General features: G+C 73.0%; 88 protein-coding genes and 2 riboswitches (2 of these 90 only partly in view). Of the genes, 61 read left to right on the top strand and 27 right to left on the bottom strand.

From position 1 onward, the window contains the following. From carA to OG519_RS04790, 10 genes are all read left to right on the top strand, one after another. Window positions 1-201: the end of a glutamine-hydrolyzing carbamoyl-phosphate synthase small subunit gene (carA, locus tag OG519_RS04835; protein ID WP_405579088.1), read on the top strand. 942 nt of this gene lie to the left of the window's left edge; the window shows 201 of its 1,143 coding nt (coding positions 943-1,143); its start codon lies off the left edge, out of view; it ends in the stop codon at window positions 199-201. Next, a complete protein-coding gene (gene carB / locus OG519_RS04830) occupies window positions 194-3,511 on the top strand; it encodes a carbamoyl-phosphate synthase large subunit (protein ID WP_405579085.1) in 3,318 nt (1,105 codons plus the stop codon). Before carA ends, carB begins: the two co-directional genes overlap by 8 nt. A 51-nt stretch (window positions 3,512-3,562) precedes the next feature. Next, window positions 3,563-4,672, top strand: coding sequence for a quinone-dependent dihydroorotate dehydrogenase (locus OG519_RS04825; protein WP_405579082.1), 1,110 nt, complete (start codon window positions 3,563-3,565; stop codon window positions 4,670-4,672). Next, window positions 4,669-5,541, top strand: a complete 873-nt coding sequence (gene pyrF, locus OG519_RS04820) for an orotidine-5'-phosphate decarboxylase (RefSeq protein ID WP_405579080.1) — start codon at window positions 4,669-4,671, stop codon at window positions 5,539-5,541. The genes OG519_RS04825 and pyrF overlap by 4 nt, the downstream gene beginning before the upstream one ends. Before the next feature lie 417 nt (window positions 5,542-5,958). Continuing rightward, window positions 5,959-6,282, top strand: coding sequence for an integration host factor (locus OG519_RS04815; RefSeq protein WP_311295829.1), 324 nt, complete (start codon window positions 5,959-5,961; stop codon window positions 6,280-6,282). Between the two features lie 49 nt (window positions 6,283-6,331). Then, a complete protein-coding gene (gene gmk / locus OG519_RS04810; protein ID WP_405579077.1) occupies window positions 6,332-6,955 on the top strand; it encodes a guanylate kinase in 624 nt (207 codons plus the stop codon). A gap of 59 nt (window positions 6,956-7,014) precedes the next feature. Further along, window positions 7,015-7,290, top strand: a complete 276-nt coding sequence (gene rpoZ, locus OG519_RS04805) for a DNA-directed RNA polymerase subunit omega (RefSeq protein ID WP_405579074.1) — start codon at window positions 7,015-7,017, stop codon at window positions 7,288-7,290. 169 nt (window positions 7,291-7,459) lie between these two features. Further along, a complete protein-coding gene (coaBC, locus tag OG519_RS04800; RefSeq protein WP_405579071.1) occupies window positions 7,460-8,680 on the top strand; it encodes a bifunctional phosphopantothenoylcysteine decarboxylase/phosphopantothenate--cysteine ligase CoaBC in 1,221 nt (406 codons plus the stop codon). A gap of 379 nt (window positions 8,681-9,059) precedes the next feature. Continuing rightward, a complete protein-coding gene (metK, locus tag OG519_RS04795; protein ID WP_405579069.1) occupies window positions 9,060-10,274 on the top strand; it encodes a methionine adenosyltransferase in 1,215 nt (404 codons plus the stop codon). Window positions 10,275-10,485: 211 nt separating this feature from the next. After that, a complete protein-coding gene (locus OG519_RS04790; RefSeq protein WP_405579067.1) occupies window positions 10,486-12,642 on the top strand; it encodes a primosomal protein N' in 2,157 nt (718 codons plus the stop codon). 144 nt (window positions 12,643-12,786) lie between these two features. On the opposite strand, the gene OG519_RS04785 is transcribed toward OG519_RS04790, so the two are convergent. After that, window positions 12,787-13,344: a hypothetical protein gene (locus tag OG519_RS04785; protein ID WP_405579065.1), complete on the bottom strand. Its 558-nt coding sequence runs from the start codon at window positions 13,342-13,344 to the stop codon at window positions 12,787-12,789. Between the two features lie 283 nt (window positions 13,345-13,627). On the opposite strand from OG519_RS04785, the gene def reads away from it, so the two are divergent. The 6 genes from def (at window position 13,628) to OG519_RS04755 (ending at window position 19,465) form a co-directional block, all read left to right on the top strand. Continuing rightward, window positions 13,628-14,191: a peptide deformylase gene (gene def / locus OG519_RS04780; RefSeq protein ID WP_405579062.1), complete on the top strand. Its 564-nt coding sequence runs from the start codon at window positions 13,628-13,630 to the stop codon at window positions 14,189-14,191. A 163-nt stretch (window positions 14,192-14,354) separates the two neighbouring features. Further along, window positions 14,355-15,284: a methionyl-tRNA formyltransferase gene (fmt, locus tag OG519_RS04775; protein ID WP_405579055.1), complete on the top strand. Its 930-nt coding sequence runs from the start codon at window positions 14,355-14,357 to the stop codon at window positions 15,282-15,284. Between the two features lie 142 nt (window positions 15,285-15,426). Beyond that, window positions 15,427-16,911, top strand: a complete 1,485-nt coding sequence (locus OG519_RS04770) for an RsmB/NOP family class I SAM-dependent RNA methyltransferase (protein WP_405579053.1) — start codon at window positions 15,427-15,429, stop codon at window positions 16,909-16,911. 286 nt (window positions 16,912-17,197) lie between these two features. Beyond that, a complete protein-coding gene (rpe, locus tag OG519_RS04765; protein WP_405579050.1) occupies window positions 17,198-17,863 on the top strand; it encodes a ribulose-phosphate 3-epimerase in 666 nt (221 codons plus the stop codon). A 125-nt stretch (window positions 17,864-17,988) separates the two neighbouring features. Then, window positions 17,989-19,002, top strand: a complete 1,014-nt coding sequence (locus tag OG519_RS04760; protein ID WP_405579047.1) for a sugar-binding transcriptional regulator — start codon at window positions 17,989-17,991, stop codon at window positions 19,000-19,002. 91 nt (window positions 19,003-19,093) lie between these two features. Beyond that, the gene (locus OG519_RS04755) at window positions 19,094-19,465 is read left to right on the top strand and encodes a barstar family protein (RefSeq protein ID WP_405579044.1); all 372 of its coding nucleotides are present in this window, start codon (window positions 19,094-19,096) and stop codon (window positions 19,463-19,465) included. On the opposite strand, the gene OG519_RS04750 is transcribed toward OG519_RS04755, so the two are convergent. Next, window positions 19,459-20,046 carry a hypothetical protein gene (locus OG519_RS04750; protein WP_405579042.1) on the bottom strand — a complete coding sequence of 196 codons (588 nt, stop codon included), beginning with the start codon at window positions 20,044-20,046 and terminating at the stop codon, window positions 19,459-19,461. The genes OG519_RS04755 and OG519_RS04750 overlap by 7 nt on opposite strands. A gap of 290 nt (window positions 20,047-20,336) precedes the next feature. Here OG519_RS04750 and OG519_RS04745 point away from each other — a divergent pair, with 290 nt between their 5' ends. The 5 genes from OG519_RS04745 to OG519_RS04725 all read left to right on the top strand — a co-directional run bounded on the left by OG519_RS04745 (window position 20,337) and on the right by OG519_RS04725 (window position 26,339). Further along, complete coding sequence (locus OG519_RS04745) at window positions 20,337-21,779, top strand: GuaB1 family IMP dehydrogenase-related protein (protein WP_405579040.1); 1,443 nt, start codon at window positions 20,337-20,339, stop codon at window positions 21,777-21,779. 2 nt (window positions 21,780-21,781) lie between these two features. Further along, window positions 21,782-22,258, top strand: a complete 477-nt coding sequence (locus OG519_RS04740; RefSeq protein ID WP_405579038.1) for an Lrp/AsnC family transcriptional regulator — start codon at window positions 21,782-21,784, stop codon at window positions 22,256-22,258. 240 nt (window positions 22,259-22,498) lie between these two features. Continuing rightward, complete coding sequence (locus tag OG519_RS04735; protein WP_405579035.1) at window positions 22,499-23,494, top strand: PRC and DUF2382 domain-containing protein; 996 nt, start codon at window positions 22,499-22,501, stop codon at window positions 23,492-23,494. A gap of 237 nt (window positions 23,495-23,731) precedes the next feature. After that, the gene (locus OG519_RS04730; RefSeq protein WP_405579033.1) at window positions 23,732-24,550 is read left to right on the top strand and encodes a carbon-nitrogen hydrolase family protein; all 819 of its coding nucleotides are present in this window, start codon (window positions 23,732-23,734) and stop codon (window positions 24,548-24,550) included. Window positions 24,551-24,635: 85 nt separating this feature from the next. Further along, entirely contained in the window at window positions 24,636-26,339 is a 1,704-nt protein-coding gene (locus OG519_RS04725) for a flavin monoamine oxidase family protein (RefSeq protein WP_405579031.1), read from the top strand. On the opposite strand, the gene OG519_RS04720 is transcribed toward OG519_RS04725, so the two are convergent. Together OG519_RS04720 and OG519_RS04715 are read right to left on the bottom strand one after the other, a co-directional pair. Then, the gene (locus tag OG519_RS04720) at window positions 26,300-27,025 is read right to left on the bottom strand and encodes a DUF5995 family protein (protein WP_405579029.1); all 726 of its coding nucleotides are present in this window, start codon (window positions 27,023-27,025) and stop codon (window positions 26,300-26,302) included. The genes OG519_RS04725 and OG519_RS04720 overlap by 40 nt on opposite strands. A gap of 544 nt (window positions 27,026-27,569) precedes the next feature. Beyond that, complete coding sequence (locus OG519_RS04715; RefSeq protein ID WP_405579027.1) at window positions 27,570-28,829, bottom strand: MFS transporter; 1,260 nt, start codon at window positions 28,827-28,829, stop codon at window positions 27,570-27,572. Window positions 28,830-28,914: 85 nt separating this feature from the next. Here OG519_RS04715 and OG519_RS04710 point away from each other — a divergent pair, with 85 nt between their 5' ends. From OG519_RS04710 to OG519_RS04660, 11 genes are all read left to right on the top strand, one after another. Next, window positions 28,915-30,126 carry an ROK family protein gene (locus OG519_RS04710; RefSeq protein WP_405579025.1) on the top strand — a complete coding sequence of 404 codons (1,212 nt, stop codon included), beginning with the start codon at window positions 28,915-28,917 and terminating at the stop codon, window positions 30,124-30,126. A 221-nt stretch (window positions 30,127-30,347) separates the two neighbouring features. Then, a riboswitch (FMN riboswitch) is annotated at window positions 30,348-30,478 on the top strand. A 212-nt stretch (window positions 30,479-30,690) separates the two neighbouring features. Next, window positions 30,691-31,761: a bifunctional diaminohydroxyphosphoribosylaminopyrimidine deaminase/5-amino-6-(5-phosphoribosylamino)uracil reductase RibD gene (gene ribD, locus OG519_RS04705; protein WP_405592466.1), complete on the top strand. Its 1,071-nt coding sequence runs from the start codon at window positions 30,691-30,693 to the stop codon at window positions 31,759-31,761. A 1-nt stretch (window position 31,762) separates the two neighbouring features. Beyond that, entirely contained in the window at window positions 31,763-32,380 is a 618-nt protein-coding gene (locus OG519_RS04700) for a riboflavin synthase (RefSeq protein WP_405579022.1), read from the top strand. Beyond that, a complete protein-coding gene (locus OG519_RS04695) occupies window positions 32,377-33,060 on the top strand; it encodes a nicotinamide riboside transporter PnuC (RefSeq protein ID WP_405579019.1) in 684 nt (227 codons plus the stop codon). Before OG519_RS04700 ends, OG519_RS04695 begins: the two co-directional genes overlap by 4 nt. Window positions 33,061-33,086: 26 nt before the next feature. Beyond that, window positions 33,087-34,370: a bifunctional 3,4-dihydroxy-2-butanone-4-phosphate synthase/GTP cyclohydrolase II gene (locus OG519_RS04690; RefSeq protein WP_405592464.1), complete on the top strand. Its 1,284-nt coding sequence runs from the start codon at window positions 33,087-33,089 to the stop codon at window positions 34,368-34,370. Between the two features lie 130 nt (window positions 34,371-34,500). Next, window positions 34,501-34,986, top strand: coding sequence for a 6,7-dimethyl-8-ribityllumazine synthase (ribH, locus tag OG519_RS04685; protein ID WP_405579017.1), 486 nt, complete (start codon window positions 34,501-34,503; stop codon window positions 34,984-34,986). A gap of 32 nt (window positions 34,987-35,018) precedes the next feature. Beyond that, window positions 35,019-35,291: a phosphoribosyl-ATP diphosphatase gene (locus OG519_RS04680; protein ID WP_405579014.1), complete on the top strand. Its 273-nt coding sequence runs from the start codon at window positions 35,019-35,021 to the stop codon at window positions 35,289-35,291. 71 nt (window positions 35,292-35,362) lie between these two features. Further along, the gene (gene hisG / locus OG519_RS04675; RefSeq protein WP_405579012.1) at window positions 35,363-36,211 is read left to right on the top strand and encodes an ATP phosphoribosyltransferase; all 849 of its coding nucleotides are present in this window, start codon (window positions 35,363-35,365) and stop codon (window positions 36,209-36,211) included. After that, a complete protein-coding gene (locus OG519_RS04670) occupies window positions 36,208-36,714 on the top strand; it encodes a PH domain-containing protein (RefSeq protein ID WP_405579009.1) in 507 nt (168 codons plus the stop codon). Before hisG ends, OG519_RS04670 begins: the two co-directional genes overlap by 4 nt. A gap of 304 nt (window positions 36,715-37,018) precedes the next feature. Next, a complete protein-coding gene (locus OG519_RS04665) occupies window positions 37,019-38,347 on the top strand; it encodes a hemolysin family protein (protein ID WP_405579007.1) in 1,329 nt (442 codons plus the stop codon). After that, complete coding sequence (locus tag OG519_RS04660; protein ID WP_405579005.1) at window positions 38,347-39,474, top strand: hemolysin family protein; 1,128 nt, start codon at window positions 38,347-38,349, stop codon at window positions 39,472-39,474. The genes OG519_RS04665 and OG519_RS04660 overlap by 1 nt, the downstream gene beginning before the upstream one ends. Window positions 39,475-39,700: 226 nt before the next feature. Here the strand turns inward: OG519_RS04660 and OG519_RS04655 are convergent, their stop codons facing one another. Further along, window positions 39,701-41,590 (bottom strand): AAA family ATPase, encoded by a 1,890-nt coding sequence (locus tag OG519_RS04655; protein ID WP_405592462.1) that lies wholly within the window; start codon window positions 41,588-41,590, stop codon window positions 39,701-39,703. A 430-nt stretch (window positions 41,591-42,020) separates the two neighbouring features. After that, a complete protein-coding gene (locus OG519_RS04650) occupies window positions 42,021-42,635 on the bottom strand; it encodes a uridine kinase (RefSeq protein WP_405579002.1) in 615 nt (204 codons plus the stop codon). A gap of 265 nt (window positions 42,636-42,900) precedes the next feature. Between OG519_RS04650 and OG519_RS04645 the strand changes: the two genes are divergently transcribed. From OG519_RS04645 to OG519_RS04620, 6 genes are all read left to right on the top strand, one after another. Beyond that, entirely contained in the window at window positions 42,901-44,034 is a 1,134-nt protein-coding gene (locus tag OG519_RS04645; RefSeq protein ID WP_405578999.1) for a M24 family metallopeptidase, read from the top strand. A gap of 238 nt (window positions 44,035-44,272) precedes the next feature. Then, the gene (locus OG519_RS04640; RefSeq protein ID WP_405578997.1) at window positions 44,273-45,688 is read left to right on the top strand and encodes a C39 family peptidase; all 1,416 of its coding nucleotides are present in this window, start codon (window positions 44,273-44,275) and stop codon (window positions 45,686-45,688) included. Window positions 45,689-45,947: 259 nt separating this feature from the next. Then, entirely contained in the window at window positions 45,948-47,231 is a 1,284-nt protein-coding gene (locus OG519_RS04635) for a carbohydrate-binding protein (protein WP_405578994.1), read from the top strand. Between the two features lie 342 nt (window positions 47,232-47,573). Further along, entirely contained in the window at window positions 47,574-48,389 is an 816-nt protein-coding gene (locus OG519_RS04630) for an SAM-dependent methyltransferase (RefSeq protein WP_405578992.1), read from the top strand. After that, window positions 48,386-50,557: a putative bifunctional diguanylate cyclase/phosphodiesterase gene (locus OG519_RS04625; RefSeq protein ID WP_405578990.1), complete on the top strand. Its 2,172-nt coding sequence runs from the start codon at window positions 48,386-48,388 to the stop codon at window positions 50,555-50,557. The genes OG519_RS04630 and OG519_RS04625 overlap by 4 nt, the downstream gene beginning before the upstream one ends. A gap of 153 nt (window positions 50,558-50,710) precedes the next feature. Further along, window positions 50,711-51,961: an SLC13 family permease gene (locus OG519_RS04620; protein ID WP_405592460.1), complete on the top strand. Its 1,251-nt coding sequence runs from the start codon at window positions 50,711-50,713 to the stop codon at window positions 51,959-51,961. A 155-nt stretch (window positions 51,962-52,116) separates the two neighbouring features. Here OG519_RS04620 and OG519_RS04615 read toward each other — a convergent pair whose 3' ends face one another. After that, window positions 52,117-53,838 carry a serine/threonine-protein kinase gene (locus OG519_RS04615; protein WP_405578987.1) on the bottom strand — a complete coding sequence of 574 codons (1,722 nt, stop codon included), beginning with the start codon at window positions 53,836-53,838 and terminating at the stop codon, window positions 52,117-52,119. Between the two features lie 267 nt (window positions 53,839-54,105). Between OG519_RS04615 and OG519_RS04610 the strand changes: the two genes are divergently transcribed. After that, window positions 54,106-55,296 (top strand): acyl-CoA dehydrogenase family protein, encoded by a 1,191-nt coding sequence (locus OG519_RS04610; RefSeq protein WP_405578985.1) that lies wholly within the window; start codon window positions 54,106-54,108, stop codon window positions 55,294-55,296. A 204-nt stretch (window positions 55,297-55,500) separates the two neighbouring features. Here OG519_RS04610 and OG519_RS04605 read toward each other — a convergent pair whose 3' ends face one another. Next, window positions 55,501-55,989: a hypothetical protein gene (locus OG519_RS04605; RefSeq protein WP_405578982.1), complete on the bottom strand. Its 489-nt coding sequence runs from the start codon at window positions 55,987-55,989 to the stop codon at window positions 55,501-55,503. Window positions 55,990-56,288: 299 nt separating this feature from the next. On the opposite strand from OG519_RS04605, the gene OG519_RS04600 reads away from it, so the two are divergent. The 5 genes from OG519_RS04600 to OG519_RS04580 all read left to right on the top strand — a co-directional run bounded on the left by OG519_RS04600 (window position 56,289) and on the right by OG519_RS04580 (window position 63,502). Continuing rightward, complete coding sequence (locus OG519_RS04600) at window positions 56,289-57,560, top strand: FAD-binding protein (protein ID WP_405578979.1); 1,272 nt, start codon at window positions 56,289-56,291, stop codon at window positions 57,558-57,560. 68 nt (window positions 57,561-57,628) lie between these two features. Continuing rightward, entirely contained in the window at window positions 57,629-58,069 is a 441-nt protein-coding gene (locus OG519_RS04595) for an Lrp/AsnC family transcriptional regulator (protein WP_329130043.1), read from the top strand. Window positions 58,070-58,150: 81 nt separating this feature from the next. Then, a complete protein-coding gene (locus tag OG519_RS04590) occupies window positions 58,151-59,827 on the top strand; it encodes an amidohydrolase (protein ID WP_405578977.1) in 1,677 nt (558 codons plus the stop codon). A 1,204-nt stretch (window positions 59,828-61,031) separates the two neighbouring features. After that, window positions 61,032-62,735 carry an apolipoprotein N-acyltransferase gene (gene lnt, locus OG519_RS04585; RefSeq protein ID WP_405592458.1) on the top strand — a complete coding sequence of 568 codons (1,704 nt, stop codon included), beginning with the start codon at window positions 61,032-61,034 and terminating at the stop codon, window positions 62,733-62,735. Further along, the gene (locus tag OG519_RS04580; protein ID WP_405592456.1) at window positions 62,732-63,502 is read left to right on the top strand and encodes a polyprenol monophosphomannose synthase; all 771 of its coding nucleotides are present in this window, start codon (window positions 62,732-62,734) and stop codon (window positions 63,500-63,502) included. The genes lnt and OG519_RS04580 overlap by 4 nt, the downstream gene beginning before the upstream one ends. A 14-nt stretch (window positions 63,503-63,516) precedes the next feature. Here the strand turns inward: OG519_RS04580 and OG519_RS04575 are convergent, their stop codons facing one another. Next, the gene (locus OG519_RS04575) at window positions 63,517-64,386 is read right to left on the bottom strand and encodes a hypothetical protein (protein ID WP_405578976.1); all 870 of its coding nucleotides are present in this window, start codon (window positions 64,384-64,386) and stop codon (window positions 63,517-63,519) included. A gap of 123 nt (window positions 64,387-64,509) precedes the next feature. On the opposite strand from OG519_RS04575, the gene fxsA reads away from it, so the two are divergent. After that, entirely contained in the window at window positions 64,510-65,196 is a 687-nt protein-coding gene (gene fxsA, locus OG519_RS04570; protein ID WP_405578973.1) for an FxsA family membrane protein, read from the top strand. Between the two features lie 190 nt (window positions 65,197-65,386). Here fxsA and OG519_RS04565 read toward each other — a convergent pair whose 3' ends face one another. After that, entirely contained in the window at window positions 65,387-65,761 is a 375-nt protein-coding gene (locus OG519_RS04565) for an RNA polymerase-binding protein RbpA (RefSeq protein WP_386428585.1), read from the bottom strand. A gap of 741 nt (window positions 65,762-66,502) precedes the next feature. Here OG519_RS04565 and OG519_RS04560 point away from each other — a divergent pair. Next, the gene (locus OG519_RS04560; RefSeq protein ID WP_405578971.1) at window positions 66,503-68,071 is read left to right on the top strand and encodes a PLP-dependent aminotransferase family protein; all 1,569 of its coding nucleotides are present in this window, start codon (window positions 66,503-66,505) and stop codon (window positions 68,069-68,071) included. Window positions 68,072-68,115: 44 nt separating this feature from the next. On the opposite strand, the gene OG519_RS04555 is transcribed toward OG519_RS04560, so the two are convergent. Together OG519_RS04555 and OG519_RS04550 are read right to left on the bottom strand one after the other, a co-directional pair. Continuing rightward, a complete protein-coding gene (locus tag OG519_RS04555; RefSeq protein ID WP_405578968.1) occupies window positions 68,116-69,765 on the bottom strand; it encodes a hypothetical protein in 1,650 nt (549 codons plus the stop codon). A 311-nt stretch (window positions 69,766-70,076) separates the two neighbouring features. Next, entirely contained in the window at window positions 70,077-70,271 is a 195-nt protein-coding gene (locus OG519_RS04550; protein ID WP_405592454.1) for a hypothetical protein, read from the bottom strand. Window positions 70,272-70,639: 368 nt separating this feature from the next. Between OG519_RS04550 and OG519_RS04545 the strand changes: the two genes are divergently transcribed. The 3 genes from OG519_RS04545 to OG519_RS04535 all read left to right on the top strand — a co-directional run bounded on the left by OG519_RS04545 (window position 70,640) and on the right by OG519_RS04535 (window position 73,797). After that, on the top strand, window positions 70,640-71,266 hold the full coding sequence (locus OG519_RS04545; protein WP_405578966.1) for a uridine kinase: 627 nt from the start codon (window positions 70,640-70,642) through the stop codon (window positions 71,264-71,266). Window positions 71,267-71,360: 94 nt separating this feature from the next. Continuing rightward, the gene (locus OG519_RS04540) at window positions 71,361-72,377 is read left to right on the top strand and encodes a GNAT family N-acetyltransferase (RefSeq protein WP_405578963.1); all 1,017 of its coding nucleotides are present in this window, start codon (window positions 71,361-71,363) and stop codon (window positions 72,375-72,377) included. 372 nt (window positions 72,378-72,749) lie between these two features. Beyond that, a riboswitch (cyclic di-AMP (ydaO/yuaA leader) is annotated at window positions 72,750-72,932 on the top strand. Window positions 72,933-72,936: 4 nt separating this feature from the next. Next, window positions 72,937-73,797 (top strand): peptidoglycan DD-metalloendopeptidase family protein, encoded by an 861-nt coding sequence (locus OG519_RS04535; protein ID WP_405578960.1) that lies wholly within the window; start codon window positions 72,937-72,939, stop codon window positions 73,795-73,797. 123 nt (window positions 73,798-73,920) lie between these two features. Here the strand turns inward: OG519_RS04535 and rho are convergent, their stop codons facing one another. The 5 genes from rho to OG519_RS04510 all read right to left on the bottom strand — a co-directional run bounded on the left by rho (window position 73,921) and on the right by OG519_RS04510 (window position 82,100). After that, window positions 73,921-75,204, bottom strand: a complete 1,284-nt coding sequence (gene rho, locus OG519_RS04530) for a transcription termination factor Rho (RefSeq protein ID WP_405578959.1) — start codon at window positions 75,202-75,204, stop codon at window positions 73,921-73,923. Between the two features lie 201 nt (window positions 75,205-75,405). Next, window positions 75,406-77,595 carry a restriction endonuclease gene (locus OG519_RS04525; protein ID WP_405578956.1) on the bottom strand — a complete coding sequence of 730 codons (2,190 nt, stop codon included), beginning with the start codon at window positions 77,593-77,595 and terminating at the stop codon, window positions 75,406-75,408. An 88-nt stretch (window positions 77,596-77,683) separates the two neighbouring features. Continuing rightward, window positions 77,684-79,201, bottom strand: a complete 1,518-nt coding sequence (locus OG519_RS04520) for an SDR family oxidoreductase (protein WP_405592452.1) — start codon at window positions 79,199-79,201, stop codon at window positions 77,684-77,686. A gap of 122 nt (window positions 79,202-79,323) precedes the next feature. After that, window positions 79,324-80,583, bottom strand: a complete 1,260-nt coding sequence (locus OG519_RS04515) for a D-alanyl-D-alanine carboxypeptidase family protein (protein WP_405592450.1) — start codon at window positions 80,581-80,583, stop codon at window positions 79,324-79,326. 515 nt (window positions 80,584-81,098) lie between these two features. Continuing rightward, a complete protein-coding gene (locus tag OG519_RS04510; protein ID WP_405578953.1) occupies window positions 81,099-82,100 on the bottom strand; it encodes an LLM class flavin-dependent oxidoreductase in 1,002 nt (333 codons plus the stop codon). A gap of 281 nt (window positions 82,101-82,381) precedes the next feature. Here OG519_RS04510 and OG519_RS04505 point away from each other — a divergent pair, with 281 nt between their 5' ends. Next, entirely contained in the window at window positions 82,382-83,668 is a 1,287-nt protein-coding gene (locus OG519_RS04505) for a transglycosylase family protein (RefSeq protein ID WP_405578951.1), read from the top strand. A 29-nt stretch (window positions 83,669-83,697) separates the two neighbouring features. Here OG519_RS04505 and OG519_RS04500 read toward each other — a convergent pair whose 3' ends face one another. The 4 genes from OG519_RS04500 to OG519_RS04485 all read right to left on the bottom strand — a co-directional run bounded on the left by OG519_RS04500 (window position 83,698) and on the right by OG519_RS04485 (window position 89,348). After that, window positions 83,698-84,399, bottom strand: coding sequence for a phosphatase PAP2 family protein (locus OG519_RS04500; protein ID WP_405578949.1), 702 nt, complete (start codon window positions 84,397-84,399; stop codon window positions 83,698-83,700). 9 nt (window positions 84,400-84,408) lie between these two features. Next, on the bottom strand, window positions 84,409-85,413 hold the full coding sequence (locus tag OG519_RS04495; RefSeq protein WP_405578947.1) for an aldo/keto reductase family protein: 1,005 nt from the start codon (window positions 85,411-85,413) through the stop codon (window positions 84,409-84,411). A gap of 45 nt (window positions 85,414-85,458) precedes the next feature. After that, a complete protein-coding gene (locus OG519_RS04490; protein WP_405578945.1) occupies window positions 85,459-88,398 on the bottom strand; it encodes a discoidin domain-containing protein in 2,940 nt (979 codons plus the stop codon). A 239-nt stretch (window positions 88,399-88,637) separates the two neighbouring features. Beyond that, window positions 88,638-89,348, bottom strand: coding sequence for a hypothetical protein (locus OG519_RS04485; protein ID WP_405578942.1), 711 nt, complete (start codon window positions 89,346-89,348; stop codon window positions 88,638-88,640). A 198-nt stretch (window positions 89,349-89,546) separates the two neighbouring features. Here OG519_RS04485 and OG519_RS04480 point away from each other — a divergent pair, with 198 nt between their 5' ends. The 7 genes from OG519_RS04480 to OG519_RS04450 all read left to right on the top strand — a co-directional run bounded on the left by OG519_RS04480 (window position 89,547) and on the right by OG519_RS04450 (window position 101,363). After that, window positions 89,547-90,245: an LAETG motif-containing sortase-dependent surface protein gene (locus OG519_RS04480; RefSeq protein ID WP_405578939.1), complete on the top strand. Its 699-nt coding sequence runs from the start codon at window positions 89,547-89,549 to the stop codon at window positions 90,243-90,245. Window positions 90,246-90,638: 393 nt separating this feature from the next. Further along, window positions 90,639-93,362 (top strand): alpha/beta fold hydrolase, encoded by a 2,724-nt coding sequence (locus tag OG519_RS04475; RefSeq protein WP_405578936.1) that lies wholly within the window; start codon window positions 90,639-90,641, stop codon window positions 93,360-93,362. Then, window positions 93,359-94,258, top strand: a complete 900-nt coding sequence (locus OG519_RS04470) for an ABC transporter permease (RefSeq protein WP_405578934.1) — start codon at window positions 93,359-93,361, stop codon at window positions 94,256-94,258. The genes OG519_RS04475 and OG519_RS04470 overlap by 4 nt, the downstream gene beginning before the upstream one ends. Before the next feature lie 254 nt (window positions 94,259-94,512). Next, window positions 94,513-95,913, top strand: coding sequence for a S8 family serine peptidase (locus OG519_RS04465; protein WP_405578932.1), 1,401 nt, complete (start codon window positions 94,513-94,515; stop codon window positions 95,911-95,913). A 170-nt stretch (window positions 95,914-96,083) separates the two neighbouring features. Beyond that, window positions 96,084-97,916, top strand: coding sequence for a carbohydrate binding domain-containing protein (locus OG519_RS04460; RefSeq protein ID WP_405578930.1), 1,833 nt, complete (start codon window positions 96,084-96,086; stop codon window positions 97,914-97,916). Window positions 97,917-98,130: 214 nt separating this feature from the next. After that, window positions 98,131-98,967: an undecaprenyl-diphosphate phosphatase gene (locus tag OG519_RS04455; RefSeq protein WP_405578927.1), complete on the top strand. Its 837-nt coding sequence runs from the start codon at window positions 98,131-98,133 to the stop codon at window positions 98,965-98,967. A 119-nt stretch (window positions 98,968-99,086) separates the two neighbouring features. Continuing rightward, a complete protein-coding gene (locus OG519_RS04450) occupies window positions 99,087-101,363 on the top strand; it encodes an RICIN domain-containing protein (protein ID WP_405578926.1) in 2,277 nt (758 codons plus the stop codon). A gap of 144 nt (window positions 101,364-101,507) precedes the next feature. Here OG519_RS04450 and OG519_RS04445 read toward each other — a convergent pair whose 3' ends face one another. The 4 genes from OG519_RS04445 to OG519_RS04430 all read right to left on the bottom strand — a co-directional run bounded on the left by OG519_RS04445 (window position 101,508) and on the right by OG519_RS04430 (window position 105,618). Continuing rightward, window positions 101,508-102,611 carry a Gfo/Idh/MocA family protein gene (locus OG519_RS04445; protein ID WP_405578924.1) on the bottom strand — a complete coding sequence of 368 codons (1,104 nt, stop codon included), beginning with the start codon at window positions 102,609-102,611 and terminating at the stop codon, window positions 101,508-101,510. After that, window positions 102,608-103,354 (bottom strand): sugar phosphate isomerase/epimerase family protein, encoded by a 747-nt coding sequence (locus tag OG519_RS04440; protein WP_405578922.1) that lies wholly within the window; start codon window positions 103,352-103,354, stop codon window positions 102,608-102,610. The genes OG519_RS04445 and OG519_RS04440 overlap by 4 nt, the downstream gene beginning before the upstream one ends. 154 nt (window positions 103,355-103,508) lie before the next feature. Continuing rightward, a complete protein-coding gene (locus OG519_RS04435) occupies window positions 103,509-104,429 on the bottom strand; it encodes a sugar phosphate isomerase/epimerase family protein (RefSeq protein WP_405578920.1) in 921 nt (306 codons plus the stop codon). A 1-nt stretch (window position 104,430) separates the two neighbouring features. Continuing rightward, window positions 104,431-105,618, bottom strand: a complete 1,188-nt coding sequence (locus OG519_RS04430) for a Gfo/Idh/MocA family protein (protein ID WP_405578918.1) — start codon at window positions 105,616-105,618, stop codon at window positions 104,431-104,433. 140 nt (window positions 105,619-105,758) lie between these two features. On the opposite strand from OG519_RS04430, the gene OG519_RS04425 reads away from it, so the two are divergent. Together OG519_RS04425 and OG519_RS04420 are read left to right on the top strand one after the other, a co-directional pair. Further along, entirely contained in the window at window positions 105,759-107,006 is a 1,248-nt protein-coding gene (locus tag OG519_RS04425; RefSeq protein WP_405578916.1) for an ROK family protein, read from the top strand. Window positions 107,007-107,434: 428 nt separating this feature from the next. Continuing rightward, window positions 107,435-108,559 carry a DUF5954 family protein gene (locus tag OG519_RS04420; protein WP_405578913.1) on the top strand — a complete coding sequence of 375 codons (1,125 nt, stop codon included), beginning with the start codon at window positions 107,435-107,437 and terminating at the stop codon, window positions 108,557-108,559. 3 nt (window positions 108,560-108,562) lie between these two features. On the opposite strand, the gene OG519_RS04415 is transcribed toward OG519_RS04420, so the two are convergent. Together OG519_RS04415 and OG519_RS04410 are read right to left on the bottom strand one after the other, a co-directional pair. Continuing rightward, window positions 108,563-108,979: an NTP pyrophosphohydrolase gene (locus OG519_RS04415; protein WP_405578911.1), complete on the bottom strand. Its 417-nt coding sequence runs from the start codon at window positions 108,977-108,979 to the stop codon at window positions 108,563-108,565. Between the two features lie 208 nt (window positions 108,980-109,187). Then, window positions 109,188-110,204 (bottom strand): LacI family DNA-binding transcriptional regulator, encoded by a 1,017-nt coding sequence (locus OG519_RS04410; protein WP_405578909.1) that lies wholly within the window; start codon window positions 110,202-110,204, stop codon window positions 109,188-109,190. A 415-nt stretch (window positions 110,205-110,619) separates the two neighbouring features. Here OG519_RS04410 and OG519_RS04405 point away from each other — a divergent pair, with 415 nt between their 5' ends. Next, entirely contained in the window at window positions 110,620-113,070 is a 2,451-nt protein-coding gene (locus OG519_RS04405; RefSeq protein ID WP_405578907.1) for a beta-L-arabinofuranosidase domain-containing protein, read from the top strand. An 82-nt stretch (window positions 113,071-113,152) separates the two neighbouring features. Then, window positions 113,153-115,343: the 5' portion of a glutaminase domain-containing protein gene (locus OG519_RS04400; protein WP_405578904.1), read on the top strand. It continues 425 nt past the right edge of the window; 2,191 of the gene's 2,616 nt are visible here — the first part of the coding sequence; its start codon is at window positions 113,153-113,155; its stop codon lies beyond the right edge, outside the window.

Raw genomic sequence — 115,343 nt, 5'->3', positions numbered from 1 at the left:
GTCAGCGACACCCCGTACGGCCGCGCCGAGGTCAGCCATGTCTGCCTCAACGACAACGTGGTGGAGGGACTGCGGCTGCTCGACCGGCCCGCTTTCAGCGTCCAGTACCACCCCGAGGCGGCCGCGGGACCGCACGACGCCGCGTACCTCTTCGACCGCTTCATCCAGCTCATGAGTGACCAGGGAGCCAAGCGTGCCTAAGCGCACCGACATCCAGTCCGTCCTGGTCATCGGCTCCGGCCCGATCGTCATCGGCCAGGCCGCCGAGTTCGACTACTCCGGCACCCAGGCCTGCCGGGTGCTCAGGGCCGAGGGCCTGCGGGTGATCCTGGTCAACTCCAACCCGGCCACGATCATGACCGACCCGGAGATCGCCGACGCCACCTATATCGAGCCGATCACCCCCGAGTTCGTCGAGAAGATCATCGCCAAGGAGCGCCCCGACGCGCTGCTGCCCACCCTCGGCGGCCAGACCGCGCTCAACACCGCGATCTCCCTGCACGACAACGGCGTGCTCGCCAAGTACGGCGTCGAACTGATCGGCGCCAACGTCCAGGCGATCAACAAGGGCGAGGACCGCGACCTGTTCAAGGGCGTCGTCGAGGCGGTCCGGCAGAAGATCGGCCACGGCGAGTCCGCCCGCTCGGTGATCTGCCACTCCATGGACGACGTGCTCGCCGGCGTGGACACCCTCGGCGGCTACCCGGTCGTTGTCCGCCCCTCCTTCACCATGGGCGGCGCGGGATCCGGCTTCGCCCACGACGAGGCGGAGCTGCGCCGGATCGCCGGGCAGGGCCTCACCCTGTCGCCCACCACCGAGGTGCTCCTGGAGGAGTCCATCCTCGGCTGGAAGGAGTACGAACTGGAGCTGATGCGCGACCGGCACGACAACGTGGTGGTCGTCTGCTCCATCGAGAACTTCGACCCGATGGGCGTGCACACCGGCGACTCCATCACGGTGGCCCCCGCGATGACCCTCACCGACCGTGAGTACCAGACGCTGCGGGACATCGGCATCGCGGTGATCCGCGAGGTCGGCGTCGACACCGGCGGCTGCAACATCCAGTTCGCCGTCAACCCCGACGACGGCCGGATCATCGTCATCGAGATGAACCCCCGGGTCTCCCGCTCCTCCGCGCTCGCCTCCAAGGCCACCGGCTTCCCGATCGCCAAGATCGCCGCCCGGCTCGCGGTGGGCTACACCCTGGACGAGATCCCCAACGACATCACCGAGAAGACCCCGGCGTCCTTCGAGCCCGCCCTCGACTACGTGGTGGTCAAGGTGCCCCGGTTCGCCTTCGAGAAGTTCCCGGCCGCCGACGCCACCCTCACCACCACCATGAAGTCCGTCGGCGAGGCCATGGCCATCGGCCGCAACTTCACCGAGGCGCTCAACAAGGCGCTGCGCTCGCTGGAGAAGAAGGACTCGCAGTTCGACTTCGCCACCCCCGTCGACCCGGCGGACAAGGACACCCTGCTGGCGAAGTCCGCGGTCCCCACCGACGGCCGGATCAACACCGTGATGCTCGCCATCCGGGCCGGCGCCACCCAGGAAGAGGTCCACCGGGCCACCAGGATCGACCCCTGGTTCGTCGACCAGCTCTTCCTGATCAACGAGTACGCCGACGAACTGGCCGCCGCCGACCGGCTCCAGCCGGAGCTGCTCGCCGACGCCAAACGGCACGGCTTCTCCGACGCCCAGATCGCCGGTGTCCGCGGCCTGCGGGAAGAGGTGGTCCGCGAGGTGAGGCACGCGCTCGGCATCCGCCCGGTCTACAAGACGGTGGACACCTGCGCCGCCGAGTTCGCCGCCCGCACGCCCTACTTCTACTCCTCCTACGACGAGGAGACCGAGGTGGCGCCGCGCGAGAAGGCCGCGGTGATCATCCTCGGCTCCGGCCCCAACCGGATCGGCCAGGGCATCGAGTTCGACTACTCCTGCGTGCACGCCTCCTTCGCGCTGCGCGACGCGGGCTACGAGACCGTGATGGTCAACTGCAACCCCGAGACGGTCTCCACCGACTACGACACCTCCGACCGGCTCTACTTCGAGCCGCTCACCCTGGAGGACGTACTGGAGATCGTGCACGCGGAGACCCAGGCCGGGCCGATCGCCGGGGTCATCGTCCAGCTCGGCGGCCAGACCCCGCTCGGCCTCGCCCAGGCGCTCAAGGACAACGGCGTGCCGGTGGTCGGCACCTCGCCCGAGGCCATCCACCTCGCCGAGGACCGCGGCGCCTTCGGCCGGGTGCTCGACGAGGCCGGCCTGCCCGCGCCCAAGCACGGCACCGCCATCTCCTTCCCCGAGGCCAAGGCGATCGCCGACGAGATCGGCTACCCGGTGCTGGTCCGGCCCTCCTACGTACTCGGCGGGCGCGGCATGGAGATCGTGTACGAGGAGACGCGGCTCGCCTCGTACATCGCCGAGTCGACCGAGATCGGCCCGCACCGGCCGGTGCTGGTCGACCGGTTCCTCGACGACGCCATCGAGATCGACGTCGACGCGCTCTACGACGGCCGGGAGCTGTACCTCGGCGGCGTCATGGAGCACATCGAGGAGGCCGGCATCCACTCCGGCGACTCGGCCTGCGCGCTGCCCCCGATCACGCTCGGCGGCCACGACATCAAGCGGCTGCGCGCCTCCACCGAGGCGATCGCCCGCGGGGTCGGGGTGCTCGGGCTGATCAACATCCAGTTCGCGCTGGCCGGCGACATCCTCTACGTACTGGAGGCCAATCCGCGTGCCTCGCGGACGGTGCCGTTCACCTCCAAGGCGACCGCGGTGCCGCTCGCCAAGGCCGCCGCCCGGATCTCACTGGGGGCGACCGTCGCCGAACTGCGGGCCGAGGGGCTGCTGCCGGCCACCGGTGACGGCGGCGAACTGCCGCTGGACGCCCCGATCTCGGTCAAGGAGGCGGTGCTGCCCTGGAGCCGTTTCCGGGACGTGCAGGGCCGCGGTGTGGACACCGTGCTCGGCCCGGAGATGCGCTCCACCGGCGAGGTGATGGGCATCGACGCGGTCTTCGGCACCGCCTACGCCAAGTCGCAGGCCGGCGCGTACGGGGCGCTGCCCACCAAGGGGCGTGCCTTCATCTCGGTCGCCAACCGCGACAAGCGGGCGCTGATCTTCCCGGCCCGGGCGCTGATCGAGCACGGCTTCGAGCTGCTGGCCACCTCGGGCACGGCCGAGGTGCTGCGGCGCAACGGGATCGAGGCGCGGGTGGTGCGCAAGCAGAGCGAGGGTGTGGGACCCGACGGGGAGCCCACGGTGGTCACTTTGATCAACGAGGGGGAGATCGATCTGATCGTCAACACCCCCTTCGGCACGGGGGGTCGGCTCGACGGCTATGACATCCGCACGGCGGCCGTCTACCGGGGCATTCCGTGTCTGACGACGGTGCAGGCGCTGGCCGCGGCTGTTCAGGGTATTGACGCGTTGACGCGGGGCGAGATCGGGGTGAGTTCTCTCCAGGAACACGCGGCACGCCTGACGGCGGCCCGCACCCCCTGACCCCGCGCCCCTCCGAGGGGCGCCGTACTTCCGTAGAAAAGAGAGAACCGCATGTACTCGCTCTTCTTCCGGGTGGTGTTCCGGCGGATGGACCCCGAGCGGGCTCACCTGCTGGCTTTCCGGTGGATCCGGCTCACCGTGCGCGTCCCCGTGCTCCGCACCTTCGTGGCCGCGGTCCTCGCGCCCCGGCACGAGAGTCTGCGGACCGAGGCGTTCGGGCTGCGGATGCACGGGCCGTTCGGCCTGGCCGCCGGGTTCGACAAGAACGCGGTCGCCGTCGACGGCCTGGCCATGCTCGGCTTCGACCATGTGGAGATCGGCACCGTCACCGGAGAGGGCCAGCCGGGCAACCCGAAGCAGCGGATGTTCCGGCTCCTTCAGGACCGCGCCCTGATCAACCGGATGGGGTTCAACAACGACGGCTCGGCGGCGGTCGCCGCCCGGCTGGCCGCCCGCACCGAGATCTTCCGCACCACCGTCGGCGTCAACATCGGCAAGACCAAGGCCGTCACCGAAACGGGTGCCGTCGCCGACTACGTGCTGTCGACCGAGCGGCTGGCCGTCCATGCCGACTACCTGGTGGTCAACGTCTCCTCGCCGAACACCCCCGGCCTGCGCGATCTCCAGGCCACCTCGGCGCTGCGCCCGCTGCTCACCGCCGTCCGCGAGGCCGCCGACCGCGCGGTGCCGCAGCGCCGGGTGCCGCTGCTGGTCAAGATCGCGCCGGACCTCGCCGACGAGGACGTGGACGCGGTCGCCGACCTCGCGGTGGAACTCGGCCTCGACGGCATCATCGCCACCAACACCACCGTCGCCCGCGACACGCTGGGGCTGCGCTCGGCCCCCGACCTGGTGCGGGAGACCGGCGGCCTGTCCGGCGCGCCCCTCAAGGAACGCTCGCTCCAGGTGCTGCGGCGGCTGTACGAGCGGGTCGGCGACCGGCTGGTGCTGATCGGTGTCGGCGGGATCGAGGACGCCGAGGACGCCTGGCGGCGGATCCTGGCCGGCGCCACCCTCGTCCAGGGCTACACCGCCTTCGTCTACCAGGGCCCCTTCTGGACGCGCGCCCTGCACCGGGGGCTGGCCGAGCGGCTGGCCGCCAGCCCGTACGCCACCCTCGCCGACGCGGTCGGCGCCGACACCCGGAAGGTGACCGGATGACCGCCGTGACCGCCCCGACCGGCTCCCAGCCCGATCCCTTCGGCGCCCGGCTGCGCCGCGCCATGGACGGCCGGGGGCAGCTCTGCGTGGGCATCGACCCGCACGCCGCGCTGCTGCACGCCTGGGATCTCGGCGACGACGTGGCGGGTCTCGAGCGCTTCACCATGACGGTGGTGGAGGCGCTCGCCGAGACCACCGCCGTCCTGAAGCCGCAGTCGGCCTTCTTCGAGCGGTTCGGGTCCCGCGGGGTGGCGGTGCTGGAGCGGGCCGTGGCGCGGGCCCGGCAGGCGGGCGCGCTGGTGCTGATGGACGCCAAGCGCGGCGACATCGGCTCCACCATGGCCGCCTATGCGGCCACCTATCTCGACAAGGACGCCCCGCTCTTCTGCGACGCGGTGACGGTCAGCCCCTTCCTCGGCTTCGAGTCGCTGCGGCCCGCGCTGGACGCGGCGCGGATCTCCGGCGCCGGCGTCTTCGTGCTGGCGCTGACCTCCAACCCGGAGGGCGCGGAGGTGCAGCGGGCCACCACGGCGGGCGGCGCCTCCGTCGCCCAGGTGATGCTCGACCACATCGCGGCCGAGAACGCCGGGGTCGAGCCGCTCGGCTCGGTCGGCGCGGTGGTCGGCGCCACCCTCGGCGCGGCCGGGGCCGACCTGGCGGTGGGCGGCCCGCTGCTGGCTCCCGGGATCGGCGCCCAGGGGGCGACGCCGGCCGGGCTTCCCGCGCTGTTCGGCCGCGCGGTGCGCGATGTTCTGCCGAGCGTCAGCCGGGACGTGCTGCGGCACGGCCCGGACCCGGTGGCGCTGCGGGACGCGGCGGCGAAATACGCGGACGAGGTGCGCACCGCGATCGCGGGCGCGGCGGACTGAAACACCGGCGCCGGGGCAGGAACGCCATCGACGGTGCGAACGGCGGTGGCGACGAGGTCCGGGTCCTCCGGAGGCCCTGAGAAGGCTCGCGCAGACTTCCGCACCACCGTCGCGGTGGCCGGTACCGATGGAAATTACCGGTGAGTAGCCAGTCATTGACGCGGCTGGAAAACTGTCAGAAATAGGGCCGGATTCAACCACTTGGCTCTTTGTCCCAAAAACCTGTTCCGCTTTGCCCCAAATATCCCGCCGGATCGAGTCTGACCAGGACTTTTCGTCTGTTCTCGCTGACTTGGGCCGTCGGGACCGCTAGTCTCCGACAGGAGCGCGCCGTTGAGGCGCGCCGCGTGTCGCCCCGCAACTGCGGGGCGGACAACGGTCCATATCCGATTGCTCTACATCCGAGGTGACGTAGGCGTGGCTCTTCCGCCCCTTACCCCTGAACAGCGCGCTGCCGCGCTCGAAAAGGCCGCCGCGGCTCGCCGGGAGCGCGCCGAGGTCAAGAACCGGCTCAAGCACTCCGGCGCATCCCTGCACGACGTCATCAAGCAGGGCCAGGAGAACGACGTCATCGGCAAGATGAAGGTCTCCGCCCTGCTCGAATCCCTTCCCGGTGTCGGGAAGGTGCGCGCCAAGCAGATCATGGAGCGGCTCGGTATCTCCGAGAGCCGCCGGGTGCGCGGTCTTGGCTCCAACCAGATCGCCTCCCTGGAGCGCGAGTTCGGCGGCACCCCCGCCTGACCTCCCCTCGGTGGTCCCGGTGCACCGGGGAACCAGGGATAATCGCTTCATGAGTCCTGCAGTCTCCCGGGGGGCGGCTCGCCCCCTCGCTTCGCAGGGGGCCCATCCGGCCCTCCCGGTCAGACACCGGCGGCTGACCGTGCTCTCCGGCCCCTCCGGGGTCGGCAAGAGCACGGTCGTCGCCCACCTGCGCACCGTGCACCCCGATGTCTGGCTCTCGGTCTCCGCCACCACCCGCAAGCCGCGACCCGGCGAGCGGGACGGGGTCCAGTACTTCTTCGTCGACGACGACGAGTTCGACAAGCTCATCGCCAACGGGGATCTACTGGAATGGGCCGCGTTCGCCGGCCACCGGTACGGCACACCGCGCAAGCCCGTACTCGACAAGCTCGCCGCCGGGGAGCCGGTGCTGCTGGAGATCGATCTCCAGGGCGCCCGGCTGGTCCGCAAGTCGATGCCCGAGGCGCATCTCGTCTTCCTGGCCCCACCGAGCTGGGACGAGCTGGTCCGCCGGCTCACCGGCCGCGGTACCGAATCGGCCGAGGTCATCGAGGAGCGGCTGGCCGCCGCCCGGGTCGAACTGGACGCCGAGTCCGAGTTCGACGCGACCCTTGTCAACACCTCCGTCGAGGATGTAGCGCGCGAGCTGCTAGCCTTGATGGAGATTGCATGATCAACCGTAGGCGCCGTAGTTGTTCGCCGGTGCCGTCCACAAGTAGGGGTAGGTAGAGCGTGTCCTCTTCCATCAGCACGCCCGAGGGCATCATCAACCCACCGATCGATGAGCTTCTCGAAGCCACCGATTCCAAGTACAGCCTGGTCATTTACGCCGCCAAGCGCGCGCGGCAGATCAACGCGTACTACTCCCAGCTCGGTGAGGGCCTGCTGGAGTACGTCGGCCCGCTGGTGGACACTCATGTCCACGAGAAGCCGCTCTCCATCGCCCTGCGGGAGATCAACGCCGGTCTGCTGACCTCCGAGGCCGTAGAGGCGCCGCCGACCCACTAGGAATGGGGCGGCGCCGCCGACTCACTAGTGGGTTCGGCGCCGCCGACGCACTGAGGCGTACGCCACACCAAGGGCCCGGCGGCAGCGACCGCCGGGCCCTTGGTGTGTCATGTGGTGAGCGCGCGGAGCGCTGACCGCCCGACACGGCGGGACGGACGGCGGGAGAGACATGAGCGAGACAGGCGCCGCGGCCAAGCCGCGGATCGTGCTGGGTGTCAGCGGCGGGATCGCCGCCTACAAGGCGTGCGAGCTGCTGCGGCGGTTCACCGAGTCCGGCCACGACGTACGGGTGGTGCCGACCGAGTCCGCGCTCCACTTCGTCGGCGAGGCCACCTGGGCCGCGCTCTCCGGCCATCCCGTCGCCACCCGCGTCTGGGACGACGTCCACCAGGTCCCGCACGTCCGGATCGGTCAGCACGCCGACCTCGTGGTGGTCGCCCCGGCCACCGCGGACACCCTGGCCAGGGCCGCCCACGGCCTCGCCGACGACCTGCTCACCAACACCCTGCTCACCGCCCGCTGCCCGGTGGTCTTCGCCCCCGCCATGCACACCGAGATGTGGGAGCACCCCGCCACCCAGGAGAACGTGGCGGCCCTGCGCCGCCGCGGCGCCGTCGTCATCGAGCCCGCCGTCGGCCGGCTCACCGGCGCCGACACCGGCAAGGGCCGGCTGCCGGACCCGGCCGAGATCTACGAGGTCTGCCGGCGGGTGCTCAGCCGCGGTCCGGCGCGGCCGGATCTGGCCGGCCGGCACGTGGTGATCAGCGCCGGCGGCACCCGCGAACCCCTGGACCCGGTGCGCTACCTCGGCAACCGCTCCTCCGGCAAGCAGGGCTACGCGCTGGCCCGTACCGCGGTGGCCCGCGGCGCCCGCGTCACCCTGCTGGCCGCCAACACCGGGCTGCCGGATCCGGCCGGCGCCGAGGTGCGGGCGGTCGGCACCGCGGAGCAGCTCCGCGAGGCCGTGCTGAAGGCCGCCGCCGACGCGGACGTGGTGGTGATGGCCGCCGCCGTGGCCGATTTCCGACCCTCCGCGTACGCCGAGGGGAAGATCAAGAAGAAGGACGGCGAGGAGCCGCCGCCGCTGGCCCTGGTCCGCAATCCCGACATCCTGGCCGAGATCTCCGCCGACCGGCCCCGGCCCGGCGCCCTGGTGGTCGGCTTCGCCGCCGAGACCGACGACGTCCTCGCCAACGGCCGAGCCAAGCTCGCCCGCAAGGGGTGTGACCTGCTGGTGGTCAACGAGGTGGGGGAGCACAAGACGTTCGGCAGCGAGGAGAACGAGGCGGTGATCCTGGCGGCCGACGGCGGCGAGACCCCGGTCCCGCACGGACCCAAGGAGGACCTCGCCGACCGGCTCTGGGACCTGGTCGTCACCCGGCTGGCCTGACCGGGCCCGGTGATTCGCCGACCGTCTGCTGTCGGGACGCTGTCGGGATGCGGTCGGGGTGCTGCCGGTGTGCTGTGGGTGTGCTGTGCCGGTGTGTTGCCGGTGTGGTGTCGGGCTGTCGGCGGCCTTCGGGAACCTGGCACATGGCCTTTTGCCGTGCGTCCGCGCGGTCTCTGGACACAGCGGCGCAGTTCATGGCATATCCAAAGGACGAGATGACGGGTCCGCCCGACGACTCGGAGGATAAACTAACCGCGGAGGCCGGGCGCAGCCCCGCGTCCTCCGTCGGTTTTCAGCTTTTCAGCACCTCAGCACCTCAGCATTTCAGCTTTTCCAGCCAGCTTTTCAGCCAGCAGCCGCTGCAACCCCAGGGAGCGATGTGTCCCGCCGCCTGTTCACCTCGGAGTCCGTCACCGAAGGACATCCCGACAAGATCGCTGACCAGATCAGCGACACCATCCTCGACGCGCTTCTCACCGCCGACCCGCATTCCCGGGTCGCCGTCGAGACGCTCATCACGACTGGCCAGGTCCACATCGCAGGCGAGGTGACGACGACCGCGTACGCGGACATCGCGACCCTGGTCCGCAACAAGATCCTCGACATCGGCTACGACTCGTCCAAGAAGGGCTTCGACGGCGCCTCCTGCGGTGTCTCGGTGTCCATCGGCGCCCAGTCGCCCGACATCGCCCAGGGCGTCGACACCGCGTACGAGAAGCGGGTGGAGGGCACCGACGCCGAGGACGAGCTGAACAAGCAGGGCGCGGGCGACCAGGGCCTGATGTTCGGTTACGCCTCCGACGAGACGCCCGAGCTGATGCCGCTGCCGATCACCCTGGCGCACCGGCTCTCCCGCCGCCTCACCGAGGTCCGCAAGAACGGCACCATCCCGTACCTGCGCCCGGACGGCAAGACGCAGGTCACCATCGAGTACGACGGCGACAAGGCGGTCCGCCTCGACACCGTGGTGGTCTCCTCGCAGCACGCCTCCGACATCGACCTGGACTCGCTGCTCGCCCCCGACATCCGCGAGTTCGTGGTGGAGGTCGAGCTGCGGGCGCTCCTCGACGAGGGCATCAAGCTCGACATCGAGGGCTACCGGCTGCTGGTCAACCCGACCGGGCGGTTCGAGATCGGCGGCCCGATGGGCGACGCCGGCCTGACCGGCCGCAAGATCATCATCGACACCTACGGCGGCATGGCCCGCCACGGCGGTGGCGCCTTCTCCGGCAAGGACCCGTCCAAGGTCGACCGCTCCGCCGCGTACGCCATGCGCTGGGTCGCCAAGAACGTGGTCGCCGCCGGGCTGGCCTCCCGCTGCGAGGTCCAGGTCGCGTACGCGATCGGCAAGGCGGAGCCGGTCGGTCTCTTCGTGGAGACCTTCGGCACCGAGAACCTGGGCGTGGAGAAGATCGAGCGGGCCATCGGCGAGGTCTTCGACCTGCGTCCGGCCGCCATCATCCGCGACCTCGACCTGCTGCGGCCGATCTACGCCCAGACCGCCGCCTACGGCCACTTCGGCCGTGAGCTGCCGGACTTCACCTGGGAGCGCACCGACCGGGTGGAGGCGCTGCGCGCCGCCACCGGGATCTGAGCGCCGCCGCTCGGCCGCCGCGGCCAGCACCGGACACACCCGATACACCCGGTACGCCCGCTAACACCCGGTCGTTCCGGCACATTCGCTTCACCGAGGCCCGGCCCCGTTTCGTACGGGGCCGGGCCTCGGCCTTCCCCGTGGCCGGTGCGGCGGCCGGGTGGCGGCCGGGTGGCGGCCGGTGTCGGTGCCGTCTGGTAGGTAATGGAGGGTGAGCGGCGAGAACGAGCAGGACCAGCGGCGCCCCGCGCGGGAGGAGGCGCCGGGGGGCGAGCAGCTCGCGCTCATCCGGGAGACCGTCCGCTCGAAGCGAGCCAAGCCCCGCACCTGGCGCGGCGCGGCCCTCGCCGAGGGACTGCCGGTCGCCCGCGTCCTGGTGGACAAGGGCCTGCTGCACCTCGACCAGTTCTTCGACTACGCCGTGCCCGCCGCCATGGACGCCGAGGCCCAGCCGGGCGTACGCGTCAGGGTCCGCTTCGGGGCGCGGGTCGTCGGCGGGCGCCGCGAGGGCGGCACGCTGCACGACGGTTTCATCGTCGAGCGCAGGACCGAGAGCGACTACCGCGGCCCGCTGGCCCCGCTCGCCCAGGTGCTCTCCGCCGAGCCGGTGCTCACCCCGCCGCTGCTCGCGCTGTGCCGCCGGGTCGCCGACCGGTACGCCGGGGCGCTCGCCGACGTCGTGCAGCTCGCCGTCCCGCCGCGGATGGCCCGCGCCGAGCGGCAGGAATCGCCCGTGCCCCGCCCCGACCCGCCGGTCCCCGACCCCGGCACCTGGTCGCGTTACGCCGCGGGACCCGCCTATCTGCACGCGCTGGCCCGCGGTGACACCCCCCGCGCGGTCTGGCTGGCGCTGCCGGGACCGCACTGGCCCCGCGAGCTGGCGCTCGCGCTGGCCACCACCCTCGCCTCGGGGCGCGGCGCCCTCGCGGTGCTGCCGGACGGCCGGTCCGCCGCCCGGGTGGACACCGCCCTCGGTGAGCTGCTCGGCGCGGGCCGGCATGTGATGCTCACCGCCGACGTGGGCCCCGAGGAGCGGTACCGGCGCTGGCTGGCGGTCAGCCGGGGCGCGGTCCGGGCGGTGATCGGCACCCGCGCCGCGATGTTCGCGCCCGTCGCCGACCTCGGTCTGATCGCGCTGTGGGACGACGGCGACTCCAGCCACGCGGAACCCCACGCGCCGCAGCCGCACGCCCGCGATGTGACCCTGCTGCGGGCCCGCGAGGAGCGCACCGCCTTTCTGCTCGGCGGGATCACCGGCACGGTGGAGGGCGCCCAACTGGTCGAGAGCGGCTGGGCGCTGCCGCTCGCCGCGAGCCGTGCCGAGGTCCGCGCCGCCGCGCCCCTGATCCGTACCGTCGGCGACACCGACCAGGCCCGCGACGAGGCCGCCCGAGTGGCCCGGCTGCCCTCGCTGGCCTGGCAGATCACCCGGGACGCGCTGGCCCGCGGCCCGGTCCTGGTCCAGGTGCCCCGGCGCGGCTATGTGCCCCGGCTCGCCTGCGACCACTGCCGCGAGCCGGCCCGCTGCGCCGCCTGCGCCGGCCCGCTGGAGCTGCGGGACCAGCACGGCACCCCGCACTGCGGCTGGTGCGGGCGCCCGGCGGCGGACTGGCACTGCCAGGCGTGCGGCGGCTTCCGGCTGCGGGCCCAGGTGGTGGGCGCCCGGCGCACCGCGGAGGAGCTGGGGCGGGCCTTCCCCCGGGTGCCGGTCCGCACCTCGGGCCGGGACGCCGTACTCACCACGGTCGGCGCCGCCCCCGCGCTGGTCATCGCCACTCCGGGGGCCGAACCGGTGGCGGACGAGGGATACGCGGCGGCCCTGCTGCTCGACGGCTGGGCGCTGCTGAACCGCCCCGATCTGCGGGCCGGGGAGGAGGCGCTGCGGCGCTGGGCGCTGGCGGCGGCGCTGGTCCGGCCGGCCGCCGACGGGGGCACCGTGGTGGTGCTGGCCGAGCCGACGCTGCGGCCGGTGCAGGCGCTGGTGCGCTGGGATCCCGCCGGGCACGCGGTGCGTGAGCTGGCGGAGCGGGCCGAGCTGCGCTTTCCGCCGGTCGCCCGGATGGCGTCGGTGACCGGTTCGGCGGCGGCGCTGGCGGACTTCGTCGAGACGGTACGGCTTCCGGAGGGCACGGATCTGCTCGGGCCGGTGCCGCTCGACGCGGGCGGCGGGCCGGGCGGCTCGCGGCGCGGGCGCGCCGGTGCTCCGACCCCGCCGCCGGGCGAGCAGTGGGAGCGGCTGCTGCTCCGGGTGCCGCCGGGCACCGGGGCGGCGCTGGCCGCCGCGCTGAAGGAGGCCCAGGTGCGGCGGGCGGCCCGGGGCGCCGCCGAGCCGACCTTCATCCGGATGGACCCGCCCGACATCGGCTGAGGCCGGCCCCGCGCGATGCCGCCGGGCCGGCGGCCTTCCGCGGCGCTTCCGTATGGCATCCGCCACGGTCGGCATGGGCTCGCGCCGTCCTCCGGTCGCCGAACTGTCGGCGCGCCGACTGTTCGGCGACCGGAGGACGAGGCGTCAGCCGTTGCGTGGGCCGGGCAGGGCCGGGCCGGCCGAGGCGGGCAGCGAGTCACCGCCGGCCGGGGCGGGGGGTGCCCCCATCCGGGGCGCGTTCAGCGAGGTCGGCATGGAGCGGGCCGCGGGCACGCTCGCCGCGGTGTGCGGGGCCGGCCCGGGGTCAGGGCCCGCGGAGTGGGGGCCCTGGTCCTCCACGGCCGGCCCACCGCCCGGACGCCGTCCCCCGTAACGGCGGTGGACGGCCTGCTTCGTCACACCCAGGGCGGAGCCCACCGCGTCCCAGGAGAAGCCGAGCGACCGGTCGAACTCCACCGCCGCCGTGACCAGGGTCTCCACGCTGTCGCGCAGCTCCTGGGCGAGCCGGACGGTGGGGGCGGGCGCCCGGCCGTAGACGATGAAGCCGGCGGTGGGGCCGCCGCGGCGCGGCCGGTAGACCGTGCCCAACTGGGCGGTCAGCGTCCGCAGCGCGTCCACCTGTCGGCGGACCCTTTCGATGTCCCGCACCAGAAGGTGCAGGCTTGCCCGTGCCTGGGCGTCAGGAGTTGCGTGGTCGGGCATCAACAAGCCTCTCCAACCGGCGGTTACTGAGGAGCGGGCCGCGCGGCGGAGCACGCGTTGACCCGTTTTCGGTCAAACTCTCCTGACCAACGCGCCACCGCCCCAAGGAGTCACGCAATTCGGGGCGCGGCCGCCCTCCAGGGGGCGCACTCCAGGCGCACACACCCTCGGCCGGGGGCGGCCTAGACTTGGGCCGTCCCCCCCGGCTGTTCCCCGAGCGTCCCCTGAGCGTCCCCTGAGCGTCCCCTGAGCGTCGCACCAGCACCCCAGAGGAGAACCCCGCGTGTCGGTCAAGCCCATCCGCCTCTTCGGCGACCCGGTGCTGCGCATGACGGCGCAGCCGGTCACCACCTTCGACCTGGAGCTGCGCAAGCTCGTCCAGGACCTGACCGACACCATGCGGGCCGCTCCCGGCGCGGGCCTGGCCGCCCCGCAACTCGGGGTCTCACTTAGGGTGTTCACCTACTTCGTGGACGGTGAGCTGGGCCACCTCATCAATCCCGAGCTCACCCTCAGCGACGAGCGGCAGGACGGCCCCGAGGGCTGCCTGTCACTGCCCGGCCTCACCTACGACTGCACCCGGGCGTTCGGCGTCGTCGCCAAGGGCTTCACGATGTACGGCGACCCGGTCACCATCGAGGGCACCCAGAAGCTGGCCCGCTGCATCCAGCACGAGACCGACCATCTGAACGGCATCATCTTCATCGACCGGCTCGACGCCGAGCAGCGCGCGGCCGCGCTGAAGGCGATCCGCGAGGAGGGCTGGGGAGAAGAGGGGCCGGGAGGGCAGCAGGGGACGCCGCAGGTGCGGATCTCGCCGCACGACACCCTCGGCCGGGCCCTGTGACCCGCGCCGTGCCCGCGCCGATCCCGTTGTCCACGCCGCCCGCCGCTGTCCCCACTGCCCACGCCGCACCCGCCGTCCCCGCTGCCGACGCCGCACCCCGGCCGTACCCGCCGGTGAACCCGTCGCCCGCCGTCACCGCCCACCGAGAGGCACACCCCGCACGATGAGGCTCGTCTTCGCCGGCACCCCCGAGGCCGCCCTACCCGCCCTGGACGCCCTGCTCGCCTCCGACCGCCACGAAGTGGTGGCCGTGGTGACCCGGCCCGACGCCGTCGCCGGACGGGGCCGCAAGCTGCTGGCCAGCCCGGTCGCCGAGCGGGCCGCAGAAGCCGGCATCGAGGTGCTCAAGCCGGCCAGGCCGCGCGACGAGGACTTCCTCACCCGGCTGCGGGAGATCGCCCCCGACTGCTGCCCGGTCGTCGCCTACGGGGCGCTGCTGCCCAAGGTCGCCCTCGACGTGCCCGCCCACGGCTGGGTCAATCTGCACTTCTCGCTGCTGCCCGCCTGGCGCGGCGCCGCCCCCGTCCAGCACGCGGTGATGGCCGGCGACGAGGTGACCGGCGCCTCCACCTTCCTGATCGAGCAGGGGCTCGACTCCGGCCCGGTCTACGGGGTGATCACCGAGGAGATCCGTCCCACCGACACCAGCGGCGATCTGCTGACCCGGCTCTCGCACAGCGGCGCCCGGCTGCTGGCCGCCACCCTCGACGGCATCGGCTCCGGCGAGCTGGTCGCCCGCCCGCAGCCCGCCGAGGGCGTCACCCTGGCCCCGAAGATCACCGTCGAGGACGCGGCCGTCGACTGGACCGCACCCGCCCTCCGGGTCGACCGGGTGATCCGCGGCTGCACCCCGGCCCCCGGCGCCTGGACCCTGACGGGCGGCGAGCGCCTCAAACTGGGCCCCGTCACCCTCGCCCCCGACCGTACCGACCTCGCCCCCGGTGAGCTGTCGGTCGCCAAGAACACCGTGCACGTCGGCACCGGCAGCCACGCCGTGCTGCTCGGCGACGTCCAGCCGCAGGGCAAGAAGGCGATGCCTGCCGCCGCCTGGGCCCGCGGCACCCGCCTGCCGGCCGGCAGCCGCCTCGGCTGACCCGGGGAGCCGGGCGGCCGCCGGCCGGCGAGGGCCGCCCGGCTCCGGACCCGCCCCGCCTTCGCCCCCGGGGCAGCCGTGCGCCACCGCCCCGTAGGGTGGACGCGGTCCCACCTCATCGAATCCGCGGAGCACCTTTCTCGTGAACGACCAGCCTCGCCGACGTCCGCAGGGCAAGCCGCAGGGTCAGTCCCAGGGCAAGCCGCAGCAGGGGAAGCCCTACCGCCGGCCCCAGCGCGACCCCGTACGGGTCCTCGCCTTCGAGGCGCTGCGGGCGGTCGCCGAGCGGGACGCGTACGCCAACCTGGTGCTGCCCGGGCTGCTCCGGGCCGCCGAGGCGGACGCGGTGAAGAAGGGCCGTACCTTCGACCGCCGGGACGCCGCCCTGGCCACCGAGCTGGTGTACGGGACGCTGCGCGGGCAGGGCACCTATGACGCGGTGATAGCCGCCTGCGTCGACCGGCCGCTGCGCGAGGTGGACCCGCCGGTGCTCGACGTGCTCGCGCTCGGCGCGCATCAGCTCCTCGGCACCCGCATCCCCTCGCACGCCGCCGTCTCGGCGACCGTGGACCTAGCCCGGGTGGTGCTCGGCGACGGCCGGTCCAAGTTCGTCAACGCGGTGCTGCGGAAGATCGCCGCCCAGGACCTGGACGCCTGGCTGGCCCAGGTCGCGCCGCCGTACGACACCGACCCCGAGGACCATCTCGCCGTCGTGCACTCCCATCCGCGTTGGGTCGTCTCCGCGCTGTGGGACGCGCTCGGCGGCGGCCGCGCCGGGATCGAGGACCTGCTGGCCGCCGACAACGAGCGGCCCGAAGTGACGCTCGTGGCCCGCCCCGGCCGCTCCACCCCGCAGGAGATCGCCGCCTCGCTGCCCGCCGGGACCACCGAGCCGGGCCGCTGGTCGCCGTACGCGCTGCGGCTCGCGGAGGGCGGCGACCCGGCGGCGGTCGAGGCGGTCCGGGAGAACCGGGCCGGGGTGCAGGACGAGGGCAGCCAACTGGTGGCCGCCGCCCTGGCCGCGGCCCCGCTCGACGGCTCGGACGCCCGCTGGCTCGACGCCTGCGCGGGCCCCGGCGGCAAGGCCGCGCTGCTGGCGGCGCTCGCCGCCGAGCGCGGCGCGCTGCTCGTCGCGGCCGAGAAGCAGCCGCACCGGGCCCGGCTGGTCGGCAGGGCGCTGGCGGGCAACCCGGGTCCGTACCAGGTCGTGGTGGCCGACGGCACCCGGTCCGTCTGGGCCCCCGGCTCCTTCGACCGGGTGCTGGTCGACGTCCCCTGCACGGGCCTGGGCGCCCTGCGCCGCCGCCCGGAGGCCCGCTGGCGGCGGCGCGCCCAGGACGTGGCCGCCTTCGCCCCGCTCCAGCGCGGCCTGCTCACCGAGGCACTGCGGGCGGTCCGGGTCGGCGGAGTGGTCGGCTACGCCACCTGCTCCCCGCATCTGGCCGAGACCCGCGCGGTGGTGGACGACATCCTGCGCGGCGACCACGCGCCGGCCGCCGAGATCCTCGACGCCCGCCCGCTGCTGCCCGGCGTCCCCGCCCTCGGGGACGGTCCGGATCTCCAGCTCTGGCCGCATCTGCACGGCACGGACGCCATGTACCTGGCGCTGCTGCGCCGCACCGGCTGACCGGGCCGTGCAGATGCGGCCCATCAGGCGGCCCGAAGCTCCCCGCCGCGTCGACATGTCGATGGGGCCGGGCACCCGGCGCGGTCAAGGGCTCCGCACACCCCGTTCGATCCGGTCAGCCGGCCGGGCCCGCCCGGCGCGCCGCTGGCCGGGCGGCCGGTCCCGGCTGCCCGGCAGGGCGGGCGGCACGGCGGTTTCCGGCAATCGCCCGCGCCCTCCCGGTCGAGTCCGTGGCCCGTTATTGACCGTAATTCACCTGCGGCCCGGAATCTGGTTTGCTGGCGGTATGAACGTGCAGATCAGCCCCAGCATTCTGTCCGCCGACTTCGCCCGGCTCGCCGAGGAAGCGCAGGCGGTCGATGGAGCCGACTGGCTCCATGTCGATGTGATGGACAACCACTTCGTCCCCAACCTCACGCTCGGCGTGCCAGTTGTCGAGGCGCTGCGCAAGTCGACCGGAATCCCGCTCGACTGTCATCTGATGATCGACGAGCCCGACCGCTGGGCGCCCGCCTATGTGGAAGCCGGGGCCTCCTCGGTCACCTTCCACGCCGAGGCCGTCTCGGCCCCGGTCCGGCTGGCCAGGGAGATCCGCGCGAAGGGTGCCAGGGCGTCGATGGCGCTCCGGCCGAGCACACCGATCGAGCCGTACGAGGACCTGCTGCCCGAACTGGACATGCTGCTGATCATGACCGTGGAGCCGGGCTTCGGCGGCCAGGACTTCCTGGACAGCATGCTGCCCAAGATCCGCCGCACCCGGGCCATGATCGATCGGCACGGTCTCCAGATGTGGCTCCAGGTGGACGGCGGCATCACCACCCAGACCATCGAGCGCTGCGCCGAGGCGGGCGCCGACATGTTCGTCGCGGGCTCCGCGGTCTACGGCTCCGGTGACCCGGGGGCGGCGGTCCGCGCGCTGCGCAGCCAGGCGGTCAAGGCGCGTACCCACTGAGCCGCCCACCGACCGGCCCGCGAGCGGGCAGACCGGTCGGCGGGATGGGGCTACGCGCCCGTAACATCGGCCTTCTGGAAGGATGAGCGCGGAGCGGAGCAGTTGGGCAACCGGGGAGAGGCGACGTGAGCACAGGCCGCGCACAGCTACGCATGGGCCCCGGCGAGATGGTCCAGGCCGCGGCGATGGCACGTCGCTTCTACCTGGAGGGAAAGTCGAAGATCCAGATCGCGGAGGAGTTCGGGGTCAGCCGCTTCAAGGTGGCCCGGGTACTGGAGACGGCGCTCGAACGCGATCTGGTCCGGATCGAGATCAGGGTGCCGGCCGAACTCGACGCCGAGCGGTCCGACGCCCTGCGGGCGCATTACGGGCTCCGGCACGCCGTCGTGGTGGAGACCCCGGCCGATCAGGCGGACGCGCCCGATCCGGAGAACCTCGGCGCGGTCGCCGCCGAGCTGCTCGGCGAACTCGTCAGCGACGGCGACGTGCTGGGCCTGGCCTGGGGCCGGTCCATCATCACCATGGCCAACGCCCTCGACCGGCTGCCACCCTGCACGGTGGTCCAGCTCACCGGGGTCTACGACGTCGGCGCCGCCGAACGCGGCTCGGTGGAGGCGGTACGCACCGCGGCCGCCGTCTCCGGCGGTCAGGCGCACCCGCTCTACGCCCCGATGGTGCTGGCCGACCCGGCCACCGCCGCCGCGCTGCGCGCCCAGAGCCAGATCGCCGCCGCCATGGGCTACTTCGACAAGGTGACCGTGGCGGTGGTGTCGGTCGGCTCCTGGGAAGCCGGCGTCTCCTCCGTGCACGACGCCCTCACCGACGCCGAGCGCGAGCACTACGCGGGGCTCGGGGTGGCCGCCGAGATGTCCTCGCACCTCTTCGACGCGCAAGGCCGCCGGGTGGGCCGGGACCTGGGGGAGCGGTGCATCACCATCGAGGCGGACCGGCTGCGCCGCATCCCCGAGGTGCTCGCCATCGCCGGCGGTATGCGCAAGGCCGCCGCCATCGACGCGGTGCTGCGCTCGGGCCTGGTCACCAGCCTGGTCACCGACATCGCCGCCGCCGACCATCTGCTGCACACCACCCGGCCGCCGGCCCGGCCGGCGCTCGACCGGGCCGACCCCGACGGAGGGTGAGCCGGCGGGCGGGCTGATCCGCCCGGCCGACACCGCGGGCCGCCGGGCGCGCTGCCGCCGCCCCGATGATCACCTGTGGCAGCATCGGCGCATGCTCGTGCTCGACCTGGCCGACGTCCACGACCGACCGTCCTTCATGGACCGCTGCACCGCCGACCTGCGTCTTCCCGACTGGTTCTGCCGCAACTGGGATTCCCTCGCCGATTGCCTCACCGACCTGTCGTGGTGGCCCGCGGAACCCGGCGGCCGGCGGCTGCGGGTGCGGAACTGGCACGGCTACGCGGCGGCCAGGCCCCGCGAATGGCGGATCTTCAAGGACGTGCTGCGCGACGCCGAGATCTTCTGGCGGAACACCGACACGGAACTGGTCGTCGGCTGGGAGGACGGCCAGGACAGCGGTGGCGACAGGGGCGACAGGGGCGACAGCGGCGGCGGCGCTCCGGGCGGGCCGCCGGCTCAGTAGCCGCTGCCGCCACCGGTGCCGGAGGTCGACGAGGGCTTGGACTTGATCTCCTTGCCGTTGGTCCCCACCACGTACCAGAGCGCGCCGAAGGCGTTGAGGCCCTGGCCGTTGGTGCTGCCCGCCTTCTTGTCGCCGGCGAACCGGTAGAGCGGGTGGCCGTTGTACGTGACCTGCTTGCTGCCGTCGCCGCGGGTGGTGGTGGAGAGCAGATCGCTCTTGATCCCGCTGCCCGCGGTGGGCTTGCCGGAGACGGTGAGCGGCGGCCACGCGGTCGAGCAGGCTCCGTTGCAGGTGGACTTGCTGGTCTTGTCGGCCTGGAAGAGGTACAGGGCCTGGGTCTTGCTGGTGAAGAGGATGGTGCCGAGCGGCCCCTTCTTGGACTTCACCGTCACATTGCTGGCCGCCGCGACCTCCCCGGCGGCCGCCGGCCCGTCGGTGTCGGTGGCCGAGGCGGATGTGGTGGCGGGCGGGGTGATGCCGCTGCCGGCCGAACTCTGGGTGCCGTCGGAGCATGCCGTGGCCGCCGTGGCGACGAGTACGGCTCCGGCAACGGCGATGGATGCTCTGGCGTGGTGCCTCACGTGGACTCCTCGGATCCGGGCGGCCCTGTCTCGGGCAGCTCACGACCCGCCTGGTGGGGGGCCGCGCACCCCCACTACACGACAGCCGCCGCCGGTCAGCCACCCGGCAGAGCCGTCCGGGCGGCGCGAAGGGACGGGAGGTGGCGACGGGTCGGCCAGAAGGCGGCGACGGGTTCGCCAGAAGTCGGTGATCTCGGGGATGATGAGGGAGGAGCCGCAGCTCGTCCGGCCCAGGCCGGCGCTGACTCCCCGCCCGCTGTCAGAGTGAATTCGCAGGTGAGAGAGTCGGTATGCGCTTCCTGAATGATGTTCGGCCCGGTTACGACCTGACGTACGACGACGTTTTCATGGTGCCGCGCCGCAGTGCGGTCGGCTCCCGTCAGGATGTCGACCTGCGCTCCCCGGACGGGACCGGCACCACCATCCCGCTGGTGGTCGCCAATATGACCGCCATCGCCGGCCGGCGGATGGCCGAGACGGTCGCCCGGCGCGGTGGTCTGGTGGTCATACCGCAGGACATCCCGATCGAGGTGATCGCCGAGGTGGTGGGCTGGGTCAAGCAGCGCCACCTGGTGCTCGACACCCCGATCACCCTGGCCCCCGGCCAGACGGTCGCCGACGCGCTGGCGCTGCTGCCGAAGCGGGCGCACGGCGCGGGTGTGGTGGTGGCCGACGACGGCCGGCCGATCGGTGTGGTCACCGAGTCCGATCTCACCGGTGTGGACCGCTTCACCCAGTTGTCCGAGGTGATGTCCCGCGACCTGCTGCTGCTCGACGCGGACATCGATCCGCGTGAGGCCTTCAACCGGCTGGAGGACGCCCATCGCAAGCTCGCCCCGGCGGTCGACGCCGGGGGCCGGCTGGCCGGCATCCTGACCCGGACCGGCGCGCTGCGCGCCACCCTCTACGACCCCGCCGTGGACGCCGCCGGCCGGCTGCGGATCGCCGCGGCCGTCGCGGTCAACGGTGACGTGGCGGGCAAGGCGAAGCAGCTTCTGGACGCCGGGGTGGACGCGCTGGTGGTGGACACCGCCCATGGCCACCAGGAGACGATGCTCGCCGCGGTCCGCGCGGTCCGCGGCCTCGATCCGCGGGTGCCGGTGGTGGCCGGCAACGTGGTGGCCGCCGAGGGGGTGCGCGATCTGGTCGAGGCGGGCGCGGACATCATCAAGGTCGGCGTGGGGCCCGGCGCGATGTGCACCACCCGGATGATGACCGGTGTCGGGCGGCCGCAGTTCTCCGCGGTGCTGGAGTGCGCGGCCGAGGCCCGCAGGCACGGCAAGCACGTCTGGGCGGACGGCGGGGTGCGGCATCCGCGCGATGTCGCGATGGCGCTGGCCGCCGGGGCCTCCAATGTGATGATCGGATCGTGGTTCGCGGGTACGCATGAGTCGCCCGGCGATCTCCAGCAGTCCGCCGACGGCCGGCTCTACAAGGAGTCGTTCGGGATGGCCTCGGCCCGCGCGGTGCGCAACCGCACCAGCGAGGAGTCGGCGTACGACCGGGCCCGTAAGGCGCTCTTCGAGGAGGGCATCTCCACCTCGCGGATGTTCCTGGACCCGGCCCGGCCGGGGGTGGAGGACCTGATCGACTCGATCATCGCGGGGGTGCGCAGCTCCTGCACGTACGCGGGCGCGGCCTCGCTGGAGGAGTTCGCCGAGCGGGCGGTCGTCGGGGTGCAGAGCGCGGCGGGCTATGCCGAGGGCAAGCCGCTGCATGTGAGCTGGCAGTAACCGTGCCGCTGGACGGTCTCGACGAGCGGATCGTGCACGCGCTGGCCGCGGACGCGCGCCGCTCGTACGCGGACATCGGCGCGGAGGTGGGTCTGTCGGCGCCGGCCGTGAAGCGCCGGGTGGACCGGCTGCTGGCGGCCGGCGCGATCACCGGCTTCACGGTCCGGGTCGACCCGGCGGCGCTCGGGTGGCAGACCGAGGCGCTGGTGGAGCTGTATTGCCGGCACAATACGTCGCCGGCCGACATCCGGCGGGGGCTGGCCCGCTATCCGGAGGTGGTGTCGGCGTCGACCGTGACGGGGGAGGCGGACGCGGTTGTCCAGGTGTTCGCGGCCGACGTGCGCCACTTCGAGGGGGTGCTTGAGCGGATCGCGAGCGAGGCTTTTGTGATCCGGACGAAGTCGGTGCTGGTTCTTTCTCCTCTGGTGCGGCGGCACGCTCCTGCTGCCGCCGCGGACCCGCCGCCCGGGCCGGCTTGACCGGCGGCCGGTACGCCCCCGGGCTGCGCCTTGCGGTCGCTCGGCGTCCGCGGGTGCGTCGTGGCTTGTCGCGCAGTTCCTCCCCCAGAGCTTCGCCTGGGGGTACCCCCAGCGCCCTCCTGACGGGGCCCGACATTGGGCGAAATGTCTGGTTTATTGCTAAAGAGACGTTTCCGGTGATCCAGGCGGGTTAGTCGCAACCATGGGGCCAAGTGGGCCCTTGCAGCCCGAGGAGGCGACATGATCACGCGTGACCAGATACCCCAGGTCGTGGGCCATCCGGTCCTTGATCCTCAGGGGAAGAAGATCGGCGACGCCAAGCACATGTACCTGGACGACCGCACCGGCGAGCCGGAGTGGGTCACCGTCAAGACCGGCTTCTTCGGCAACAACGAGACCTTCGTGCCGACGCGTTCCGCCCGGATGACGGAGAACCACCTGGAGGTCCCGTACGACAAGGACCAGGTCAGGGGAGCGCCGAACGTGGACGTCGACTCGGGCGGCCACCTTTCGGTCGACGAGGAGCGGAACCTCTACCAGTACTACGGCCTGGAGACCCGCGGCACCTCCGCGGAGACCACCGGCGCGGACGGGCAGGCCGACGCGGCCGCCGGGACCGCCGGCGCGGCCGGAGCGGCGGGCGCCGCCGCCCAAAACCGTGACGCCAAGGAGTCCGAGCCGCAGGGCGGCATGTCCGGCAGCGAGGCAGGCGCCGGAACCGGCGAGGCGGGCGCGGGCTACATGGCCGGGCGCACCGGTCCCGCCGAGCGGGTCTCGGACGTCGGGGACGCCGGGGACGCCGGGGACGCCGAGGACGACGCCATGACCCGCTCCGAGGAGGAGATCCACGTGGACGTGGAGCGGCGTGCCTCCGGCCGGGCGCGGCTGCACAAGTTCGTCGAGGTCGAGGACGTCGAGCAGGTCGTGCCGATCCGGCACGAGGAGGTCAGGCTCGAACGCGAGCCGATCACCGAGGCCAACCGCAGCGCCGCGCTGTCCGGCAGCGAGATCAGCGAGGCCGAGCACGAGGTCATCCTGCACGAGGACCAGCCGGTCATCGACACCCGGGTGGTGCCGAAGGAGCGTGTGCGGATGCGCGTCGAGGAGCACGTCGAGCAGAAGACCGTGCACGGCCGCGTCCGCAAGGAGCGGATCGAGTCGGACATGGCCGACTCCGATTCCGACGAGGGCGGTCCCGCCGCCGACCAGGGCCGCGACGACCCCCGCTTCCGCTGAGGAAGCCCGAGCCGCCCAGGCCCACCCCTTGACCGTCCCCGGCCGGCCGCCCCCGCGACCCGCCGGGGACGGTCATGCCCGAACGGCCCCCCGCGCAACGAATCGCCGCCACGCCCGCGTAGCGCGCAACGAATCACCCCCCTAGCCGCAATGATCGCGCCTTGCCGCCGCCCTGAGCCCGGACGTAGCGTCGTGGGCAGACCGACGCACCCCATCTGACCAGGCGAAAGAGGCTCCATGGCGCCGTTGCGCACCGCGCTGCTGCAAGGGCCGGCCGGCGTCCCCGCCGACATCGAGCAGAGCCTGGGCGTACTGGACGGGGCGGCGGGGCGGGCCGCCGGGCAGGGCGCGCGGCTGCTGGTGACCAGTGAGCTCTTCCTGACCGGGTACGCCCTCGGTGAGCGGCTGGCCGCGCGGGCCGAGGCGGCCGGCGGAGCGGCGGAGCGCCGCGTCGCGGAGATCGCGGCGCGGCACCGTATCGGCATCGTCTACGGGATGCCCGAGCGGGACGGCCGGGCCGTCTTCAACACCGCCCGGTTCGCCGGCCCCGACGGCGAGCCGACGGTGGCCTACCGCAAGGCCCACCTCTTCGGCCCGTACGAGCGGGGCGCCTTCACGCCCGGCGCGGAACCGGTCGTCCAGGCCGAGCTCGACGGCGTCCGGATCGGCCTGCTGATCTGCTACGACGTGGAGTTCCCCGAGGCGGTGCGGGCGCACGCGCTGGCCGGCACCGAACTGCTCGCGGTGCCCACCGCGCTGATGCGGCCCTACGAGTTCGTCGCGCGGACCCTCGTCCCGGCGCGGGCGTACGAGAACGGGCTGCACATCGCCTACGCCAACCGCTGCGGCCCCGAGGGCGATCAGCACTTCGCCGGGCTGAGCTGCCTGGTCGGGCCCGACGGTGTCGTCCGGGCCAGGGCGGGTCACGGCGCCGAACTGCTGGTGGCCGACGCCGACCCGGCGGTGCGCGCCGCGGCCCGGGCCGAGACCCCGTATCTGACCGACCGCCGCCCCGAGCTCTACCGCTCCCTGCACCGGGACCGCTCCTCGGACTGATCGGCCACCCGGCCCTCACCCCGACCCTGGACCGTCACCCCGGCCCCCGCCCCACTCACCGCCCCTTCCCGGAGAGACCCGCCCCATGACGTCCGTGCCCACCGCCGTCCACGACGAGCAGCACATCGAGGCACAGGCGCAGCCGCCCATCACCATGTTCGGCCCCGACTTCCCCTACGCCTACGACGACTTCCTGGCCCACCCCGCCGGGCTGGGCGCCGTGCCCCCCGCCGAGCACGGCACCGAGGTCGCGGTGATCGGCGGCGGCCTGTCCGGCATCGTCACCGCGTACGAGCTGATGAAGATGGGCCTGCGCCCGGTGGTCTACGAGGCCGACCGGATCGGCGGCCGGCTGCGTACCGTCGGTTTCGACGGCTGCGACCCGGGGCTGACCGCCGAGATGGGCGCGATGCGCTTCCCGCCGTCGTCCACCGCCTTCCAGCACTACGTGGACCTGGTCGGCCTGGCGACCCGGCCGTTCCCCAACCCGCTGGCGCCCGCCACCCCGTCGACCGTGGTGGACCTCAAGGGCGAAAGCCACTACGCCACCTCGCTCGACGACCTGCCCCCGGTCTTCCACCAGGTGATGGACGCCTGGAACGCCTGCCTCGAAGAGGGCGCCCACTTCTCGGCGACGCAGCGGGCCCTGCGCGCCCGGGACGTACCGGCGATCAGGGCGCTGTGGTCCGGGCTGGTCGAGAAGCTGGACAACCAGACCTTCTACGGCTTCCTCTGCGACTCGCCGGCCTTCCGCTCCTTCCGGCACCGGGAGATCTTCGGGCAGGTCGGCTTCGGCACCGGCGGCTGGGACACCGACTTCCCCAACTCCATCCTGGAGATCCTGCGGGTGGTCCTCACCGGGGCCGACGACGACCACCGCGCCATCGTCGGCGGCAGCTCGCAGCTCCCGCTGCGGCTGTGGGAGCGCGCGCCGGACAAGGTGACGCACTGGCCGCGGGGCACCTCGCTCAGCACCCTGCACGGGGGCGAGCCGCGCCCGGCGGTCACCGCGCTGCACCGCACGGCGGGCAACCGGATCACCGTCACCGACGCCTCGGGCGACATCCGCGGCTACCGCGCCGCGGTCTTCACCGCCCAGAGCTGGATGCTGCTCTCCCAGATCGACTGCGACGACGCGCTCCTGCCGATCGACCACTGGACGGCCGTGGAACGCACCCACTACATGGAGTCCAGCAAGCTCTTCGTGCCCGTCGACCGCCCCTTCTGGCTCGACCGGGACCCGCACACCGGTCGCGACACCATGTCGATGACGCTCACCGACCGGATGACCCGCGGCACCTATCTGCTCGACGACGGGCCGGACCGCCCGGCCGCGATCTGCCTCTCCTACACCTGGTGCGACGACAGCCTGAAGTGGCTGCCGCTGACCGCGCACGAGCGGATGGAGGTGATGCTCAAGTCGCTCGGCGAGATCTATCCGGGCGTCGACATCAGAAAGCACGTCATCGGCAACCCGGTCACCGTGTCGTGGGAGAACGAGCCGTATTTCATGGGCGCCTTCAAGGCCAACCTGCCGGGTCACTACCGCTACCAGCGGCGGCTGTTCACCCACTTCATGCAGGACGTGCTGCCGGCCGACCGGCGCGGCCTGTTCCTGGCCGGCGACGACATCTCCTGGAACGCGGGGTGGGCGGAGGGAGCGGTGCAGACGGCGCTGAACGCGGTCTGGGGCGTCATGCACCACCTCGGCGGCGCCACCGACCCGGTCAACCCGGGGCCGGGCGACGTCTACCACGAGATCGCGCCGGTGCTGCTGCCCGAGGACTGAGGGCCGAGCGGGGTGAGCAGGAACCGCCCGACCAGTCCGACCCCCGCGTCCAGCCGGGTCGCGCACTCCTCGTACGTGTCCTGCACCCCGCGCAGCGCCCAGAGCAGCCGGGATGCCGCCCAGGCCGCGTCCCGGGCCCTCGCCAGGCTCCACGCGCCCAGCACATGGGTCAGCGGATCCGCGGCCTCCAGCAGGTCGGGGCCCGGCATCAGCTCCTCCCTGACCCGCTCCTCGATCGAGGTCAGCACCTCGCCGATCCGGTCGAAGTCGCCCTCCAGCGCACGCGGCCCGCACCCGGTGGCCCGGCAGGTGTCCACCACCGCGAGCGCCAGGTCGTGGCCGACGTGCGCGTTGACGCCGGCCAACGCGAACTGGACCGGCAGGATGCCGGGGTGGCGGCGGAAGAGCAGCAGCGGGCGCCAGCAGGCGGGCGCCCGGCGGCCCGCCAGGTCATCCTCGAGCGCGGCCAGATAGCGGCCGGCGAACCGCACCGCCAGCTCACCGGCGGCCCGCGGATCGGCGAAAGCGCCGGCCGCGAGACGCCGGCGCACCTCCTCGGTCACCGACAGGTACACCCGGTTGAAGACGGCCACCCCGTCACCGTGCGGCAGCACCGAGTTCAGACCGCGCATCCGGGAGAGCACCTGCTCCACGTCCAGGGGGTCCGGCCGCCATGCCGTCGTCATGTGCCAAGCGTCCCAGTCGCCGCGACGGGAGCCGGTGCCCGCGCCGCTCTTTCGCCGGAACGGGTGAACGCGTGAACGGGAGAAACCTTCCTGTCCCGCGCCCGCCCGCCGGTCACCGGATCTCCCCGGGCCCTCCTGCGGATCCCCTTCCCGGGGCCGCGCGGCGGGCTGGGATCGCCGGTCTGGTCCGGACCTACGGCACTCCCAACTCCCCTGCCACACACGGCAGATGGAGGCGCGCCTGTGCCATGGCGTATTCGCGCGGCATGAATTCGGCGGCCACGGCCCCACCGGACCGCGAACGACGGCTAACGTAATGAGCACGGTCCGGCGGGCCCGATTCCCCCGTGCGTGCCCGCCGGGCCTCTCGGTTTTCCGGGGCCCGGCCCCGCCGGCCGACCGGGCTGCTCCTCTGCGCTCCCCGCACCTCGCCGCATCTTGCCCATCTCTCCGTGTCTTGCCGCAACTTTCCGTGTCTTTCCGGGCTTGTCCGCACCCCGCTTTCCGCGACCGCCGGGAGCCCGTATCGGGTCCGCCCGCCGCGTCACTCCACCGGGGTGGTGTTCGGGGCGGGGGCGGGCAGCGGGGCGGACACGTGAACGGCCGATCCGGAAGCGGCGGACGGGCCCGGCCCCGGCTTGGCCGGCGCCCGCACCACCCCCGCGCCCAGCACCAGGCCGACCGCCAGCACGGTGACCAGCGCGAACGACACAGTCAGTGAACTGGCCCCGGCGATAGCGCCGATGGCCGCCGGCGCGATCAGCCCCGAGGTGTAGGTCACGGTCGCCACACCGGCGATCGCCTGGCTGGGCACCGGGCCGCTCCGCCCGGCCGCCCCGAAGCACAGCGGTACCACCGTGGACACCCCGACACCGAGCAGCGCGAAGCCGCCGATCGCGGTGACCGGGCCGTGCGAGAGCACCACCAGCGTGCCGCCGAGGGTCGCGACCACCCCGCCGGCCCGCAGCGTCGTCACCGGGCCCAGCCGCCGTACCGCGAGGTCGCCCAGCAGCCGGGTGGTCACCATCGCGGCGGAGAAGCCGGTGTACGCCAAGGCCGCGAGCGCCGGGGAGGCATGGGTGACATCCCGCAGATAGACCGCGCACCAGTCGGAGCTGCCGCCCTCGGCGAAGGTGCCGCAGAAGCCGACGACGCCGATCACCAGGGCGGCGCGCGGCGGCAGCGCGAAGCGCGGCGGTGCCTCCTCGTCCGCCGAGGGGCGGACGTCGGGCGCGTTGGCGCAGATCAGCAGTGCCACCACCACGAGCAGCGCGGACATGGCGGCGAGGTGGATCCGGGCATCCAGATCGACATGGGTGGCCGGGACGCCGATGCCGGCCCCGACCAGGGTGCCCAGGCTCCACATGCCGTGCAGCCCCGACATGATCGACTTGCCCTTCTCCTCCTCGACCGCGACCCCCAGCGCGTTCATCACCACGTCCGTCATACCGGCGCTGGCGCCGAAGACGAGCAGCGCGAGGCAGAGCCAGGGCAGGCCAGGGGCGAGCGCGGGCAGCGGGAGCACCAGGCACCACAGGCAGAGCAGCAGCCGCAGCGCGGCGCGGGATCCGTAGCGGTGCATCAGCCGGCCGGCCAGCGGCATCAGCAGCGAGGAGCCGAGCGCCGGGCAGACCAGTGCCAGGCCCAACTGGCCCGCGCTCAGGTGCAGATGGTCCTTGATCCAGGGGATGCGGGTGGCGAAGGTGCCGTTCACCGCGCCGTGTACGGCGAAGGCGGTGGCGATGGTCAGGTGGGCCCGGCGGACCGAAGCGGGGGAACGCCCCCTGGCGTCAGCGCTCTGCATGGCCGGTAAGCTATCAGGAAGGCTTCCTGAAAAATAAGCCCGCAGACCGTCGGTTCCCGGTCGGGAGGTCTGGAAGGATCGCCGCATGACCGTGACCCGCGCGCACCCCGGGCGCAACGCGTCGCCCCGGACCGCCCGCGCCATCAACGACCGGCTCGCCCTGCGCCTGCTCCAGGAAGAAGGGCCGCTCACCGCCGGGCAGTTGAAGGAACTGACCGGTATGTCCCGGCCCAGCGTGGCCGATCTCGTCGAACGGCTCCAGGAATCCGGCCTGATCGAAGTGGTCGGCGAGACCGGCGAGGCCAGGCGCGGCCCCAACGCGCGGCTCTACGGGATCGTCGCCGACCGGGCGTACGTCGCGGGACTCGACATCCGGATCGAGTCCATCGCGGTGGAGATCGCCGATCTGCTCGGCCGCACCGTCGCCCGGGCCGAACTGCCGGTGGCCGACGGCGCGGAGCCGGCCCGGATCATCGAGGACGGCGTCGCCCTGCTCCAGCACACCGCCCGCGCGGCGGGCGCCGCCAGCGGGCTGCACACCGTGGCCTTCGGGGCGCCGGGGCTGATCGACCCGCTGACCGGACTGCTCCGATCCTCCGCGGCGCTGCCGGCCTGGCACGGCGACCTGGTGGACGAGGTGCGCAAGCGGCTCGGGGTGCCGGTGCTGCTGGAGAACGAGGTCAATCTGGCCGCGGTGGCCGAGCAGCGCGGCCACCCGGCCGGGGACGCCGACACCTTCGTGCTGCTCTGGATCGGCGGCGGCGTCGGAGCGGCGGTGGTGCTCGACGGGAAGCTTCGGCGGGGCATCTCCGGAGGCGCGGGCGAGGTCGGCTTTCTGCCGATCTCGCTCACCGGGGAGCTGCCGACCGCGACGGACTGCGACAACGGCTACCACGGGCTGGTCGGCAGCCGGGCGGTGTGCGGGCTGGCCCGCTCGCACGGACTTCCCGCCGGACCGCTCGCGGACGCGGCGGCGGCCGGGGCGGTGGTCCGGGAGGCGCTGACGGCGGGCCCGGCCGGCCAGGCGTTCCTGGCGGAACTGGCCGCGCGGGTCGCGGTGGGGGTGGCGGCGATCTGCGCGGTGCTCGACCCTGGCCGGGTGGTGCTCGCGGGGGAGGTGGGGCAGGGGGGTGGCCGGGTGCTGGCCGAGCTGGTCGGCGAGCGGCTGGCTCGGCTGTCTCCGCTGCGGACGCTTGTCGAGACGACGGGGGTTGCGGGCGCGGCGATTTTGCGCGGGGCGGTGATTACGGCGGTGGAGGCGGCGCAGGACGAGCTGTTCGCTCCCGTGCGGGGATAGGGGGCGGCGGCGGGGGCGGGGCCGCCCGGGGTGGTGGGGTGCTGTTCGTCGCCGGATCTTGCGGTGGGTGGGGGTGCTTGTCGCGCAGTTCCTCGCGCCCCTTTGGGGCTGCCGCCCGTGCGCCTTCGGGGCGGGCCTTGGGGGAGTGTGAGGGAGCGCACAGGGTGGGGGTGGGCCGGTGGGGGTGGTGCGTGGCACCATGGGGTTCGTATCAGTGACGTTTGCGCACTCCGGGGTCGGTGCAATTCCGAACCGGCGGTTACAGTCCGCGACCCGACCGCAGCCAGCGGCCGGTTGACCAGGTGAAATTCCTGGACCGACGGTTAAAGTCCGGATGGGAGGCAGTGCGCGGCGGGCGTTGTTCACGGTACGCCGCCGTACAGGCGGGCCACGCCGAGCGTGGTCCCGCGAGTGCCCCGGTGTGCGGGGAGCGGTGTTCGCCCGAATTCCCACCACGCCCCGGAGTCCGTGCCCAAGAGGCAGGAGGACCCGGTGGCCGCTTCCACGAGTTCCAGGGATTCCGCGCGTTCCAGGGATTCCGCGAGTGCCGCGGAGACCGAGGCGATGCGGCGCGCCGTGGCGCTCTCCGCCCGCGCGCTCGGCGCCACCGCCCCCAACCCGGTGGTCGGCTGTGTGATCCTGGACGCGGCCGGCGTCGTGGCGGGCGAGGGCTGGCACCGCGAGGCGGGCGGCCCGCACGCCGAGGTACACGCCCTGCTCGCCGCTGGCGAACGCGCCCGGGGCGGCACCGCGCTGGTCACCCTCGAACCCTGCAACCACACCGGCCGTACCGGCCCCTGCGCCCAGGCGCTCCTCGAAGCCGGTGTCGCCCGGGTCGTCTACGCGGTCGCCGACCCCAGCCCGGCCGCGGCCGGCGGCGGGCAGACCCTCCGCGCCGCCGGGGTGGACGTGGCGAGCGGACTGCTCGCCGCCGAGGCCGAGGCGGTCAACATCGCCTGGCTCACCTCCGTCCGCCAGGGCCGTCCGCACGTGCGCTGGAAGTACGCCGCGACCCTCGACGGCCGGATCGCCGCCGCCGACGGCAGCAGCCGCTGGATCAGCTCCCCGGAGTCCCGCCAGGACGTGCACAAGCTGCGCGCCGAGGCCGACGCGGTGCTGGTCGGCTCCGGAACGCTGCTCGCCGACGACCCGCACCTCGCCGTCCGCGGCATCGAAGGCGCCACTCAGCCGCTGCGGGTCGTCCTGGACACCGAGGCCCGGATCGCCCCCGGGGCCCGGGTGCTCGACGACGCCGCGCCGACGCTGATCGCCGTCGCCGAGGACGCCGACACCGGGCACCTGGGAGGCGTGGCGGGCCCCGAGATCGTCCGGCTGCCCCGCGCCGCCACCGGGCTCGACATCAAGGCCCTGCTCGCCGAGCTGGACGGGCGCGGGGTCCGCTCGGTGCTGCTCGAGGGCGGCCCCACCCTCGCCGGGGCGTTCGTCGCGGCCGGCGCGGTCGACGCGGTGACCGGATACCTCGCCCCCGCCCTGCTCGGCGCCGGCCCGGCGGCGCTGGCCGACGCAGGAATCAGCACCATCGCGCGGGCGTTGCGGCTCGACGTGATCGACGTCGCCCGCCTCGGACCCGATCTGCGCGTCACCGCCGTCCCCACCGCACGTCAGGAGAGCTGAAGTGTTCACCGGAATCGTCGAAGAACTGGGTGAGATCACCGCCGTGGAAGACCTCGGCGACGCCTCCCGCTTCACCGTCCGCGGCCCGGTCGTGACCGAGGACGCCAAGCACGGCGACTCCATCGCCGTCAACGGCGTCTGCCTGACCGTGGTCGAGTTCGGGGACGGCGCGTTCACCGCCGATGTGATGGCCGAGACGCTGAAGCGCTCCAGCCTCGGCGCCCTCGGACCCGGCTCCCGGGTCAACCTCGAACGCCCGATGGCGCTCGGCGGCCGGCTCGGCGGGCACCTGGTGCAGGGCCATGTGGACGGCACCGGCACCGTACTGGCCCGCACCCCGGCCGAGCACTGGGAGCTGGTGGAGATCGCGCTGCCCGCCGAACTCGCCCGCTACGTGGTGGAGAAGGGCTCCATCACCGTCGACGGCATCAGCCTCACCGTCGTCGAGGCCGCGGCGGACCGCTTCACCGTGAGCCTGATCCCGACCACCCTCGCGCTGACCACCCTCGGCATCAAGCAGCCCGGCGACCCGGTCAACCTCGAAGTGGACGTCATCGCCAAGTACGTGGAGCGGATGATGTCCGGTGGCGCGCCGACCGAGCCCGGGGGCCTCAGGTGAGCATCGTGCACTGGCTGAACAGCGAGGCGTTCACCGCCTTCGACCAGCACGTCGTGTGGTCCGACCTGATCGGCAACCTGCTCGGCCTGGCCGCCCTCGCGCTCGGCTGGCGGCGCGCCATGCTGACCTGGCCGGTCCAGGTGCTGTCCGGGGTGGTGCTGGTGGCCGCCTTCTGGGGCGCGCACCTCGGCGGCGGCGTCGGCAAGCAGTTCGTGGTGATCACCATGGCCGGCTGGGGCTGGTACCAGTGGCGGCGCGGCGGCGCGGTCCGCGGACACCTGACCATCCGCTTCGCCACCTGGCGGGAGCGGGCCGTGCTGGTCGCCGCCACCGGGCTCGGCACCGTCGCCGTCGCCTCGCTCTTCCGCACCTTCCCCGCGCTGTCCTGGAACCCGTGGCCCGACGCGTACATCTTCACCGGGACGCTCGCCGCGATGTTCGCCCAAGGCCGCGGCTGGGTCGAGTTCTGGTTCGCCTGGCTCGCCGTCGACCTGGTCGGCGTGCCGCTCAACTTCCACAGCGGCCTGCCCTTCTCGGGCCTGGTCTACATCGTCTACTTCGTGTTGGTGATCGCCGGAATGTACGCCTGGTGGCAGCAGACCAGGCGCGTTCCGCCCGCGATCCGGCCCACCAGCGACACGCCGAGCACCGGCACCGTCGCGGAAGGAGTGACGGCATGAAAGCCGTGACCGTACTGAAGGACAATGTGACCGCGGGACAGGACGACTGGTACGACGAGGCTTCTGCCGGTCCCCTCGGCGCGCTCACCCTCGACCCGGTCGAGCGCGCGCTGGCCGACATCGCGGCCGGCAAGCCGGTGGTGGTGGTCGACGACGAGAACCGGGAGAACGAGGGCGATCTGATCGTCGCCGCCGAGAAGATCACCCCGCAGATCGTCGCTTTCATGATGAGCGAGTGCCGCGGGCTCATCTGCGTCCCGATGGAAGGGTCCGATCTCGACCGGCTCGACCTGCCGCAGATGGTCGAGAGCAACACCGAGCTGATGCGGACCGCCTTCACCGTCTCGGTGGACGCCAGTGGCGAGCACGGCGTGACCACCGGCATCTCCGCCGCCGACCGGGCCGCCACCATCAGGCTGCTCGCCGAACCCTCGGCGGGCGCGGGCGACTTCGTCCGCCCCGGCCATGTCTTCCCGCTGCGCGCCCGGGCCGGCGGCGTCCTGGAGCGGGCCGGGCACACCGAGGCCGGGGTGGACCTGGCCCGGCTGGCCGGACTGCGGCCGGCCGCCGCCATCGTGGAGATCGCCCACGAGGACGGCACCATGGCCCGGCTGCCGGACCTGGTGCCCTTCGCGCGCGAGCACGGTCTGACGATCATCTCCATCGAGGACCTGATCGCCTACCGCCGTGCCGCGCAGCCGCAGGTCCGCCGCGAGGCCAGCACCACGCTGCCCACCGCCTTCGGCGACTTCCGCGCCTACGGCTACCGCGGCACCGACGACGGTGTGGAGCACATCGCGCTGGTCGCCGGCGACCTCGGCGACGGCCACGACGTGCTGGTCCGGGTGCACTCCGAGTGCCTGACCGGCGATGTGTTCGGCTCCCAGCGCTGCGACTGCGGCCCGCAGTTGCAGGGCGCGCTGCGCAAGGTCGCCGAGACCGGCCGGGGCGTGGTGCTCTATCTGCGCGGCCACGAGGGACGCGGCATCGGCCTGATGTCCAAGCTGCGCGCGTACGAACTCCAGGAGCGCGGCCGGGACACCCTCGACGCCAACCTGGAACTGGGCCTGCCCGCCGACGCCCGCGACTACGGCGCCGCCGCCGGCATCCTCCTCGACCTCGGGGTGCGTTCGCTGCGGCTGATGACCAACAACCCGGCCAAAGCGGGCGCCCTGGTCAGGCACGGTCTGGACGTACGGGGACGCGAGCCGATGCCGGTCGCGGCGGGGGAGCACAATCTGCGGTACCTGCGCACCAAGCGGGACCGGATGGGGCACGACCTGCCGTGGCTCGACGCGGCCGGCCACTGACCGCCGGCCCCCGGGCGCACCACCGGTGCCGTACACGGCACGAGCAGACGGCACCGAACACACAGCACCACGCACACAGCACCACGCACATGGCACCAGGCACCAGGCACACGAAGCACCAAGGAGAGAAGTGAGCGGTAAGGGCGCCCCCGAGCTGACCGTGAAGAACTGCGGCGACCTGCGTGTCGCCGTGATCGCGGCGCAATGGCACACCCAGGTGATGGACGGACTCGTCGACGGCGCCGAACGCGCCCTGCACGACCTCGGTATCGATGAGCCGACCATCCTGCGGGTGCCGGGCAGTTTCGAACTCCCCGTCGTCGCCAAGGCGCTGGCCGAGCGCGGCTACGACGCCATCGTGGCGCTCGGGGTGATCATCCGGGGCGGCACCCCGCACTTCGAGTACGTCTCGCAGGGCGTCACCGCCGGACTGACCCAGGTCGCCGTGGCCACCGGGGTGCCGGTCGGCTTCGGCATCCTGACCTGCGACACCGAGGAGCAGGCGCTGGACCGCGCCGGACTGCCGGGATCGAACGAGGACAAGGGCCACGAAGCGGTCACCGCCGCGGTCGCCACCGCGACCATACTGCGCTCGGTCTCCGAACCCTGGCGGTGACCGGCCGGCATTCCCCGTACCCTAGGACCACCATGGCGAACAAGACATTCGAGGAGCTCTTCACCGAGCTCCGGCACAAGGCCGCCACCGGCGACCCAGCCACGTCCCGCACCGCGGAGCTGGTGGGCAAGGGCGTGCACGCGATCGGCAAGAAGGTGGTCGAGGAGGCCGCCGAGGTGTGGATGGCCGCCGAGTACGAAGGCGCCGCCGCCACCGCCGAGGAGATCTCCCAACTCCTCTACCACGTTCAGGTGATGATGGTCGCCCGGGGGATCTCCCTGGACGACGTCTACGCCCATCTGTAGAGCGTGCGGCCTTAGCGTGTTATCGAGCACCACCCCGCCCCCGGACTCCCCGAGAGAAGGAACCCGTCCTCATGCTGCGTATCGCCGTCCCCAACAAGGGCTCACTGTCGGCTCCCGCGGCGGCCATGCTGCATGAGGCGGGGTACCGGCAGCGCAAGGAGTCCAAGGAACTCGTCATGGTCGACGCGGACAACGGCGTCGAGTTCTTCTATCTGCGCCCCCGCGACATCGCGATCTACGTCAGCTCAGGCCGGCTCGACATCGGCATCACCGGCCGTGACCTGCTGCTCGACTCCGGGGCCGGCGCCGAGGAGATCCTCAAACTCGGCTTCGCCCGCTCCACCTTCCACTACGCCGCCCGGCCCGGCACCGCCACCGCCGTCCAGGACCTGAGCGGGATGACGGTCGCCACTTCCTACGAGGGCGTCGTCGAGAAGCACCTCGCCGACCACGGCGTGGACGCCGCCGTGGTCCACCTCGACGGAGCGGTCGAGACCGCCATCCAGCTCGGCGTCGCCGAGGTCATCGCCGACGTGGTGGAGACCGGCACCTCGCTGCGCAACGCCGGTCTGGAGACCTTCGGCGAGCCGATCATGGAGTCCGAGGCGATCGTCGTCCGGCCGATCGGCGCCGACGGCGAGGACGTGAAGGTGCGGCAGTTCCTGCGCCGCCTCCAGGGCGTCCTGGTCGCCCGGCGCTACGTGATGATGGACTACGACATCCGCGCCGAGCACGTCGAGCGGGCCGTCGCCCTCACCCCGGGACTGGAGTCCCCGACCGTCTCGCCGCTGCACCACGAGGGCTGGGTCGCGGTCCGCGCGATGGTCCCCACCGCCGACGCCCAGCGGATCATGGACGAGCTCTACGACCTCGGGGCCCGCGCCATCCTGACCACCGGCATCCACGCCGCGCGTCTGTGATCGCCGTGGACGGCCGCCGGACCGGCTCGGCCGGCACCCGGGACGACCTGCCGGTCACCTTCCGGCCGGTCGTCACCCGGGTGGTGCTGCTGTCGTTGGGCGCGGCGCTCTTCGCCGCCCTCACCACCGTCGCGGTGGCGATGCCCCACGACGGGGCGGCCCCCTGGAGCACCGGCGACCGGATCGTGGTGAGCCTCACGGGCGCGGCCTTCTGGGCGGTGCTGGTGCTGCTCAGCCGGCCCAGGGCAATCGCCGACGCGGCCGGTCTGACGGTGGTCAACCTCATCGTCAAACGGCGGCTGGCCTGGGCGGAGGTGCTGGCGGTCCATCTGCGCAACGGTGACGCCTGGGTGCACCTCGACCTCGCCGACGGCACCAGCCTGCCCGTGATGGGCATCCAGCCCGGCATCGCCAAGCGGCGGGCGCTGCACGACGCGTTGCGGCTGCGCGCCCTGGTGGAGGAGCTGGGCGAGGCCCGCGAGACCGCCCCCGGCGGGCCCTGAAGGCAGATCGCGACCCAGATCCCGACCGGCCGTTTCCGCGCGGCGGAGGGGGCGCCGGACCCGGCGAACCGGGAGCAGGACCCGACCGGCGCGCCACACCCTCCTTCGCGACACCGGCCGCAATGACTACGCTTGAGCGACGGCGCCCACCGCGCCCGCCCCGCACCCCTCGCCGAACCCGGCCGCGGGGCCCCGGCCAACCGAGGAGTGACTTCCCCAGCCCGATGGACGCACCGTCCGGTAATACCCGCGCCGCCCCTCCCGCCCCGGAAACCCCCACCTCGGCACGGGGAGCGGCGGCCTCATGAACGCCTCCGTGCTGCTGCTCGCGGCGGCCCTTGTGCTGATTCTCGCCAACGGCTTCTTCGTCGCCGCCGAATTCGGCCTGGTCACCGTCGAGCGCCCGGCCGCGGAACGCGCCGCGGCCGAAGGCGACCGCCGGGCCCGCAGTGTGGTGGCGGCCCTCAGCAAACTCTCCTTCCAGCTCTCCGGCACCCAGCTCGGGATCACCATCACCTCGCTGGTCGTCGGCATGCTCGCCGAACCCGCGCTCGCCGATCTGCTGACCGGCCCGCTCGGCTCGATCGGCATACCGCACGGCGCGACCCCCGCGACCGCGGTGGTCCTCGGCATGATCGTGGCCTCCGCCGTGCAGATGGTGATCGGCGAACTCGTCCCCAAGAACTGGGCGGTCTCCCGCCCGCTGGCCGTCGCCCGGATGGTCGCCGGACCCCAGCAGGTCTTCTCCAGCGCCTTCCGCCCGGTCATCGAACTGCTCAACCGGACCGCCAACCGCCTGGTGCGGATGCTCGGCGTGGAGCCCGCCGACGAGCTGGCCTCCGCCCGCACCCCCACCGAGCTGGTCTCGCTGGCCCGCCACTCCGCACTGGCCGGCACGCTGGAACAGGACACCGCCGACCTCTTCGTGCGCACCCTGTCGCTCGGCCACCTCACCGCGGAGAACGTGATGACGCCGCGGGTCCGGGTCAGCGCCCTGGAGGACACCGCCACCGCCGCGGACGTCCTCAACCTCACCCGGGCCACCGGACTCTCCCGCTTCCCCGTCTACCGGGAGCGGCTGGACGACATCACCGGCATGGTCCACCTCAAGGACGCCCTCGCCGTCCCCGCGGAACTGCGCGACCGCACACCGGCCGGCCGGATCGCGGTCGCCCCGCTGCTCGTCCCCGAGACACTGCCCGGCCAGTTGCTGCTGGAGATGCTGCGCAGCCAGCAGCCGATAGCGGTCGTCGTCGACGAGTACGGCGGCACCGCGGGCGTGGTCACCCTTGAGGACATCGTCGAGGAGCTGGTCGGCGAGGTCCGCGACGAACACGACGCCGCCGACCTGCCGGAACTCGCCCAGGCCGCACCGGAGAACGGCAACCCGGCGTGGGACGCCGACGGCGGCTGCCGGATCGACACCCTGGTCCGGATCGGGCTGGCGGCCCCCGAGGGACCGTACGAGACGGTCGCCGGGCTCGTCGCCGATCTGCTGGCCAGGATCCCGGAGGTCGGCGACACCGCCGTGCTGCCCGGCTGGCTGCTGCGGGTCGTCGACGTCGGCCACCACCGCGCGGAACGGGTCCGGATCGTGCGTACCGGCCCCGTCGCGGGGGAGGAGAACGAGTGATGAGCGCACTCCAACTGCTGTTCGCGATCCTGCTCGTGCTCGGCAACGGCTTCTTCGTCGGCGCCGAGTTCGCCCTGGTATCGGTCCGCCGCAGCCAGATCGAACCGCTCGCCGCCCAGCAGCGCCGGGCCCGTACGGTGCTGTACGGGCTGGAGCATCTGCCGCGGATGATGGCCGCGGCGCAGTTCGGCATCACAGTCTGCTCGCTGACCCTCGGCGCGGTCGCCGAACCCACCGTCGCCCATCTGCTGGAGCCGGTCTTCACCGCGGCCCGGATGCCCGAGCAACTGGTCCACCCGGTCGGCTACGTACTGGCGCTCGCGCTGGTGGTGGCGTCGCACCTGGTGATCGGGGAGATGGTGCCGAAGAATCTGGCGATGGCCGCGCCGGAGAAGACCGCGCTGTGGCTCAGCCCCGGCCTGGTCGGCTTCGCCCGGCTGTTCCGGCCGGTCATCGCTGTGCTCGGGGCGTGCGCCCGGCTCATTCTGCGGGCGTTCAGGGTCGAGCCGAAGGACGAGGTGGACGCGGTGTTCACCAGCGCCGAGCTGACCGTCCTGGTCGAGGACGCCGGGCACGCCGGGCTGCTCGACTCCGATGAGCAGGAGCGGCTCGAGGTCGCGCTGGAGCTGGGCACCCGGCCGGTCACCGAGGTGCTGCTCACCCCGGGCGAGCTGATCACGCTGGCGCCCAGCGCGACTCCCCGGCAGGTGGAGGAGCTGACGGTACGTACCGGCTACTCCCGCTTCCCGGTCGCCGCGCCGGCCGACGACCAGCCGGGGTACCTCGGCTATCTCCACGTCAAGGACGTCCTCGACGTGGAGGACGTGGACCGGCCGGTGCCGCAGCGGCTGTGGCGGCCGATCACCACGCTCCGGGCCGACCTGCCGCTGGACGACGCGCTGACCGCGATGCGGCGGGCCGCCTCCCACCTGGCCGCGGTCGCGGACACGTCGGGGCGGGTGCTGGGGTTGGTGGCGCTGGAGGATGTGCTGGAGATGCTGGTCGGTGAGGTGCGCGACCCCGCGCACCGGGATGCTCCGGCCCCGACCCCGGCCGGCCGCCCGACCCCGCCCGGCCCCCTCCCCGAGCCCGACCCCGCCACCGGCCCCGGCGAACTCGTTAGCTAAGCGGTTGCCACGGTGGGTGGGTCCCAAGCATTCTCCGGCCCACCCGCCGGTGGTGGGTTGCTCGCGCAGTTCCTCGCGCCCCTGAAGGGGCACGATTCCCCTTCGCGGCGGGAGAACCGTGCCCCAAAGGGGCGCGGGGAACTGCGCGACCAGCCACGACGGCGCTTGAGATCGGGTACGGGGCCGGACCGGCTCGGTGGGGCCGTACCGGTGCGGCCCGGAGGGGCTACTCCTCGGCGGGGGGTACGCCAGGTCCGCGGCCGGAGAGCACCTCACCGTAGGCCTGCATCAAATCCGGCAGCCGAAGCGTCGACAGCTCCTCACGACTGGGCGTCGCCGGATACTCGGAAAGCCGCAGATCCCGATACGCACAGCTCTTCTCGTACAGCGTGCGCAGCAACCTCCCGTTCCCCAACTCGTCGATCCACCCCTGGTCGACCACATGTCCGCTGATCGCCCGCAACTCCTCCAGCGCCTCCTCGTCCCACCGGTCCCCGTTCTCCCCGGCCAGCACCTCCCCGATCCGGGTCAGCTCCGAGGGCCGGTAACTGGGGAAGTCCACCCGGGTGGTGAAGCGGGAGCTGAGCCCGGGATTGGTGGCGAGCAGCCGGTCCATGCCCTCCGGGTAACCCGCCAGGATCACCACCAGCCGGTCCCGGTTGTCCTCCGCCCGCTTCAGCAGCACCTGAAGCGCCTCGTCCCCGTACGCGTCGCCCTTGCTGTAACCGGAGTTGGACAGCGCGTACGCCTCGTCCACGAACAGCACCCCGCCGAGCGCCGAGTCGATCAGCTCATTGGCCTTGACCGCGGTCTGCCCGAGGAACTCACCGACCAGGTCCGAGCGTTGGGCCTCCACCAGATGGTCTCCGCCGAGCAGTCCGAGCGCGTAGAAGACCCGGCCGAGGATGCGGGCCACCGTGGTCTTGCCGGTGCCGGAGGGTCCGGAGAAGACGAAATGCCGCTTGGGCGGCTGCACCGGAAGGCCCTGCCCGGCCCGCAGCCGGGACATCCGCAACTGCGCGGACAGCGCCTTGACCTGCCGCTTGACCGGCTCCAGCCCCACCATCCGGTCGAGTTCGGCCAGCGCCTGGGTGAGCAGCACCGGATCGGCGCCGCCGAGCGGCAGTTGGGCGGGCAGACTGCCGGCCAGCGGGGCCGACGCCCGGTCGCGTATGCCGTCCTCCAGCGGGCCGGGACCCAGCAGCGACTCCTCGAAGTCGGTGGCCGGTCCTGGGGCGCCGGCCGGATCCCCGATCAGGGACGGTTCGAGATCCGCGCCCTCCGGTATCGCCTGCCCGGTGCCGGCGCCCGCCATCGACACGGCGGCGACGCCGGTGCCCTCATCCAGCCCGTCGTCCGTCTCGTGGATGGCGGCCAGCCGGGCGGCGGTGTCCATGAACGCCGGGTCGACCCGGTGCACGGCCCGGTAGAGCGGCACCGCGGCGGCGGTCCGGCCGGTGCCCTCGTAGGCGCGGGCCAGCCAGTAGCGCAGCTCCTTGCGCTGCGGCTGTTCGCTGCGACAGCGCATCAGGGCGGCGGCCAGCAGCGGTTCGGCCTGCCCGCACATCTCCAGCCGGACCCGGGCCATCCCGCCGAACAGCCCCGCCTCGATGCCGAGGACCGGGTCGCCGAGCAGCGGCTCGGTGTGCCGGACCAGGTGCTCCCAGTCCTTGACCAGATACGCCCGGCAGGCGTGCAGGAAACGGACCTGCGGATCGGTGTCGATCGGCGGACAGTCCGCCAACGCCCGGTCGAGTTCGGCGACATGACGGCCGTCCAACCAGTGCGAGGCGTGCGCCAGTTGGAGGTCGCGGCCGGTCTCCAGCACCGGCTGCACCCACCAGCCCAGCCAGTACCAGGAGTTGAGGGTGCGGCGGTGCGCGCCCCGCTGCTCGCCGAAACGGTCCCGGTGCCGGTACATCTGGAGCAGCGCCGTCGAGGTGTCGGCGCGCAGCGCGTGCAGGCCGAGCCAGGCGTCCGCCATGCCCGGGTCCATCCGCACCGCGGATCTGAACTCCTCCTCGGCCTGGACGTAGGCGCCCATGGTGTACGCGTCGACACCGCGCAGCCAGGCAAGATCGGCCGGGGAGCCCGGACGATCGGTGCCGAAGTCCATCAAGTCCCCACCCATCCGTCCCCCGTGCCCACTTCTGCCTCATCCCAACCCGTGGCCTTGGGGCGGGAGTTGAGGCGGCCGGCCACGTCCCCCATGGTGCCGGGCCGCCCCCCTTTCGGCATCGTACCCGCGATGTTCCGAACGCCGTAGGGTGCCGGGACAAGCGGCGCCCCGGCGCCGCTTGTCATGTGAGGGTGCGGGGGTGGTGACGCTGGGTGAGAGCGCCCGGGGCGCAAGAGCCGCATACCCGGCATCGGGACAGGACGAAGCCCCCGGTCACGGGGGAACGACCGGGGGCTTCGTGTCTGAGGGGCGGGCGTCTCCGACCGCTTGGTTGAAAACGTAATTGCTGGATACCCGGCCGGTCAAGCGGTGTCGGGGCGGGTACGGCGGAGCGCGTAGCCGGTGGGAGCGGGCTGCCGTCGTCCCACTACGTAAGGTGACCATGCAGGGCGGGTACGGTCCTGGCCGCCCCGCCGGTGACCACCCGATAACCGTCCGCGGTCTGGTGGACCAGCAGGTCGGCGAACGGCCGGGAGGGGTCGGCGGCGAAGTGGGCGTCCTCCGCGCGGGTCCAGCCGGTCCAGAAACGGGCCAGCTCGGGGCCGTCGCGCCGCAGACCGCGCCGGCGGGCGATGCCGGGCTCGACCTCGAGCCAGAGCAGCAGGGCGAGGTGCGGCCTGACGGCGAGCCGGCCGCTGCCGACGCCTTCCAGCAGCACGATCGGCGCGGCGGGGACCTCGCGCTCGCCGCTGAAGCGGTGGGCCTCCCAGTCGTAGACCTGGTGGCGGGCGGTGCGGGCGCCGGCCAGCGGCTCCCAGACCTGCTCGGCCAGCCGGCCGGTCCAGCCGAAGGGTTCCTCGTGGGTGGCGAGGTCGTCGGTGTGCACGGTGGGGGCGCCGCCCAGTTCCGCGGCCAGCCGCGCGGCGAGCGTCGTCTTCCCCGACCCCGCGTGCCCGTCCACCGCCACGACCCGAACGGGCCCGCAGGACGGGGCGAGCCCGGGAAGCAGTGCGGCAAGCCGCGCGAGCGAGAGGGTGCTCATTCTCTGACCCTAGGTGACCCCTGCCGCACGTGCCCCTCCTGGCGGGGCGCGTTCCCCTTCCGCGAAGGGTGAGGTGGGCGCCCTGTAGGGGCGCTGGGGGTACCCCCAGGCGAAGCTCTGGGGGAGGAACTGCGCGACAGGCCACGATGGTGCTTGAGGTCGGGTTCGGGCGGGACCCACCCGCGGGGTCCGTTCGGTCGGTGCCGGGACCACCGGCCGGTGGGGGTTGTCGCGGGGGGTGGGGGATGCGATTACCGTGGGGCGGGTGGAAGACTCCCCGCTCCAGCCCGGCGCAGCCGACCTCCCGGACCGACTGCACCGCGCCCGCCGCGCCGCGGCTGACGCCGGGGTCGGCGCGATGTTCATCACCCCCGGCGCCGACCTCCGCTATCTGACCGGCTATCAGGCAACCCCGCTCGAACGGCTGACCTGCCTGGTCGTACCGTCCGAGGGCGACCCCTTCCTGGTGGTACCCGCGCTGGAGAAGCCCGCCGCCGAGGCGTCACCGGCGGGCGCTCTGGACATCGAGATCGTCGGGTTCGGCGAGACGGACGACGCGTATGAGCTGATCGCCCGCCGGCTGCCGGCGGGCGCCCCGCTCTTCGCCGTGGACAACCAGATGTGGGCGGAGAAGCTGCTCGCCTTCCAGGCCGCACTGCCCGGCGCCCAGGTGAGCCTGGCCGGCGACGTGCTCTCGGGCCTGCGGATGCGCAAGACCCCCGCCGAGGTTGCCGCGCTGCGCACGGCAGGCGCCGCCATCGACCAGGTGCACCGCCGGATCGGCGCATGGCTGAAACCCGGCCGTACCGAGCGCGAGGTCGCCCGGGACATCGCCGACGCCATCATCGCCGCGGGCCACGCCACCGTGGACTTCGTGATCGTCGGCTCGGGGCCGAACGGCGCCAGCCCGCACCACGAGGTCTCCGACCGGGTGATCGCCCCCGGCGACCCGGTGGTGATCGACATCGGCGGCGGCACCGCCGACGGCTACCGCTCCGACTCCACCCGTACCTACGCCGTCGGCGAGCCCCCCGCCGCCTTCCGCGAGCTCTACGAGGTGCTGCGCACCGCGCAGACCGCCCAGACCGACGCGGTGCGCCCCGGCATCACCGCCGAGCAACTCGACGCGGTGGGCCGGGACATCATCACCGCGGCCGGTTACGGCGACCACTTCATCCACCGCACCGGCCACGGCATCGGCCTGGAAACGCACGAGGAGCCGTACATCGTGGCGGGCAGCGCCCGGCCGCTGGAGCCGGGCATGGCCTTCTCGGTCGAGCCGGGCATCTATCTGCCCGGCACCTTCGGCGCCCGCATCGAGGACATCGTCGTCTGTACCGAAGAAGGCGGTGAGCGGCTCAATCTGACCGGGCGTGACCTGGTGGTTCTCCCCAGTTGACGCCAGTGGTCTGGACCAATATTGGTTGCGGCGCGCGGGCCGGAAACCCTGGTGGAAACGACGGGTGAACGACGATAGTGGGCGGCAGTGGTCGTCGGTGGTCGTCGGCGTTCGTTTGCGGTCGTCACCCGCCCCCCGCGCCCGCCCGGCGCGGAACGGGCCCTCGCCGCGTACGTCCCGCTTGCCCGTCCCGTCCACGCCGTACATCCACGCCGAGGGAAACCGAGGGGATTCAGCCATGACCGACAACGCGCCGCGGCGTACCGTACTGACCGCCGCACTCGCGGTGGCGGCGGCCGCTGCCACCGCGTCCACCGCCGACGCCGCCCCGGCGCCGGCCGGTGCCGCCGCCCCGCATGCCGCCCCGCACGCCGCGCCGCGGCACGGCGGAAGCCAGCCAGTGCCGGACGACGCACCCGTCGACTACCACGGCTGGACGTCCTACCCCGACTGGCTCTTCGGCGTGCACAAGGGCACCCTCCCGGTGCCCGGCCGGCGCGCCGGCGTACGGATCGCCCGGGCGACCGGGACGCTCGACTACACCGACCCGCACACCGGCACCACCGCCACCTGGGAGTCGGCCACCTGGACCTCCCCGGTCCGCCGGGTGCCGCACCCGGCCAGCGAGCTCATCGCCTCGTGGAACGCCGACACCCCGGCCGGCACCTGGATCCAGATCGAACTGCTCGGCACCTACACCGACGGCACCGCCACCCCTGCCTATGTGATGGGGCGCTGGACCGCGGGCGACGGCCCCGAGGACATCCGCCGCACCTCGGTCGACGACCAGACCGACGGCAAGAGCAGCATCTGGACCGACACCTTCTCCATCGACGACGCGAGCGCCGGGCCGCTGCTCGCCTCGTACCGGCTGCGGCTGACCCTGCTGCGCAAGCCCGGCAGCCACGCCACCCCGACGGTGTGGCGGCTCGGCGCGATGGCCTCGAACATCCCGGACCGCTACACCGTGCCCACCTCGGTGCCCGGGGCCGGCGCGGGCGTGGAACTCTCGGTGCCGCGCTACTCGCAGAACATCCACAAGGGCCAGTACCCCGAGTACGACAACGGCGGCGAGGCGTGGTGCAGTCCGACGTCGTCGACCATGGTCATCGAGTACTGGGGCCGCGGCCCGTCCGCCGCCGACCTCGCCTGGGTCGACCCCTCGTACGCCGACCCGCAGGTGGACCAGGGCGCCCGCTACACGTACGACTACCAGTACGAGGGCTGCGGCAACTGGCCCTTCAACGCGGCCTACGCGGCGACCTACCCGGATCTCCAGGGCGTCGTCACCCGGCTGCACTCGCTGGACGACGCCGAGCGGCTGATCAAGGCCGGCATCCCGGTGATAACGTCACAGTCCTTCCTGGTCAGCGAGCTCGACGGGGCCGGTTACGGCACCTCCGGCCATCTCATGTGCATCGCCGGGTTCACCGCCGAGGGCGATGTGGTGGCCAACGACCCGGCCAGCAGCAGCGATGACGCGGTCCGCAACGTCTACAAGCGCGGGCAGTTCGAGACCATCTGGCTGCGCACCAAGCGGATCAACGCCTCCGGCGGGGTATCGGGCGGCTCCGGCGGTGTCTGCTACCTGTACTTCCCCGCCCAGCCCTCCCCGGCGCAGCGCCGCGCGCTGGCCTCGGTAGGCGTCATCTGACCCTGGGCGCCGCCCCGAACAACGCCCCGAACGCCCCCGAACACCCCCCCGGAACGTCGTGCGGCCCCCGTTCGGACCTGCGGTGTTGCCGCCTTCGGCCGCCATACGGGCCGCTCCTCCCGGCCGGGAGGAGCGGCCCCTACGCGTGGGCAAGTGGTAGAGACCAATTTGTGGATTGCTCTAAAGGTCTGGACCAAATCATTGACGGGTGCACGGCAAGGCAGGATTCTGCTCCCATCCCCCCACAGAGAGGTCCGACGTGAGACGACTCAAAGCTCTCGGTTCGGGTGTCGCCGCCGCCGTGCTCGCCATCGCGGGGCTGGGTACCGCCGCGGCGATCGGCGCCGGACAGGCGAGCGGCGCGACCGCCTCGACCGCCCGGATCGCGCGGGCCGGCCAGGCCGCGCAGGCCGCACAACCCAACGCCCTCGGCAACAACTGGTACGCCGCCGCCCCCTACTTGATGCCGCTGGACAACAACCCGCCCAGCGCCCCCCAGATCATGGACGCCACCGGTCTGAAGGCGTTCCAGCTCGCCTTCATCCTCGCGCCCAACGGCGGCGGGTGCAGCCCGACCTGGGGCGGCACCAGCGCGGTCTCCAGCGACACCGCGGTGGCCTCGGTGATCTCCGGGATCCGCGCCAAGGGCGGCGACGTGTCCGTCTCCATCGGCGGCTACGGCGGCACCAAACTCGGCCAGGCCTGCGCCGACTCCGCCTCGACGGCCGCCGCTTACCAGCAGGTCATCACCAAGTACCAGCTCAAGGCGATGGACTTCGACCTGGAGGAGCCGGAGTACGAGAACACCGCCGCCGTCTCGCACGAGATCGGCGCCGCCAAGATCCTCCAGCAGAACAACCCCGGCCTCTACATCTCGATCACCACCGCGGGAACCGCGGCCGGCACCGGCTGGTTCGGCCAGCAGATGCTCAACGAGGCCAAGGCGCAGGGCTTCACGCCCAACAACTTCTCCATCATGCCGTTCGACGGCGGCTTCAACGGGGCGGCCTCCCAGACCAGCGCGCTCACCGCGTTCAACGGCCTGCTCAAGACCACCTTCGGCTGGGACACCGCGACCGCCTACGCCCATGAGGGCTTCTCCGGCATGAACGGCCGCAGCGACTCCGGCGAGTACTTCTACCAGGCCGACTTCCAGACCGTGCTGGACTACGCGACCAGTCACGGCATGGGCCGCTTCACCTTCTGGTCGCTCAACCGGGACCGGCAGTGCAACCCGCCGAACAACGGCACCACTTCGGGTACGTGCAGCAGCGTCGCCCAGTCCGACTTCGACTTCGCCAAGTACTCGGTGCGCTTCGCCGGCGCCACCCCGCCCACCGGTCCGACGACTTCGCCGCCCACCTCCCCGCCGTCCGGCGGCGGTTGCTCGGGTGTCGCCCAGTGGAGCGCCTCGGCGGTCTACGTCGGCGGCAACGAGGTCGCGCACAGCGGCCACAAGTGGAAGGCCAAGTGGTGGACCACCAACGAGGAGCCCGGCACCACCGGTGAGTGGGGCGTCTGGCAGGACGAGGGCGCCTGCTGACCCACCACGCAATTGCATGATGCAATTGTGCTGGTCGATACTTCGGCTGTCCTGAAATCAACGGCGGGTCCACGGAGCTCACCCCCGTGGACCCGCCGTTGTGTGCGCGTATCCGCAGGTGCGCGTTTTCGCATCTGCCCATGCCGGTGCTAGTTGGCCAAAAACGGGCGTTCGATCTCCGATCTCGTGTTTCACTCCGAACAGGTGATCAGTAGCCTCGTGCCCAGCACCGTGCAGTACACATCCACCGCCCGGTGTCCAAGCACTCGGCGAGCTCCACCTGGCGACGTTTCCCTCGACCCCGCCCGGCCCATGACGCCCCATGACATGGAGAATCCGACCGTGACCGACCGACCGTCCTGGGCTCCGCCGGGCATCGACATCAACGTGCCCAGCGTTTCGCGGATCTACGACTACTTCCTCGGTGGCTCGCACAACTTCGAGGCCGACCGGGAAGCCGCGCGGATCGCGCTCCGCGCCCTCCCCGGCATCCCCAAGATCGGTCAGGCGAACCGCGCCGTCATGCGCCGCGCGGTGGGGTACGCGGTGGAAAGGGGAATCACCCAGTTCCTCGACATCGGTTCCGGCATTCCCACGTTCGGCAATGTGCACGAGGTCGCCCAGGCGGTCAGCCCCGGCGCCCGGGTCGTCTACGTCGACAACGACCCGGTGGCCGTCGAGCACAGCCGCGCCGTGCTCCAGGGGAACGACGACGCGACCATCGCCGCCGCCGATCTGCGCGACCCCCGCTCCATCCTGGAGAACCCGGAGACACTGCGGCTGCTCGACTTCGACCGGCCGGTCGCGCTGATGCTCGTCGCCGTGGTGCACTTCCTGCCCGACGAGGACGGCCCGGCCGAGATCATCGCCACCCTGCGGGACGCGCTGGCCCCCGGCAGCCTGCTCGTCATCACCCACGCCTCGCTGGAGAACAGCCCCACCCAGGAGGGCCAGCGCGGCGTGCAGCAGGCCTACCGGCGGACCGCCACGCCGCTGCTGATGCGGACCACCGCCGAGCTGGAACCTTTCTTCGCCGGTTTCGAACTCGTCGAACCCGGCATCGTCCCCCTGCCCTACTGGCGGCCCGACTCGCCGCCGGACGAGGAGGACGAGGCCGCCCTGCTCTACGGCCTCGCCGGAGTGGGGCTGAAACCGTGAACGCCGGGCGGGCCGGCGACGACCCGGCCGCCGGAACCGCGCCGGACCCGGACGACAGCCTGCGCCGGTTCGCCGCCATCTGGAGCCGGGCGATCTACCCGGTCACCGCGACCTCGCTGACCCGCGCCGAGTTCGAGGACCACCTCGTGCCCTCGGCCCGGGTGCTGCGCGACGCGCTGCGCGCCGAACGCTTCGAGCCGCGGGTCGCGGTGCCGGTCGGCGCCGCCCTGGTCGCCGCGCACTGCACCGACCCCGAGGCGCTGCCCAGCATCCTCGGGGTCATCGAGGCCTACCTGGTGCTCTACTGCCCGCCCGAGCCCGGCCTGCCCACCGACGAGAGCCGGGCCCGCTGCGCCCGGCTCCAGCACGCCGTCGCCGTCGGCTTCTCCCAGGCACTGCGCGAACGCACCCTGCGGGAACAGGAATCCCTCTCCCGGGCCGCGCTCGCCGCCCAGCGGGAGGCGGAGAGCGCCCTGGCCGCGAGCGAGGCCCGCTTCCGCGCGGTCTTCGAAGGCGCCTCCGTCGGGATCGGCATCGCCGACCTCGACGGCCAGATCCTGGAGGTCAACGAAGCGCTGGCCGGGATGTTCGGCGGCGCGGCCCACGTCATGCGGCGCACCGTCGGCGAGTGGGCGCAACTCGGCGTCACCACCGCGGGCAACCGCGCCGAGCACGAGGAACTCATCAGCGGCGGCCGCGAGGGCTACCACACCGAGAAGGCGTACCCCCGGGCCGACGGCTCGGTGGTGTGGGCCAACGTCCAGGTGTCGCTGCTGCGCGACCCGGCCGGCCAGCCGCAGTACCAGCTCGCGATGCTCGACGACATCACCGAACGGCGCGGCCTGCTGGGCCGGCTGCGGCACGAGGCCACCCACGACGCCCTCACCGGCCTGCCCAACCGGGCGCTCTTCTTCGAGCAGCTCGACCAGGCGCTCGCCGGCGACCGCGCGGCCGGCCGGCTCGGCGTCTGCTATCTCGACCTGGACGGCTTCAAGGCCGTCAACGACAGCCTCGGCCACGAGGTCGGCGACCGGCTGCTGGTCGCCGTCGCCGAACGGCTCAGCGCCTGCGTCACCTCGCCCGACCAACTGGTGGCCCGGATCGGCGGTGACGAGTTCGTCGCCCTCTACACCGACCCGCCGAGCCTGCGGGCCGTCTCCGACCTCGCCACCCGGATCCTCGACGCGCTGTCCACCCCGGTCCGCCTCGACGGCCGTGACCTGTCGGTGCACGGCAGTATCGGCATCGTGCACGGACCGGTCGGCGGCCGGGCCGCGGCGGACATCCTGCGCAGCGCCGACATCACCATGTACCGGGCCAAGGAGCTCGGCGGCAACCGCTACGAGATCGCCGACCCGGACGCCGACGCGCGGGCCATCACCCGGCACGGGCTCACCAACCGGCTGCCGAGCGCGCTGGAACGCGGCGAGTTCTTCGTCGAGTACCAGCCGCTGATAGGGTTCGAGGACGGTGCCGTGCACGGCGCGGAGGCCCTGGTGCGCTGGGGGCACCCGGTCCACGGAGTCCTCGGCCCCGACCAGTTCATCCCGCTCGCCGAGCACACCGGACAGATCGTGCCGCTCGGCCGCTGGGTGCTGGAACAGGCCGCCCGGCAGGCCCGTGACTGGCAGCGCGAACAGGCCGGGGGCCGTGGACCGCGGGTCAACGTCAACCTCTCGCCGATCCAGCTCCACCACCCCGACCTGGTGGTGGAGGTCGCGCGGGTGCTCGACGAGACCGGCCTCGCCCCCGAATCGCTCTGCCTCGAAGTCACCGAGTCCGCGCTGATCGGCGCCGACGAGGACCAGCTCAAGCCGCTGCGGCGGATCGCCGACCTCGGCGTCTCGATAGCGCTCGACGACTTCGGCACCGGTTACTCCAACCTCTCCTCGCTGCGCTGGCTCCCGGTCAGTGTGCTCAAACTCGACCGCGCCTTCACCCGGGGGATGCGGCGGGAGCCCGCCGACCCGGTCGACCTGAAGATCGTCGAGGGGATCGTCTCGCTGGCCCACTCGCTCGGCCTCACCGTCACCGTCGAGGGCGTCGAGACCCGCGCCCAGGCCGACCACCTGCGGGCCCTCGGCTGCGACACCGGCCAGGGCTGGTACTACGCCCGTCCCGGCCCGCCGGAGCGGCTGCACACCCTCACCCTCGCCGACGCGGGCTGACCGGCCGCGTCGGCCGCGTCGGCCGGGCGGGGCGGCCGGTACGGTCACGCGGTACGGCCCGTCGGGCGGCGGCAGGTGACGTGATGGAATCGCGGGGTAGGCGTAAGCACCGGGTGACAGGCTCGCCCGCCGAGCCGTCACCCTGGAGTCCCGCTGAGCACCGCCGCCGCCGAAACGCTGTCCGTCGCCTGTCTGCTGGGCGTACTCGCCTTCGCGGTGGTGCGCCCCCGGGGATGGCCGGAGGCGGTGGCCGCGGTGCCGGCCGCCGGCCTGCTGGTGGCGGTGGGCGCGGTCGGCGGGTCCGACGCGTGGCGGCAGATCAAGGAACTCGCCCCGGTGGTCGGCTTTCTCGCCGCCGTCCTGGTGCTGGCCGAACTCTGCGCGGACGAGGGGCTGTTCAGCGCGGCGGGCGACGTACTCGCCCGCGCCTGCCGGGGAGAGCCGCGGCGGCTGCTCACCGGGGTGTTCGCGGTGGCCGCACTGGTCACCGCGGTGCTCAGCCTGGACGCAACCGTGGTGCTGCTCACCCCGGTGATCATCGCCACCGCGGCCCGGGCCGGCGCCAGGGCCCGGCCCCATCTCTACGCCGGCGCCCACCTCGCCAACTCCGCCTCGCTGCTGCTGCCGGTCTCCAACCTGACCAACCTGCTGGCGTTCAACGCCTCGGGGGTCTCCTTCGCCCGGTTCGCCGCCCTGATGGCCGCGCCGTGGCTGGTCACCCTCGGGATCGAGTACGCCGTCTTCCGCCGCTACTTCGCCGCCGATCTCGCGGTGACCGAGCACCCGCCAGAAGAGGGCGGACCGCCCGACGTACCGGTCTTCACCCTGGTGGTCCTCGCCCTGACTCTCGCCGGTTTCGCGGTCACCTCGTTCGCCGGCGTCAATCCGGCCTGGGCGGCGCTGGCCGGCGCCCTGCTGCTGGCCGGGCGGGCGCTGCGCCGCGGCCGGACCACCGTACGGGGCCTGGTGGTCGCCGCCGGGCCGCTGTTCTGCCTCTTCGTGCTGGCCCTCGGCATCGTCGTCAAGGCCGTGGTGGACAACGGGCTCGGCGACGCGGCGGGCCGCGCGCTGCCGGGCGGCACCAGCCTGCCGGCGCTGCTCGGCATCGCCGGCTTCGCGGCCGTCCTCGCCAACCTGATCAACAACCTGCCGGCGGTCCTGGCGCTGCTCCCGCTGGTGTCCGGCGGCGGCCCCGGCCCCGTGCTCGCCGTGCTCGTCGGCGTCAACCTCGGGCCCAACCTGACCTACGTCGGCTCGCTGGCCACCCTGCTGTGGCGCCGGGTGCTGCGCGACCACGGCACCGACGCGTCGCTGCGCACCTTCACCCGGCTCGGGCTGCTGACCGTCCCGCCGACGCTGCTCGCCGCGACCGTGGCGCTCTGGGCGGGCCTTCGGGTCGGCTGATCGGACCGTCCGGGTTGCCCCCTCAGCCGCTCCCCGGTGTGCCCGGCGTTTCGCGGACGACCCGCACCACCCAGGGGCGCGGGGAACCGCGCGAGCAACCGGCCACCGGCCGGTGGTCCGGCGACGGCCGAACGGGGCAACCCGGGCGGTCCAGGTCACCCCACCCGGGTGAAGGTGGCGGGCGCGCCGGGGGCCTGCGAGCCGGGGTCCAGCCGCAGCACATCGCCGTCCATGGTGACCTGGTAGCTATGTCCCGGCGCGCAGTAGCCGCCGGTGGACGGGTCAGTGGCGTGCGGCGACCGGGCGGCGAACACCATGGTGTCCCCGCTGACCCGGTCGAGCTCCAGGGACTCCGTGCAGCCGTCGTTGGCGCCGGTGTCCACGTCGTGCACGTCGCTGACCTGCTGCCCGACGATCTCACCCCGGCGGCCGGCCCGCAGGGTGAGGGTCACGGTGAAGTCGTCGGTCCGCGGGCTGTCCACCGAGCCTCGCGGCGTGCCGGGGCCGGTGCCGCGCCAGGTGCCGACCCAGGCGGCGGGCAGTGCCTCGGGATCGGCTGAGGTGGCCGTCGGCCCGCCGCCGCCACCGGTGGAGCCCGCCCCGTCGGCGTCGGCCTGCCGGAAGTGACGTATCAGCACACCGGCCAGGACCAGCGCCACCGCGGCGACCACGGCCGCCGCGATCAGCGGGCCCCTGCGCCGGCCCGCGCCGCCCGGCCGGGGCGCTGCCGCCGGCGGGACCTGACCCCAGCCGCCGCCGGCCGGCCTGCGGGCGGCGGTCACCGGGAAGCGGGCGGCGGGCACGTGGGGTGGCCCTGCGGGCCGGCCCGCCGCGCCCTGATAGGCCGGGTGATAGGGGGCCGGGGCCGCCGCCCCGGGGGCGTAAGGGGAGGGTTGAAGTGCGGTGACCGACGGCGGGGGAGCGGTCGTGGCGCCGCTGCCCGCCCCGCCGTGCCGGTCGGCGGCCGCCTCACCCAGCACCGCCCGCGTCTCGGCCGCGCGAGCCGCCAACTCCGCCGAAAGCCCCGGCGGCAGCAACTCCGCCCACCGGCCCGCCGCGCGGTCCGCCGCCGGCAGCAGCCCGGCCGCCTCCCGGGCGGTCGGCCGCTCCTTCGGCTCCTTGGCCAGACACGCCCGGACCAGCGGCACCAGCGCCGTGGGCACTCCGGACAGATCGGGTTCCCCGTGGACCACCCGGTAGAGCAGCGCCGGCGTGGACAGTTCCTCACCCGGTCGGTGGAACGGACCGCGGCCGGTCGCCGCGTAGACCAGCACCGCCGCCAGTGCGAAGACATCGCCCGGCTCGGCCGACGCCCCGGCGGTGGCCTGCTCGGGCGCCATGTAGCCGGGCGAGCCGATCACCGCGCCGGTCCTGGTGTGCCGGGAGTCCTCGGCGGCCCTGGCGATACCGAAGTCGATCAGCAGCGGGCGGGCGCCGGCCAGCAGCACATTGGACGGCTTCACGTCCCGGTGGGCCAACCCGGCTTCGTGCACCGCGTGCAGGCCCTCGCACAGCTCCGCCGCCAGCGCGGTCACACCGGGCCCCGGCAGCGGGCCGCGCTCGCCCACCCACTCCGCCAGCGACGGCGCCGCCACGTACTCGGTGGCGAGCCACTGCGGGCTGGTGCCCGCGGGGGAGAAGTCCACCACCGCCACGGTCCACGGCGAACGCACCCGGTCCGCGTGCCGGATCTCCCGGGCGAAGCGCTCCCCGAACGACGGCTCCGTCCCGAACTCCGTCCGTACGGTCTTCAGCGCCAGCGCCCGGCCGGCCGGGGACCTGGCCAGATACACCTGGCCCATACCGCCCGCACCGAGCCGCGCCAACAGCGGATAACCGCCGACCGAGCGCGGATCGGCCACCCCCAGACTCTCCATCCCCGAAGCCTACGACGCCCCCGCGACGGACACCCGCGGGTACCCGTCGCAAGGGCCTCGACGGGCGGAAACCGGCACGAAAAGCGCCGGGAAGGGCCGTGACGAAGGTGGCCGGATCGGGCATACTCCAACCCGCCAGTCCCGTTGATCCCCTGTGCGCCGCGACCCGGTAAGGGACCATCGGGAATGGGTCATCACCCACCGGACGGTGCCGCCTCATCCCCGGCGGTTCCGCCGTCGCCCCCCGACAGGGAGGATGTCGCCGCAATGACGCAGCACGGTCACGGCCCGAGCGGCCCACAGCCGGTTTCCCGCCGACTTCCCACCGAAGAAGCCCGCGAGCTGCTCGCCCTCACCCGGGAGATCGCCCAGCGGGAGATCGCCCCGGCCGCCGCGGCCGAGGAGGAGGCCGGCCGTTTTCCCCGCGAGACCTTCAGGCTGATCGGCGAGGCCGGACTGCTCGGCCTGCCCTACGCCGAGGAGTACGGCGGCGGCGGACAGCCCTACCAGGTCTATCTGCAAGTGCTCGAAGAACTCGCCTCGGCGCGGCTCACCATCGGCCTCGGGGTCAGCGTGCACACCCTGGCCTGCCACGCCGTGGCCGCCTTCGGCAGCAAGCAGCAGCGCGCCGACCAGCTGCCCGCGATGCTCGGCGGCGGCATGCTCGGCGCCTACTGCCTCTCCGAGCCCGCCTCCGGCTCTGACGCCGCGCATCTGCGGACCCGCGCGGTCCGCGACGGCGACACCTGGACCCTGGACGGAACCAAGGCGTGGATCACCCATGGCGGCGTCGCCGACTTCTACACCGTGCTGGCCCGCAGCGGCGGCGAGGGCGCCCACGGCATCTCGGCCTATCTCGTCCCCGGCGACGTCCCCGGCCTGGTCGCGGCCGAGCCCGAGCGGAAGATGGGTATGAAGGGCTCCCCGACCGCCCAGGTGCACTTCGACGGGGTGCGGGTGCCCGACGCCCGGCGGATCGGCGACGAGGGGCACGGCTTCGCCATCGCGCTGGCCGCGCTCGACTCCGGCCGGCTCGGCATCGCGGCCTGTGCGATCGGCGTGGCGCAGGCCGCGCTGGACGCGGCGATCGGCTACATGCTGGAGCGGCGGCAGTTCGGCCGGCCGATCGCCGACTTCCAGGGGCTGCGCTTCATGCTCGCCGACATGGCGACCCGGATCGAGGCCGGCCGCGCGCTCTATCTGACCGCCGCACAACTGCGCGACGAGGAAATGGAGTTCACCGCGCAGGCCGCGATGGCCAAGCTCTTCTGCACCGACACCGCGATGCAGGTCACCACCGACGCCGTCCAACTCCTCGGCGGCTACGGCTACACCGCCGACTTCCCGGTCGAGCGCTATATGCGCGAGGCGAAGGTGCTCCAGATCGTGGAGGGCACCAACCAGATCCAGCGAATGGTGATCGCCCGTCACCTCGCGGGCCCCGAGTCCCACGGCTGACGGGCGCTCAGCAGGCGGCGGCACCGCGTCGGCCGCTCCCGCCGCGCCCTCCGCGAGGGCGCGGCCCGGGGCCGGTCCGGTCGGGCGGTCCCGCTGAACCCGCGCGGTCCGACCGGGCCGTCACGTCCGTCCGGGCCGTCACGTCCGTCCGGGTCCGTGGGGGCGGCTGGGTCCGTCGGGTCCGTCGGGTCCGTCGCGTACGGCTCAGGCCGCCAGCCGCGGCGCCTGCGTCCGGAACGGCCGCGAACCGGGACCGCCCACGTGGGAGAACGGCTGGGTGCGCCAGTCGAGTTCGGCCGGCAGCGTCAGCAGCGCCGCCAACTCCTGCTCCGGGCACTGCTCGACGCCGGCCACCGGACGCGCATCGGCCACCGGACGCCCCGAACCGCCGCACACCGTCAGACCGAACGGGTTCCAGGAGGTGGGGCACAGGGCGTGCTGCGGGACCTTCTCCTCGTCGCTGAAGACCGCGATCGGCCGCGCGCAGTCCGGGCAGGCGAGCCGGACGACATCGCCGAACTCGTCCTCGAACCCGTCCATGCCGTCGGCCTCGTCGGAGTCCTCGGGATACCCGAAGTTCTCCTGGGCCTCGCCCTCTTCGGCCAGGACGGCGAGCGCGAACTCCCGTTCACCGGCTTCCTGGGACGCGGACAGACTTCGCTCGCTACCGTTGCGGCGCACCTGGTTACGCATAACGCGTCTCCCCCTTGGGTGGGATGCCCTCGACGGGCCGGCCCGGCTTCACGCTCGCGGCCATAGCGAGCACTTCCCGCCGTGCTACGCGTGTAATCGCGCCACCGGAAGCGCCGCGGTCGCTCACGGTGTGGCCTTGGTCACACCAGGCCGAGTGGGCGGCCCATGCGCCCCCGCCGTGCGACCGCGCACCCCGCGATGCTCCGCCCGGCTCGGCTCGGTGCCTTGCCAGCAGGCCGGATAGGGTGCGATCGGGCGAGGCCGCGCGGGTCCGCCCCTGGAACGGAGGCGGTCCGGCGATGCCGACCAACTGGGCGGGCAACCTGACCTTCAACGCGGCCCGGGTGCACCGGCCGGCCGATGTGGCGGAGCTGCGGGCGGTGGTGGCCCGCGGCCGACGGGTCAAGGCCCTCGGCAGCGGCCACTCCTTCAGCGACATCGCCGACACCGACGGCGATCTCGTCGACCTCTCCGCGCTGCCCGCCGAGATCGACGTCGACAGCGCGGCCGGCACCGTACGGGTCGCCGCCGCGGTGCGCTACGCCGAACTCGCCCGTGTCCTGCACGCCCACGGACGGGCGCTGCCCAACATGGCCTCGCTGCCGCACATCTCGGTGGCCGGCTCGGTCGCCACCGGCACCCACGGCTCCGGCGACGCCAACGGCGGCCTGGCCACCTCGGTGCGCTCGCTCGACCTGATCACCGCCGACGGCGAGTCCCGCACCTTCGGCCTGGACCCCGAGGACGCGCCCGACGGCGGCGCCGGCACCGGCGGCGACGATTTCGCCGGCGCCGTGGTCTCGCTCGGCGCCCTCGGCGTCGTCACCCACCTCACCCTCGACACCGTGCCCGGCTACGAGATGCGCCAGCGCGTCCGTACCGACCTCGAACTCTCCGACGCCCTGGCGCACTTCGACGCCATCACCGGCGCGGCCCACAGCGTCAGCCTCTTCACCGACTGGCGCGCGCCCCGCTTCGGCCAGGTCTGGCTCAAGCAGCTCGCCGACGCACCCGAACCCGAGCTCCCGTGGACCCGGCCGGCCGACGGCCCGCTGCACCCGGTGCCCGGCGTGGACCCGGTGCACTGCACACCGCAGGACGGTACGCCCGGACCCTGGCACGAGCGGCTGCCGCACTTCCGGGCCGGCTTCACCCCGAGCAACGGCGAAGAGCTCCAGTCCGAGTACCTGGTGCCGCGGGCCAACGCCCGCGCGGCCCTGGAGGCGCTGGCCGGCCTGCGCGAGACCATCGCCCCCGTGCTGCAGATCTGCGAGATCCGCACGGTGGCCGCCGACCGGCTCTGGCTCAGTCCCGCCTACGGCCGCGCCACGGTCGCCCTGCACTTCACCTGGATCAAGGACCCGGCCGCCGTCCGCCCGGTCCTGGCCGCCATCGAAGCGGCCCTCGCCCCCCTCGACCCCCGCCCGCACTGGGGCAAGCTCTTCGGCACCGATCCCGGGCGGGTGCGGGCGTCCTATCCCCGGACGGCGGATTTCCTGGCACTCGTCGAACGCACCGATCCGGCCGGCACCTTCCGCAACGCCTACCTCGACCGGCTGCTCTTCTCCTGAGCCACATCCTGAGCCACCGCGATGCGCTCCTCACGCGACCGCCCGCACAGCCGGTAAAGTCATCGCCTGTGGAGGAGCTTGACCGGCACATCGTGGAACTTCTCGTCGCCGACGGGCGGATGAGCTACACCGACCTGGGCAAGGCCACCGGCCTGTCCACCTCGGCGGTGCACCAGCGGGTGCGCCGGCTCGAACAGCGCGGTGTCATCCGGGGCTACGCGGCCATCATCGACGCCGAGGCGGTCGGCCTGTCGCTCACCGCGTTCATCTCCGTGAAGCCGTTCGATCCCAGCGCCCCCGACGACATAGCGGAGCGCCTCACCGAAGTGCCGGAGATCGAGGCGTGCCACAGCGTGGCCGGCGACGAGAACTACATCCTCAAGGTCCGGGTCGCCACCCCCATCGAGCTCGAACACCTGCTGGGCCGTATCCGCAGCCTCGCCGGCGTCTCCACCCGCACCACCGTGGTCCTCTCCACCGCCTACGAGTCCCGGCCGCCGCGTATCTGACCACCGGACCGGCCGATCCGGCCCGCGTACGGGGGGCGACCCCGCGCGTCGCGGTGACGGCGCGGCGGGGAGACTGGGGGCATGCGCGACAGCTCCGCGAGGCGGAACCCCGACACGACCGAGAAGACCCAGGGCCCCGCGGCGAGCGGCACCGTACTGCTGCGCGGCGGGTTCGTGTACAGCCCGGCGGATCCGTTCGCCACCGCGATGGTGGTGGACGGCGGCGCCGTGGCCTGGGTCGGCTCGGAAGGCGCCGCGGACTCCTTCGCCGACGGCGTCGACACCGTGGTCCAGTTGGCGGGCGCGCTGGTCACCCCCGCCTTCACCGACGCCCATGTGCACACCACCGCGACCGGCCTCGCGCTCACCGGGCTCGACCTCTCCGACGCGGACTCGCTGGGCGAGGCGCTGGCCCGGACGGCCGCGCACGCCGCCGCCCGCCCCGCCGACCGGGTGCTGCTGGGGCACGGCTGGGACGAGAGCCGCTGGCCCGAGCGCCGCCCGCCGACCCGCGACGAGGCCGACCGGGTGGCCGGCGGCCGGCCGCTCTACCTGACCAGGACCGATGTGCACTCGGCGGTGGTGAGCAGCGCCCTGCTCGCTCTCGTACCCGGCACCGAGGGCCGGCCCGGTTACGACCCCGCGGGCCCACTGACCCAGGACGCCCACCACGCGGCGCGCCGGGCCGCCTATGACGCCGTCACGCCGGCCCAGCGCGCCCACGCGCAGCGCGCCGCGCTGGCCCACGCGGCCGCTCAGGGCATCAGCGCGGTCCACGAGTGCGCCGGGCCCGACATCTCCGGCGAGGACGACCTGACCGGCCTGCTGGCCCTCGCCGCCGCCGAACCGGGACCGCGCGTCTTCGGCTACTGGGCGCAGCCCTGGCAGAGCCCCGCCGACCTGGACCGGCTCCGCGACCTCGGCGCGATCGGCGCCGGCGGCGACCTCTTCGTCGACGGCTCGATCGGCTCGCACACCGCCTGCCTGCACGCCCCCTACGCCGACGCCGGCCACACCACCGGGGTCGCCTATCTGGACGAGGAGACCATCGCCCGCCACCTCACCCTGTGCACGCGGGCCGGCGTCCAAGCGGGTTTCCACGCCATCGGCGACGCCGCGATCGACGCGGTGGTGGCCGGCGTGCGGGCGGCGGCCGCGGACGCCGGTCTGGACCGGGTGCGCGGCCTTCGGCACCGGGTGGAGCACGCCGAGCTGATGAGCGAGCGGTCCATCGCCGCCTTCGCCGAGTTCGGGCTCGTGGCGTCCGTACAGCCCGCCTTCGACGCCACCTGGGGCGGTACGGACGGTATGTACGCCCGCCGGCTCGGCGAGGAGCGCGCGGCGGCGCTCAACCCCTTCGCCGCGATGACCCGGGCCGGGGTGCCGCTGGTGCTCGGCTCCGACAGCCCGGTCACCCCGCTCGACCCGTGGGGCGCGGTGCGGGCCGCCGCCTTCCACCGCACCCTGGACCACCGCGTCTCCGCGCGGGCGGCCTTCAACGCGCACACCCGCGGCGGCTGGCGGGCGATCGGCCGTGACGACGCGGGCGTCCTGGTGCCCGGCGCGCCCGCCGACTACGCGGTGTGGACCGTCGGCGATCTCGTCGTCCAGGCGCCGGACGAACGCGTCGCCAACTGGTCCACCGACCCGCGCTCCGGCACCCCCGGCCTGCCCGATCTGACCCCCGGCGGCGCGCTCCCCACGGCGGAGCGGACGGTGGTCGGCGGGGTGACCGTCTTCCCACCGCCGAACGGGTGAGCTGCGGTTTCGTGGATGCGGCCGAACGGTGTGCCCTCGCCGGGCCCCGGCGTGTCGGCGCGCGCCGGCTGAGTCCTTACTGACCTGCTGATTTGGCACGAAGTCCCAGCTCACAGGGGTGTTGACAGCGGCTGGTCGGGGGCGAGTAGGTTCGGCGAAGTCCACCACAGGACGTCGGACCGGGGGCACTCCGCGGTTGCGTCGACCACCGCTGGGCCATGGGGCGTCGCGCCGCACGTGCACGCCGCCACTGGCAGCCAGGTCCAGCGCGCCCGACGCGGAACGCGGCTCGCCAGTGGTCCCCTCCACCCGCGAGGGTACGGAGGGGGAGCGCCGCCCGATCCGCAGGTGTGACCCGGGAAGGGCCCGGACGCCCAGTAGACAACGGCCTCGCAGCAGATCCGCAGCCAGCGGCTCCCAGGCCGGTACGAAGGGTTCCGGGCCCGTTCCGTCAGTCTCCTGCCTCGCGGCAGTCCGCAGTTGGGGGTCCCCCCGGACGAAGTCTGGGGGAGGTTCCCGGGCCGGCAGGGGTTCCGGGCCTGTTCCGCCGGCCCGGTCGGGGATGGACCGGTCCGCAACGGGCGTGCCCCGTGAGGGGCGCGGGGAACTGCGCGATCAGCCACGACGTACCCGCAGTCGGGGATGGACCGGTCCGCAACGGGCGTCCCCCGTGAGGGGCGCGGGGAACTGCGCGATCAGCCACGACGTACCCGCAGTCGGGGATGGACCGGTCCGCAACGGGCGTCCCCCGTGAGGGGCGCGGGGAACTGCGCGATCAGCCACGACGTACCCGCAGTCGGGGATGGACCGGTCCGCAACGGGCGTCCCCCGTGAGGGGCGCGGGGAACTGCGCGATCAGCCACGACGTACCCGCAGTCGGGGATGGACCGGTCCGCAACGGGCGTCCCCCGTGAGGGGCGCGGGGAACTGCGCGATCAGCCACGACGCGCCCGCAGTCGGCGATGGAGCGGTCCGCAACGGACGTGCCCCGTAAGGGGCGCGGGGAACTGCGCGATCAGCCACGACGCAGCCGCAGCCGGGGATGGACCGGTCCGCTCCCCGCCCCCGCCCTCGCCCGCGCGGGCGAGCCGGAACGGGGGGCCGTTGGGGGTCCCCCCGGACGGAGTCTCACGGGTTCAGGAGGTACGGTCACCTTCACCACCTTCACCACCTGCCCACCTGTAGGAAGGCCGCGAACGTGCGCCTGCGCCCTGAGACCGAGGGAACCGCGGAAGCCGCCCCCGCCGCGGTCGGGAGCCCCCCCGGACGGAGTTCGGGGAAGGATTCCGGGCTCGCCCCGGCCACACCCGCCGCGCCGGCGGGCGCCTCGCGCCGCGGCCGGTTCGCCGCCACCTGCCGCAAGGCCGCGCCCAGCAGCGCCGCGGCGGCGCTCAGCGGCCTCGCGCTCACCCTCGCCTTCCCCCCGCACGGCGTCTGGCCGCTGTCGATCCTGGCGGTCGCCGCCCTCTGCCTGCTGACGCGCGGCCGGACCGTCCGGCAAGGCGCCTGGCTCGGCTTCGCCTTCGGCCTGCCCTTCTTCTTCTGGCTGCTCGACTGGCTGCGCACGGTCGGCTGGGACGCGGTCGCGGGCCTGTCCGTCATCGAGGCCCTGTATCTCGCCGGTCTCGGCGCCTGCCTGGTGCTCAGTCAGAAGCTGCCGTGCTGGCCGGTGTGGGCCGCCTGCCTGTGGGTCACCGAGGAACTGGTCCGCGACCGGGTCCCCTTCGGCGGCTTCCCCTGGGGCCGCCTCGCCTTCGCCAACACCTCCTCCCCGTACACCCCGCTCGCCGCACTCGGCGGCGCCCCCCTGGTCACCTTCGCGGTGGCCCTCAGCGGCACTCTGCTGGCCGCGGCCGTCCTCGCCGCCCTGAACCTCCGCCGCACCCCCCGCAGCCCGCGTACCGCCCTTCTCGGCGGCGGCGCGCTCGTGCTGTCCGCCGCCGTGCTCCTGGCCGGACTGCTCGTGCCGGTGCCCACCGGCGCCACCGACCACGTACGCGTCGCCGTGGTCCAGGGCAACGTGCAGCAGCCGGGGCTGCACTTCCTCGGCCGGCCGATGATGATCCTCGACAACCACGTCAAGGCCACCCTGAAGCTCGCCGCCGACATCAAGGCCGGCCGGGTGCCCAAGCCGGACCTGGTGCTGTGGCCGGAGAACTCCTCCGACCTCGACCCCTTCACCAACCCCGCCGCGTACGACAAGATCACCCAGGCCGTACAGGCGGTCGACGTGCCGGTGCTGGTCGGCGCCCTGGTGGACGGCCCGGACAAGGACCACGTCCAGAACGAGGGCATCGTCTGGGACCCGCTGAACGGCCCCGGCGCCCACTACACCAAGCAGCACCCCGTGCCCTTCGGTGAGTACGTGCCCTACCGCAAGGAACTCACCAAGGTCATCTCCCGCCTCAACGAGATCCCCCGCGACTTCTACCCCGGCAAGGACACCGGCGTGCTGCGGATCGGCCCGGCCAGGCTCGGCGACGTCATCTGCTTCGAGGTCGCCTACGACGGCATCGTCCGCGACACGGTGAACGCCGGCGCCCGCGCCATCGTCGTGCAGACCAACAACGCCACCTACGGCCGCACCGGCCAGCCCGAGCAGCAACTCGCCATGTCCCAGCTCCGTGCCGTCGAGCACGGCCGGGCCGTGGTCACCGCGGCGACCAGCGGGATCAGCGCGATCGTCGCGCCCAATGGGAAGATCGAGCAGCGCAGCGGCGAGTTCGTCCAGCAGGTGCTCAACGCGGACATCCCGCTGCGCGACGAGAAGACCGTCGCGGACCGCGTCGGTGAGGCACCCGAGTGGACTCTCGCTATGGTGGGGCTCCTGTCCTGCGCGGCCGCCGTCGCGATCGGCAGGCGGGACCGCACAGGCACGGTGAAGGGGCAAAGGCAGCAGTGGAAGTGAACGACGTCGAGCAGCGGACTTTCGGCCCGCTCGGCAAGGTCCTGGTGATCATCCCGACCTACAACGAGGCCGAGAACATCCAGCCGATCGTCCGGCGGGTCCGCGCGTCGGTGCCTGACGCCCACGTCCTGATCGCCGATGACAACAGCCCGGACGGCACGGGCAAGTTCGCCGACGAGCTGGCCAACACCGACGAGCAGGTGCACGTACTGCACCGGCGGGGCAAGGAGGGCCTGGGCGCCGCCTACCTGGCCGGCTTCGCCTGGGGCATCGAGGCCGGCTACGGCGTGCTGGTCGAGATGGACGCCGACGGCTCGCACCAGCCCGAGGAGCTGCCCCGGCTGCTCACCGCGCTGAAGAGTGCCGACCTGGTGCTCGGCTCCCGCTGGATCACCGGCGGTCGGGTGGTGAACTGGCCCAAGTCCCGCGAGATCCTCTCCCGGGGCGGCAGCACCTACTCCCGGCTGCTGCTCGACGTGCCGATCCGCGATGTCACCGGCGGCTACCGGGCGTTCCGCAAGGAGACACTGGAGGCCCTGGGCATGGCCGAGGTCGCCTCGGCCGGCTACTGCTTCCAGGTCGACCTGGCCTGGCGCGCGGTGAAGGCCGGCCTCCATGTGGTCGAGGTGCCGATCACCTTCGTCGAGCGGGAACGCGGCGACAGCAAGATGAGCCGCAACATCGTGGTCGAGGCGCTGTGGCGGGTCACCGCGTGGGGTGTGGGCGCCCGGGCGGGCAAGATCACCGGACGCCATCCCCATTCCTGACCCGGGCACGGCGGTCACTTCAGGATGTTCACCGCCCGCGCCACCACCAGCACCACGGTGAGCAGCGACACCGCGGACTGCGCCAGCATCATCGACTTCGCGATCCGGGTCACCGGCAGCACGTCGGTGGGGCTGAACGCCGTGGAGTTGGTGAAGGACAGGTAGAAGTAGTCGAAGAAGGCCGGCTCCCAGTGCGGGGGAGCCAGCTCCGGTGCCTGCATCTGCGTGAACAGGAAATCCGGCACCGGATGCTCCCCCTGGGCGCGGGCCGCCGGGCCGCCGCGGTCCTGTTCCCAGTAGAGCAGCGCGAAGATCACCGTGTTGGTGAACCAGATCGCGCCGCCGGCCAGCAGCAGACCGCCGGCCGATGACGCGTCGGTGCCCTGGACCAGGCCGGAGACCAGCCGGACCACCGAGTACGCGTTGGCGACGCCGATGGTCGCGGTCAGTGCCACACCCAGCGCCCGGTAGACGCGTGAGCGGCGCTCGATGCGGTGCGGGTTGATCGCGATCAGGCAGAGCAGCAGGGCGAGCTCGATGGCGGGCGTCAGCGGGCGGGGATGAAGCGTCAGCCGGGCCGGCAGCCGCATCTGGATCACCAGCACCAGCACGACGGCCCCGGTGGCGGCCCAGCGCGGCTCACCCCGGGTGGCCCGCCGCCAGGCAGGTGCCAGCAGCCGGCCGGCCTCGCCGAGCGGCGCCCGGGTCTCGGCCCGCAGCAGCGCCTCGATGCGGGCCAGCCGCTCGCCGAGCTGTTCGCCGGCGGCCGGCGGCGGGACCGGGAGATACGGGGCGGGGGACAGATCGCCGCTGCCGGTGGCGTGGGTGGCGTGGTCGTTATGGGTGGCGTCGGGAGCGTTCGGGGCGTCGGGCGTGTCGGTCACCCGGCTCATCGTGGCGCCCGGCCGGGGTGCCCGTCCACATACGCCGCGGAGATCCAAAACGACAGGCCCTAGATCGCCCGGGCGCTTTACCGGGCCCCGGGTCTCTGCGGCACACTTGAGGATATGACACGGAGCTCATTGCCCCCGGTACGTCCGGGTTCCCAGCGCGGTCCCCAACCGGGCGGGAGTGCCCGGCGGCGCCGTTCGCGGGGCCCGAGGCTGCTGCCGCTGGCGATCGCGGTGTGGGTGGCCCTGGAGGTCTGGCTGCTGGTCGTGGTGGCCGAGGCGACCAACGGGTTCGTGGTCTTCCTGTGCATCCTGGCCGGATTCGTGCTGGGCGCGGCGGCGGTCAAGCGGGCCGGGCGCAGCGCCTGGCGGAATCTGCGCGCGACGCTCCAGCGGCAGGGGGCGCCCGGCACGAGCGCGCAGGGTGAAGCGGCGCCGGTGACCCCGGGCGGCAGCCGCACCGGGCTGCACATGCTCGGCGGCGTGCTGCTGATCATCCCGGGCTTCGTCTCGGACGCGGTGGGGCTGCTGCTGCTCTTCCCGCCGACCCGCAAACTGGCCGGCAAGGCGCTCGACCGGTCGGTGGCCCGCCGGCTGTCCGCCGCTTCCGCCGACCCCGGCTCCCTCGGCGATCTCCTCCAGCAGGCCCGCGAGGCCGAACAGCACGCCCGTACGCACCGCCCCGACGGCAAGGTCATCCCGGGTGAAGTCATCGACCACGCCGACCACGACGACCACGCCGACAACGACGATCACCACGATCACCACGATCACGGAGAGCCGGGCCATCGCGACAAGCCCTGACGCGGACCCCCGCGTAAGCGTATGAACGCGTGAACGTGTGAAAACGCCCGGCGGGGGAGCGATGATCGCTCCCCCGCCGGGCGGGAAGTGTCGGGGGCCCTTTGCACGTATGCGCAGGTTACGCGCTTCCGCGGGGTCACCCCCGGTTACCAGCCGGGGGGATCCTGCCGTGCGGGCCCGTGGCCTGGGGTCAGGCGCTCTTGCGGTTGTCTCGCGGGTGGACCGCGATGTTCATCGCCCCGGAGCGCAGGACCGCCAGCCGTTCGGCCAGCACCTCCTCCAGCTCCTCCAGCGTGCGCCGCTCCATGAGCATGTCCCAGTGCGTGCGCGCCGGTTTGACGGACTTCTCCTCCGGGCCCTCTCCGTCCACCAACAGGGCGGTCTGGCCGCAGGCGCGGCACTCCCACTCCGGCGGAATCTCGGCCTCAACCGAGAACGGCATCTCAAATCGATGGCCGTTCCGGCATGCGTACTCCACGGTCTGGCGCGGGGCCAGATCGATACCACGGTCGGTCTCGTAGCTGGTGGCCCCGAGTCGCGTGCCGCGGAGAGCTCGCTCACTCATGAATCGTGCCTCCCGGGCTTTGGTCGCCCACAGGACAGGTGTCGCTGTCGTCGTCATCCGGTCAACGTCCGGTCGGCGGTGAAGATTCCCGATGAGGGATATGCGTCGCCCGTCGTGTCAGCCCTGTTTGTACCCACCGGTGCCCGTTTTGTCACATCTGGGCAAAGATGTCACCCGGTGTCGCCTTATCTTTTGCCTGCATTAATCGGTCAAGCTGCTGGGCCAACCGCGTACACTACCGGTCCGCACCGTCAAGGGCTAAATCGCCCCCGGTCCCGACCGCCCCCACCCCGGGTCCCCCTCCCCGTCGACCGGCCTTCCCGGGCCTTTCCCGGGGACCGGCTGCCGCGCTCCGAAGAGCCACGGCGGTGATCCAAGAACAACCAAGCAGTGGGGCGAGCGGCCCGAGCACGACCGCCCACGACGCCCCGCTCAGTCCTACCCCACCGCCGACCGAAAAACCGCGCCGGGCGCGGCGAGCAGGCGCCGGCGGCCGGGAATGTACGGAAGGGCGGGCCGGGACGGGCAAAAAAGAACCGCGGGACGACCGGAGACGATCGTGGGAGAAGCGCGGGGCGAGTCCAGGCCAAGGCAGGGCAAGGCAGGGCAAGGCAAGGACCGGCGGGCCGGCGCCATGGGCGGCACGGTGGCCCCCTGGCGGGCCACTGAGCCCACGTGGGATCCTGTGGCCTGTAGTGGTCGTCGGTGGGCGGCCAATCCACGGAAGGTGGACTGAACCTCATGTCTCAGTGGACTGCTTCGGTCGGCGCGGCACACCTGGCCCGACTCCTCGGCCCCCGCCCGCGCGCCGGCGGCAGCGGCACTGAGCGCGGCGGCGGCCAGGAAAACGGCGACCGCCGCGGCCACCGCAACGGTGGCGGGGCCCCCAAGGGCGCCGCCCGCAGGCTCCCCGCCTACCGCGAGCTCGCCGACGGCGTACGGCTGCTGGTGCTGGAAGGGCGGGTCCAGGTGGCGGCCCGGCTGCCCGCGGAACGCGAACTCGCGCTGGCGCTCGGGGTGAGCAGGACCACGGTCGCGGCGGCGTACGAGGCGCTGCGCGCCGAGGGGTTCGCCCGCTCCCGGCGGGGCGCCGGAAGCTGGACCGCGATCCCCGAGGGCCACGTCCTGCCGTCCCGCAGCCTGGAGCCGCTGCCGCCGGACGCGGCCGGCTCGGTGATCGACCTCGGCACCGCGTCCCTGCCGGCGCCCGAACCCTGGCTGACCAGGGCGATGCAGGGCGCGCTCGCCGAACTCCCGGCGTACGCGGCCACCCACGGTGACTTCCCGGCCGGCCTCCCGGTGCTGCGCGAGGCCATCGCCGACCGCTACACCGCCCGCGGCGTCCCGACGATGCCCGAGCAGATCATGGTGACCACCGGTGCGATGGGCGCGATCGGCGGCGTCGCCCGGCGGGTGGTCGGCCTCGGTGAGCGGGTGGCCGTGGAGTCGCCCAGCTACGCCAATGTGCTGGAGCTGTTCCGCGAGACCGGCTCCCGGCTGGTGCCGGTGGCGCTGCGCGAGGGGCTCGGCGGCTGGGACATGGACGCGTGGCGGCGGGTGCTGCGCGACGCGGCGCCCCGGATGGCGTATGTCATGCCGGACTTCCACAACCCGACGGGGACGCTGGTCGGCGACGACGAGCGGCGGGAGCTGGTGGAGGCGGCCCGGGCGGCCGGCACGGTGGTGGTGGCCGACGAGACGATGGCCGAACTCGTCCTGGACGGGCGGGAGTCGGGGGTACGGCCGATGGCCGCCTTCGACCGCGGCGGCACGGTGATGACGGTCGGCTCGGCCAGCAAGGCGATGTGGGCGGGGCTGCGGATCGGCTGGGTGCGGACCACCCCCGACGTGGTGCGCGGCCTGGTCTCGGCGCGGGCCTACCTCGACCTCGGCTCGCCGGTGGTGGACCAGCTCGCGGTGGCCTGGCTGCTGCGGGGTGGCGGCTGGGACCAGGCGCTGGCCGCCCGGCGGCAGCGGGCGGCGGAGTGCCGCGACGACCTGGCGGCGGCGCTGCGCGAGCGGGTGCCCGGCTGGGACTTCACCGTGCCCAGGGGCGGCATGACGATGTGGGTCCGCACCGGCGACGTCTCCGGTTCCCGGCTGGCCGTCGCCGGTGAACGCCTCGGTGTCCGGGTCCCCTCAGGACCGCGCTTCAGCGTCGACGGCGCCTTCGAGTCCTTCATCCGCATCCCCTTCACCGTCAGCGGCCACACCGCCGTGGAAGCGGCCGCCCGCCTGTCCCGGGCCGCCGACCTGGTCCGCTCCGGCGGCGCCAGCGACACGGAGCCGGCCGGCCTCTTCGTGGCCTGACCACCCCGGCGGCACCGGCCACCGCCCGCCAACCCCCGGAGCGCTCAACCGAGTTCGAGATCCGCCACGGTACGGATGACGGCGTCCTTGCCGAGGGAGACCGGAGCGGCGGGGATCTCGGGTGAGGGCTCCGGGGCCGGGGCCAGGGACGGCGTGGAGGCGGGCGCCGGAGCCGGGCAGGCCCCGGGCAGCATGGAGCGGACCGCCTCGCGGTGGGCGGGCGAGGCCTCCTCGTCGTAGGGGTCGGGGGTGGCCGGGACCTGGAGACGGAGCACAGGACCCGCGCCGAGCCGGGCGTAGCCGCGACCCGGCGGCACGATGGCCGCCGGAGTGGTGAGCGGTGGGGCGCCGAGGACCGCGGCGACATGCTCGGGGGCGAGCGGCCCGAGGACGACCCGGGCCCGGGTCTGGGCGATCACCACCGGCGCGAGCGCCTCCGTCGCGTCGAGCTGGTCGGCGACCGCGACCGCCACGTTCGCCGAACGCCCGTGCCGCAGCGGCACATCGAGCAGCGCCTGCGGGTCCTGGCGCCCCTCGGCCAGCGCGAGTCGGGCCAGCGCGGTCGGCCGGTCGACGAGAATCCAGAGCGGTCTGCGTACGTCGTCGGCGACCGGCTCGCCCGACTGCCGCGCCCGGTTCACCGCGATCAGCCGCCGCTCGGTCTCGTGCGAGGCCCACTCCAGGGTGGCGGTGGCGCCGAGCAGCCCGTCCTCGATCGCCAGCACACCGGGCCGTCCCGACAGACACGCGTACTCGCCGGTGCCGCCGCCGTCGATCACCACGACATCGCCGTGCGCCAGCCCTTGCAGGGCGATCGACCGCAGCAGGCTCGTCATCCCGGTGCCCGGCTGCCCCAGGGCCAGCAGATGCGGCTCGGTGGAGCGCGCCCCGGTCCGCCACACCACCGGGGGCGCGTCCCGCGGTACGCCTGCCACCAGGACCGGCACGGTGCGCTGGACGGCGTCGGCGTCGGTGAAGCCGAGCACCGTCTCGCCGGGCGCGGTGACGAACCGCTGCGCGACGACGTCCGTCGGCAGCGGCGGCAGCGCGCTGAGGGTCAGGTGGTTCTCCTCCTCGTTCCAGTCGAAGCGGTACTCCCGGCCGCGCCCGGCCTTGGCGTGCAGCAGGCCCTCCACCCGGGCGCGGGAGTCCGCCTCGCCGTCGGTGAAGTACGCCGGGTAGCGCAGGTGCAGCCGCACCAGCCGGCCGTCCCCGAACTCGTAGGAGGTGAACGCCTTGTCCCAGGTGCCGCCGTGGGCATAGAGGGGCGCGGGGTCCCCGGTGTCGGACAGATAGGGGACCAGCGCCTCGTACAGCGACTGGAGCCGTACCGCCTCCGCCTCGCTGGGGCCCGCCGCCTTGCGGGCGCCCCGGTCCCGGCCCATCCACCCGGCGGAGGTCAGCAGCGCGACGGCGGCGAGGATCGGGCCGTACGGCATCATCATCACGATGACGACGCCCGCGGCGGCCAGCAGCAGCGCGGGGCCGCGCTGGTCCTTCGCGGTGCGGCTCCACCAGCCGCCGGCCCACAGGGCCTGCCGGCGCATGCCCCGGGCGATGGTGATGACGGGGTGCAGCACGTCGGTGGCGCTGTCGGCCGCGCCGCGGGCCAGCTCGCGGCCGCGGACGAGCCCGGGCCGGCCGCTCGGGGCGCGCCGGCCGCTCAGGATGCTGGGAAGGGGACGCCTGACCACGGTTGCTCCATGGGGTGGTTCGGGGTGGCCACGGGCCCGGCGCGGGTCGACCGCCGCCGGGCCCCTGGGTGGGTGGCAGGAGAGCAGCCCTCAAGGAACGGCCGTCAGGCCGCCAGTGCGGGTCGGGGTGGTGACGCCCCTTCCGGCACTAGTGCCCCTCCCGGCAAGCTTTGCCCCGTCGGCCGAAAGCCCTGGTAGCTCCGCTACAAGGACTTCCGGCCGCCTTGCGATCTGGGGGTGCCCCCACGCGAAGGCAGGTGGGGGAGCACCGGACGACGCTCCTTCACGGGCAGACATTGCCGGTCGCGGCACTAGATCTTGAGGCCGCCGATGAGGCTGGCCAGGCTCTGGCCGCCGGCCGTGATGCTCGGGGCGATCGCGCTGCCCGCGAGGTAGAAGCCGAAGAGGGTGCAGACCAGCCCGTGGGAGACCTTGAGGCCGTCCTTGCGGAAGAACAGGAAGCAGACGACGCCGAGAAGAACGACGCCGGAGATGGACAGGATCATGAGGCTCTTCTCCTTGGTGATGGGGACGGTCACCTTGAGTTCTTCCAGGCTCACAAAAAGTAATAGATCATGCTCGGTGGCAAATGGGTGATTTGTCACCAATTTCCGCCACCCGGATGAGAGCGCGCCCCCCGCCTCGGACCCGCCTCGCCCCGGGCCGGGTCCGAGGTTCCCCGCTGACCTGGCCGCTGACGCGGTATCACGCCGTATCACTCCGTATCCGCTCCGTCCGGCCGTCCGGCCCGGCAAGAAACACGACCGCTTTCGCCGGACGAGTCCGAACGAGTGAGAGCCGACCCGGGCCGGCCCCCGCCTTCCCGGTTGGCCCATCCGTTCCGTGCCGGGCCGGATGGGCCAGGATGGGCGGTGTGCAGCTCACCCCGATCACCTGGCCCCGGCTGGCCGAGATCCTCGCCGAACGCGTCGCGACGACCCCACCGCCCGGACCCTGGTGGCGGGTCGCGGTCGACGGCGCCCCCGCCGCCGGCACCGGGAACCTCGCCGACGCCCTGGCCGCCGCGCTGCCCGCCCTCGGCCACCCCGCGCTCCGGGTCCGCGCGGAGAGCTTCTGGCGCCCCGCCTCGCTGCGCCTGGAGTACGGACACGAGGACGTCGACGCCTACTACCAACTCTGGCTCGACACCGGCGCGCTGCGCCGCGAGGTGCTGGAGCCGCTCGGCCCGGGCGGCACCGGACGCGCGCTGCCGTCGCTGCGCGACCCGCGCACCGACCGCTCCACCCGGGCCGATTACGTCCAACTGCCGCCGGGCGGCGTCCTGGTACTCGACGGACCGCTGCTGCTCGGCCAGGGGCTGCCGCTCGACCTCACCGTCCATCTGCGGCTCTCCCGGGCCGCGTTGGAGCGCCGCACCCCGGCCGACCAGCGGTGGACGCTGCCCGCCTACGACCGTTACGCGCACGAGGCGATGCCGGAGGAGGCCGCCGATGTGCTGGTCCGCGCCGACGATCCCCGCCACCCGGCCTGGACCGGCTGAACCCCCGCCCGGCGGACGGACCGCACCCCGTTCCCACGGCGGGCCGGGCCGCCTTGCCGTGAGGGCGCGCGCCCCGCTAGCGTCCACGAGCACCATGACTGTCGCCATCGCGCCGCTGACCACCGAGCACATACCCCTGGCCGCACAGCGCTACGACCGCTGGTTCACGCGCGCCCGCCGCCCGCCGTCCCAGCGCTCCTGGCTCGCCGACGGCCCGGTGCGGGGCGAGGAACTGCTCGGCAAGCTGCACACCGCGCCCGGCCTCGAAGCCTGCCGCGCGCTGGACGGCGACGGCAATCTGATCGGGCACCTCGCGGCGATCCCGGTCGACCTCACCCCCGACGACCCGGCGGGGCTCCGCAGTCACCCGCGCTCCGCGCTGGTCCCGCACGGCGGCCACTCGCTGCCCGCGGGCCGGGAGAGCGAGGTGCTGCGCGCGCTCTACCTGCGGGTCGCCGCCCGGCTGGTCGCCGACCGGCGGATGGTGCACTACGCGTGGGTGCCGGCCGGCGACACCGCCACCGCGCCCTGGTCCGACCTCGGCTTCGGCCGTGAACTGGTGCACGGCCTGATGGGCGTCAAGCCGCGCGGGCGGCAGCCCCGCGGTGTCGAAGGGCTCGGCATCCGCCGGGCGGGCCCCGGCGACCTGCCGCAGATCGGCCGGATGGCCGCCGAGTCCTCGCGCCGGCAGCGCGAGGCCGGCATCTTCCAGCCCCAGCCCGAGCGCGCGCTGGCCGCCCTGCGGCTGCGCTACGCGGACGCCCTCGCCGACCCCCGCTGCGGCGCCTGGATCGCGGCCCGCCGGGGCGAGGAGATCGGCATGGTGCTGCTCCACCCGGCGATCCCCGACCCGGTGGTGCCGGAGTCGTGCGTGGAACTGGCCGAGGCGTACGTGGAACCCGCCGCCCGCGGCGAGGGGATCAGCCGGGTGCTGCTCGCCACCGCCCTGGCCTGGGCCTACGACAACGGGCACCGCTATATGTCGGCGCGCTGGCCGTCCGCGTCCGGGTCGGCGGCCGGGCACTGGCCGGCCTTCGGCTTCCGGCCGGTCGCCTACCGGCTCAGCCGGACGCTCGACGCGCGGATCGGCGGCACACCGGGTACCTACTGAGCCGACCGTCTCGGCCAGAAAGCGAAATAAGCCGCCGATCCTGCCAATCCGGTCATTCAACCGCTCTTTATTCGAGGGCGTGAGCGGCATCACGACATGAACACCGTTCGAACAGGCGTGGACGCGTTCGGTAGGCGATCATGCCGGTTTGTCACGGTGGGTCCCCCGCTGCTCGACATCGGGTGAGCGGCGCGTACACACGCCGAAGACGGCCGGTCGCGGGGGGTGAACGGCCGGAAGATCCCGAATGCCCGAAAACTCGGCCATGGTTGCTCCCCGCGCCGAGCAGCGTCTAGCTTCCGGTCTGCGGGCCGACGCCCGCACCCAGACCGTCGGGCGGATCGCCTAATCCTGCCGCCGCCCGGAACGCCGGACACTCGAACACCGTGGCAGGAGCGGGGGACCCAGGTAAGTCGCCGTCACGCACCACGCGGACGGCTCGGGGTGAAGACACCGCCCGTATCCCGCGCGCAGCGCGCGCCGGTACGACGCGATGGCCGGGCATCTCCTGCCCGAACCCGACAGCTCACCTCGCAGGCGTAGGAGAGGACTCTTCCCCATGCCCGCAAAGGGACAGCATCGCAAGACCGGCCTCAGCCGGCTCACCCGTATCTGCGTCGTGGCCGGCACCGGGGCCGCCGCCCTCGCGGTGCCGCTGGTCGGCGCCGCCACCGCCTCGGCCGCGCCCGCCGCGCCGGCGTCCGCGACCACCCACCCGGCGGGGCACGCCAAGCCGGGCGGCTACGTGGTGGCGCCCGGCGACACGCTCTCCAAGATCGCCCGCACCCACCATGTGGTGGGCGGCTGGCACCGGCTCTACCAGGAGAACAAGGCCGTCATCGGGGCCGACCCCAACCTGATCCGCCCGGGCGAGCACCTCGTGCTGCACCCCGGCACGGCGCAGAAGCCCGCCGCCGCACCGGCGAAGCCCGCCGCGGCCCCCGCCCCGGCGCCGGCCGCCAAGGCCGCTCCGGTCGGCGTCGAACTCGCCGCCAAGCCCGTGGCCGCCGACTCCGGCTACACCAAGCCGGTCGGCGACGCCGCCATCGGCACCCCGTACCACGCCGAGGGCTCCATGTGGTCCAGCGGCTACCACACCGGGGTCGACTTCCTGGTCGGCTCCGGCACCCCGGTGCACGCGGTCGCGGCCGGCACGGTCTACTCCGCGGGCGCCGACGGCGCCTACGGCAACGACGTGATCATCAAGCACGCCGACGGCAAGTACACCCTGTACGGGCACCTGACCCAGCCGCTGGTGTCGGCCGGCCAGACGGTGACCGAGGGCCAGGAGATCGGCATCTCCGGCGCCACCGGCAACGTCACGGGACCGCACCTGCACTTCGAGGTGCGCACCACGCCGTCCTACGGTTCGGACATCGACCCGATCGCGTACCTGGCCTCGCACGGCGTCACCTTCTGACGTTCCGCACCCCGAGTCCCCCTGCCCGAGCCCGCCCGGCCCACCAGCCGGCCGGGCTCGCGGCTTCGGCTGCCCGGGCGGTGGCTGCCCGGGCGGTCCCCGGCCGGGCGCGGCCCGGACCGCTCAGCCGGGGAGCGTGCCCTGGATCTGCCGCAGAAAGGCCGCGTTGTCCGGCGTCTGGCGGATCCGCTCCAGCATGACCTCGAGACCGGACTGGGCGTCGCGGCCGCTCAGCGCCCGCCGCAGGCCGCGCACCACCGACAGCTCGGGGGCCGGGATCAGCAGTTCCTCGCGCCGCGTACCGGAGACGGTGACGTCCACCGCGGGGAAGATCCGCCGCTCGGCGAGGGCCCGGTCGAGGTGCAGCTCCATATTGCCGGTGCTCTTCAGCTCCTCGTAGTAGAAGCCGTCGGCGCGTGAACCGGTGTCCACCAGCGCGGTGGCCACAATGGTGAGCGAACCGCCCTCCTCGGCCAGCCGTGCCGCGCCGAAGAAGCGCTTGGGACCGATCAGCGCCGCCGCGTCCACCCCGCCGGACAGGGTGCGGCCGCTGCCGGCGGCGGCCGTGTTGTGCGCCCGGCACAGCCGGGTCAGCGAGTCCAGCAGGATCACCACGTCCTGCCCCAGCTCCACCAGTCGCTTCGCCCGCTCGACGGCGAGTTCGGCGACCGCGATGTGCTGCCTGGCCGGCTGGTCGAAGGTGGAGGAGATCACCTCGCCGCGCACACCGCGCCGCATGTCGGTGACCTCTTCGGGGCGTTCGTCGAGCAGTACCACCATGAGATGGCACTCGGGGTGGTTGGCCTCGATCGCCGCGGCGATGCTCTGGAGCAGCACGGTCTTGCCGGCCTTCGGCGGCGCCACGATCAGGCCGCGCTGGCCCTTGCCGACCGGCGCCATCAGGTCGATGATCCGGCCGGCCGCCGCACCCGAGCCCTTTAGCAGGCCGCTCTCCAGCCGGAGCCGCTGCCGAGGGTGCAGCGGGGTCAGATCCGCGAAGTGCGGCCGACTCGCTTTCGGCGGCAGCCCGTTGACGAGCCGTACGGTGCCGAGGGCGCCCGGCCGTCCGGTCGTCCCTTCCACCAGGTCCCCTTTGCGGAGGCCGTGGGTACGGATCCGCTCGGCGGAGACCTGGATGTCGCCGGGCGACGGCAGCAGCCCGGGAGCGCGCAGCCGGCCGCCCTGGCCGCCGCCCGCATCGAGCACGCCCACCACCTGGGTGGGCGGCATGTCCCGCTGTACGTGCGGGAGTTCAAGAATGTCGGTCATGAATCGTCGTCCTTTCACGGACGGAGCTCGATCAAGTCGAGGACGACTTGGGGAGCCGAGTAGTCGAAAAGAAGGAGGAAGAATGAGGAGAGAGCGCGGAAGATCACGAGGGGGATGCGGCGCGAGCGGAACCATCACGCTCCACGAACCGCGAGAAGCCACCGGAGACCGGCGCGGAGAGGACGTCGCACACAAGGCCGACGACACGAGGGGGGACGAGGGGGATCGCAGAAGATCCACCCGGAGTGAGAACAGCTATCGCGGCTACACAAGATGCGAGAAAGGCGCGAGCTATACGTCCCTAGGATGACTATAGCACACGCCCGGAGCCGCTTTGGCTCACTCCACGTCGATGCCGTGCTCCCGCACCAGGTTCAGCAGCCCCTCCGGGCCGGGATACCCCTTGCCACCGGGCACGAAGTGCCAGTCGCCGTCCGACCGGCGGCGGAAGGAGCCGAGGACGAGCGCGGTCTCGCCAGGCCGCCCGTCGGAGACCTCCAGCCGGTCCGCCTCGGCCCCCGACGGATCGGTGAGCCGGATCCGGGCGTCGGTGAAACCGGCGAGATCCGCGTGCGGATCGGCGGCCGGATCGATCGCGGCGACCAGCACCACCCGGTCCGCCGCGGCGGGCAGGCGGTCGAAGGCCACCCAGATCGCGGCCTTGTCACCGCCGAGCGCGGGCATCATCCGCACGGTCCCGTCCGGCGTCCGCGGGTTGTTGTAGAAGACGAAGTGGTCGTCGTCGAGGGCCTGGTCACCCGCGCACACCAGGGCGCACACATCGAGCCGCACGGCGCCCGCCCACCACATGCCGAGCACGCTCGCCTCGGGCTCGTCCGCGGGATCCGCCGCTCCCGCGGCACCGCCGGTACGGTCCGCCGGGTCCGGGTCCGGGTCCGGGTCCGGGGCCGAGGAGCCGCCGGTGTCCGCCGGCCGAGCCGACCCGGCGGGTGCCGCGGCCGGCCCGAGCCGGCCGCGCAGCCCGTACTGGTGCAGCAGCCCCACCAGCTCCGTACCCGACACCAGCGTCATCGGCTTGCCGCTGACGAAGACGTACGAGCTGCGGCCGAAGCCCGAAGTGGTCACCAGCACACCCTTGTTGGCGCCGATGCTCAGCACCGTGCCGTAGAGGTCGCGGACCGCGGTCGGCGGGACCGTCCGGCGGTAGCGCTTGACCTGGACCGCGATCTTGCCGCCGCGGATCGGGTCGGGGTCGAGCGCGTCCACGTCGATCCCGCCGTCCCCCGAGCGGACCGTGGTGACCGCCCGCATGCCCATCGCCCGGAACAACTCGGCGACCAGCTCCTCGAATTCCAGCGGGTCCATGGTCAGCAGGTCGGGTTCCGCACCGTCCTGCGCGCCGCCGTGCGAGACCACCGCCCGCCCCTGGTCGCCCGGCAGCCCGGCCGGGTCCACCGGCGTCCGCCGGTCGGGCCGCCCGGAGAGCTGTCCGCCCAACCCCGCCACCAGACAGTCCACCGCGTCGACGGCGACCAGGTTGACCGCCTCGAAGTCCGCGCGGGTCACCGCGACGGTGGCCAGGAACACCGGCGTACGGTGGCCGGTGGCCGGATCGGTGTCGTCCACGAAGCCGTTGAGCGCCACCGCGTCCAGCAGCCCGAACCGGTCGGCGCCGAACACCTCGCGGAGCACCAGCAGGACGCACTGGGCGAGCAGATCGCGGTAGACGGCGCGGCGTTCGGTGACCGGCCTGGCCACCTCCTTGTCCCGGTCGGCGCCCGGCAGATAGCGGACGAGCGAACTCTCCGGAACCACCGAGAACGGCGGCAGCTCCCAGGTGAGCAGCAGCCGGCGCTCGGGTGGTTCGAAGGATGCCGAGACCTGGCGGGGCAGACCGTCGGGCCACACCCGCGACGCGTAGAGCGCGGCGGTCAAGTACTCGACCACCGCGGTCGGTTCGCCCCGCCGCAGCGCCTCCATGGTCGCGCCGACCTCGGCGTTGTGCCGCCGTACCTCGGCGAGCCGGCGTACCGCCCACTGGCTGTACTGCTCCTGGTACCCGGCGAGTTGCCGCTGCCGGCGGGCTTCCGCCGCGTGCGCCGCCCGCAGGTCGCTCTCGTAACGCGCCCGCGCCGCCTCCTCCTGCGCCCGGGCGCCCGAGCCGAAACCCCAACCGGAGCGCTGCGCGGGGAGATAGCGCTCGGATCGCGGCATCGCGATCGGTTCGGCCAGCCGGCCGGGGGCGAAGGGCTCCAACTGCTCGGAGGCGAGCAGCGCGTCCGGCGAGAACACCGGCGCGGCGCAGCCCGTCCGCAGCAGCCCGGTCAACTCCGCCATCCTGGCGTCGAGTTCATCCGTACGGCGGCGGGCGTCGGCCGCCCGGCGGTCCCGGTACGCGGCCTGCTGCTCCCGCCTGCTGCGGGCCAACGCCCGCTCGGCGGACCGCTGTTGCTGCTCGGCGGCGCGTTGTGCCCGGGTCCGCGCCCGCTGCTCGGCCTCCGCCTGCCGCTGCTGCTGCCGCTGTATCTCGGCCCATGTGGACACCGGACCGGTCGAACGACGGCTCATGACGCAGACGGCTCCCTCTCGGCGAACACCCGGGCCCGGGGCGGCCAACGCCGCAGCACAACGAGCCTACTGCGACCTCACGAGCGGGTCAGCGCCGCGTCCCCGGCGTCTTCGGGTCCGCGCCGGCGGTGGGCGCCGTATCCGGCCGGTCCTGCATCACCCCGGTGGCGGCGATGTTGTGGGCCATGCCGCCGAAGACCGCCGCGTGGAAGGGGAAGACACTCCACCAGTAGGCGTGGCCCAGCAGCCCCCTCGGGTGGAAGATCGCCCGCTGGCGGTAGCGGGTGACACCGGGCGCGGCGGCCGGGTCGACGCACATCTCCAGCCAGGCGAGGCCCGGCAGCCGCATCTCCGCGCGCAGCCGCAGCAGGCGGCCGGGCCGGATCTCCTCGACCCGCCAGAAGTCCAGCGAGTCACCGACCCTGAGGTGTTCGGCGTCCCGGCGGCCCCGCCGCAGCCCCACCCCGCCGACCAGCCGGTCGAGCCGGCCCCGCACCGACCAGGCCAGCGGGAAGGAGTACCAGCCGTGGTCGCCGCCGATGCCCTCCACCACCCGCCACAGCGCCTGCGGGGCGCATTTCACGTACAGCTCCCGCACATCGGTGTAGAGGCTGCCGCCGGCCCAGTCCGGGTCGGTGGGCAGCGGGTCGCTCGGCACGCCGGGCACCGAGGCGGACGACCAGCGGGTGTCCACCTGCGCGTCCCTCACCCGCCGCAGCGCCAGCGTGAGGGCCTTGTCCAGACCGGCCGGACGGCCCGGCGGATCGGGGACGTAGCGGGCGATGTCGTGCTCGGCGCAGACCACCTCGTACCGCAGCGACTCCGCCAGCGGCCGGGCGATCGAGGCGGGCACCGGGGTGACCAGCCCCACCCAGTGGCTGGAAAGGCTCGGGGTGAGCACCGGCACCGGCACGATCAGCCGCGGATTGAGCCCGGCCACGACCGCGTAACGCCGCATCATGTCCCGGTAGGTGACCACGTCCGGGCCGCCGAGGTCGAAGGTGCGGTTGACCTCGGCCGGCAACAGCGCGCAGCCGGCCAGATAGCGCAGCACGTCCCGTACCCCGATCGGCTGGATCCGGGTGCGCACCCAGCTCGGGGTCACCATCACCGGCAGCCGCTCGGTGAGATAGCGCAGCATCTCGAAGGACGCCGAGCCCGAGCCGATGATGACCGCCGCCCGCAGCACCGCGGTCGGCACCCCGGAGCCCAGCAGGATCCGGCCGACCTCGGCGCGGGAGCGCAGATGCGGGGAGAGGCGTTCTTCCGGCACCCCGGCCGGGGTGAGGCCGCCGAGATAGACGATCCGCCGTACGCCCGCGATCCGCGCCTGCTCGGCGAAGATCCGGGCGGCCTCGCGGTCGGTCCGCTCGAAGCCGGCGCCGGTCGCGAGCGCGTGCACGAGGTAGTAGGCGACGTCGATACCGCGCATCGCCTCGGCCATCGACGCGGCGTCGAGCGCGTCCGCCCGCACCGTCCCGATGTCGCCCGACCAGGGGTAGTCGCGCAGCTTCTCCGGCGTCCTGGCGGCGCAGCGCACCTCATGGCCCGCGGCGAGCAGTTCGGGGACCAGCCGGCCGCCGATGTAGCCGGTGGCGCCGGTCACCAGACAGCGCAGCCGCGGGCCGTCGGGACCCGGCTCGTTCGCCGGCCGGTGCGGACCCGGGTCGGGGCCGGCGGCCGGTCCCGCGTCCGGTCCGCCGCCCGGTCCGCCGCTCGGGTCGGTGCTCACCGCGGCCTGGCCGACGTCCCGCGCTTGCGCAGCACGAGCACTGAGACAGCGGCGGCCAGGACCAGCGCCCCGCCCACGTACCAGGCGGTGGTGGAGTTGGCCGGATCCGCGCTGCCGCTGGTGCGGGAGGTGGGTGACGCGGTGGGGGACGCCGCGGCGGCGGCGCGGTGGGGTACGGCGGCCGGCGGGGGACCCGCCACCTCGGCGGCTCCTGGCGCTCCTGGCGCTCCTGCCGGACCCGCGGGGGCGTGGGCCGGCGTGCCTTGGACGGCCGCGGCCGGGAGCACGCCGAGGGAGCCGACGGGGCCGGTGCGGCCGGCCGCCGCGAAGCCCCAGTCGAGCAGTTCCGTCGCCTCGTGGTAGACCGCCTGCGGCAGGCCTGATTGCGGATTCATCACAGTGACGATCAGCGTACGCCCGTCGCGTCTGGCGGCGGCGATCAGCGTGTTGCCCGCGTTGGTCGTGTAGCCGTTCTTCACGCCGATGACGCCCGGATAGGGCGTCACCCCGTTGGCGCCCGTCAGCAGCCGGTTGGTGTTCTGGATGCCGAAGGACTCGACGTAGTCGCCGTGCGCGTCGTAACCGCCGGGGAACTGCGCGGTCGCCGTCGAGACGTACTCGGCGAAGTCCGGATCGGTGAGGCCGACCCGCCCGAAGACCGCCAGGTCGTAGGCGGAGGAGACCTGGCCCGGCTCGTCGTAGCCGTCGGGCGAGACCACATGGGTGTCGTCGGCGCCGAGCAGGCGGGCTTTCGCCTGCATCTGGGACACCGTCAGCGCCACCGAGCCGTTCATATGGGCCAGTACGTGCACCGCGTCGTTGCCGGAGCTGAGGAAGACCCCGCGCCACAGATCCGCGACGGTGTAGGTCTGCCCGGCCTGGACGCCGACGAGACTGCTGCCGGGACCGACGTCCGCCAGCTCGTCGTCGGTGACCCGGTGCGTCCGCGCGCGCGGGAAGCGCGGCAGCACGGTGAGCGCGAAGAGCGTCTTCAGCGTGGAGGCCGGCGGCAGCTCGCGGTGCGCGTCCTTGGCGGCCAGCACCTCGCCGGTGCCGGCGTCGGAGACGGTCCAGGACAGCGCGGAGAGATTGGCCGGCAGATCGGGCGTCCCGTCCTCCGGCCGAACCTGTACCCCGGGCTCGGAGAGCGCCGAGCTGTCGGCGGAGGATGCGCCCGACGAGGGCGGGGTCGCCGTCAGGGAGCCGGCCGATCGTGGTCCGCCACCTGCGGCGGCAGCGGCCGGCAGCGCGGCCATCGCCGTGAGGCAGCAGGCCGCCGCGAGCACGCCGGCCTTCCGGACGGCGGACCTGACGGCACCGGGCACGTTGGCCCTGACGGCACCGGGCAGGTCGGCGGCCCGGGTCGCCCGGGGCGGCGCGGGCGCGGCGGCCATGGAGGTCTCGGAGGTCTCGGATCTCTTGGCGGTACGGGCACGGGCCGCGCGGGGGAGCGGCGGGCGAAAGGCAGTCATGCCGCCAACGCTGGAACGGCCCGGGCCGCCCGGCACGGTGGGGCGGCCCATCCGGATGAGGGGGGCGTGCCTCTGGGTGAGGGGGTCTGCCTCCGGGTGGTGCGGGCGTCCCCGGATCCGACGGGGCGTCACTCGCCGATCCGCGGGGGGAAATCGGCGAGGTGGCGGCTGGCGCGGCGTCAGCTTTCAGGTCGGTCGGCGGCGTTTTCGGGTGCGGGTGGGTTGTGGCTGGTCGCGCGGTTCCTCGCGCCCCTGGGGGGCGGTGGGCGGTCGCGGGTGCGCCCCTGGGGGCGGTCGGGTCAGTGGCGCATCTCGGACAGGAGGCGGTAGGAATTGAGCAGCTCGGCGCGGTCGTAGCTGCTTGTCGTCACCAGGAACTCGTCGGCGGCGCTGCGGGTCAGCAGTGACTCGAGCGCCGACGAGACGACATCCGGCGTGCCGTGGATCTGCCCGGCCAGCGCCGCTTCGTAGTACTTGCGCTCCGGGGCCGTCATGGTGCGCGCGGCGATCGACTCGTACGACTGGAGCGGCGGGAAGTCGCCGTGGGTGCGGGAGTAGGCGATGGACCACGCCTCGGAGACCAGCAGCCGGCGGGCCCGCTCGGTGTCCTCGGCTACCGCGACCGTCCCGGAGAGCACCACGAAGGGCTCCGCCGCCCAGGCCGAGGGGCGGAAGGCCGCCCGGTAGCGGTCCACCGCCCGCAGCGTCTCGTCCTCGCCGCGGATGCCGCCGATCACCAGCGGCAGCCCGTGCTCGGCCGCCAACTGGGCGCCGTTGTCGACGGCGAGCACGAAAGGCGCGGGCCGCAGCCCGTCGGCGGGCAGCGCGCGCACCCGCGGATACTCCCGCGGACCGCCGGTGAACCAGCCGAGGAGTTCGGTCAGCTTCTCGTCGAACTCACCGACCGCCTCCTTGCCGCGGCCCAGCGCCTTGCGGATGCCCTCGGTGAAGCCCACCGAGCGGCCGAGCCCCATGTCGATCCGGCCCGGATACAGCGCTTCGAGCACGCCGAACTGTTCGGCGACCACCAGCGGCTGGTGGTTGGGCAGCATCACCCCGCCGGTGCCGACCCGGATCCGGCTGGTCGCCGCCGCCACCGCCGCGGCCAGCACGGTGGGCGCGGAACCGGCCACCCCGGGCACCCCGTGGTGTTCCGAGACCCAGAAGCGGTGATAGCCGAGCGCCTCCAGCCGGCCGGCGAACGCGACGGTCTCGCGCAGCGCCCGGGAGGCGTCCTCGCCCTCCCGGATCCGGGACCGGTCGAGAACGGAAAAAGGTGTGTCGCGCAGACGTGAGGTCACACGTATTCCAACGCTCCGTCTCCCCGGTGATTCCCCGAGGTTTCGCCGCTGTGACTGCCGCCCCTACCGTTCCCGCCGTCCCCGCTGATCTCCCCGGGAACCCGGCCCCGCGGCCGGGTGCGCCGGGTCCGCGCTCCCCGCCCGCCGGCCCGCACGCCGGGGTACGCTCCGGCCCGGCGGGTCGATAACCCCTGCGACCTGTGGTATTGCGAGCACTCTTGTGGCGGGGTCCGTGAGGGGCCTATCTTTGGCCCGCTCGGCCACCGGAGAGGACTGCTGCCATGCCCTTACGCGGACGCCACCGCCGTTACCGCCCCAACCGGGTCTCCCAGGCCTCGCTGACCGTGACCGCCGGCGGCGCCGGCCTCGCTCTCCCGCTGATCGGTCTGAGCAGCGCCCACGCGGCGGGCCAGCCGGTCTGGGAGAAGGTCGCGAGCTGTGAGTCCTCCGGCGACTGGAACATCAACACCGGCAACGGGTTCTACGGCGGGCTCCAGTTCGCCGCCAGCACCTGGAAGTCCTTCGGCGGCAGCGCGTACGCGCCCCGGGCCGACCTCGCCACGAAGAACCAGCAGATCGCGATCGCCGAGAAGGTGCTGCGCAGCCAGGGCCCCGGCGCCTGGCCGGTCTGCTCGATACGGGCCGGACTCACCCGGGAGGCGGCCACCGCCTCGCACACCGTACGGATACCGGCCCCGAAGGCCAAGCCGGCGGCCCCGCGGCACACCGAGCAGCTCGTCGCCGACACCCTGCGCACCGAGCACGCCGGGCACGCTGGACACTCAGGTAAGGCCGCCGCCGACCCCCAGCACACCGGCAAGGCGTCCGCCACGCCGCACCGGGCCAAGGAAACGGCCAAGACCCCGAAGCAGGGGCACGAGCAGTACACGGTCGCGGCCGGCGACACGCTCTCCGGCATCGCCGCCGACGAACACATCCACGGCGGCTGGCCGAAGCTCTACGCCGACAACCGCGCGGTGGTCGGCGGCAACCCCGACCTGATCCTCCCCGGCCAGCACCTGTCGCTGACCGCTCCGGCGACGAAGCCCAAGGCCGCGCCGAAGACCACGCCCAAGGCGACTCCGAAGCCCGCGGCCAAGCCGGCCGGCGGCACCCGCACCCTGGAGCGGCAGACCAAGCCCGCCGTCGCCCCGAAGCACGGCGGCTACACCCTTCCGGTGGAGCACGCCCCGATCGGCACCCGGTACGACGCTCAGGGTGGCAGTTGGGCCAGCGGCTACCACACCGGGGTGGACTTCCTGGTCTCCACCGGCACCTCCGTGCACTCGGTCGCGGCCGGCAAGATCGTCACCGCCGGCTGGGGCGGCTCGTACGGCTACCAGGTCGTCATCGAGCACGCCGACGGCCACTACAGCCAGTACGGCCACCTGTCGCAGATCTCGGTGAAGGTCGGTCAGCGGGTCAACGAGGGCCAGCGGATCGGCCGTTCCGGCGCCACCGGCAACGCCACCGGGCCGCACCTGCACTTCGAGATGCGCACCGGACCCGTCTACGGCGACGACATCGACCCGCTGCGCTATCTGCGGGCGCACGGCGTGTCCGTCTGATCCGGCCGATCCGGCCGATCCGTCGGGGTTCAGCCCGCGCTGCCGTCAAGTCCGCCGTCGTCCAGCCAGGCGGTCACCGGCGGCAGCGTGAGGCCGAGCCAGAAAGCGGCGAAGAGCCAGCCGCCGACCACGTCGCTCGGCCAGTGCACGCCCAGATACACCCGGGACAGGCCCACCGCGACCGCGATCAGGCCGCAGACCGCCGCCGTGATCCGGCCCGCCGCGCGCGGCAGGGCGCGCAGCAGGCCCCACGCGAGCAGGCCCGCGGCGATCGCGCTCGACGCGGTGTGGCCGGACGGGAAGGACTGTCCCGAGGTGTGCACCGCCCAGTCCGCCACCGGCGGCCGGGTGCGGTCGAACACCTCCATCAGGGCGGTGCGCAGCCCTTGCCCGGCACCGAGGACGAGCAGCGCGAGCACCGCGGCGATCGCGCGGCGCCTGACCCCCGCCGCCACCGCCAGCCAGCCGCCGGCCGCCGCCGCCAGCGGGGGCCAGGGCCCGGTCCCGACGGAGGTGACGGCGCGGGCCGCGACGGCCGCCGCGTGCGGCCGGTGGGCGACCGACCAGCGGTGCGGGCCGGTGTCGAAGGCGTACGGGACACCGTGCCGGGTGAGCACCACCGAGGCCACCACCGCGAAGGCCAGTGCGAAGCCGAGCGGGAAGAGCAGCCAGGGCCGGGCCGGCAGCGGCGGCCGGCGCCACCTGACCCCGGCCGTCACTGCGCGGATCATGCACCCAGCCTACGGGCGACTCACCGGTACGTTGTCGTGCACGCGCTTGGGATCGGTGATCGCGACCGGTTCCAGGATCTCGTCGATCGCGGTCTTCAGCCCGGCGTCGAGGCGCACCCCGGCCGCCTTGACGTTCTCCGCGACCTGCTCCGGACGGCTGGCACCGATGATCGCCGCCGACACGTTCGGGTGCTGGAGCACCCACGCCACCGCGAGCTGGGCCGGTGACAGCCCGGCTTCCTCGGCGAGCGGCCGGAGCCGCTGCACCCGCTCGAGCACGTCGTCCCGCATCCAGCGGCTGATCATGTTCGCCCCGCCCTTGTCGTCGGTGGCCCGTGAGCCCTCGGGCGGCTGCTGCCCCGGCAGGTACTTCCCGGTCAGCACGCCCTGCGCGATCGGCGAGAACACCAGCTGGCCGAGGCCGAGTTCCTCGCAGGCCGGGATGACCTCGCCTTCGATGACCCGCCAGAGGGCCGAGTACTGCGGCTGGTTGGAGACCAGCGGTATGCGCAGCTCGCGGGCGAGGGCGTGGGCCCGGCGTATCTGGTCCGCCGTCCACTCCGAGACACCGATGTAGTGGGCCTTGCCGGAGTGCACCACGTCGGCGAAGGCCTCCATGGTCTCCTCCAGCGGGGTGAACCGGTCGAAGCGGTGGGCCTGGTAGAGGTCCACGTAGTCGGTCCCGAGCCGCCGCAGCGAGTTGTCGATCGACTCCATGATGTGCTTGCGCGACAGGCCCCGGTCGTTGCGACCGGGGCCTGTCGGCCAGAAGACCTTGGTGAAGATCTCAAGTCCTTCGCGGCGCTCACCCTTCAGCGCCCTGCCGAGCACCGACTCCGCGCGGGTCCCTGCGTAGGTGTCGGCGGTGTCGAAGGTGGTGATACCCGCTTCCAGCGCCGCGCCGACACACGCGATCGCCGCGTCCTCCTCCACCTGGGAGCCGTGGGTGAGCCAGTTTCCGTAGGCGATTTCACTGATGACCAGGCCGCTGCGGCCGAGGTGACGATAGTCCATGAAAAGCGACCCTAGGTCGTCGCCCCGGCCCGCGGCGAGGGGTAATCAGCTTGCGTACGCCTCCAGTTCGGAGAGCTGGCCGGCCGGCCAGCCGGTGTTGCCGGTGATGGTGAGCCGGAGGTAGCGGGTAGCGGCCGGGGTGAGCGTGATGGTCACGCTGTCACCGCTGTTGGGGTCGAAGGTGTAGCCGGCCGAGCCCTTCAGCGTGGTGTAGCCGCTGTTGTCGGTTGAGCCGAGCACGCTGAGGGTCTCGGTCCGGCTGCCCCAGCCCGCCGGGAGCTTCAGCACCAGGCGGCCGACGGTCTTGGTGGCGCCGAGGTCGACGGTGAGGGACTGGGGGAAGGCGTTGTTGGTGGATTCCCAGTAGGTGGCGGGGTTGCCGTCGACCGCGTTGGATGCGGTGTAGACGTCGGAGTGGCCGGTGTCGGTGGCGGTGTGGCCCTGGGCGAGGTTGGGGTTGCCGGCCGGCGTGGTGGGCGGGGTGGTGGGCGGGGTGGTGGTGGTCGGGGGCGTGGTGGAGCCGTCGGCGGCGTAGACCTCGAACTCGGCGAGCTGGGCGGCGGTCCAGCCGGTGTTGGCGGTGACGTTCAGCCGGACGTAGCGGGCGCTGGCGGCGGTGAAGGTCAGGGTCGCGGTGTTGCCGGAGGCGGGGTTGAGGGTGACGCCGCCGGAACTCCTCAGCGTGGTCCAGGTGTTGTTGTCGGTGGAGCCGAGCACGGAGAGGGTCTCGGTGCGGGTGGCCCAGTCGCTGGACGGCGGGAGCTTGAGGGTGACCTTGCCGATGGACTTGGTGGCGCCGAGGTCGACGGTCAGGGTCTGCGGGAAGGCGTTGCTGGCGGACTCCCAGTACGTAGCCGCGTTGCCGTCGACCGCGTTGCCCGCGGTGTACGTCTGCACCGTGGAGGACGCGGTGGCCGAACGGCCTTGCGCCAGGTTGCCGTTCGCGGGAGTGGTGGGCGGGGTGGTCGTCGGGGTGGTGGGAGGTGTCGTGGGCGGGGTGGTCGGCGGCGTGGTGGTGCCGCCGGTCGTACCGCCGCTGCCGCCGGTGGGCACACCGCCGTTGGTCCAGATCGGGGTGGGCCAGGTGCCGGTGCAGGTCTGGCCGGTGTTCCAGCCGGAGTTGCCGCCGCCGTCGGTGATCTGGAGGCTGGAGCCGACACAGTTGTGGATCGGGGTGGCCGCCTGACCGATGTTCTTGGCCTTGACGTTGATGAAGGTCATGTTCGCCGCGGCCTGCGCCTGGATGGCGTAGGTGCCCGCGCCGTCGATGTTGACGTTCTTCATGGTGACGCCGGTGACACCGGTCTCGATCGACTGGATCGCCTCGTAGGAGCTGTCCAGGATGTCCGTGTCGCTGATCTGGATATTGGCGTTCACGAGCCCCTGGAGGCCGTCGAACCAGATCGCGCCGACGCCGAACTGCCAGTTGTAGTCGCTGTTGCCGGTTCTGATCAGGGTGTTGCGGGCCGCGGTGATGGTGCCGGAGACCCCGTTGGGACCACCGCCGTTGACGCCCGGGTAGCGGTTGGCGATGTGCAGTCCGCCGCCGTTGGTGATGGTGTCCGCCATCACGTTGTCGGACAGATTGAAGTCCTTGCCGCCGTACGTGACGATGTTGTTGGCCAGGATCGGCAGCACGACCGTGTCGTGGTCGAAGCTGTCACCGGTGTTCGGGCCCTTCTCCGGCCACGAGGCGAGGCCGTCGTCGCCGACGTTGCGGACGAAGGTGTTGGTGACCGCCGAGTTGGTCACGCCGGAGTGGAAGTTGACGCCGTCGGCGGTGGTGTCGAGGATGCGGCTGTTCTTGATGGTGAAGTGGTCCATCGGACCGTCCATCCAGGCGCCGACCTTGACGTGCTGGATCCACAGGTCGTCGATGGTCGAGTTGGACATGGCGCCGCCGAGGCCGTTGACCTGGTCGTCGTCCACCCGCTCGGCGATGTCGCCGATGATCGCGAAGTCCTTGAGCTGGACGTTCTGGCTCGGACCGCCGGCCTCCTGCGAGCGGATCGCGCCGCCGTAGCCGCCACCGGCGACGTACTTGCCGTAGAAGCCCGCCGCGCGGTTGCGGTTGACCGGGTCACGGCCGCCGAAGACGGTGTACCAGGGGCCCGCGCCCTGCACGGTGACACCGTCCACGATCACGTGGTCGTAGAGGGTGTAGGTGCCCTGGGGGACGTAGACGACCTTGCCCTGTGCCTGGCCGGCGTTGACGGCCGCCTGCATCTCGGCGGTGGAGTCGGTGGCGCCGGTGGGGTCGACGCCGTAGTCGGTGACGGCGTTGATGGAGCCGGAGGGCTGCGCGATCGGGGCCGCGACCTGCTCGAAGTCGGCGAGGTCGATGGTGAAGGTGGGTGACTGGGCGGTCGAGGTCACCTGCACGCGGATCTTGGTGCCCGCCGGGTAGGTGGTCCCGAACATCGTCCGGGCCTCGTCGTAGAAGTGGTGCGGATTGCTGTCGCCCGGGTTGTTGTTGAACGGGTAGCCGCCGTAGTACCAGCTGTACCGCGAGGTGACCGGCAGCGTCTTCACCGCGGCGCCGTTGGCCTGGACGCTCAGGGTCGCGTCGCGGCCCTTGCCGTCCGAGGTGTCCGGCAGGCTGTAGCGCAGCGACATCGCGTTGGCCGGCTTGGTGAGGGTGAACTCGACGTACTGGCCGACCGCGTTGAGGGTGACGGCCTGCCGGCCGGACGCCTCCGAGGGCAGGTGGCCGTAGAGCCGGTCCGGGCCGATCAGCGTGCCGTTGGTGGCGGCGTACTCCGCCTCCAGCTCGGTGAACGGCACCGCGGCACCGCGGCCGGAGATACCGACCGGCGAGGGCGCGGGCACACCCGCGGCACTCGCGGTGGGCGCGCCCGCCAGCGTCACAGCGGTCAGCGCCGCCGCTGCGGCGACGGCGAACGACAGGATGGCGGCGAACCCGCGTCGTCGGCTTCGGCGATGGAGGTGGGGACTTCTGTCATCACTGCGAGATGGGTGCGGCACAGTCGCGTCCTTGCGAGTCGTGGGGGAGGAGCCGAACGGTCGAGCACCCGGCCGGGCGTGGAGAGACTACGAGCGCCATCGCAGTAAGTCCATGAGTCTGCGCAAAACAACGATGATTCTTCGCAATATCCACGACACCTGACCGTCATAGTCGCTCTTGAAACCAGAGATTCCACGACACAGGTGCATGGAGCGGGAGTTGCGGCAGCGTCGGCCGAGGCCGGTCGGCGGGCGCGGCGTCAGCGGCTGGGGGAGGCCACCAGGAAAGGACGGCCGTCGCGGGTGCGGTGCTCGGTGCACTGCCAGCCGCGGGCACCGAGCAGAAGAGCACATCTGGCCAGCGCGGCGGCTGCGGATTCGGCTGCCGACCACTCGATCTCGGCCATGCCGCGCTCCGCGGCGGGGGTCACCCGATAGCCGGCCGAACCGGGCCCGGCCGGCGGGCAGCCCGCCGCCTCCAGTGCCAACGACACGGCGTGCACGGGGCGTTCACGCTCCCAGGGGGCGGGGGAACCGGTCGCGCCGTCGAGCAGCACCGCCCGGATCCGCACCAGCCCCTCCCAGGCCGCGGCGACCTCGGCGGCCCGCCGGGCACCGCCGCCGGCGGCCGGGGCCGCACCGGTGCCGTCACGCGCGGTGAATCCTCCGGCCGGCGGCGCGGTGCTCGGCGTATCGATGCTCGGCGCCTCGCTGTTCGGTGCGTGGCGGTTCGGCGCGCCGGTACCCGTGAGGTCGGAGCGCGGCTTCTCGGCCGCCGCCAACTCGGCCCGCATCCGCAGCCCTTCGGCCGTCAGGTAGTAAGAAGCATGGTGACCGCCCCGCCCGTGCGGCACGGCGAGTCCCGCCGCGGCCAGGCCCTGGCACACCGCCGCGGACGCCGACAGCCGACCGGTGGCCGGCTCGGAGCCGGCCACCGCCCTCCGCTGAGCTGCCGAAAGCGCCTTGGCCACAGCGCCGAGCCTACTGCCGGCCGCTGACAGCGGGCCGGCCGGCCATGATCCGGAATACCCGGGAAAAACTACGGGGTCCGTACATCATTGACCCCGCGGACGGCTTGTTCTGATCAAGGTGTACGGTCCCGGTCTCGCGCATATTGAGGCGGACGGGGGACCTCTACCGGAGAAGTCCCGGAAGCAGCAGGAGGATTCATGAGAAAAATCAGAATGACGCCCGAGAACCGAAGAAGATCGGCTGTCGTCGCCGCCACCGGAATGGCGGCCCTGCTGGGCGCCGGTGTTTTCGCCGTCCCCGCCGCCGCCCACACCGGAACCTGGTCGGTCAGCTGCGACTCGGTGACGGTGCACCTGACGGCGTACAACAAGCGTGCCACCAACTCCGTGACGCTGTCGGTCGAGGGCGGGGGCGTGCTCGCGAAGGAGGACTCCTTCGGCGCCGGTTACGACTTCTCCAGCCCGCTGCCACCGCACGACGCGGCGATCACGCTGCACCTTGTGGTGACGGCCGGAGACAGCGCGAAGTACAACATCGACCAGGAGAAGACGGCGGCACCCTGCGAGGGTCAGACCACCGCCCCGCCGCCGCCCACCACCACGCCGGCCCCGCCGCCTACCACCACGCCGGCCCCGCCGGCCACCACCACGCCGGCCACCACTCCGCCCACTACGGCGCCCCCCGCACCTCCCACCACCGCCCCGGCCACCCCGACCGCGTCCACCAACGCACCCGTCGTGGCCGGATCCGCCTCCGCGTCGGCCGCCGGCGGTCTGGCCGAAACCGGTAGCTCCAACGCCACCCCGGTGATCGCCGGCATAGCCGCGGCCGCGGTCGTCGTCGGCGGCGGGGCGCTGGTCCTCTCCCGCAGGCGCCGCAGCTCCTCGCACCGCTGAGCAGCCGCCGGTATCCGCCCCGGTCGAAGGGCCCGTACGAAAAGTCGTACGGGCCCTTCGTACGTGCCACCACCATGACTTCACCGGCCGTCCCGGGCGATTTCACCGCGGAAATGCACCGGCGCCCGTCCGGCGCCCATCTGTCGATCAACCCGGCGATCTTCCGGCCGCCCGCAAACGGTCTGCGAACCCCTGCCGCCCGCTCACCGTTATCCGGTCAACCGCCGTTGTAATTTCCCCTGTTGGCAGCGGCAACGGCTCCCCGGCCGCGAGTTCCGGCGCATGTCCGGCCCGGATATTCCGACCCTCCCGTGACCCCTACCCCGCCTGTGAGAATCCGGGGAAACCCCGCCACTGCCGGAGGAACACCGGTCGCGCGCCTAGGATCGGGGGATGGATCTTCGATGGCCGCGGCGCAGGCGGTGGTTGGCCGCAGCGGGGGCGCTCGCCCTGTTGGTGGCGGGCTCGGTCGCGGTCGGCGGGGCCGGGGCGGCCGATGGATCGGGGGTGCACCGCACCGACGCCATGCTGAGCGGCGCCGGCGGCGTGCCGCTCGACACCTCCTACTTCACCGCCGGCGGCGCGGGACGCCGCCCGGCCGTCCTGCTCGGCCATGGCTTCGGCGGCAGCAAGGACGACGTCCGCGGCCAGGCCGAGGACCTCGCCCGCCACGGCTACGCGGTCCTCACCTGGTCGGCCCGCGGCTTCGGCCGCTCCGGCGGCCGGATCGGGCTCAACGCCCCCGGCGGCGAGGTCGCCGACGTCAGCAAGCTGATCGACTGGCTCGCCACCCGCCCCGAGGTGCGCCTCGACGCGCCCGGCGACCCGCGGGTCGGGATCTCCGGCGTCTCCTACGGTGGCGCCATCTCCCTGCTGGCGGCCGGTTACGACCACCGGGTGGACGCCATCGCGCCCCGCGAGACGTACTGGAACCTCGCCGACGCGCTCTTCCCGAACGACGTCTACAAGAAGCTGTGGGCCGGCATCTTCTTCTCCAGCGGCGCCGCGCCCCTCGGCGCGCCCGGTAACGGCACAGCCACCCCGACCTCGCCCAGCGCCCGGACCGGTGCCCGCGCCGCGGCGCCGCCCACCGGTGGCGACCCGCTCTGCGGCCGGTTCGAGCCCGACCTGTGCGCGCTATACCAGCGGGTCGCCCAGAGCGGCACACCGGACGCCGCGGCCCGCGCACAGCTCGCCGCGCTCAGCCCCGCCGCGGTCGCCGACCGTGTCAAGGTGCCCGCGCTGATCGTCCAGGGGCAGACCGACTCGCTCTTCACCCTCGACCAGTCCGACGCGATGGCCAAGGCCATCAAGGCCAATGGCGCCCCGGTGGCGGTGGACTGGATCGCCGGCGGCCACGACGGCGGCGACACCGAGGACGGCCGGATCGACCGCCGGGTCACCGCCTGGTTCGACCACTACCTCAAGGGCGACACCGGCGTCTCCACCGGCCCCGCCTTCCGCGTCACCCGCACCGGCGGCCTGAACTCCACCGACGGCACCGTGGTGCTGCGCGGCGCGGCCGGCAGCGCCTACCCCGGTCTTGACGGCGGCGCCACCCGCCGTATCCCGCTGACCGGCGGCGAGCAGCGCGTCGTCAACCCGGCCGGCGGCGACCCGCCGGCCATCTCCGCGGTGCCGGGCGTCGGCGGCCTCAGCGACCTCGCCGGCCTCGGCGCCGGTCTGTCGATGGACTTCCCCGGCCAGTTCGCGTCCTTCGGGTCCGCCCGCCTCACCCATGGCGTCACCCTCACCGGCGCGCCGTCGATCACCGTGAAGGTCACCACCACCGCGCCTGACGCGGTGCTCTTCGCCAAGCTCTACGACGTCGCCCCGAACGGCAAGGAGACGCTGCCGTCCGCGCTCGCCGCCCCCGTCCGGGTGGCCGGCCCGCCACGCGGCAGCACCGTGACGCTGCGACTGCCGGCCGTGGACCACGACTTCGCCGCGGGGCACCGGCTCCGGGTCGTGCTGTCCACCACCGATCTCGGCTACGCCTCCCCGGCCGCGCCCGCCGTCCTCACCATCGCGCCGGCCGGCGCCGGCCTGACGCTGCCCACCGACACCGGACTGCGCGCCGCCGGCGCGCCGCTGCCCTGGTGGGTGTGGGCGCTGCCGCCGGCCGCGCTGCTCGTCGCGGCGGCGCTGCTGCTCACCGGCCGCCGCCGCGGCCGGCCCGGGCCGGCGCAACCGGCGCTCGCTTCGGTACCGCTGCGGATCTCCGGACTCAGCAAGCGGTACGCCAAATCCGCCGACCGCTACGCCGTGCGCGAGCTGTCCTTCCAGGTCGAAGCCGGCCAGGTGCTCGGCCTGCTCGGGCCCAACGGCGCGGGCAAGACCACCACGCTGCGGATGCTGATGGGTCTGATCACCCCGGACGAGGGCGAGATCCGGATCTTCGGCGAGGCGGTCCGTCCCGGCGCGCCCGTGCTGTCCCGGGTCGGGGCCTTCGTGGAGGGGGCCGGCTTCCTGCCGCACCTCACCGGCCGGGCCAATCTCGACCTCTACTGGCAGGCCACCGGCCGTCCCGAACAGGACGCGCACCTGGCCGAGGCGCTGGCGATCGCCGGACTCGGCGACGCGCTGGACCGCGCGGTGCGCACCTACTCCCAGGGCATGCGGCAGCGGCTCGCCATCGCCCAGGCGATGCTGGGCCTGCCCGATCTGCTGATCCTCGACGAACCCACCAACGGCCTGGACCCGCCGCAGATCCGCGAGATGCGCGAGGTGCTGATCCGGTACGCCGCGGCCGGCCGTACCGTGATCGTCTCCAGCCATCTGCTGGCCGAGGTCGAACAGAGCTGTACGCATCTGGTGGTGATGGACCGGGGGCGGCTGATCACCTCGGGCCCGGTGGCCGAGATCGTCGGCTCCGCCGACACCGTGCTGGTCGGGGTGGCCGGCGGGGTCTCGCAGCGCGTGGTGGACGCGGTGGCCGCGCTGCCCGGCGTGGCGAACGCGGTCCGTGCGGAGGACGGCCTGCTCGCGGTGCTCGACGGGATGACCGCGCCGCGGCTGGTGGCCGAACTGGTCCGGCTGGAGGTGCCGGTGGACCGGATCGGGCCGCACCGCCGGCTGGAGGACGCCTTCCTGACCCTGATCGGAGGTTCGGCATGAGCGCGACCGCGCCGGTGCCACCCGTACCCGCCACCGCCGAGCCGCGTACGTCGGCGACCGCGCCCGGCTACCGCCCAGGACGTACGCTGCGGCTGCGGGTGGAGGCCCGCCGGCAGGTGCGCAGGCGGCGCACGATCATCGTGGGGGCGCTGCTCACCGCGCTCCCCTTCATCCTGATGGCGGCCTTCGCGATCGGCGGCACCCCGGACGGCGGCGGGCGCAACGGCCCGACACTGATCGATACGGCCACCGCGTCGGGCGCCAACTTCGCCGCGACCTGCCTGTTCGTCTCGGCCGGCTTCGTCCTGGTGGTGCCGGTCGCGCTCTTCTGCGGGGACACGGTGGCCTCGGAGGCCGGCTGGTCCAGCCTGCGCTATCTGCTGGCGGCGCCGGTGCCGCGGGCCCGGCTGCTGGCGGTGAAACTCACCGTGGCGCTCGGCTTCAGCGCGGTCGCCCTCGTGCTGCTGCCCGCGGTCGCGCTGCTGGCCGGCACCGTCGCGTACGGCTGGGGCGACCTGGAACTGCCCACCGGGGGAGCGCTGGGCGCGGGCAGTACGCTGCCCCGGATCGCGGTCGTGGTGGCGTACCTCTTCGTCAGCCAACTGGTCACCGCCGCGCTGGCGTTCTGGCTCTCCACCGTCACCGACGCGCCGCTGGGCGCGGTGGGCGGGGCGGTCGGGCTGACCATCGTGGGCAATGTGCTGGACGCGGTGACCGCGCTCGGCCGGTGGCGGGACATCCTGCCCGCGCACTGGCAGTTCTCCTGGCTCGACGCGGTCCAGCCGTCGATGGAGTGGACCGGCATGATCCAGGGCGCCTCGGTGTCCGTCTCCTACGCACTGGTGCTGACCGCGCTGGCGTTCCGCGGCTTCCGCACCAAGGACATCGTCTCGTAGCCCCCTGACGGGATGTCCGTCCCGCCGTCCGGCCCGTCGTCCGCCCCGTCAGCTCCGCCGTCCGGCCGTGGGGTGCGGGCCGGCCGGATGGTCATGCGAACGGCCAGGAAAGGGCAAAGGATCCGCCGATCGGGTAAAGCACGCCTCAGCAAACGTCGTACTCCCTTGTCCCGGGCACCATCTATCGATGTGATCGGTCAGCCGCTCCGTGCGGTCGTCCACCGCACGAGGAGAGCTCCATACAAGGAGAGTCCATGCGCACACCTCGTCCGCGGCCGCGCGCCGTGGTCGCCGCGGCAGGGGCCACCGCCCTGACCGCCGCCGCCCTGACCGCCGCCGCCCTGATCGCCGCCCCCGTCACCGGAGCGGTCGCCGCGGCACCGGCGGCACCCGCGGGACCGGTGGTCAAGCCGGTGCCGGCCGTCTCCGGACACCGCCTGATCCACGGCGCCGACCGCCCGCTGAGCAGCGCGCAGTGCCAGACCACCTGGGGCATCAACTGCTACACGCCCCTCCAGTACCGGCAGGCGTACGACCTGAAGCCGCTCTACCAGGCGGGCGTCACCGGCAAGGGCCGCACGATCGTGATCGTGGACTCCTTCGGCTCGCCGACGATCCAGCACGACCTGGACGTCTACAGCAAGCAGTTCGGTCTCGCCAGCACCCATGTGGACGTGGTGAAGTGGGGCGAAGTACCGCCCTTCGACCCGACCGACCCGGACCACACCGGCTGGGCCGGCGAGAGCACACTCGACGTGGAGATGGCCCACGCGGTGGCGCCGGACGCGCATCTCGTGCTGGTGGAGACCGGTGTCGCCGAGACCGAGGGCGTCACCGGGCTGCCGGAGATGATGGACGCCGAGAAGTACCTGATCGACCACGGCGTGGGCGATGTGATCACGCAGAGCTTCGGCGCCACCGAGAACACCTTCCCCGGCTTCGGCAGCGGCGACTTCGCCAGTATCCAGAAGCTGCGCTACGCCTTCCAGGACGCTCAGCGCCGCGGTGTCACGGTGCTGGCCTCCTCCGGTGACGGCGGGGCGACCGACGCGATGGAGGACGGCGCCACCGACTACCCCTACCCGGTGAACTCCTGGCCGTCGGCCGATCCGCTGGTCACCTCGATCGGCGGTACGCAGCTCCATCTGACCGACGCGGGCGACCGCACCGCGCCGGACAGCGTCTACAACGACTACGGGGCCGGCGGTGGCGGCCAGTCCCACGTCTTCCCCCGGCCCGCCTACCAGAACGGGGTGAAGAACGTCGTCGGAGACCGGCGCGGCACCCCGGACATCTCGATGACCGCGGCGGTCGACGGCGGCGCCTGGGTGTATTCGAGCTACGACCCGACCGCGGTCGGCTGGGACGTCTACGGCGGCACCAGCGAGGCGAGCCCGCTCTTCGCCGGCGTCGTCGCGCTGGCCGACCAGCTCGCCGGGCACCGGGTGGGTGACATCCACGAGGCGCTGTACGCGCTCGGCCGCGGGGACGGCCGGCTCACCGGGATCGTCGACGTCAAGGACGGGACCGACAACTCCTACGACGGCGTGACGGGCTACAAGGCGGTCAAGGGCTACGACATGGCGACCGGTGTCGGCACCCTGGACGCGGCGCGGTTCGTGCCGGCGCTGGCGGTGGCCTCCCGGCTGTCCTGATCCACCCCGACCGGTCACCGTCGCGTCCTCCCCGGCGCGGCGGTGATCACCGCTGCCGGTGTGCGGCCGAACCCCGTTATCTGTTAGGGCCCTTGACAGTTGGCGGGTCCAGACCACCATATTGGTCCAGACCAAATGTGGTCCCCCCACCGTTGAAGGGAGCGCGGTCCATGACCGGACCCGTTCGCAGACCCGCCTCCACCGCCCCGACGGCCCCGACCGCCCGTACCCGCGGATGGGCGCGTCCCCGCGCCCTGGTCACCGGCCTCGTCACCGTCGCCGCCTCGGCCGGCCTCGCGCTGACCGGCGCCGGCGCCGCGCAGGCGGCCACCGCGCTGCCCACCCACGTCGCCGCGCCGTACTTCGAGGCGTACAACGGGGACAGCCTCTCCGGACTCGCCTCCGCGTCGGGCAACAAATACCTGACGATGGCCTTCATCCAGACCCCGTCGGTCGGCTCGTGCACGCCCTACTGGAACGGCGACACCGGTCTGCCGATCAGCCAGGCCAACTTCGGCGCCGACATCGACACCATCCAGGCCGGCGGCGGCGACGTCATCCCCTCCTTCGGCGGTTACGCGGCCGACGACAGCGGCACCGAGATAGCCGACAGCTGCACCACTGTCAGCTCCATCGCCGCCGCCTACGAGAAGGTCATCACCACTTACGACGTCAGCCGGATCGACCTGGACATCGAGGACAACTCGCTGACCAACGCGGCCGGCATCGACCGCCGCAACAAGGCGGTCAAGCAGGTGCAGGACTGGGCGGCGGCGAACGGCCGGCCGCTCCAGTTCTCGTACACCCTGCCGACCACCACGCACGGGCTCGAAGGCGGCGCCGTCGGCTCCGGCAGCGGTCTGGCCGTCATCCAGAACGCGGTCTCCAACGGCGTCAACCTCAATGTCGTCAACATCATGACGTTCGACTACTACGACGGCGCCACCCACAACATGGCCACCGACACCCAGACCGCGGCGCAGGGCCTGCACGACCAGCTCGCCACGCTCTACCCGTCGAAGACCGACGCGCAGCTCTGGAACATGGTCGGCGTCACCGAGATGCCCGGCATCGACGACTTCGGCGCCGCCGAGACCTTCACCACCGCCAACGCCACCACCGTCTACAACTGGGCGGTCGGCAAGGGCATCAACACCCTGTCCTTCTGGGCGCTCCAGCGGGACAACGGCAACTGCAACGGCACCGGCGGGTCCGACTCCTGCTCCGGCACCGCGCAGAGCACCTGGCAGTTCAGCCACACCTTCGAGCCGTTCAGCGGCGGCGGCACCACCACCCCGCCCACCAACGACTTCTCGGTGTCGCTCTCGCCGTCCTCCGGGTCGGTCGCGCCCGGCGGCTCCGCCACCTCCACCGTCCACACCGCCGTCGCCTCCGGCGCCGCCCAGTCGGTCAGCCTCTCGGTGAGCGGCGCCCCGGCCGGTGTCACCGCCTCGGTCAGCCCCGGCTCGGTCACCGCGGGCGGCACCGCCACGCTGTCGGTCGCCACCACCACGGCCGCCGCCCCCGGCACCTACACCCTCACCGTGAACGGCTCGGCCGCCTCCGGCTCCCACGCGGCCGCCTACACGCTGACCGTCACCGGCGGTGGCGGCACCCCGTCCGGCAGCATCGTCAACGGCGGCTTCGAGACCGGCGGCCTCAGCCCCTGGACCTGCCAGTCCGGCGGCGGCGTGGTCAGCACCCCGGTCCACGCCGGGACCCACGCGCTGCACGTCGTGCCGTCCTCGTCGCAGACCGGCGAGTGCGACCAGTCGGTGGCGCTCCAGGCCAACCACGCCTACACCCTCACCGCCTGGGTGCAGGGCCCCTACTCCTACGTCGGGGTCAGCGGCGGCGCCACCGCCAGCAGCTGGACCTCCGGCACCGCCTGGACCAAGCTCACGGTACCCTTCACGACCGGTGCCGGCGGTACCGTGACCGTGTACCTGCACGGCTGGTACGGGCAGAGCGCGGTGTACGGCGACGACTTCTCGATCGCCTGATCCGGCCCGGTCCCGGCCGGCCGCAGGTCGGCCTGCCGACCGGTCGCCCGGCCCCGGCTTAGGGACAGGGCCGCGCATCCTCTAGAGTCGACCCGGGCGTCTACGCGTATGTAGTCGGAGCGGGCCGGGCATGCCACCGGGCATGTCCGGCCCGTCCGGCCCCCACCGCGAGGGCGCGACACACCACCGGAAAGACCAGGGGACGGGACCACCCATGAGTGTCATCGGCGTCGGCCAGGCCGTCATTCTCGGCATAGTGGAAGGAGTGACCGAGTTCCTGCCGGTCTCCTCCACCGGCCACCTCAAGTTGACCGAGGGCCTGATGAACATCCCGGTCGACAACGACGCCGTGGTGGGCTTCACCGCGGTCATCCAGGTGGGCGCGATCGCCGCCGTCTTCGTCTACTTCTTCAAGGACATCACCCGGTTTGTCGGCGCCTGGGTGCGCGGACTGCTGGACAAGAGGGAGCGGGTCAACCACGACTACAAATTCACCTGGTGGGTGATCTACTCCACCATCCCCATCGTGATCGTCGGCCTGGCCGCCAAACCGCTCATCGACGGGCCGCTCGGCTCACTGTGGGTGGTCGCCTTCTCACTCATCGGCGGCAGCGTCGTCATGTGGTGCGCGGAACAGATGGCGCGCTTCAAGCGCGGCGAGGACCAGGTGACCTTCGCCGACGCGATGGTGGTGGGCTGCTCGCAGATCCTCGCCCTGCTCTTCCCCGGCTTCTCCCGCTCCGGCGCCACCATCTCCTCCGCGCTCATCCGCGACCTGGACCGGATGGCCGCCACCCGCCTGTCGTTCTTCCTCGGCCTGCCCGCCCTCACCGGCGCCGGGCTCTACGAGCTGAAGGACGCCACCAGCGGGGGCGTCGGCCTGCCCGCGCTCGCCGTCGGCACCCTGGTCTCCTTCGTGGTCGCCTACGCCTCCATCGCCTGGCTGCTGCGGTTCGTCGCCAAGCACTCCTTCAACTCCTTCGTGATCTACCGGATCGTGATCGGCTTCCTGATCATCGCGCTGCTGGTGACCGACACCGTCAACGCCTGACGGCGCCTGGGCCCTGCATAGTTCACGACTTATTTTTTGATGTGTATTGACTCCTCCGGCGGACGGCGCCTACCGTCCAGACCGCATCGCGACCCCACAACGCGACTCAGGAGCCACGTGTGACCCAGGTATCCGCACCGCCCGGCACGCCCACCCGCCGCCCGCGCCACCGCAGACGCATAGCCGCCATCGTGGCGGCCGTCGCCCTGCCGGTGTCCGTGGGTGTCACGCTCTTCTCGGCCTCGGGCGCCGGCGCCGCGACCATCCCGACCGCCCCGGCCACCATCACCGGCGTCGGCAGCGGGAAGTGCGTGGACGCCCGCGCCGCCACCACGGTCAACGGCACCGCGGTCCAGCAGTACACCTGCAACGGAACCACCGCCCAGTCCTGGCAGTTCACCGCGACCGACAGCGGCTACTACCGGATCGGCGCGGCCGCCGCCCCCGCCCAGGTGCTCGACGTCACCGACGTCTCCACCGCCGACGGCGCGCTCACCCAGCTCTGGCTCTACGGCGGCGGCAGCAACCAGCAGTGGCTGCCGGTCGCCGAGTCCAGCGGCGCCTTCCACTTCGTCAACCGCAACAGCGGCAAGTGCCTCGACGTGCCGTCCGCCTCGACCGCGGACAGCGTCCAGTTGCAGCAGTACGCCTGCAACGGCAGCGCCGCGCAGTCCTTCACGGTCAGCGGCAGCGGCGGCACCACCACACCGCCGACCAGCCCGCCGCCCGGCAACACACCGGACTTCGGCCCCAACGTGACGATCTTCGACCCCTCGATGTCGGCCTCGTCCATCCAGTCGAAGGTCACCTCGGTCTACAACGCCCAGGTCGGCAACGAGTTCGGCACCCAGCGCAACGCGCTGCTGTTCCGGCCGGGCACGTACAACGTCGACATCCCGGTCGGCTACAACACCCAGGTCTCCGGGCTCGGCCTGTCGCCCGACGACGTGTCGATCACCGGTGGCGGGGTGCACGTCGCGGGCCACACCAGTGACGGCAACGCCACCCAGAACTTCTGGCGCGACGTCGAGAACATGTCGGTGACCCCCAGCTCCGGAAGCACCATGTGGGCGGTCTCGCAGGCCGACCCGTTCCGGCGGATGGACGTGCACGGCGGGATGCTGCTGTACGACAACACCCACGGCTCCTCCGGCAACTGGTCCAGCGGCGGCTACATCGGCAACTCCCGGGTCTCCGGGACGATCAGCTCCGGCACCCAGCAGCAGTTCCTCACCAAGAACACCGCGATGAACGGCGGCTGGAGCGGCCAGAACTGGAACATGGTCTTCGTCGGCGACACCAACGCGCCGGCCAACAGCTTCCCCAACCCGCCCTACACCACGGTCGCGCAGAGCCCGGTCTCCAAGGAGAAGCCGTTCATCTACGTCGACTCCGCCGGCAACTGGCAGGTCTTCGTGCCCGCGGTGCGCACCAACGCGCAGGGTCCGGACTGGACCAACGGCACCCCGGCCGGCAGCTCGCTGCCGATCAGCCAGTTCTCCATCGTCAAGCCCGGTGACACCGCCACCACGATCAACGGGGCGCTGGCCGCGGGCAAGAACCTGATCGTCACGCCGGGCGTCTACCACCTGTCGACCGCGCTCAACATCACCCGCCCGGACACGGTGGTCCTCGGCCTCGGCCTGGCCACCCTCGTGCCGGACAACGGCGCCACCGCGATCACCACCGCCGACGTCGACGGGATCGACATCGCCGGGCTGCTGATCAGCGCCAACACCACCAACTCGGCGGTGCTGATGCAGGTCGGCCCGACCGGTTCGACGGCGAGCCACGCCACCGACCCCACGGTCCTCCAGGACGTGTTCTTCCGCGTCGGCGGCGACATCGCCGGCAAGGCGACCCAGACGCTGGTGGTCAACAGCGCCAACGTCATCGGCGACGACCTCTGGCTGTGGCGCGGCGACCACTCCAACGGCGTGGGCTGGAACACCAACCCGGCCGCGCAGGGCCTGATCGTCAACGGCGCCAACGTCACCATGTACGGACTGGCGGTCGAGCACTACGAGAAGTACCAGACCACCTGGAACGGCAACGGCGGCCGCACGTACTTCTACCAGAGCGAGACCCCCTACGACGTGCCGGACCAGGGGAGCTGGACCACCACCGGCGGTGACCTCGGCTACGCGTCCTACAAGGTCGGCAACACGGTCACCACGCACGAGGCCTGGGGTGTCGGGGTCTACGCCTACCTGCGCGACAACCCGTCGCTGGTGCTCGGGCACGCCATCGAGGTACCCACCACGGCGGGGGTGAAGTTCCACAACATGGTCACCACCGTGCTGGGCGGCGCCGGCACGATCAACCACATCATCGACAACTCGGGCGCGCAGGTGACCGCGAGCCACAACGTGGAGAAGTTGGTGAGCTACCCCTAACGGGGTCGGCGCCGCACACCGCACACCTGATACGGAAACCGGCCGGCCGGGGCACGCCCCGGCCGGCCGGTCGCGTTTCCGGCCCGCTTTCCCGCTCGGAGTCCGCCGGCAGCCGGCGAGCCACCGGGTGCCCCGATCCGCGGCCTAGGACAGGGTCGCCGTCTCCGGCGTCCAGTCGGCCGGGAGGAGGGGGATCTGGGGGGCACGGGGTTCGAGGTCCGCGAACGTGTGGTGCTCGGCGCAGTCCGTCACCGTGGACATCAACTCAAGGACATGCTGGGCCAGTTCACCCGACGCCCGGTGCGGGGTGCCGCCGCGGATCGAGCGGGCCATGTCGAGGACGCCGATGCCGCGCCCCGCGGTCGTGCCGGTCACCGGCAGCTCCCGCCACTCCTCCTCGCCGAACGCCCGGATCCGGAGCGGTCCGCCGAAGGTGTTGGGGTCGGGCAGCGACAACGTCCCCTCCGTGCCGGTGATCTCGATCATCCGGCGCGGCACGGAGGAGTCGAAACTGAACGTCGCCGACGCGCTCGGGCCGCTCGCGAAGTCCAGCAACGCGCTGACGTGCGTGGGTACTTCCACCGTGAAAGCGGTGCCCGCCTTGGGCCCGGAACCGATCACCCGCTCGGCCCGCGCCTGCCGGGCCGTCGCCGCCACCCGCGTCACCGGGCCCAACAGCGAGACCAGCGCGGTCAGATAGTAAGGACCGATGTCGAACAGCGGCCCGGCGCCGTACTGATAGAGGAACTCCGGGCTCGGATGCCACCCCTCCGGGCCGGGCCCCTGGGTGACCGCGGTCACGCTCACCGGCTGCCCGATCGCCCCCGCGGCCAGCGCCCGCGCCGCCGACTGGAGCCCCGCGCCCAGGAAGGTGTCCGGCGCGCTGCCGACCCGCAGTCCCCGCGACTGCGCCTCGGCCAGGATCTTCGCCCCGTCCGACGGCGCCAGCGCCAGCGGCTTCTCGCCGTAGACGTGCTTGCCGGCCCGGAGCGCGGCCGTGGCGACCTCGGCGTGCGCCGCCGGTATGGTCAGGTTGACGACGATCTCCACCTCGGGGAGCGCCAGCACCGAGGCCGTATCGCCCGCCACCGGCACCCCGTACTCCCGGGCGGCCGTCCGGGCCCGCTCGATGTCGAGGTCGCCCACCGCCAGCACCCGGACGTCGGGGAAGGTCGAGAGCGCGGTCAGATACTGGGTGCTGATCACCCCGGCGCCGATCAGCGCCACACCGACGGGTCCGCCGGTCACGCCCGTCCCTCCAGCGCGGTCAGGTACGCGTGGCTCTCGGCGACGGCCTCGAAGACGTCGGTGGCGCAACTGTCCAGCTCCACGATCCGCACCGCGTCCGGCGCCGCCGCCAGGATCGACGGCACGTCGATGGCGCCCTTGCCGACCGCCGTGTGCGGCTCGTCCTTCACCCCCGGGCCGTCCTTGACGTGCAGCGCCAGTACGCGATCGCCGAGCGCCCGCAGCAGCTCCGGGACGTCCGCGCCGCCGACCGCGGCCCAGTAGGTGTCGACCTCCAGGAACACCCCGGGCGCCAGGAAGCCGGCCAGTACCTCAAGGGCCGGCCGGCCGTCGAAGCGCGGCTCCAGCTCCCACCAGTGGTTGTGGTAGCCGATCCTGATACCGTGCGGCGCGGCCTTGGCGGCGAAACCGTTGAGCAGGTCAGCGGTCCGCCGCAGCCCGTCGAGGGTGGTGAACTCGTCGTGGTCGATCCCGCCCGGCACGATCGCCAGATCGGTGCCGATCGCGGCCACCGCCTCGAAGACCTCGTCCGCCTCCTTCGTGAACAGCGCGTAGGCGTGCGTGGCGGCGACGCCGATCCCCAACTCGTCCACGGTCTTGCGGAATCCGGCCGGGTCGGCGGTGGGGTCGTACGCCTCGACCGAGCGGTAGCCGATCTCGGCGAGCCGGGCCAGCGAGCCGTCGCGGTCGGCGGCGATCTGGTCCCGGAGGGTGTAGAGCTGAATGCTCAGAGGTGTGGCCATCGAAGCGATGCCTCCTGGAAGTCCTTGACTTACGGCGGTGGTTGTCAGCCGGCGCTGAGTCGGCACGGGGTCGGCACGGGGTCGGCGCTGGGCCGGGGCTGGTCCGGGGCCGGTCGGGGGTGGGCCGGTGGCTTGGTCGGGGGCGGGCCGGGGCTCAGCCCACGATGAGCGGGCGCAGCGTGCGGTGGGCGATCTCAAGACCCTGGGTGACCCGCTCGACGTCGCCGCTCCACACCGGGTCCTCGTGCTCCACGGAGAGCACCCCGGTGAACCCGCCCTCGTAGAGCGTGTCGACGATCCGGCGCCAGTCCACGTCACCGAGACCGGGCACCCGGTAGCGCCACCAGCCGCTGTCCCAGCCGTCCGCGCGCTCCACCGTGCGGCCGAAGAAGCCGAAGCGGTCCCTGGCCCGCGGGTCGAGCTGCGCGTCCTTGGCCTGTGCGTGCGGGATGCGGTCGAGGTACGGCTTGAGGGCCGCCACCGGGTCGATGCCGAGCCACAGCAGGTGGGACGGGTCGTAGTTGAGGTAGAAGCCGAGGTCGAACATCCACTCCCACAGCTCGGGGGAGTAGGCGAGGTTGCCCGGGTAGCCGTCCGGGTGCCATCCCTCCATCACACAGTTCTCGATGATGATCTTCACGCCGTGCTCCCCGGCGTACTCGACCAGCGGGGGCAGCTCACGCGCGGCCAGGGCCAGGTTCTCCTTGACCGACAGCCCGGGGTGCCGCCCGATGAAGGTGCCGACGTAGTCGACACCGAGCAGCTTCGCCGCGTCGACGTTGGCCCGCACATGGGCGGCGATCTCCGACCTGCGGGTCGGGTCGGGGTGCAGGTTGTTCTCGTAGTAGGCGAGCGCCGACAGCGTCAGACCGTACTTCTCGAAGAGGCCGCGCACCTCGTCGGCCCGCCGCTCGGTGAAGTCCAGCACGTCGATATGGCTCGCCTCGAACTCCCGGGAGCCGGTGGACGGCCAGGTGGCCACCTCCAGTGCCTGGTAGTCGTGCCTGGCCGCCCACGCGGCGATCTCGTCCAGCGGGAGCTGCGGAAGGCAGGCGGTGAGAAAGCCCAGCTTCATCTCAGGAGACCTCTTTCCAGGACCGGTCCGCCGCGGAGTCGAGTACGGCCTCGGTGAGGCGCACCATGCGGGCGGCGTCGTCAAAGGTGGCGAACGTCAGAAAGGCGGGTTCGGCGCCGGCCGGGGCGCCGTCGGCGGTGTCCCGCGGGGTGCCGGCCGCCCTGATCGCGGCGTGCACATCGCGGACGAAGGCGGCGAAGCAGTCGAGGTAGCCCATCGGGTGGCCGCCGGGCACGGTCGACAGCCGGGCCGCGGCGGGGGAGAGGGTCGCCGGGTCGCGCAGCACCGCGGCGTTCTCACCCCGGCTGCCGACGAAGAGCGACTCGGGGTTCTCCTGGTCGAAGGCGAGCGCGGTGCGGCTGCCGTCCACCTCGAACCACAGCCGGTTCTTGCGGCCGGGCGAGATCTGGGAGACCGTCACCGCCCCGGTGGCTCCTCGGTCGGTCCGCAGCAGCAGGTGCACCACGTCCTCGGTGCCGGGCCGGCCGCCGGCCCAGTCGCCGTCCCGCGGCACGGTCTGCCGCACCGCCGTCACCTCGGCGATCCGGTGCCCGGTCACCCACTCCACCAGGTCGCACCAGTGCGAGCCGATGTCCGCGAAGGCCCGGGAGGGACCGCCGGCCGCCGCGTCCACCCGCCAGTTGGTGTCGCCGGGCAGCGAGAGCCAGTCCTGGAGGTAGTGGCCGTGCACCAGCCGGATCTCGCCGGCCCGGCCGTCCAGCACCCGGGCCCGCGCCTCGGCGGCCATCGGGTGGTAGCGGTAGACGAAGGGCACCGCGGTCACCCGGCCGGTCTCGGCGGCGAGCGCGGCGAGCGCGTCCGCGGTGGCCGCGCCGGTGGTGAGCGGCTTCTCGCACACCACGTGCTTGCCCGCCCGCAGGGCGAGTTCGGCCAGTTCGGCGTGCGCGTCGTTGGGGGTGCAGATGTGCACCACGTCCACGTCGTCGCTGGTGACGAGCGCCCGCGAGGTGTCGAAGGCCCGGTCCACGCCGAGTTCGGCCGCCGCTTCCCTGGCCCTGGCCGGGGACGAGGCGCTGATGCCGACGACCGGCGCGCCGGAGCGGCGCACGGCGTCGAGGTGGACCCGTCCGATCATGCCCGCGCCGGCGATGGCGGTACGCAGCGGCGTTGGTCGCGCGGGACCAGCGGGTGCTGCGGATGCCGCGGAACCCGTAGTGGTTCGGTCCACGAATGGCCTCCCTTTCGGCTTGTAGAAAACGCTAGCCATCCAGGTTTCGGTTGACAATGGCAATATTTACGCTACCTTCTGTCATAAATAAGGCCTCGGCCAGGGTGGGCGAGGGCGGGCCGACGAGAGGCGGGCACGCGGTGGCGGCACCAGCAGGGGGTGGTCCGGCCGCGGCGCCGGCGGCGGCCTCACCGGTCACCCGACCGGGACTGTCCCTGGGCGAGCGGCAGTTGACCGCGCTCAGCGAACTCGCCGGACTGGTCGCGGGCGGTGTCACCCGGCGCGGCCAGCTCGCCACCGCCACCGGGCTGTCCCGCGCGGCCGTCGCCCAGCGGGTCGATCTGCTGATCGACAGGGGGCTGCTGGTGGAGACCGGCACCGCCGCGACCGAGCGCGGGCGGCCGCCGCTCACCCTGCAACTCGCCTCACACGCCGCTGTGGTGTGCGCCGTGGACCTCGGCGCCACCCACAGCACGGTCGCGGTCGCCGGGCTCGGCGGCGGCGTACTCGCCGAGAACACGCGTGATGTGGACATCGACGACGGCCCGGAAGCCGTACTCACGGGTGTGCACGAGCAGTTGGGCGACCTGCTCGCCGCGGCCGGGCACCCCGCCGAGCACGTACGCGCCATCAGCGTCGGGGTCCCGGGACCGGTCGAGGCGACCACCGGTACGGTCGTCCGCCCCCCGATCATGCGCGGCTGGGACGGCTATCGGGTCCCCGGCTTCTTCGCCGGCCGCTACGACGCGCCCGTCCTCGTCGACAACGACGTCAACATGATGGCGCTGGGCGAGTACGGCCACCGTCCGGCCACCGCGCATCTGCTGTACGTCAAGGTGGGTACCGGAATCGGCTGCGGCATCGTCTCGGGCGGTGTGGTGCACCGTGGCGCCTCCGGCGCGGCGGGCGACATCGGGCACATTCCGGTGCCCGGGCACGACCATGTGCTGTGCCACTGCGGCAACACCGGGTGTGTGGAGGCGGTCGCCTCCGGCGCGGCCGTCGCCGCCACCCTGCGCGAGGCGGGGCTGCCCGCCGAGCACGCGGCCGACGTCGTACGGCTCGTCGCGGCGGGCGATCCGCTGGCCCGCCGTCAGGTGCGGCTGGCCGCCCAGCGGATCGGCGAGGTCCTGGCCTCCCTGGTCAGCTTCTGGAACCCCGACACCATCGTGCTCGGCGGCAGCATCGCGAGCCTTCACGACGATCTCCTCGCCGACATCCGCGCGGCCGTCTACCGCCGCGCCCTGCCGCTGGCCACCCGCACGGTCGCCATCGAAACCACCCTGCTCGGCCGCCGCGCCGGCATCGAGGGCGCCCACCGCCTCGCCGTCCACCACCTCCTCTCCCCCGACGGCATCGCCCACCTCCTCACGCCCCCCGGCCCCTGACCTGGGGCGCGTCGGTTGCGGCTCGTGCTTGGGCGGGGGCCGCACCCGGCCTTCTCCGCGGTTGCCCCGCGTTGCCCGCCGCCCGACGGGCGGTTCGGCCCGCGGGCGCCCCGCGCCGCCCGCCGCGGACCGGGTGGACACCCCTCGCGGGGGAGCGGGAGGGTGCTGGATCGCGCCATTCTGGATTTCGGTGTCGGCGTATATATTTCTGGTTCTGATCGATGCGGCGTGTGCTTTTGTCCGGGTCGGCCGGGCCCTGGGCGGTGCGGGCCGGGCAGGCGGCGGGTGTGGAAAGGCCTCGGGGCGGCCTCCGGAGGGGACCGGGCGGTCTACGGGCCGGTGGACGCGGGTAGCGCCGCGCGATTGTCAAGAGGCCGCCTTTGGCGGAACCCCTCCCCTGGGACCGTTCCCATCGGCATGCTGGAGCCATGAACCCGCACGGCGACGACTCCGCCCACCGGTCCGCGCCGGGCGCCGAGCCGGAATCCCGGGTCGCCGCGCTCGCCGACGTGGAAGAGTGGAAGGCGCGCAAGAGCTACCCCTCCACCCTGCTCGCGGGCGGCCCCGTCTTCGGCGTGGCCCGCCAACTGCCGAGCGGCGGCTGGGAGCTGCAGTCCTACTTCTCCGGACTCGCCCCGCAGGACGCCCGCGACAGCCTGGCCGGCCTGCTGCGCGCGCTCGCCGCGGAGCAGACCACGGACCAGGCGGAGTACCTCGCCGCCGCCGACCGGCTCGACAACGGCGAAGCGGACGAACTCACCGTCCGCGGCGCGCGCTACCGGGTGGTCCGCGCCGAACGCTTCATCCGGATGGGCCCGGACGGCCCCGAGCCGCCGCGCGCCACCGATCCGGACCCGGCCCCCGGGCCCGGCCGGAGCGGCGACCCGGTCGCCGCCACCGACCCCGCCACCGGATGGGTCATCGACCCGGCCCCGCCGGGCAGTTCCGAGGGCATCCGGGACGCCGAACTCCGCACCGCCCTCCGCCGGAGCGAGGCGGTGCCGCCCCAGGTGCGCGAGGACTCCCGCACCGCGGCACGCACCCACCCCGGCACCCTGCTGCTCCCCGCCACCTTCATGACCGCCGAACGCGAAGGCCGCCGCTGGCGCCCGCACTCCACCGGCACCGCCGCCACCCCGCGCGAGGCCCGCGAAAGTCTCGCCGTGCACCTACGGGTCCTGGTGCCCTGGCAGCAGGACCTCACCGCGGCGGAGCACGAGGCGTACAAGCGCGCCGCCGACCGGCTCGACGCCGAGCAGCCCGACGAACTCGACGTCGCCGGACGGCACTTCCGTATCGTGCGGGTCGAACGGCTGGTCCGCACCGGCCCCGAGGGACCCGAGGGTCCGCGCCCCTCGGACCTCGACGCGCTTCCCACCGAGGCGGCCGCCGACCGACGGCTCCCGGAGCAAGGCCGCCCCACCGAGGACGACGGCCCCGCCGAGTCCCCGGGAGCCGCGGAAGCCGACGCCAGCACCCAGCGCTTCATGGACCTCTTCGAGGCCGAGCGCCGCCGCCGCGACTCCCTGCGAGACGGCGTCCAGCGTTCCTAGCGGCTATCCGCGGGGCACCGCGCGGGGGCCGATGGAGGACGCGCCCACCGCCCCGACGCGGCGGCGCAGTTCGCGGTCGGCCGTGACGACCAGGATGGGGCGGTCGGCGTCGGCGGCGCGGGCGCGGGCGGCGAGATCGACGATCAGGTCGTCACCGCTGCCCGCCGTGGCCGCCACCCGTACCGCGGGCAGCAGCGGTGCGACACCGCGGGCCGCCCCCTCCACCACCAGCACCACCTCCAACGCCACCCCCACAAACCGGTCAGGGGCGCCGCTTTCCGGCGGGAGGCCGTCGCCCGCGACCGGCACCAGCGCGTCCCGCAGCCGCTCGGCGGCGCCCCGCCGGTCCCGCCACCATCCGTCGGGAACCGAGCCGACGACGTTCGCGCCGTCCACGACGAGCAGCGGACGGGCCGTCATGCGGCGGCACCCGACGGGACGCGGACGGTGACCTGCGGGGTGCGGCGGAGGGCGCTACGGATCATGCCCGCAGTATCCCGCAGCCGGAAGCCGGAAGCCGGAAGCCGGAAGCCGGAAGCCGGAAGCCGGAAGCCGGAAGCCGGAAGCCGGAAGCCCGCCGGTTCCGCGCGCCAAGGGCGCCGCCACCTCGCCGTCCGCGAAGCGCCCCTCACCGCCGCGGCGCCGTCGACTCCCGTATCACCAGCGTGTAGCCGGGCTGGATCCGTTCCGCGCGGACCTGCGGGGTGCCGGTCAGCCGGGCCACCACGCGCTCGACGGCCAGCCGGGCGATGGCCTGCTTGTCCGGCGAGACGGTGGTGAGCGCGATCGTCGAGAACCGGCCCTCCTCGATGTCGTCGAAGCCGACCACCGAGACGTCCTGCGGCACCCGCAGCCCCCGTTCGACCAGCGCCCGCATCGCGCCCAGCGCCATCAGGTCGTTGTAGGCGAAGACCGCGTCGAGTTCGGTGCCGCGGTCCAGCAGCGCCGTCATCGCCGCCGCCCCGTCCCAGCGGCCGTAGCCGTCGGTGGCGGCGACCAGCCCTTCGTCGAACGGCAGCCCGGCCGACGCCAACTCCTCGCGCCAGCCTCGCAGTCGCAGATGGGCCGGCCGTCTGGCCACCTCACGGCGGGCCCCGATGAAGGCGATCCGGCGCCGGCCGAGTCCCGCGAGATGCCGTACGGCGGTACGGGCCGCGGCCACGTTGTCGATGGCGATGTGGTCGTAGGGCGCGTCGTACTCCCGCTCGCCCAGCAGCACCAGCGGACCGTCGTCGTCGCGGCGGCCGAGCAGGTCCACCGCCTCCAGCTCTATCGGGCTGAGGATCAGTCCGTCGATCACATGGGCCCGGAAGCCCTGCGAGACGAGCACCTCCTTCTCGCGCAGGCCCGCCGTGTGGTCGAGCAGGACCGTGTAGTCGTGGCGCGCGGCGGCGTCGATGACCGCGCCGGCCAGCTCGGCGAAGTACGGGTTGCCCAGTTCGGGGACGGCGAGCGCGATGATCCCGGTCCGCCCCTTGCGCAGATGACGGGCCGTCAGATTGGGCCGGTAGCCCAACTCGTCGATGGCCCGCCGCACCCGGTCCCGCGTCGCGGGCGTCACATGGGGGTGGTTGTTCACCACGTTGGACACGGTCTTGATGGACACGCCCGCCAGCAGCGCGACGTCTTTGAGGCTGACGCCCACGGACTTCCTTCCTCTTCCCGCCCCCGGCGGTCATGCGTGGGGACGGCGGTTCCGGCCCCAGTGTGCACATGGTCCGGCGCCGTGCCGGCGAACGGGCGGCACGGCGACGTCGATAGCCGGCGACGAAGGGCGCGGAGAGGCGCGCCGGGGCCGAGGCAGGGGCCCGGTGCGGCGGATTTACAACGTTATACAGATGCCGGCGGAGCGCGACAAGACGGTGCGCGCCGACTTCCGTCAGGCCGCAGTTCATGGCCGCAGGCGGCATCGACCTGCCGTCAATTCGCGCGCTCGGGACTCGTTCTGGCTATGGACATGACAGCTCGGTCATGTTGTCATGCCGGGTGGCAGCCGTATCTTTCCAACGTTGGAAGAGCGACGTTGGTGTGATGCCCCGAGCGCCAGGAGGCCACCTCCCATGCCCCTGAACCGTCGTCAGTTCGTCGCCACCGCCGTCGCGACCGGAGCCGCCACCGGCCTTCCGGCCGCCCTGGCGGCACCCGCCCACGCGGCCGGCGCCGCCACCGCGCCGGCCGGGGTGGCGCCCGCCCCCGGCGGTCTCTACACCCCCAACGCGGCGCCGCTCGCGCCCACCGCCTTTCTGCGGCTGCCGCCCGGCGCGGTCACCGCCCGCGGCTGGCTCGACGGCCAACTGCGCGGCCAACTCGCCGGACTCTGCGGGCAGTACGCGTCGATCTCGCACTTCCTCGACCTCGCCACCAGCGGCTGGACCCACCCCGCCAACGCCGGCTGGGAGGAGGTCCCCTACTGGCTGCGCGGCTACGCCGACCTGGCCGCGCTCACCGGCGACGCCACCGCGCTGGCCGCCGTACGCCGCTGGATCGACGCCATCGTGGCCACCGCGCAGCCCGACGGCTTCTTCGGACCCACCGGCTTGCGCACCTCGCTCGGCGGCGGCCCGGACTTCTGGCCGTTCCTGCCGCTGACCTGGGCGCTGCGCAACTGGCAGGAGTACAGCGGCGACACCAGGATCATCCCGCTGCTCACCGCCTTCTTCCGCTATATGAACGCACAGGGCCCGAGCGCCTTCAACCAGAGCTGGGTGTCGGTGCGCTGGGGCGACGGCCTGGACAGCGTCTTCTGGCTCTACAACCGCACCGGCGACGCCTTCCTGCTGTCCCTCGCCGACAAGATCCACAGCAACGGGGCCAACTGGGTCGACAACCTGCCGTCCCCGCACAACGTCAACATCGCCCAGGGTTTCCGCGAACCCGCCCAGTACGCGCTGCGCTCGCCGTCCACCGCCCTCACCCAGGCCGCCTACCAGAACTACACCGCGGTGATGACCGGCTGGGGCCAGTTCCCCGGCGGCGGCTTCGCCGGCGACGAGAACACCAGGCCCGGCACGGGCGACCCCCGGCAGGGCTTCGAGACCTGCGGCATCGTGGAGTTCATGGCCAGCCACGAACTGCTGACCCGGATCACCGGCGACCCGGTCTGGGCCGACCGCTGCGAGGACCTCGCCTTCAACTCACTTCCCGCCGCGCTCGACCCGGCCGGCCAGGCGATCCACTACATCACCAGCGCCAACAGCGTCGACCTCGACAACACCGCCAAGACGCAAGGCCAGTTCCAGAACGGCTTCGCCATGCAGTCCTACCAGGCGGGCGTCGACCAGTACCGCTGCTGCCCGCACAACTACGGCATGGGATGGACCTACTTCACCGAGGAGCTGTGGCTCGCCACCCCCGACCACGGTCTCGCCGCCGCGATGTACGCCCCCAGTTCGGTCACCGCCAAAGTCGCCGACGGCACCAGCGTCACCATCACCGAGACCACCGACTACCCCTTCGGCGACACCGTCACGTTCCGCTTGGCGACCCCGCGCGCACTGGCCTTCCCGCTCTATCTGCGGATCCCCGGCTGGTGCGCGGCGCCGCACCTCACGGTCGCCGGAAGCGCGGTCGCCGCCCCGGCCGGACCGGCCTTCACGGTGGTCAACCGCACCTGGCACGACGGCGACACCGTCACCCTCCAGTTCCCGCAGACCACCACCACCCGTACCTGGCCGGGAAACCACGGCGCCACCGCGATCGACCACGGACCGCTCACGTACGCGCTGAGCATCGGCGAGAACTATGTGCGGTACGCGGGCAGCGCGCAGTTCCCCTCCTACGAGGTGCACGCCACCAGCCCGTGGAACTACGGCCTCGCCCTCGACGCCGGTACCGCCGTGTTCAGCCGCGCCACCGGGCCGCTGCCCGCCAACCCGTTCAGCCACGACACCACTCCGGTCCGGATCACCGCGCCCGCCCGGCGGATCGCCGAATGGCAGGCCGACAGCCAGCACGTGGTCACCTCGCTGCAGGTGTCCCCGGCCCGCAGCACCGCCCCCGTCGAGACCGTCACCCTGATCCCGATGGGCGCCGCCCGGCTGCGGATCTCCGCCTTCCCGACCACGGCGGCGGACGGCCACCCCTGGATCCCGGGCGGCGACTACCTGAAGATCCGCAACCGCAACTCCGGCAAGGTGCTGGGCGTCGACCTGATGTCGACCGCCAACAGCGCGCGGGTGGTGCAGTTCGACGACAACGGGACCGCCGACCATCTGTGGCAGTTCATCGACAACGGTGACGGCTGGTACCGGGTCCGCAACCGCAACTCGGGCAAGGTGCTGGGCGTCGATCTGATGTCGACCGCCAACAGCGCGCGGGTGGTGCAGTTCGACGACAACGGGACCGCCGACCATCTGTGGCAGTTCATCGACAACGGTGACGGCTGGTACCGCGTCCGCAACCGCAACTCGGGCAAGGTCCTCGGCGTCGATCTGATGTCCACGGCCAACAGCGCGCAGGTGGTGCAGTACGACGACAACGGAACCGCCGACCACCTCTGGCAGTTGAGCTGACCCCCGGCGACCGATCCCCTGGCCACCGCCCCCTCACGATCCGCCTCAGCCCCGGCCCCTCTTTCCAGGACGGACTTCCACCGTGACTTCCGACGACCCCCGCACGCCCCGGCCCGGACGACGGGAACTGCTGCTGTGGAGCGGCGCGTTGACCGCCGCGGCCGCCACCGGCGGCCTGCTCACCAACGGCACCGCCCGCGCCGCCGCACCCGCCGCGTCCCCGGCCTCCGCCGCGTCAGCGGCACCAGCCGCAGCTTCCGCTACGGTCAGCCCGATCCGCCCGCCCGCCGTGCCGCTCGCCGTACGCTCGCCCTATCTGTCCACCTGGCTGCCCGCCGACAACCTCGCCGGCACCTGGCCGACCTTCTGGAACGGCCACATCACCGCCCTGTGCGGGCTGGCCCGCATCGACGGCGCCGCCTACGTCTTCGCCGGGGCACCCGCCGTCCCCGGCGGCCCCACCCTCACCGCCATGCAGCAGGTCTCGCTGCAACTCACCGCCACCCGCTCGATCTTCACCCTCAGCGGCGGCGGCGTCACCCTCACCGTCACCTTCTTCTCACCGGTCGACCTCGGCAACACCCAGCGGCAGAGCGTGCCGCTCAGCTACGTCACGGTGCGGGCCGCGGGCAACGACGGCCGCGCCCACACCGTGGACGTACACCTCGACGTCTCGGGGGAGTGGGTGCACGGCGACGTCACGACCCCCATCACCTGGGCGCGGCAACAGGCCGGCCCGATGACCGTACTGAGCTGCCGGCCCGCCGCCCCCGGGGTCCTCCAGGAGAACGGCGACCAGGCGTCCTGGGGCTCCCTGGTCCTCGCCGCGCCCACCGGCACCGGGCTCACCTGGCAGATCGGCCAGGACACCGTGGTCCGCGCCGCGTCGGCCGGCGGCGGGCGGCTGGCCGGCACCGTGGACAGCGCGCAGCCCCGCGCCATCAACGACCGCTGGCCGGTCCTCGGCCTCAACCGCGACTTCGGCACCCTCAGCCCCGGCACATCCAGCCCGGAGTTCACCGTCACCCTCGGCCATGTGCGCACCCCCGCGGTCAGCTACCTCGGCGCCCAGCTCCAGCCCTGGTGGACCCATTACTGGGCCGACTGGCCCGACATGGTGGTCTGGTTCGACGGCGACCACGCCGCCGCCCTCACCGCCGCGACCGCCCTCGACCAGCGGATCCACGACACGGCGGTCAGCGCGGCCGGTGGCGGCGGCACCGGTGAGAACTACGCCGCCGTCTGCGCCCTCGCCCTGCGCCAGGCCGTGGCCGGCACCGAACTCGTCGACCGCGGCGGCAGCCCCTGGGCGTTTCTGAAGGAGATCTCCTCCGACGGCAACATGTCCACCGTCGACGTCACCTACCCGGCCTTTCCCGCCTACCTCCACCTCGCGCCGGCGTATCTGCGGCTGCTGCTCGAACCGCTGCTCGACTACGCGGAACACGGCGGCTGGCCCAAGCCGTTCGCCGAACACGATCTCGGCTCCGGCTACCCCAACGCCGCCGGCCACAACGACGGCAACGAGGAGGACATGCCGGTCGAGGAGTCCGCCAACATGCTGATCATGGCGGCCGCGCTGATCCAGCGGCTGCCGGCCGCCGACGCCGCCTCCTTCGCCCGCACCCACTACGCGATCCTGCGCCAGTGGGCCGACTACCTGGCCGCCAACGCCCTCGACCCCGGCCTGCAGAACCAGACGGACGACTTCACCGGCTTCATCGCCCACAGCGTCAACCTCGCCCTCAAGGGCATCATCGGCATCGGCGCCATGGGCGTGCTGGCGACCGCGGGCGGCAACGCCGCGGACGCCGTCCACTACGGCACGCTCGCCCGCAGCTACATCAGCCGGTGGACGAGCCTGGCCCAGGACCCCGCCGGCGGCCACCTCAAACTCGCCTACGACCAACCGGGCACCTGGAGCCTGAAGTACAACGGCTTCGCCGACCGGCTGCTCGGCCTCGACCTGCTGCCCACCGGCATCGCAGCCCAGGAGGCGGCCTGGTACGCCGCGCACGCCGGCACCTACGGCATCGAACTCGACCCGCGCAACGACTACACCAAGGGCGACTGGGAGGTGTGGACCGCGGCCTGGCTCGCCGATCGCCCGGCCACCCGCGACCTCCTGGTCAACGGCGTCTACAACTTCGCCGACACCACCGCCCAGCGGGTGCCGTTCACCGACTGGTACGTCGTCGCCACCGCGGCGCAGCGCGGCTTCCAGGACCGTCCGGTGGTCGGCGGCATGTTCGCCCTGCTGCTGCCCCCCGCGG

Origin of the sequence: Streptomyces sp. NBC_01190 (assembly GCF_045039895.1) — a bacterium.
Lineage (GTDB): Bacteria > Actinomycetota > Actinomycetes > Streptomycetales > Streptomycetaceae > Actinacidiphila.
The sequence above is the reverse complement of the archived record's forward strand: the minus strand, read 5'-3'. Positions and strand labels throughout refer to the sequence as shown.

Bases quoted from the DNA above. Each gene is read 5' to 3' on its own strand.
- coaBC (WP_405579071.1), top strand. From the start codon at position 7,460: ATGAGCGAGACAGGCGCCGCGGCCAAGCCGCGGATCGTGCTGGGTGTC.
- OG519_RS04565 (WP_386428585.1), bottom strand. From the start codon at position 65,761: ATGAGTGAGCGAGCTCTCCGCGGCACGCGACTCGGGGCCACCAGCTAC.
- OG519_RS04420 (WP_405578913.1), top strand. From the start codon at position 107,435: ATGAACCCGCACGGCGACGACTCCGCCCACCGGTCCGCGCCGGGCGCC.
- rpe (WP_405579050.1), top strand. From the start codon at position 17,198: ATGAACGTGCAGATCAGCCCCAGCATTCTGTCCGCCGACTTCGCCCGG.
- fxsA (WP_405578973.1), top strand. From the start codon at position 64,510: ATGACACGGAGCTCATTGCCCCCGGTACGTCCGGGTTCCCAGCGCGGT.
- OG519_RS04515 (WP_405592450.1), bottom strand. From the start codon at position 80,583: ATGGCCGCGCTGCCGGCCGCTGCCGCCGCAGGTGGCGGACCACGATCG.
- OG519_RS04785 (WP_405579065.1), bottom strand. From the start codon at position 13,344: ATGCCCGACCACGCAACTCCTGACGCCCAGGCACGGGCAAGCCTGCAC.
- OG519_RS04735 (WP_405579035.1), top strand. From the start codon at position 22,499: ATGATCACGCGTGACCAGATACCCCAGGTCGTGGGCCATCCGGTCCTT.
- fmt (WP_405579055.1), top strand. From the start codon at position 14,355: ATGAGGCTCGTCTTCGCCGGCACCCCCGAGGCCGCCCTACCCGCCCTG.
- OG519_RS04660 (WP_405579005.1), top strand. From the start codon at position 38,347: ATGAGCGCACTCCAACTGCTGTTCGCGATCCTGCTCGTGCTCGGCAAC.
- OG519_RS04405 (WP_405578907.1), top strand. From the start codon at position 110,620: ATGCCCCTGAACCGTCGTCAGTTCGTCGCCACCGCCGTCGCGACCGGA.
- OG519_RS04710 (WP_405579025.1), top strand. From the start codon at position 28,915: ATGACCGTGACCCGCGCGCACCCCGGGCGCAACGCGTCGCCCCGGACC.
- OG519_RS04495 (WP_405578947.1), bottom strand. From the start codon at position 85,413: ATGGACTATCGTCACCTCGGCCGCAGCGGCCTGGTCATCAGTGAAATC.
- OG519_RS04745 (WP_405579040.1), top strand. From the start codon at position 20,337: ATGCGCTTCCTGAATGATGTTCGGCCCGGTTACGACCTGACGTACGAC.
- OG519_RS04560 (WP_405578971.1), top strand. From the start codon at position 66,503: ATGTCTCAGTGGACTGCTTCGGTCGGCGCGGCACACCTGGCCCGACTC.
- OG519_RS04455 (WP_405578927.1), top strand. From the start codon at position 98,131: ATGAGTGTCATCGGCGTCGGCCAGGCCGTCATTCTCGGCATAGTGGAA.
- OG519_RS04475 (WP_405578936.1), top strand. From the start codon at position 90,639: ATGGATCTTCGATGGCCGCGGCGCAGGCGGTGGTTGGCCGCAGCGGGG.
- OG519_RS04525 (WP_405578956.1), bottom strand. From the start codon at position 77,595: ATGAGCCGTCGTTCGACCGGTCCGGTGTCCACATGGGCCGAGATACAG.
- OG519_RS04605 (WP_405578982.1), bottom strand. From the start codon at position 55,989: ATGCGTAACCAGGTGCGCCGCAACGGTAGCGAGCGAAGTCTGTCCGCG.
- OG519_RS04500 (WP_405578949.1), bottom strand. From the start codon at position 84,399: ATGATCCGCGCAGTGACGGCCGGGGTCAGGTGGCGCCGGCCGCCGCTG.
- OG519_RS04535 (WP_405578960.1), top strand. From the start codon at position 72,937: ATGCCCGCAAAGGGACAGCATCGCAAGACCGGCCTCAGCCGGCTCACC.
- OG519_RS04655 (WP_405592462.1), bottom strand. From the start codon at position 41,590: ATGGACTTCGGCACCGATCGTCCGGGCTCCCCGGCCGATCTTGCCTGG.
- OG519_RS04615 (WP_405578987.1), bottom strand. From the start codon at position 53,838: ATGGAGAGTCTGGGGGTGGCCGATCCGCGCTCGGTCGGCGGTTATCCG.
- gmk (WP_405579077.1), top strand. From the start codon at position 6,332: ATGAGTCCTGCAGTCTCCCGGGGGGCGGCTCGCCCCCTCGCTTCGCAG.
- OG519_RS04600 (WP_405578979.1), top strand. From the start codon at position 56,289: ATGCCGACCAACTGGGCGGGCAACCTGACCTTCAACGCGGCCCGGGTG.
- OG519_RS04415 (WP_405578911.1), bottom strand. From the start codon at position 108,979: ATGACGGCCCGTCCGCTGCTCGTCGTGGACGGCGCGAACGTCGTCGGC.
- OG519_RS04505 (WP_405578951.1), top strand. From the start codon at position 82,382: ATGCCCTTACGCGGACGCCACCGCCGTTACCGCCCCAACCGGGTCTCC.
- OG519_RS04725 (WP_405579031.1), top strand. From the start codon at position 24,636: ATGACGTCCGTGCCCACCGCCGTCCACGACGAGCAGCACATCGAGGCA.
- OG519_RS04715 (WP_405579027.1), bottom strand. From the start codon at position 28,829: ATGCAGAGCGCTGACGCCAGGGGGCGTTCCCCCGCTTCGGTCCGCCGG.
- OG519_RS04720 (WP_405579029.1), bottom strand. From the start codon at position 27,025: ATGACGACGGCATGGCGGCCGGACCCCCTGGACGTGGAGCAGGTGCTC.
- OG519_RS04590 (WP_405578977.1), top strand. From the start codon at position 58,151: ATGCGCGACAGCTCCGCGAGGCGGAACCCCGACACGACCGAGAAGACC.
- ribD (WP_405592466.1), top strand. From the start codon at position 30,691: ATGCGGCGCGCCGTGGCGCTCTCCGCCCGCGCGCTCGGCGCCACCGCC.
- OG519_RS04465 (WP_405578932.1), top strand. From the start codon at position 94,513: ATGCGCACACCTCGTCCGCGGCCGCGCGCCGTGGTCGCCGCGGCAGGG.
- hisG (WP_405579012.1), top strand. From the start codon at position 35,363: ATGCTGCGTATCGCCGTCCCCAACAAGGGCTCACTGTCGGCTCCCGCG.
- OG519_RS04825 (WP_405579082.1), top strand. From the start codon at position 3,563: ATGTACTCGCTCTTCTTCCGGGTGGTGTTCCGGCGGATGGACCCCGAG.
- OG519_RS04460 (WP_405578930.1), top strand. From the start codon at position 96,084: ATGACCGGACCCGTTCGCAGACCCGCCTCCACCGCCCCGACGGCCCCG.
- OG519_RS04755 (WP_405579044.1), top strand. From the start codon at position 19,094: ATGCTCGTGCTCGACCTGGCCGACGTCCACGACCGACCGTCCTTCATG.
- OG519_RS04540 (WP_405578963.1), top strand. From the start codon at position 71,361: ATGACTGTCGCCATCGCGCCGCTGACCACCGAGCACATACCCCTGGCC.
- OG519_RS04470 (WP_405578934.1), top strand. From the start codon at position 93,359: ATGAGCGCGACCGCGCCGGTGCCACCCGTACCCGCCACCGCCGAGCCG.
- pyrF (WP_405579080.1), top strand. From the start codon at position 4,669: ATGACCGCCGTGACCGCCCCGACCGGCTCCCAGCCCGATCCCTTCGGC.
- OG519_RS04550 (WP_405592454.1), bottom strand. From the start codon at position 70,271: ATGATCCTGTCCATCTCCGGCGTCGTTCTTCTCGGCGTCGTCTGCTTC.
- OG519_RS04440 (WP_405578922.1), bottom strand. From the start codon at position 103,354: ATGGCCACACCTCTGAGCATTCAGCTCTACACCCTCCGGGACCAGATC.
- OG519_RS04680 (WP_405579014.1), top strand. From the start codon at position 35,019: ATGGCGAACAAGACATTCGAGGAGCTCTTCACCGAGCTCCGGCACAAG.
- OG519_RS04610 (WP_405578985.1), top strand. From the start codon at position 54,106: ATGACGCAGCACGGTCACGGCCCGAGCGGCCCACAGCCGGTTTCCCGC.
- OG519_RS04480 (WP_405578939.1), top strand. From the start codon at position 89,547: ATGAGAAAAATCAGAATGACGCCCGAGAACCGAAGAAGATCGGCTGTC.
- OG519_RS04650 (WP_405579002.1), bottom strand. From the start codon at position 42,635: ATGAGCACCCTCTCGCTCGCGCGGCTTGCCGCACTGCTTCCCGGGCTC.
- OG519_RS04640 (WP_405578997.1), top strand. From the start codon at position 44,273: ATGACCGACAACGCGCCGCGGCGTACCGTACTGACCGCCGCACTCGCG.
- OG519_RS04665 (WP_405579007.1), top strand. From the start codon at position 37,019: ATGAACGCCTCCGTGCTGCTGCTCGCGGCGGCCCTTGTGCTGATTCTC.
- OG519_RS04730 (WP_405579033.1), top strand. From the start codon at position 23,732: ATGGCGCCGTTGCGCACCGCGCTGCTGCAAGGGCCGGCCGGCGTCCCC.
- OG519_RS04435 (WP_405578920.1), bottom strand. From the start codon at position 104,429: ATGAAGCTGGGCTTTCTCACCGCCTGCCTTCCGCAGCTCCCGCTGGAC.